The 111,886-nt window shown below is 63.4% G+C and carries 111 protein-coding genes and 1 tRNA gene (1 of these 112 cut by a window edge); 69 read left to right on the forward strand and 43 right to left on the reverse strand.

Features of this window, described 5'->3' with window-relative positions; translation table 11 throughout:
* The first annotated feature begins 353 nt into the window (after positions 1-353).
* The 6 genes from D0Y60_RS07640 (at position 354) to D0Y60_RS07665 (ending at position 7,125) form a co-directional block, all read left to right on the forward strand.
* Positions 354-1,553, forward strand: a complete 1,200-nt coding sequence (locus D0Y60_RS07640) for a hypothetical protein (RefSeq protein WP_117368485.1) — start codon at positions 354-356, stop codon at positions 1,551-1,553.
* A gap of 396 nt (positions 1,554-1,949) precedes the next feature.
* Complete coding sequence (locus tag D0Y60_RS07645) at positions 1,950-3,017, forward strand: hypothetical protein (RefSeq protein ID WP_245409116.1); 1,068 nt, start codon at positions 1,950-1,952, stop codon at positions 3,015-3,017.
* Positions 3,018-3,202: 185 nt separating this feature from the next.
* A complete protein-coding gene (locus D0Y60_RS07650; protein ID WP_117368489.1) occupies positions 3,203-3,709 on the forward strand; it encodes a hypothetical protein in 507 nt (168 codons plus the stop codon).
* Complete coding sequence (locus D0Y60_RS07655; protein ID WP_117368491.1) at positions 3,702-5,663, forward strand: ATP-binding protein; 1,962 nt, start codon at positions 3,702-3,704, stop codon at positions 5,661-5,663. The genes D0Y60_RS07650 and D0Y60_RS07655 overlap by 8 nt, the downstream gene beginning before the upstream one ends.
* Positions 5,660-6,427, forward strand: a complete 768-nt coding sequence (locus tag D0Y60_RS07660; protein WP_117368493.1) for an ATP-dependent Zn protease — start codon at positions 5,660-5,662, stop codon at positions 6,425-6,427. Before D0Y60_RS07655 ends, D0Y60_RS07660 begins: the two co-directional genes overlap by 4 nt.
* 383 nt (positions 6,428-6,810) lie before the next feature.
* Entirely contained in the window at positions 6,811-7,125 is a 315-nt protein-coding gene (locus D0Y60_RS07665; protein ID WP_117368495.1) for a hypothetical protein, read from the forward strand.
* 215 nt (positions 7,126-7,340) lie between these two features.
* Here D0Y60_RS07665 and D0Y60_RS25005 read toward each other — a convergent pair whose 3' ends face one another.
* The 3 genes from D0Y60_RS25005 to D0Y60_RS07675 form a co-directional block, all read right to left on the reverse strand.
* Positions 7,341-7,643, reverse strand: coding sequence for a hypothetical protein (locus tag D0Y60_RS25005; protein WP_245409117.1), 303 nt, complete (start codon positions 7,641-7,643; stop codon positions 7,341-7,343).
* Complete coding sequence (locus D0Y60_RS07670) at positions 7,643-9,430, reverse strand: DUF6538 domain-containing protein (protein WP_245409118.1); 1,788 nt, start codon at positions 9,428-9,430, stop codon at positions 7,643-7,645. The genes D0Y60_RS25005 and D0Y60_RS07670 overlap by 1 nt, the downstream gene beginning before the upstream one ends.
* A gap of 158 nt (positions 9,431-9,588) precedes the next feature.
* Positions 9,589-9,662, reverse strand: a tRNA-Gln gene (locus D0Y60_RS07675).
* A gap of 238 nt (positions 9,663-9,900) precedes the next feature.
* On the opposite strand from D0Y60_RS07675, the gene D0Y60_RS07680 reads away from it, so the two are divergent.
* From D0Y60_RS07680 to D0Y60_RS07690, 3 genes are read left to right on the forward strand one after another with little or no spacing between them, the layout of a single operon-like run.
* Entirely contained in the window at positions 9,901-11,436 is a 1,536-nt protein-coding gene (locus tag D0Y60_RS07680; RefSeq protein WP_117368497.1) for a Ppx/GppA phosphatase family protein, read from the forward strand.
* Positions 11,433-12,149, forward strand: a complete 717-nt coding sequence (locus tag D0Y60_RS07685) for an RlmE family RNA methyltransferase (RefSeq protein ID WP_117368500.1) — start codon at positions 11,433-11,435, stop codon at positions 12,147-12,149. Before D0Y60_RS07680 ends, D0Y60_RS07685 begins: the two co-directional genes overlap by 4 nt.
* A complete protein-coding gene (locus D0Y60_RS07690; RefSeq protein WP_117368502.1) occupies positions 12,149-12,532 on the forward strand; it encodes a VOC family protein in 384 nt (127 codons plus the stop codon). The genes D0Y60_RS07685 and D0Y60_RS07690 overlap by 1 nt, the downstream gene beginning before the upstream one ends.
* Before the next feature lie 5 nt (positions 12,533-12,537).
* Here D0Y60_RS07690 and D0Y60_RS07695 read toward each other — a convergent pair whose 3' ends face one another.
* Complete coding sequence (locus tag D0Y60_RS07695) at positions 12,538-13,947, reverse strand: DHA2 family efflux MFS transporter permease subunit (protein WP_117368504.1); 1,410 nt, start codon at positions 13,945-13,947, stop codon at positions 12,538-12,540.
* Between the two features lie 197 nt (positions 13,948-14,144).
* Here D0Y60_RS07695 and D0Y60_RS07700 point away from each other — a divergent pair, with 197 nt between their 5' ends.
* From D0Y60_RS07700 to D0Y60_RS07720, 5 genes are all read left to right on the forward strand, one after another.
* The gene (locus D0Y60_RS07700) at positions 14,145-15,140 is read left to right on the forward strand and encodes an MBL fold metallo-hydrolase (protein ID WP_117368506.1); all 996 of its coding nucleotides are present in this window, start codon (positions 14,145-14,147) and stop codon (positions 15,138-15,140) included.
* 182 nt (positions 15,141-15,322) lie between these two features.
* A complete protein-coding gene (gene guaB / locus D0Y60_RS07705; RefSeq protein ID WP_117368508.1) occupies positions 15,323-16,819 on the forward strand; it encodes an IMP dehydrogenase in 1,497 nt (498 codons plus the stop codon).
* Between the two features lie 141 nt (positions 16,820-16,960).
* Entirely contained in the window at positions 16,961-17,323 is a 363-nt protein-coding gene (locus D0Y60_RS07710) for a hypothetical protein (RefSeq protein WP_117368510.1), read from the forward strand.
* 97 nt (positions 17,324-17,420) lie between these two features.
* On the forward strand, positions 17,421-17,840 hold the full coding sequence (locus D0Y60_RS07715; protein WP_117368512.1) for an MAPEG family protein: 420 nt from the start codon (positions 17,421-17,423) through the stop codon (positions 17,838-17,840).
* A 174-nt stretch (positions 17,841-18,014) separates the two neighbouring features.
* Positions 18,015-18,371 (forward strand): hypothetical protein, encoded by a 357-nt coding sequence (locus D0Y60_RS07720; protein ID WP_147324508.1) that lies wholly within the window; start codon positions 18,015-18,017, stop codon positions 18,369-18,371.
* A 55-nt stretch (positions 18,372-18,426) separates the two neighbouring features.
* Here the strand turns inward: D0Y60_RS07720 and D0Y60_RS07725 are convergent, their stop codons facing one another.
* Positions 18,427-19,002: a GNAT family N-acetyltransferase gene (locus D0Y60_RS07725; RefSeq protein ID WP_117368516.1), complete on the reverse strand. Its 576-nt coding sequence runs from the start codon at positions 19,000-19,002 to the stop codon at positions 18,427-18,429.
* Complete coding sequence (locus D0Y60_RS07730) at positions 18,996-19,949, reverse strand: LysR substrate-binding domain-containing protein (protein ID WP_117369640.1); 954 nt, start codon at positions 19,947-19,949, stop codon at positions 18,996-18,998. Before D0Y60_RS07730 ends, D0Y60_RS07725 begins: the two co-directional genes overlap by 7 nt.
* Positions 19,950-20,224: 275 nt before the next feature.
* Here D0Y60_RS07730 and D0Y60_RS07735 point away from each other — a divergent pair, with 275 nt between their 5' ends.
* Positions 20,225-20,521, forward strand: coding sequence for a DUF1127 domain-containing protein (locus tag D0Y60_RS07735; RefSeq protein ID WP_158565426.1), 297 nt, complete (start codon positions 20,225-20,227; stop codon positions 20,519-20,521).
* Positions 20,522-20,833: 312 nt separating this feature from the next.
* Positions 20,834-23,083, forward strand: a complete 2,250-nt coding sequence (locus D0Y60_RS07740; RefSeq protein ID WP_158565428.1) for a methyl-accepting chemotaxis protein — start codon at positions 20,834-20,836, stop codon at positions 23,081-23,083.
* 3 nt (positions 23,084-23,086) lie between these two features.
* Here the strand turns inward: D0Y60_RS07740 and D0Y60_RS07745 are convergent, their stop codons facing one another.
* The 6 genes from D0Y60_RS07745 to D0Y60_RS07770 all read right to left on the reverse strand — a co-directional run bounded on the left by D0Y60_RS07745 (position 23,087) and on the right by D0Y60_RS07770 (position 29,361).
* Positions 23,087-23,932, reverse strand: coding sequence for a DUF937 domain-containing protein (locus D0Y60_RS07745; RefSeq protein WP_117368522.1), 846 nt, complete (start codon positions 23,930-23,932; stop codon positions 23,087-23,089).
* Between the two features lie 175 nt (positions 23,933-24,107).
* Positions 24,108-25,481, reverse strand: coding sequence for a glutamate--cysteine ligase (locus tag D0Y60_RS07750; RefSeq protein WP_117368524.1), 1,374 nt, complete (start codon positions 25,479-25,481; stop codon positions 24,108-24,110).
* Positions 25,482-25,650: 169 nt separating this feature from the next.
* Positions 25,651-26,388, reverse strand: a complete 738-nt coding sequence (locus D0Y60_RS07755; RefSeq protein WP_117368525.1) for a 16S rRNA (uracil(1498)-N(3))-methyltransferase — start codon at positions 26,386-26,388, stop codon at positions 25,651-25,653.
* 10 nt (positions 26,389-26,398) lie between these two features.
* Positions 26,399-27,901, reverse strand: a complete 1,503-nt coding sequence (locus D0Y60_RS07760) for an inorganic phosphate transporter (protein WP_117368527.1) — start codon at positions 27,899-27,901, stop codon at positions 26,399-26,401.
* A 72-nt stretch (positions 27,902-27,973) separates the two neighbouring features.
* Positions 27,974-28,486 (reverse strand): NUDIX hydrolase, encoded by a 513-nt coding sequence (locus D0Y60_RS07765; RefSeq protein WP_117368529.1) that lies wholly within the window; start codon positions 28,484-28,486, stop codon positions 27,974-27,976.
* 80 nt (positions 28,487-28,566) lie between these two features.
* Entirely contained in the window at positions 28,567-29,361 is a 795-nt protein-coding gene (locus D0Y60_RS07770) for a FadR/GntR family transcriptional regulator (protein WP_117368531.1), read from the reverse strand.
* A 140-nt stretch (positions 29,362-29,501) separates the two neighbouring features.
* Between D0Y60_RS07770 and D0Y60_RS07775 the strand changes: the two genes are divergently transcribed.
* On the forward strand, positions 29,502-30,779 hold the full coding sequence (locus D0Y60_RS07775) for a DUF3422 family protein (protein ID WP_117368533.1): 1,278 nt from the start codon (positions 29,502-29,504) through the stop codon (positions 30,777-30,779).
* 6 nt (positions 30,780-30,785) lie between these two features.
* Here D0Y60_RS07775 and D0Y60_RS07780 read toward each other — a convergent pair whose 3' ends face one another.
* From D0Y60_RS07780 to aphA, 3 genes are read right to left on the reverse strand one after another with little or no spacing between them, the layout of a single operon-like run.
* Positions 30,786-31,292 carry a hypothetical protein gene (locus tag D0Y60_RS07780; protein WP_117368535.1) on the reverse strand — a complete coding sequence of 169 codons (507 nt, stop codon included), beginning with the start codon at positions 31,290-31,292 and terminating at the stop codon, positions 30,786-30,788.
* Between the two features lie 23 nt (positions 31,293-31,315).
* Entirely contained in the window at positions 31,316-32,212 is an 897-nt protein-coding gene (locus D0Y60_RS07785) for a LysR family transcriptional regulator (RefSeq protein WP_117368537.1), read from the reverse strand.
* A gap of 38 nt (positions 32,213-32,250) precedes the next feature.
* Positions 32,251-32,940, reverse strand: coding sequence for an acid phosphatase AphA (aphA, locus tag D0Y60_RS07790; RefSeq protein ID WP_117368539.1), 690 nt, complete (start codon positions 32,938-32,940; stop codon positions 32,251-32,253).
* A 230-nt stretch (positions 32,941-33,170) separates the two neighbouring features.
* On the opposite strand from aphA, the gene D0Y60_RS07795 reads away from it, so the two are divergent.
* The 4 genes from D0Y60_RS07795 (at position 33,171) to D0Y60_RS07810 (ending at position 37,631) form a co-directional block, all read left to right on the forward strand.
* Complete coding sequence (locus tag D0Y60_RS07795; RefSeq protein ID WP_117368541.1) at positions 33,171-34,604, forward strand: FAD-linked oxidase C-terminal domain-containing protein; 1,434 nt, start codon at positions 33,171-33,173, stop codon at positions 34,602-34,604.
* Positions 34,604-35,812 carry an FAD-binding protein gene (locus D0Y60_RS07800; RefSeq protein WP_117368543.1) on the forward strand — a complete coding sequence of 403 codons (1,209 nt, stop codon included), beginning with the start codon at positions 34,604-34,606 and terminating at the stop codon, positions 35,810-35,812. Before D0Y60_RS07795 ends, D0Y60_RS07800 begins: the two co-directional genes overlap by 1 nt.
* 3 nt (positions 35,813-35,815) lie before the next feature.
* A complete protein-coding gene (glcF, locus tag D0Y60_RS07805; RefSeq protein ID WP_117368545.1) occupies positions 35,816-37,114 on the forward strand; it encodes a glycolate oxidase subunit GlcF in 1,299 nt (432 codons plus the stop codon).
* 76 nt (positions 37,115-37,190) lie between these two features.
* Positions 37,191-37,631 (forward strand): hypothetical protein, encoded by a 441-nt coding sequence (locus tag D0Y60_RS07810; protein WP_117368547.1) that lies wholly within the window; start codon positions 37,191-37,193, stop codon positions 37,629-37,631.
* A 52-nt stretch (positions 37,632-37,683) separates the two neighbouring features.
* On the opposite strand, the gene D0Y60_RS07815 is transcribed toward D0Y60_RS07810, so the two are convergent.
* Together D0Y60_RS07815 and D0Y60_RS07820 are read right to left on the reverse strand one after the other, a co-directional pair.
* Positions 37,684-38,391 (reverse strand): L,D-transpeptidase, encoded by a 708-nt coding sequence (locus tag D0Y60_RS07815; protein WP_117368549.1) that lies wholly within the window; start codon positions 38,389-38,391, stop codon positions 37,684-37,686.
* A 189-nt stretch (positions 38,392-38,580) separates the two neighbouring features.
* Positions 38,581-39,351 (reverse strand): L,D-transpeptidase, encoded by a 771-nt coding sequence (locus tag D0Y60_RS07820; protein WP_117368551.1) that lies wholly within the window; start codon positions 39,349-39,351, stop codon positions 38,581-38,583.
* 216 nt (positions 39,352-39,567) lie between these two features.
* Between D0Y60_RS07820 and D0Y60_RS07825 the strand changes: the two genes are divergently transcribed.
* Positions 39,568-40,197, forward strand: a complete 630-nt coding sequence (locus tag D0Y60_RS07825; RefSeq protein WP_117368553.1) for a DNA-3-methyladenine glycosylase I — start codon at positions 39,568-39,570, stop codon at positions 40,195-40,197.
* 158 nt (positions 40,198-40,355) lie between these two features.
* Positions 40,356-40,577 carry a hypothetical protein gene (locus tag D0Y60_RS07830; protein ID WP_117368555.1) on the forward strand — a complete coding sequence of 74 codons (222 nt, stop codon included), beginning with the start codon at positions 40,356-40,358 and terminating at the stop codon, positions 40,575-40,577.
* Between the two features lie 89 nt (positions 40,578-40,666).
* Here D0Y60_RS07830 and D0Y60_RS07835 read toward each other — a convergent pair whose 3' ends face one another.
* Genes D0Y60_RS07835 through D0Y60_RS07845 form a run of 3 tightly spaced genes read right to left on the reverse strand, consistent with a single transcriptional unit; the run spans position 40,667 to position 41,957 of the window.
* Positions 40,667-41,047: a DUF305 domain-containing protein gene (locus tag D0Y60_RS07835; RefSeq protein ID WP_117368557.1), complete on the reverse strand. Its 381-nt coding sequence runs from the start codon at positions 41,045-41,047 to the stop codon at positions 40,667-40,669.
* A gap of 45 nt (positions 41,048-41,092) precedes the next feature.
* Positions 41,093-41,413 carry a hypothetical protein gene (locus D0Y60_RS07840; protein ID WP_117368559.1) on the reverse strand — a complete coding sequence of 107 codons (321 nt, stop codon included), beginning with the start codon at positions 41,411-41,413 and terminating at the stop codon, positions 41,093-41,095.
* Positions 41,414-41,453: 40 nt separating this feature from the next.
* Positions 41,454-41,957 (reverse strand): hypothetical protein, encoded by a 504-nt coding sequence (locus tag D0Y60_RS07845; protein WP_158565430.1) that lies wholly within the window; start codon positions 41,955-41,957, stop codon positions 41,454-41,456.
* Between the two features lie 180 nt (positions 41,958-42,137).
* Here D0Y60_RS07845 and D0Y60_RS07850 point away from each other — a divergent pair, with 180 nt between their 5' ends.
* From D0Y60_RS07850 to D0Y60_RS07880, 7 genes are all read left to right on the forward strand, one after another.
* Entirely contained in the window at positions 42,138-42,773 is a 636-nt protein-coding gene (locus D0Y60_RS07850) for a helix-turn-helix domain-containing protein (protein WP_158565432.1), read from the forward strand.
* Positions 42,774-42,854: 81 nt separating this feature from the next.
* On the forward strand, positions 42,855-44,369 hold the full coding sequence (gene hisS, locus D0Y60_RS07855; RefSeq protein ID WP_117368565.1) for a histidine--tRNA ligase: 1,515 nt from the start codon (positions 42,855-42,857) through the stop codon (positions 44,367-44,369).
* Position 44,370: 1 nt separating this feature from the next.
* Positions 44,371-45,504: an ATP phosphoribosyltransferase regulatory subunit gene (locus D0Y60_RS07860; protein ID WP_117368567.1), complete on the forward strand. Its 1,134-nt coding sequence runs from the start codon at positions 44,371-44,373 to the stop codon at positions 45,502-45,504.
* Positions 45,501-46,196, forward strand: coding sequence for an ATP phosphoribosyltransferase (gene hisG / locus D0Y60_RS07865; RefSeq protein WP_117368569.1), 696 nt, complete (start codon positions 45,501-45,503; stop codon positions 46,194-46,196). The genes D0Y60_RS07860 and hisG overlap by 4 nt, the downstream gene beginning before the upstream one ends.
* A 93-nt stretch (positions 46,197-46,289) precedes the next feature.
* Positions 46,290-46,997: a glutathione binding-like protein gene (locus tag D0Y60_RS07870; protein ID WP_117368571.1), complete on the forward strand. Its 708-nt coding sequence runs from the start codon at positions 46,290-46,292 to the stop codon at positions 46,995-46,997.
* A 93-nt stretch (positions 46,998-47,090) separates the two neighbouring features.
* Complete coding sequence (locus D0Y60_RS07875; RefSeq protein WP_117368573.1) at positions 47,091-48,308, forward strand: FAD-dependent oxidoreductase; 1,218 nt, start codon at positions 47,091-47,093, stop codon at positions 48,306-48,308.
* Between the two features lie 188 nt (positions 48,309-48,496).
* Complete coding sequence (locus D0Y60_RS07880; protein ID WP_117368575.1) at positions 48,497-51,295, forward strand: EAL domain-containing protein; 2,799 nt, start codon at positions 48,497-48,499, stop codon at positions 51,293-51,295.
* 9 nt (positions 51,296-51,304) lie between these two features.
* Here the strand turns inward: D0Y60_RS07880 and D0Y60_RS07885 are convergent, their stop codons facing one another.
* From D0Y60_RS07885 to groES, 3 genes are all read right to left on the reverse strand, one after another.
* Positions 51,305-51,751: a hypothetical protein gene (locus D0Y60_RS07885; protein WP_117368577.1), complete on the reverse strand. Its 447-nt coding sequence runs from the start codon at positions 51,749-51,751 to the stop codon at positions 51,305-51,307.
* A gap of 594 nt (positions 51,752-52,345) precedes the next feature.
* Positions 52,346-53,986 (reverse strand): chaperonin GroEL, encoded by a 1,641-nt coding sequence (gene groL, locus D0Y60_RS07890; protein ID WP_117368579.1) that lies wholly within the window; start codon positions 53,984-53,986, stop codon positions 52,346-52,348.
* A gap of 53 nt (positions 53,987-54,039) precedes the next feature.
* Positions 54,040-54,336, reverse strand: a complete 297-nt coding sequence (groES, locus tag D0Y60_RS07895; RefSeq protein WP_117368581.1) for a co-chaperone GroES — start codon at positions 54,334-54,336, stop codon at positions 54,040-54,042.
* 318 nt (positions 54,337-54,654) lie between these two features.
* On the opposite strand from groES, the gene D0Y60_RS07900 reads away from it, so the two are divergent.
* The 5 genes from D0Y60_RS07900 (at position 54,655) to D0Y60_RS07920 (ending at position 60,918) form a co-directional block, all read left to right on the forward strand.
* Positions 54,655-55,503, forward strand: a complete 849-nt coding sequence (locus tag D0Y60_RS07900) for a TIGR01459 family HAD-type hydrolase (protein WP_117369642.1) — start codon at positions 54,655-54,657, stop codon at positions 55,501-55,503.
* Between the two features lie 19 nt (positions 55,504-55,522).
* Complete coding sequence (locus D0Y60_RS07905) at positions 55,523-56,503, forward strand: bifunctional riboflavin kinase/FAD synthetase (RefSeq protein ID WP_117368583.1); 981 nt, start codon at positions 55,523-55,525, stop codon at positions 56,501-56,503.
* A gap of 242 nt (positions 56,504-56,745) precedes the next feature.
* On the forward strand, positions 56,746-59,637 hold the full coding sequence (ileS, locus tag D0Y60_RS07910; RefSeq protein WP_117369644.1) for an isoleucine--tRNA ligase: 2,892 nt from the start codon (positions 56,746-56,748) through the stop codon (positions 59,635-59,637).
* A 173-nt stretch (positions 59,638-59,810) separates the two neighbouring features.
* Positions 59,811-60,428, forward strand: a complete 618-nt coding sequence (locus tag D0Y60_RS07915) for a hypothetical protein (protein ID WP_117368585.1) — start codon at positions 59,811-59,813, stop codon at positions 60,426-60,428.
* Positions 60,429-60,432: 4 nt separating this feature from the next.
* A complete protein-coding gene (locus D0Y60_RS07920; RefSeq protein ID WP_117368587.1) occupies positions 60,433-60,918 on the forward strand; it encodes a GNAT family N-acetyltransferase in 486 nt (161 codons plus the stop codon).
* On the opposite strand, the gene D0Y60_RS07925 is transcribed toward D0Y60_RS07920, so the two are convergent.
* Positions 60,919-61,362 (reverse strand): nucleoside deaminase, encoded by a 444-nt coding sequence (locus D0Y60_RS07925; RefSeq protein WP_117368589.1) that lies wholly within the window; start codon positions 61,360-61,362, stop codon positions 60,919-60,921.
* Positions 61,363-61,432: 70 nt separating this feature from the next.
* Here D0Y60_RS07925 and D0Y60_RS07930 point away from each other — a divergent pair, with 70 nt between their 5' ends.
* Genes D0Y60_RS07930 through D0Y60_RS07940 form a run of 3 tightly spaced genes read left to right on the forward strand, consistent with a single transcriptional unit; the run spans position 61,433 to position 64,783 of the window.
* Positions 61,433-63,322 (forward strand): pseudouridine synthase, encoded by a 1,890-nt coding sequence (locus D0Y60_RS07930; RefSeq protein ID WP_117368591.1) that lies wholly within the window; start codon positions 61,433-61,435, stop codon positions 63,320-63,322.
* Positions 63,323-63,328: 6 nt separating this feature from the next.
* On the forward strand, positions 63,329-63,889 hold the full coding sequence (gene rsmD, locus D0Y60_RS07935; protein WP_117368593.1) for a 16S rRNA (guanine(966)-N(2))-methyltransferase RsmD: 561 nt from the start codon (positions 63,329-63,331) through the stop codon (positions 63,887-63,889).
* Between the two features lie 24 nt (positions 63,890-63,913).
* Positions 63,914-64,783 (forward strand): patatin-like phospholipase family protein, encoded by an 870-nt coding sequence (locus tag D0Y60_RS07940; RefSeq protein WP_117368595.1) that lies wholly within the window; start codon positions 63,914-63,916, stop codon positions 64,781-64,783.
* On the opposite strand, the gene D0Y60_RS07945 is transcribed toward D0Y60_RS07940, so the two are convergent.
* Positions 64,780-66,573: a monovalent cation:proton antiporter-2 (CPA2) family protein gene (locus tag D0Y60_RS07945; protein WP_245409119.1), complete on the reverse strand. Its 1,794-nt coding sequence runs from the start codon at positions 66,571-66,573 to the stop codon at positions 64,780-64,782. The genes D0Y60_RS07940 and D0Y60_RS07945 overlap by 4 nt on opposite strands.
* Positions 66,574-66,682: 109 nt before the next feature.
* On the opposite strand from D0Y60_RS07945, the gene D0Y60_RS07950 reads away from it, so the two are divergent.
* The 6 genes from D0Y60_RS07950 to lpxK all read left to right on the forward strand — a co-directional run bounded on the left by D0Y60_RS07950 (position 66,683) and on the right by lpxK (position 72,535).
* Positions 66,683-68,029 carry a TldD/PmbA family protein gene (locus D0Y60_RS07950; RefSeq protein WP_117368599.1) on the forward strand — a complete coding sequence of 449 codons (1,347 nt, stop codon included), beginning with the start codon at positions 66,683-66,685 and terminating at the stop codon, positions 68,027-68,029.
* A gap of 3 nt (positions 68,030-68,032) precedes the next feature.
* Entirely contained in the window at positions 68,033-68,836 is an 804-nt protein-coding gene (locus D0Y60_RS07955) for a 3'(2'),5'-bisphosphate nucleotidase CysQ (RefSeq protein WP_117368601.1), read from the forward strand.
* A gap of 113 nt (positions 68,837-68,949) precedes the next feature.
* Complete coding sequence (locus D0Y60_RS07960) at positions 68,950-69,186, forward strand: DUF4170 domain-containing protein (RefSeq protein ID WP_117368603.1); 237 nt, start codon at positions 68,950-68,952, stop codon at positions 69,184-69,186.
* A gap of 122 nt (positions 69,187-69,308) precedes the next feature.
* Positions 69,309-70,625 carry a lipid IV(A) 3-deoxy-D-manno-octulosonic acid transferase gene (waaA, locus tag D0Y60_RS07965; RefSeq protein ID WP_117368605.1) on the forward strand — a complete coding sequence of 439 codons (1,317 nt, stop codon included), beginning with the start codon at positions 69,309-69,311 and terminating at the stop codon, positions 70,623-70,625.
* 14 nt (positions 70,626-70,639) lie between these two features.
* Positions 70,640-71,374 carry an HAD family hydrolase gene (locus tag D0Y60_RS07970; protein ID WP_117368607.1) on the forward strand — a complete coding sequence of 245 codons (735 nt, stop codon included), beginning with the start codon at positions 70,640-70,642 and terminating at the stop codon, positions 71,372-71,374.
* Between the two features lie 111 nt (positions 71,375-71,485).
* Entirely contained in the window at positions 71,486-72,535 is a 1,050-nt protein-coding gene (gene lpxK / locus D0Y60_RS07975) for a tetraacyldisaccharide 4'-kinase (protein WP_117368609.1), read from the forward strand.
* Here lpxK and D0Y60_RS07980 read toward each other — a convergent pair.
* Both D0Y60_RS07980 and mutL read right to left on the reverse strand, forming a co-directional pair.
* Positions 72,532-72,765 carry a DUF2093 domain-containing protein gene (locus D0Y60_RS07980; RefSeq protein WP_199564147.1) on the reverse strand — a complete coding sequence of 78 codons (234 nt, stop codon included), beginning with the start codon at positions 72,763-72,765 and terminating at the stop codon, positions 72,532-72,534. The genes lpxK and D0Y60_RS07980 overlap by 4 nt on opposite strands.
* Positions 72,766-72,841: 76 nt before the next feature.
* Positions 72,842-74,647: a DNA mismatch repair endonuclease MutL gene (gene mutL / locus D0Y60_RS07985; RefSeq protein WP_117368613.1), complete on the reverse strand. Its 1,806-nt coding sequence runs from the start codon at positions 74,645-74,647 to the stop codon at positions 72,842-72,844.
* 265 nt (positions 74,648-74,912) lie between these two features.
* Between mutL and D0Y60_RS07990 the strand changes: the two genes are divergently transcribed.
* The 3 genes from D0Y60_RS07990 to D0Y60_RS08000 all read left to right on the forward strand — a co-directional run bounded on the left by D0Y60_RS07990 (position 74,913) and on the right by D0Y60_RS08000 (position 78,681).
* Complete coding sequence (locus D0Y60_RS07990) at positions 74,913-76,652, forward strand: response regulator (RefSeq protein WP_117368615.1); 1,740 nt, start codon at positions 74,913-74,915, stop codon at positions 76,650-76,652.
* 225 nt (positions 76,653-76,877) lie between these two features.
* Positions 76,878-78,236, forward strand: coding sequence for an EAL domain-containing protein (locus tag D0Y60_RS07995; protein ID WP_117368617.1), 1,359 nt, complete (start codon positions 76,878-76,880; stop codon positions 78,234-78,236).
* 109 nt (positions 78,237-78,345) lie between these two features.
* Entirely contained in the window at positions 78,346-78,681 is a 336-nt protein-coding gene (locus D0Y60_RS08000; RefSeq protein WP_117368619.1) for a PilZ domain-containing protein, read from the forward strand.
* Between the two features lie 3 nt (positions 78,682-78,684).
* Here D0Y60_RS08000 and D0Y60_RS08005 read toward each other — a convergent pair whose 3' ends face one another.
* Complete coding sequence (locus D0Y60_RS08005) at positions 78,685-79,611, reverse strand: LysR substrate-binding domain-containing protein (protein WP_117368621.1); 927 nt, start codon at positions 79,609-79,611, stop codon at positions 78,685-78,687.
* Positions 79,612-79,687: 76 nt separating this feature from the next.
* Between D0Y60_RS08005 and D0Y60_RS08010 the strand changes: the two genes are divergently transcribed.
* Positions 79,688-81,241, forward strand: a complete 1,554-nt coding sequence (locus D0Y60_RS08010) for a trimethylamine methyltransferase family protein (protein WP_117368623.1) — start codon at positions 79,688-79,690, stop codon at positions 81,239-81,241.
* A gap of 62 nt (positions 81,242-81,303) precedes the next feature.
* Here D0Y60_RS08010 and D0Y60_RS08015 read toward each other — a convergent pair whose 3' ends face one another.
* The 5 genes from D0Y60_RS08015 to D0Y60_RS08035 all read right to left on the reverse strand — a co-directional run bounded on the left by D0Y60_RS08015 (position 81,304) and on the right by D0Y60_RS08035 (position 85,477).
* Positions 81,304-82,023 (reverse strand): PRC-barrel domain-containing protein, encoded by a 720-nt coding sequence (locus D0Y60_RS08015; RefSeq protein WP_117368625.1) that lies wholly within the window; start codon positions 82,021-82,023, stop codon positions 81,304-81,306.
* A gap of 220 nt (positions 82,024-82,243) precedes the next feature.
* The gene (locus tag D0Y60_RS08020; RefSeq protein ID WP_117368627.1) at positions 82,244-83,128 is read right to left on the reverse strand and encodes an SMP-30/gluconolactonase/LRE family protein; all 885 of its coding nucleotides are present in this window, start codon (positions 83,126-83,128) and stop codon (positions 82,244-82,246) included.
* On the reverse strand, positions 83,125-83,763 hold the full coding sequence (locus D0Y60_RS08025; RefSeq protein ID WP_117368629.1) for a 2-dehydro-3-deoxy-6-phosphogalactonate aldolase: 639 nt from the start codon (positions 83,761-83,763) through the stop codon (positions 83,125-83,127). Before D0Y60_RS08025 ends, D0Y60_RS08020 begins: the two co-directional genes overlap by 4 nt.
* Positions 83,764-83,786: 23 nt before the next feature.
* On the reverse strand, positions 83,787-84,704 hold the full coding sequence (locus D0Y60_RS08030; protein ID WP_117368631.1) for a 2-dehydro-3-deoxygalactonokinase: 918 nt from the start codon (positions 84,702-84,704) through the stop codon (positions 83,787-83,789).
* Positions 84,704-85,477, reverse strand: a complete 774-nt coding sequence (locus tag D0Y60_RS08035; protein WP_281048132.1) for an SDR family oxidoreductase — start codon at positions 85,475-85,477, stop codon at positions 84,704-84,706. The genes D0Y60_RS08030 and D0Y60_RS08035 overlap by 1 nt, the downstream gene beginning before the upstream one ends.
* An 86-nt stretch (positions 85,478-85,563) precedes the next feature.
* On the opposite strand from D0Y60_RS08035, the gene D0Y60_RS08040 reads away from it, so the two are divergent.
* From D0Y60_RS08040 to D0Y60_RS08095, 12 genes are all read left to right on the forward strand, one after another.
* Entirely contained in the window at positions 85,564-86,352 is a 789-nt protein-coding gene (locus D0Y60_RS08040; protein WP_199564125.1) for an IclR family transcriptional regulator, read from the forward strand.
* A 263-nt stretch (positions 86,353-86,615) separates the two neighbouring features.
* Positions 86,616-87,353 (forward strand): LuxR family transcriptional regulator, encoded by a 738-nt coding sequence (locus D0Y60_RS08045; protein WP_117368635.1) that lies wholly within the window; start codon positions 86,616-86,618, stop codon positions 87,351-87,353.
* Positions 87,354-87,437: 84 nt separating this feature from the next.
* Complete coding sequence (locus tag D0Y60_RS08050) at positions 87,438-88,181, forward strand: LuxR family transcriptional regulator (RefSeq protein ID WP_245409120.1); 744 nt, start codon at positions 87,438-87,440, stop codon at positions 88,179-88,181.
* Between the two features lie 120 nt (positions 88,182-88,301).
* A complete protein-coding gene (gene apbC / locus D0Y60_RS08055) occupies positions 88,302-89,501 on the forward strand; it encodes an iron-sulfur cluster carrier protein ApbC (RefSeq protein WP_117368637.1) in 1,200 nt (399 codons plus the stop codon).
* A 153-nt stretch (positions 89,502-89,654) separates the two neighbouring features.
* Positions 89,655-90,638, forward strand: a complete 984-nt coding sequence (locus D0Y60_RS08060; RefSeq protein ID WP_245409121.1) for a magnesium transporter CorA family protein — start codon at positions 89,655-89,657, stop codon at positions 90,636-90,638.
* Positions 90,639-90,652: 14 nt separating this feature from the next.
* Positions 90,653-92,554 carry a potassium transporter Kup gene (locus tag D0Y60_RS08065; RefSeq protein ID WP_117368641.1) on the forward strand — a complete coding sequence of 634 codons (1,902 nt, stop codon included), beginning with the start codon at positions 90,653-90,655 and terminating at the stop codon, positions 92,552-92,554.
* A 325-nt stretch (positions 92,555-92,879) separates the two neighbouring features.
* Positions 92,880-94,019 carry a cell wall hydrolase gene (locus D0Y60_RS08070; protein WP_245409146.1) on the forward strand — a complete coding sequence of 380 codons (1,140 nt, stop codon included), beginning with the start codon at positions 92,880-92,882 and terminating at the stop codon, positions 94,017-94,019.
* Between the two features lie 268 nt (positions 94,020-94,287).
* Entirely contained in the window at positions 94,288-94,683 is a 396-nt protein-coding gene (locus tag D0Y60_RS08075; RefSeq protein ID WP_117369653.1) for an AtpZ/AtpI family protein, read from the forward strand.
* 60 nt (positions 94,684-94,743) lie between these two features.
* Entirely contained in the window at positions 94,744-95,496 is a 753-nt protein-coding gene (locus D0Y60_RS08080; RefSeq protein ID WP_117368643.1) for a F0F1 ATP synthase subunit A, read from the forward strand.
* A gap of 66 nt (positions 95,497-95,562) precedes the next feature.
* Positions 95,563-95,790: a F0F1 ATP synthase subunit C gene (locus tag D0Y60_RS08085; protein WP_117368645.1), complete on the forward strand. Its 228-nt coding sequence runs from the start codon at positions 95,563-95,565 to the stop codon at positions 95,788-95,790.
* An 88-nt stretch (positions 95,791-95,878) separates the two neighbouring features.
* Positions 95,879-96,532, forward strand: a complete 654-nt coding sequence (locus D0Y60_RS08090) for a F0F1 ATP synthase subunit B (RefSeq protein WP_117368647.1) — start codon at positions 95,879-95,881, stop codon at positions 96,530-96,532.
* An 11-nt stretch (positions 96,533-96,543) separates the two neighbouring features.
* On the forward strand, positions 96,544-97,029 hold the full coding sequence (locus D0Y60_RS08095) for a F0F1 ATP synthase subunit B (protein ID WP_117368649.1): 486 nt from the start codon (positions 96,544-96,546) through the stop codon (positions 97,027-97,029).
* A gap of 72 nt (positions 97,030-97,101) precedes the next feature.
* On the opposite strand, the gene D0Y60_RS08100 is transcribed toward D0Y60_RS08095, so the two are convergent.
* From D0Y60_RS08100 to D0Y60_RS08120, 5 genes are all read right to left on the reverse strand, one after another.
* Positions 97,102-97,725, reverse strand: a complete 624-nt coding sequence (locus D0Y60_RS08100; RefSeq protein WP_117368651.1) for an ATP-dependent Clp protease proteolytic subunit — start codon at positions 97,723-97,725, stop codon at positions 97,102-97,104.
* A gap of 41 nt (positions 97,726-97,766) precedes the next feature.
* Positions 97,767-98,120, reverse strand: coding sequence for an SRPBCC domain-containing protein (locus D0Y60_RS08105; protein WP_117368653.1), 354 nt, complete (start codon positions 98,118-98,120; stop codon positions 97,767-97,769).
* Positions 98,117-98,431, reverse strand: coding sequence for a metalloregulator ArsR/SmtB family transcription factor (locus D0Y60_RS08110; RefSeq protein WP_117368655.1), 315 nt, complete (start codon positions 98,429-98,431; stop codon positions 98,117-98,119). Before D0Y60_RS08110 ends, D0Y60_RS08105 begins: the two co-directional genes overlap by 4 nt.
* 74 nt (positions 98,432-98,505) lie before the next feature.
* Positions 98,506-99,156, reverse strand: a complete 651-nt coding sequence (locus D0Y60_RS08115; RefSeq protein WP_117368657.1) for a ribonuclease HII — start codon at positions 99,154-99,156, stop codon at positions 98,506-98,508.
* 209 nt (positions 99,157-99,365) lie between these two features.
* Complete coding sequence (locus D0Y60_RS08120) at positions 99,366-100,523, reverse strand: PA0069 family radical SAM protein (RefSeq protein WP_117368659.1); 1,158 nt, start codon at positions 100,521-100,523, stop codon at positions 99,366-99,368.
* Between the two features lie 160 nt (positions 100,524-100,683).
* Between D0Y60_RS08120 and D0Y60_RS08125 the strand changes: the two genes are divergently transcribed.
* Positions 100,684-101,217 carry a glycosyl transferase gene (locus tag D0Y60_RS08125; protein WP_117368661.1) on the forward strand — a complete coding sequence of 178 codons (534 nt, stop codon included), beginning with the start codon at positions 100,684-100,686 and terminating at the stop codon, positions 101,215-101,217.
* A 63-nt stretch (positions 101,218-101,280) separates the two neighbouring features.
* On the opposite strand, the gene D0Y60_RS08130 is transcribed toward D0Y60_RS08125, so the two are convergent.
* From D0Y60_RS08130 to D0Y60_RS08150, 5 genes are all read right to left on the reverse strand, one after another.
* On the reverse strand, positions 101,281-102,270 hold the full coding sequence (locus D0Y60_RS08130) for a calcium-binding protein (protein ID WP_117368663.1): 990 nt from the start codon (positions 102,268-102,270) through the stop codon (positions 101,281-101,283).
* A 62-nt stretch (positions 102,271-102,332) separates the two neighbouring features.
* Positions 102,333-102,893: a molybdenum cofactor biosynthesis protein B gene (gene moaB / locus D0Y60_RS08135; protein ID WP_117368665.1), complete on the reverse strand. Its 561-nt coding sequence runs from the start codon at positions 102,891-102,893 to the stop codon at positions 102,333-102,335.
* 9 nt (positions 102,894-102,902) lie between these two features.
* On the reverse strand, positions 102,903-103,784 hold the full coding sequence (locus D0Y60_RS08140) for a 4-(cytidine 5'-diphospho)-2-C-methyl-D-erythritol kinase (protein ID WP_117368667.1): 882 nt from the start codon (positions 103,782-103,784) through the stop codon (positions 102,903-102,905).
* Between the two features lie 4 nt (positions 103,785-103,788).
* On the reverse strand, positions 103,789-105,630 hold the full coding sequence (locus D0Y60_RS08145) for a tetratricopeptide repeat protein (protein WP_117368668.1): 1,842 nt from the start codon (positions 105,628-105,630) through the stop codon (positions 103,789-103,791).
* A gap of 164 nt (positions 105,631-105,794) precedes the next feature.
* The gene (locus tag D0Y60_RS08150) at positions 105,795-106,811 is read right to left on the reverse strand and encodes a polyprenyl synthetase family protein (protein WP_117369655.1); all 1,017 of its coding nucleotides are present in this window, start codon (positions 106,809-106,811) and stop codon (positions 105,795-105,797) included.
* A 108-nt stretch (positions 106,812-106,919) separates the two neighbouring features.
* Between D0Y60_RS08150 and D0Y60_RS08155 the strand changes: the two genes are divergently transcribed.
* From D0Y60_RS08155 to D0Y60_RS08190, 8 genes are all read left to right on the forward strand, one after another.
* Positions 106,920-107,141: a DUF2007 domain-containing protein gene (locus D0Y60_RS08155; RefSeq protein WP_117368670.1), complete on the forward strand. Its 222-nt coding sequence runs from the start codon at positions 106,920-106,922 to the stop codon at positions 107,139-107,141.
* Positions 107,138-107,932, forward strand: coding sequence for a methyltransferase (locus D0Y60_RS08160; protein WP_245409122.1), 795 nt, complete (start codon positions 107,138-107,140; stop codon positions 107,930-107,932). The genes D0Y60_RS08155 and D0Y60_RS08160 overlap by 4 nt, the downstream gene beginning before the upstream one ends.
* 49 nt (positions 107,933-107,981) lie before the next feature.
* Complete coding sequence (locus D0Y60_RS08165; protein WP_117368672.1) at positions 107,982-108,245, forward strand: ribbon-helix-helix domain-containing protein; 264 nt, start codon at positions 107,982-107,984, stop codon at positions 108,243-108,245.
* Positions 108,245-108,565 carry a type II toxin-antitoxin system RelE/ParE family toxin gene (locus D0Y60_RS08170; protein WP_117368674.1) on the forward strand — a complete coding sequence of 107 codons (321 nt, stop codon included), beginning with the start codon at positions 108,245-108,247 and terminating at the stop codon, positions 108,563-108,565. The genes D0Y60_RS08165 and D0Y60_RS08170 overlap by 1 nt, the downstream gene beginning before the upstream one ends.
* Before the next feature lie 63 nt (positions 108,566-108,628).
* A complete protein-coding gene (locus D0Y60_RS08175) occupies positions 108,629-109,504 on the forward strand; it encodes a S49 family peptidase (protein WP_117368676.1) in 876 nt (291 codons plus the stop codon).
* A gap of 24 nt (positions 109,505-109,528) precedes the next feature.
* Positions 109,529-109,720 (forward strand): hypothetical protein, encoded by a 192-nt coding sequence (locus D0Y60_RS08180; RefSeq protein WP_117368677.1) that lies wholly within the window; start codon positions 109,529-109,531, stop codon positions 109,718-109,720.
* A gap of 205 nt (positions 109,721-109,925) precedes the next feature.
* Entirely contained in the window at positions 109,926-111,005 is a 1,080-nt protein-coding gene (locus tag D0Y60_RS08185) for an NAD-dependent epimerase/dehydratase family protein (protein WP_117368679.1), read from the forward strand.
* Positions 111,006-111,098: 93 nt separating this feature from the next.
* Positions 111,099-111,886: the 5' portion of a glycine--tRNA ligase subunit alpha gene (locus D0Y60_RS08190; protein ID WP_117368681.1), read on the forward strand. It continues 172 nt past the right edge of the window; only the first 788 of its 960 coding nucleotides appear in the window; it begins with the start codon at positions 111,099-111,101; the stop codon falls past the right edge of the window.

A 111,886-nucleotide genomic window follows, 5' to 3' on the forward strand; every position in this document is an offset into this window, starting at 1 on the left:
CTCAGTAACGCCATGTCAATCACTCCACAGCCCTCGCTGAAAACTCGCGAGGGACGGTTGAAACATGGGTCAATTCTCAATGGAAATATCGGGCTATGCCGGGTCAGTTCTCAGTGGCAATCAACACACACGCATTAAGTGTGGATTTTACTTGCCTCAACGAAAAGCAAGATTCCGGCGCAGAGGAGGCAAACCGGTCGATTCGGAAGTATCTATAGTATATTTCGAAGCATATCTCTTGGTTAGCAATTATTGCAAAACTCCCGGTTGGTTGAATTGCTTGATCAGCGTGCGATAATATTCTCTGTAAGGTCGTTGAATCTTACGATCTCAAGAAAACAAGGAGATAGACTATGGGTATCATCAGCAAAGCGGCCGCATCGGCCCACCGCGCCCGCCCCTTTTATGAGGAGCACGAAATCAGCGATGAGCTGAAGAGCGTGCTCGAGGAGGAGGCCAAGCACCTTGTCGGCGCGCGGCGCCGATCGACGGAGGATGCATTCGAAGAGGGGGAGCGTTTCGATAGGATCGCCACGCTTCTGCCCGAAGGGACCTTGGAGAAATGGGCGGTCGAATGTTGCGGCTACACCGCGCGGCACGTGCGCACCAAGCGTGCGGTCCACCGCAACCTTCAGGCCTATAAGGAGATCCTGGTTGCGCTTGCCGTGGGTCCGACCGTGCTTGGAAAGATGAGTGCGGCCACGCCCGAGCAGGTCGAACAGATCATCGGCTTTGCTAGCACGCATGATCGGCTGCGGGTTCAGGATGTCACGGCGATCATGTCCGGGTCAAAGGAGGACGTCGAGGAGAAGCCCGAACTCGATCCGTACGATGTCGGTGGGCCTGATGGGCTTAAGGCGATCATCGGCATCAAGGTGCGGGACGGCATGAAGTCGTTCGTGAGGCATATCGAGGAGATCCGCACCCATGTGCTGGAGGCCTTGCCGAAGAACAACATCGTCAAGAAGGACCTCGCCGCGAAAATCCACCTCACGGCACGCCTCGCAAACCGCGAGTTGGAAAGCCTTGTGCAGTTCGTCCGGCCGCATCCGAACGACAGGCACACCATGACCTCGACCGAATTGCCGGCGAAATCCGGTTGGGAAAAGGTCAGCCGGTTGCTCTACAAGATGGGTAGCGAGACTTCTTGGCCTGACAAGGCCGAGCTTCGGACCTGGCTGGAGACAGAGGTCGTGCCGCTTCTGAACTGGGTGGTTCCCGAAAAGGGCGACCCGGTCAGGCCGGAGGTCAAGGCTGATGTTGCAGCAAGCGTGGTCGCGTCTGCCAACGCTGTCGCGGACACTTCGGCCCCGGCGAAAACCTCGGCCTCGCCTAAGGCAAAGGCATCGAGCAGGCCGTCGTTGGAGGAGAACCTGGCGAGGCTCACGGATGGATTTGCCGCCATCATGACCGGTGACTTCAAGGTGCCCGCATCTGACGATGACGCCATCCCTTCGGTGGCCGAGGCGCTCGCCAAGCCTGAGAAGCGGTTTCAGCGCCCGGCGTTCATCGACAAGATCAAGCCGACTTCGCCACCGACGACCGCGGCGTGAAGCGGCAACGAAAACTGGAGGGCTGGATGTCCGGCCTTTCCATCAACATCGAGAGGGCCGCTTGTCGGCCCTTTCTCATTGGCGGCTTCGGTCGGGCATGATGATCGCTGAAGCGGTTGCCTTGCACTTGTCGCAGGCGCCCAGTGGGTCTCGGTTTAGAAGTCGCCGTGAGCCCGGCGTTAACCTTGTACCGGCTTCGTTCTCTTTTTGCAGTCCGGGACCTTGAGCCCAGCCTTGGGTCCTGTCAAGTTGAGGACGTTCCGGATGGCCGGAACAAGCGGCCCAAGCCGATGCTACCAACATCGACAAGGGCCTGACCGTCAACCTTGTACAAGAAGGAATCGGGCTATGAGCACGAATACCGTTTCTGTTCCCTCTGGGGAAGTTCTCCGTTCCATGATCGATGCGGCCGAGGCTGCCGCAGCTTCCAGATCCCGCCCACGCCCGTTCGGCCTTGGCCGCAATACGGCTCCGACTGCGGTTCACGAACCGGCGGTGCTGCGCCGTCATCCGCATCTGGTTCGCTTCGCCGATGTCGAGGCCGATCTCGACCTGCTGATCGACCGCGCCATTACCGCCATTGCCGATGGCGAACCGATCGAGGACGCGATCCTCGGCCACTACGTTCATATCGCCTCGCTGGTGCGGGCCGTCTCGTTCCGGGAGGGCAAGCTGTTGGAGCAGGCGGTCGAACGGCTGGCGAAAGCCAATCCCAACGTGCTGGTGCTGACCCAGTCGTTGAAGCTGCCGTTGGTCAAGGCGGCCATGGAAGCGGTGGCCGGAAACGACTGGTCGAGCCTCGATGGCGTGAAGCTCGATTGCGAGGCGCCGGCCAAGGGCAGCTACACGCCGGACCTGATCGTCGTGAACCGCGCCCGGCACACGGCCTATATCCTCGACGTCAAACGGTCGCTCGCGTCCTATGGCGACACGAGCCGGCTTGAGGAACTGAAGCTCAAGATGATGGCGTCGGCGATGGTTCTGCCGGACTGGCTCTACAAGAACCAGAAGCGGCTGATGGTGGATGCGGTCGAAGTGGCGATCGTCGACGGCGCCAGCCGCCCGAGCGATCATGCCAACGGGGTCTGGGCGCTCTCAGAACTCGACGACCTCTTGGAGATCGATGGTGTGGCCGACTGCATGGCCGAACTGCGTCTGCGCTTCGGCATCCGGGTGCAGCAGCTTCTCGAAGCCGAGGCGTGCAAGGCACTTGGCCTGGACAGGGCGCCCGTCATGGATCCGCGAGCGATGTCCTCGGCTGTGACCGCGGCGCTCCATCCGCGGATCAACCTCAATGGACCGAGCCGGAGTTACGAAGAAGATCTGGCTGCCCGATCTTGCGACGATGACGATCTGCGCGATCGCCTCGATGATGACGGCTTCAGGGACGCCTATGAAACCGAGGATGATGAACCGGTCCCCATGTTTGTGCGGGTTGGCTTTGCCCGACGCCATCGGCACTGATCGAGCACGTCACCCGACTGCCGTTGATGCCTATTGCCTGATGGCCTGACCGCCGCGCCCTGACGCTTGCCGTCAGGCGCCGGATGTCGACCGCCATGTGTGACCATCAGGCCTCGAGGCCGCGGTTTTCCCTTTCCATCTCCCAATGACGCTGGACCCGAGCGTGGTTCGGCGAAGGAGTTTCCATGTCTTCCGACATCACCCCGGATGCGCCGCCACGCATCCGCTGCGAGGCAATCAAATCGCCCTCGACGTCACTGAACCCCACCTGTCATCATTCGCATGGCACCGTCCTCCGCTATCTCGGACCTGCTCGTCATGATCCGCCTGCTGACCATCCGGCGTTCCTGATCGGACTGGCGCTTGGTCATGTCAGGCAGGGCGATGGTCTGACCGGCACCGTGCCGGACACGGTCATCAGCCGACTGCAGGCGCAGGCCGATCGTGGCAATCCCGCCTGCCGCCTGCTGCTCGACTGGCTCGGTAACCGCAATCGCAATCTCGTGGCTCAGCTTCAGTCGGATGCTGAGGATCCGAGTCTAGCCGCGCCCCGTCCGCTTCGTCGCCGGATCCGGGAGCGTCGCCGGGCTGGGCCGGGGAGTTTGAAGAAACACACGGCGGTGAAGGCGGGATCATCCGGTCCTAAAACGGCAATTATTGCCGCGATGACGGAGGGCCGGATCGATGAATAAACTCGCCCGTCTTCTGCTGTGCCGTCTCGACCGTGTCGCCCGCCAGGACGCCCAGCGCAACGCCCATGCCAATGGGCTTCTGTCTCTGAAGATCGTCGAGGTCGATGGTCATCTCCTGCGTCGCTACAGTCCCGCATTTGATACCGAGCGAATGGGGGGCGATCGGGATCGGGACCTCGCCTGGATCCGCCGCACCTTCGCGGCCTATCTTCTGCCGCCGCCCCAGCAGTCCGACATTGTGGTGACTGAGGGGAAGGCGTCGACAGCGTTGCTACCGTCGCTCTACCGGCCAGGTCAAGCCACAGCCGATGATCATGCCGCAGCAGTCGATCACAGACGCCGTGCCTATGCCGTCGGTCTTGTTGGCCGGGCGGGCCGGGCACCGCTGGTCAGTAACATCGTGGCGGCTCTGGTGCTGGCGCGCGCGATCGAAAACACGCGCATGCCGCTTGCCAGGATCGTCCAGACGATTGCCATGGCGGCGCCAGTTGTCTCATTGCACGCACCCGTGGCCGGCTTCGAACGGGCCATGCGGCGGTTGATCGAATTGCCGGGCTTTCTTCCCGGGGCTGTTCCGAACGGCATCGACGGTGACTATGTCTATGACGATGGCAGCTTCGCGGTCGCCGAAGGCACAGGGCGTGCGTACATCCAGTTCATCGGCGAGTCGGTCCATCGCCTGACAGGCGCCACGCTTCAGCGGCGACTGGTCAATGCGCTGACGCGGGATTATCCGGTCGTTGCGATCTCGGAGACGGCACAGCACATCCCATCCGAGATCAGCATCGCGGCCGATGTCGCTCTGGTGGGCGGCTGGTTGGACTATCCCTTCGTCAGCATGATGCTTGAGGCCATGTATGGTGATGTCGGTCTGGCGGCGCTCACCCGATGGACGACCGCTTATGACGCGCATTATCTGACCATCGATGACGTGGTGCTGGCCTTCCGGCCGGGTCGCGGCGCGCCAGAAGTGATTGACGTGCTGGCCTCGCTGACCGAGCGCAATCGTGTTGCCGCTCGCGATGGCGATGATGAGGACGACGAACCAGCATCCAAGGCCACCGGAAAATCCTCGAAGTCGAAACAGGACGCGTCGCCGGAGAAATCCTCCTCCGGAAAAGACAGTGGCGGCGGGTGGAAGCGTGACAAGCCGTCGGGTGCCGAGGTCATCCAGCCGGAGCCATGGGGGCCGGGGCAAGACGATCGCCCGTCGCTGATGGTCGAGACGCTCTCCGGATACGGCAAGGCCAAGACCTGGGCGCTGGATCTCAAGGCCGATCTCGCCGATCACAGGGCAGGGGCTCTCGCCTGGTCTGACATGAGCACCAAACTATTGCTGCACGGTCCGCCCGGGACCGGCAAGACGACGTTTGCGCGGGCGCTGTGCAACAGCCTGCAGGTGCCGCTGGTCGCCACATCGGTCTCGACCTGGCTGCAGGGCGGCCATCTCAACGATGTCATCGCCAAGATGGCCAAGACCTTTGCCGAGGCCCGCGCGATTGCCCCGTCCATTCTGTTCATCGACGAGATCGATGGCATCGGCAAGCGGCAGCCGGCAGAGCGGGAATATGCGGACTACTGGAACACGGTGGTCAACAAGGCGCTCGAACTGCTGGACGGCGCCGTGAAATCCGAAGGGCTGGTCATCGTGGGGGCCACCAATCGGCCGGACCAGATTGATGATGCAATCAAACGCTCCGGGCGACTGGAAACGCATATCGAAATCCCGATGCCTGATGTCGCAACGCTTGCGGCCATCTTTATGCATCATCTCGGTGACGATCTGGCGGTGCTGATTGGCGATGCTGGAAAACTGAACGGTGAGGCTCACGACGAAGTGGAGGCGGACGCCGCGGGAACGCATGTGGAAGGCCCGCCGCCGCCAGAAAATGATGCCGCCGGAGACAGTGATGAACACGGCTCAGGTGACACCCGGAAAGGAAGGACGACATGACAACGACATCGAAGCATCTCGAACCGGGCACACCTGAGGCAGCCGCGTCGGTGCTAAAGCGGCTGGCAACCAAGGCGATGGGCCTGACCGGAGCCGACATCGAGCGGATCGTTCGCCAGGCACGGCTGAAGGCACGGCGCGAGAAGCGTGCGATCCGGTTCGAGGATCTTGAGGACGGTATCCGAATGGACCGGCCGCAGGTGCCTTATGATCTGCGGTGGCGCTTCGCGATCCACGAAGCCGGACATGCGGTCGTCCATCATGCGCTGCGGCTCGGCCCGATCCATGGCCTGAACATCGATACATCGGGAGGCGGTGGCTATAGCCAGCTCGGCTTCACCGCGTCCGGCAGCGATACGCTCGGCTATCGCGAGGACATGCTTGCGATGCTGATGGCCGGGCGGGCCGCGGAACAGATTGTGGTCGGTGCGATCTCCTCGGGCTCCGGCGGCACCGAGGACAGCGATCTCGCGCGGGCAACGAGACTGGCGCTCGCCATGGAGCGTTCCCTGGGCTTCGGCGCGATCCAGCCACTGCTCTATCGTGATGACAAGGACCCGACCGCCGTGCTTGACAGCAATCCGGATCTCGCGGCGCGCATTCATGCACGATTGGAAAAGGCGCTGGCGCGGGCAGTCGAGGTTCTGGGCGAGAACAGGGACAAGCTCAATGCCCTCATCAAGGCCCTGTTCGATGCCCAGGCTTTGGATGGCGGTGCCGTCAAGCAGCTTCTCAGGCAGGGTGATCGGACGGCTGGAAACTGACAGCATGCCGTCCGACCAAACGGCGCCTGGCGCCCGGTGCTAGGGCAATGATGTGACCTGATCTGGCTTGAGTTGGCTTGGATTGCAGACGACTTGTCTCAAGTTGCCCGCAATCTAAGACAAGTTGCGCTCATTTGATTCCGTGGTCTGGATTTTTGATTCGAAGTTCCAGGAGGCTGATTCAGCAACGGCGTTTGCCTCGGGGTAACCTGTGTCGATGCGACATGACGTGCCCGCACGTTGAGGCAAATTGCGGTCTTTTGATTCAAGGTCCCAGGCCACCGATTCTCAACTCTGGAATTCCGATTCCGCCAAACGGCGCTTGCGCCGGTCAGCCGGTCCCTCGACCATAGGAGAGGCCGAGGAGCAGGAGGGTGGAGATCATGAGTATCACGATGGCAAGGCAGCGGCAGAAGGCGCTTCGCGACGCCAACAGGCAGGCACGGCGTCCCGACCGCGACGATGTTGCAAGGGTGGCGTTGTTCTGGTTGATCCGCCGCGCCGTGGACAAGGGCCAGGAGGCCGAGCTTGAAACGTTCCAGGGCGTGATCGTCTCCATGCTGACCGAGCAGGGCTTCGATGGGCGCGAATGCGATGCCGTCTTCGATGACCTCGTCGCCAAATACCGGTCCGGTGGTCTTCCCTTCCGCAGGAAGCTCCATCTGCTCTTTCCGGACCGAAACGAACGGGAGACGTGAGCCGTCACTCTATCGACCCGGCGACTTCCTCCACCATCCTCTTCCCACGGTCCTCGCGCCAAACGGCGTTTGCTCATTGGATACCTGCTCCCCCCATTACTTCTTAAAACGCCGTTTGATTCTGAATCGATTTTCCAGAGTGCGATAACGCACCCGTCGTGTTGCTGCGCCATGCAGCGAGGCAAGGTGCGGAAATTATTTCCGCACCGGTTTCATCACTTCTTGCCTTCACGTGCCCATGGCGGTGGTTGCCTGTTTTCGACCCAAGGGAGGAGTTGCAATGGTTTTCGCTCGATGCCCGCCGTGATGACAGGATAGTGCTTCAAGGCCTCGCGCATCAGCGGAAGGCCTGCCGGATTGGTGTAGCGCGTGTTCGTTTCGCTACCCTCGCTTAACCGTCCGGAAATGTCATCGATCACCTCCGTCGAGACGCCCGCCTGCTTCAGCGTATCAGCCATGCCATGCCGAAGCGCGTGAATGGCACGCGACCACATGTTCTTGCCAAGCGCAGCCTGCATCACAGGGACGAAGGTATCGTAGAACCTATTGCCGGGATCGTTGTCCGTTTTGTCCGAAAAGAGATCCGGAAAGAGCTGCACGTATCCCAGCTTCTTGATTGCCTGGACATATCGATGAATCCAAGCCGTACCATCTCATCCGGCAAGGGCAGCAACCGCTGAGATTGAGTCGTCTTCAACCGGCGTGTTTCGTTGGTTCGAAGAATGATGACATAGCCTTCTTCGTCCTTTGCTATGTCATCGACATGAAGCCCGGCAAACTCCTTACGTCTGGGACCGAGATAGGTGAGGAGGATCGGCAAAAAATAGAGCGAATCGTGGAAGACCTGCGTGCCAGCCTTTCGCCGTCTTCCCCGCAGATGATCCTGAGAGCCCACATACACCGGACTGGAGAAGATCGGAATGATGTCCTGAGGTTTCGGTTTGTACTGCCGCTGGCGAATGTCTCCAGCCTTGGGCTTTCGTGGACGTAGACCTTCGAAGGTCCAACCCTCAATTTCGAATCCGTGGCCTTTCAGATGCTTGAGGAAATGGCTGAGGTTTCCGAAGTGCTTGCGGATCGTCGCGGCGGCAAGGCCGACCTTCGGCTTTGTTCCGGATGCTTCCGCCGCTCGGCGCATCTCGTTACCTTTGGCGCGTAGTTCCGGCGCCGACATCACGCGCATCCGGCTGCTGCGGCCCCAGTCGGTGGGGATGTCATTGAAGTGCTGGCGCAACAGGCCGATGTGATATTGCTCGATCTGCCCGGAATGCTCGACACCATGTTCAACAAGCACGGACTGATACATGCGCACAAGGGCCTTGGCGTCACGGGCAGTCTCAGCCGTCCACTCGTTGCCCATGTTGGCGATAAGCTTGTCACACTCCTGTTCGAAGTCCGAAACCGCGACCACCCGCTGTCCGGCTTCTGAAGCCTTCGACCCCGCCTGTTTCTTCGTGGCTGAGGGTTGGATCAGGTCGAGGTAGGCGATTTCCGGATCGTCCGGCGCGGCAGTCAGAGCTGATGCGGATGGTCGTTCAACAACCGAAGGCGGCGGTAAAGGATCAGAGTCTGGGGTCGGAGGTTCGGCTTCCGTGACCTCGGCATTTGGCGTCACGGCTCTTCCGCCGCCCGTGAATTCGCTCCGACTTTTGTCCACCAGTTCGTGGCGCTCTTCGATATGGAGAAGAGCCGCGGCGCGACCCTCGAAGATCTTGGACATGGCGCGCTGACGATTAGCGACGGTGTCGTCAATTTCGAATTGGTAGATCAGCCGTCGGATGCCGTCTTCAAAACCGGGGCTGCGCGCCACGGTCAGTTCGCCGCGATAGTTTGCCCGGATGGCATCGACATGCGATGCCGGCACGCCATTGTTCAAAAGATAGGTCAGGCCCGCGCAGTCATTCTCCAGAGACAGATCCACGCGCGTTCCGAACTTTGCCAGGAGCTGGCAGGCCCATCCCGCTTCGAGATCGAGTTCCATCTCCTCGATATTGCCGCCACGCCCATTGCGCCTTGCCAGCGTGTTGATGTCGTCGAGCCGTTCGAGTTCCTTGTCACGCTCATGCTCGAACAGTTTTTGGAGCTGTAGCTTGGACATCGTTTCCTTCGAGTTCAACTTCAATTCGGCCAGTCGCGTGTTGAGCTTCCGGCCGATGATCTGAGCCTTCTTATGGTCTGAACAGTGAAGGCTGAGTGAAAGGCGGCTGCCGGGACGGCAGTGGATAAAGGCGGCCGGGACGCGTGGCCGCCAATAGAAGATGTTTCCGCGGCGGATCAGATTCTCGACCTCGTGGCGCACGGCCATGTCAAATGCCCTGTCTTTGCCCCGAGGTTCGTCCATCGCGTAAATCTCGCGTGGGCATCACCTCTGGGCACCAGTTTTGGGCATCAGGTCGCCAATGATGCCAAAACACTATCCGGCACGACTGGAAAATCAAGGAATTAAGGGCTTTTAGGGAGAATTGGCTGGGGAACCTGGATTCGAACCAAGATTAACGGAGTCAGAGTCCGTCGTTCTACCGTTGAACTATTCCCCAGCATGGCTGGTTCCGGCATGGCCGGGGCCTGTGAGGCGGGCTTATAAACAAACGGCAGCGAGATGCAAATGGTTTTTTTGAGAAAATTGCATCAGGTTTCGCAGGGCCTCCTGCTTCGCAGTTTCGTCATAAAAAGAATTTGGCGAACGGGCCGGGCGCTGGTAATGTCGCGCCAACGAAGATCGAGAGAGCGCCTGCTTGCAGCCCCAGGGTTTTGCGCGGCGCCATAGGCAGTAACGTGAACGACCCCGACAGCGGCGAAAAGCCGTCCGTTTCCGGGGCGCGAGTTGCGGACGATACGGGACGACCAAAGCGGTCGCGCCGTCGCAAGGGAAAGCAGAAGGGCGCAAGCTCCGCTGCCGTTTTCCCGTCCGCAGGCCAGGCGGCCGGTTCAACCGCAGTCGCCGAGCGCCCCCAGTCCGCACCGAGCGGCACCCCTGCGCGCAGAAACAAGCGTCGCAAGCACGGCAAGAGCGCCGACGGCGAAAATGTGCGCCCGCTTGCGCCCGTCGGCCAGCGTGAAGGTTCTCAACAGAATCAGCATTCGGCAGATGGCCACAAGGCACGGCGCAAGCATCGCGGCCGCAAATCCGCCGTGCGTTCCACGCCAGCCGTTGCCAAGACGGCCATCGTGTCGCTTGTGGCGGAAACGATGGCCGAGCAGCGGCCCGTTTCGCATGAGCCGCGCCGCGAGGCCGTGCCGCCACGCGCCGCCGAGCGTGATGGCTACGATGCACCGCTCTACGCCGCGCTCGATCTGGGCACCAACAATTGCCGACTGCTCATCGCCCAGCCGACGCGGCCGGGGCAGTTCCGCGTCGTCGATGCCTTTTCGCGCATCGTGCGGCTCGGTGAGGGGCTTGCGGCGAGCGGCCGTCTTTCCGACGAGGCGATGGACCGCTCTGTCGAGGCCCTGAAAATCTGCGCGGCGAAGCTGAAGAGCCGCAACATCCGCCGCGCCCGCCTGATCGCCACCGAGGCCTGCCGCGCGGCAACGAACGGCGAGAGCTTCCTTGAGCGGGTGAAGCAGGAGACGGGGCTCGATCTCGAAATCATCAACCGCGAGACGGAAGCTCGGCTTGCCGTGTCCGGTTGCTCGTCACTGGTCGGGCGCGAGGCGAAATCCGTCGTGCTGTTCGATATCGGCGGCGGTTCCTCGGAAATCGCGGTCATCCGCATCGGCGACAACCGCTCCAGCCGGCTTGCCAACCACATCACGCACTGGACCTCGCTGCCGGTCGGCGTCGTGACGCTGTCGGAGCGCCACGGCGGGCGGGATGTCACGCCGGAAAGTTTTCAAGGCATGGTCTCGGAGGTCGAGGGCATGCTGGCGAATTTCGATTGCCCCGCTGAAAGCGCGCATGCGCCGGAGGATTTCCATCTTATCGGCACGTCAGGCACGGTCACGACGCTCGCCGGCGTGCATCTTGACCTGCCGCGCTACGATCGTCGCCGCGTCGATGGCGTGTGGCTGTCGGACGATGAAGTCACGGCCATGCAGGCGCGGCTGCTGTCCTGGGACTTTTCCGCCCGCGCCGCCAACCCCTGCATCGGGCCCGACAGGGCCGATCTCGTGCTGGCCGGCTGCGCCATTCTCGAAGCGATCCGCAAGCGCTGGCCTTCGCGCCGCATGCGCGTCGCCGACCGCGGCTTGCGGGAAGGCCTGCTCACCGACATGATGGCTGATGACGGCGTCTGGCGCCGTGGCCGCCACCGCCGCAACCATCGCGGCGGGCACCGCAACCCGGCAAAGCCCGAAGGACAGGCGTCATGACCAAGCCCCCCATCGGCCGCAAGCTCGGCCAGAAGGTCAAGAAGGGCAAGCTGAAGGCCTCCTCCCGTCGCTGGCTGGAGCGCCACATCAACGATCCCTATGTGCAGCGCGCCAAGCTGGAAGGCTATCGCGCCCGCGCGGCCTTCAAGCTCCTGGAGATCGACGAGAAGCACCACATTCTCGATGGCGCCCGGCGCATCATCGACCTGGGGGCCGCGCCTGGAAGCTGGTCACAGATCGCAGCAAAGGTGACAAACTCGACCGATGCCGATCCGCGCGTCGCGGCGATCGACTTCCTGGAAATCGATCCGCTGCCGGGCGTGCGCATCCTGCAGATGGACTTTCTCGAGCCGGATGCGCCGGAAAAACTGATCGAGGCCGTCGGCGGCACGCCGAACCTCGTGATATCGGACATGGCGGCGCCGACGACCGGCCATCGCCAGACGGACCACATCCGCACCATGCATCTATGCGAGGTCGCGGCGCATTTCGCGATCGAGGTTCTGGCGGAGGGCGGCCACTTCCTGGCGAAAACCTTCCAGGGCGGCACGGAGCGGGAGCTACTCAATCTGCTCAAGCAGAATTTCAAGCAAGTCATCCATGTGAAGCCGGGCGCCTCGCGCGCCGAATCGGTGGAAATGTTCCTGCTCGCCAAGGGCTTCAAGGGCCGCAAGGCGCGCGACGAGGCGACCGAAGCCGAGGAGGAGTCGTGATGCTGCTCTACACCACCGTCGGCACCAACGATCTTGAACGCGCCGGCCGCTTCTACGATGCCGTCCTGCCGCTCATCGGCTATATCAGGCAGAAGCAGGGGCCCGATGAAATCGGCTATGGCGCCGATGGGGACGTGCGCTGCCGCTTCTGGGTGGTCGAGCCCTTCAATCGCGAGCCCGCCACCTTCGGCAACGGCGTGACCATCGCCTTCGACGCGCCGACCCGTGCTTCCGTCGATGCGTTTCATGCGGCGGCGCTTGCACAGGGCGGCACGGATGAGGGCGCGCCGGGCATCCGGCCGTTCCACGCCAACTTCTACGCGGCCTTCGTGCGCGATCACGACGGCAACAAGCTCGTCGCCGTCTGCGAAAAGCCGGAATAGGCGTCCTACTTCACCGCAATCGTTTCCTCTTCCTCGGCCCCCATGCGGTGGCCGGAGACGGAGGCGCCTGCGTTTTTCGCCATGGTGAGGAAGGGCAGCGCCGCAAGCAGGGTGATGGCGGAGATTACCATGAAGGCGATCTGGAAATCACGCAGTTCGAGCGGCGAGCCGGTCAGCGAGGTCTCGATTTCGAGGATCGCACCGGCCACCGCCACGCCCATGGCAAGGCTCATCTGCTGAAGCACGGCGCTCATCGATGTCGCCTTGCTGGCATCCGAATCCGGAATATCGGCGAAGGAGAGCGCGTTCACGCTGGTAAAGAAGAACGAGCGCACGAAGCCTGCGATCAGCAGCACGCCGGCAATGAACCAGAAGGGCGTGGTCGGCGCGAAAAGCCCGTTCACGAAGGTCAGCGCCGCGCCGAAGATGCTGGCGACGATCAGCGTCGTGCGGAAGCCGGCGATCGTCAGGACACGCTTGGCGATGACCTTGGTGGTGATCGCGCCGATCGCGCCGGTGAATGTGACGAGGCCGGACTGGAAGGGCGTGAGCCCGAAGCCGACCTGCAGCATCAGCGGCATCAGGAAGGGCACCGCGCCGACCGAGATGCGAAACAGCGTGCCGCCGACGGAGGCGGCGCGGAACGCGCTGTCGCGGAAGAGCTTGAGGTCGAGCAGCGGCGTCGGGTGGCGCTTTGCATGGCGCACGTAGAGCACGCCGCAGGCAAGGCCGACCACGGTGGAGACGATGCCGATGACAGGCGGAAGCGCCGGCAGGCTGATGACGGAAAGGCCGAACATCGTGCCGGAGGCGGCCACCGCGCTGAGGAAGAAGCCCGTCCAGTCGAGCGGCGGCGGGGCGGCGGCGCGGATTTCCGGCAGGTAGATGCCCGAGAGGATATAGCCGATGATGCCGACCGGCACGTTGATCAGAAAGATCCAGTGCCAGGAGAAATAGGTGGTGATGAAGCCGCCGAGTGGCGGGCCGGCCAAAGGCCCGACAAGGGCGGGAATGGTGAGCAGCGCCATGGCCGAGACGAGCTCGGAGCGGGAGGTGGAGCGCACCAGCACGAGGCGGGCGACCGGCGTCATCATCGCCCCGCCCATGCCCTGCAGGAAGCGCGAGACGACGAAGGCGACGAGGCTGTCGGCGACGGCGCAGAGGATGGAGCCGGCGACGAAGACCAGGATGGCGAGGCGGAAGATGCGCTTGGCGCCGAAGCGGTCGGCCATCCAGCCGGAGAGCGGAATGAAGGTGGCGAGCGACACCATATAGGCGGTCAGCGCCAGCTTCAGCGTGATCGGCCCCACGCCGAGATCGGCGGCGATGGCCGGCAGCGAGGTGGCGATGACGGTAGAATCCATCTGCTCCATGAAGAGCGCGACGGCGAGGATGAGGGGAACGATACGGTTCATCGGCAAATCGGGGTAGGAGGCCCTCGTGCAGACCCATCCGTCTTCTGCGCCCCGCATTGCCATCTGTCAAATCCTCGGGATCACAAGGCCGTGATGCGGCGGGACGGGATCGTGACAGCGCCCTAGATCGTCGCGTGTCATCCTCACGCCGAAGCCCGTGCCTATAACGGCGAAACGTTTTTCAGAAGGGAAGATCCATGGCAGACCATTCGACAATCTCGCGCCGGTCCTTGTTTCTCGCCGCGGGCGTGACGACATTGGCCGCACCGCTGCTGATGAACCGCGCGGGCGCCCTTGCCCAAACCGAAAGCGATGCCACCGATATGCGCGTAAGCCCCCTCGAAGCTCGCAGCTTCAAACTCGGCAGTTTCCGCGTGCTGGCCATCCGCGACGGCATGCGCGCCTCCGACAAGCCGAACGAGACATTCGGCATCAACCAGTCCGCCGAGGCCGTCGGCGCGCTTCTGGCGGAAAACTTCCTGCCGGCGGACAAATTCGTCAACAGCTTCACGCCGACGCTTGTCGATACGGGGTCGGAAGTCGTGCTGTTCGATACCGGCATGGGCGAGGGCGGGCGCGACGCCGGCATGGGCCGTCTTCTCGAAGGTCTGAAATATGCCGGCTACACGGCCGACCAGATTTCCGTCGTCGTCATCACCCACATGCATGGCGATCATATCGGCGGGCTGATGGAGGGCGGCAAGCCGGCCTTTCCGAATGCCCGCTACGTCACCGGCCGCACGGAATACGATTTCTGGGTCAATCCGGAGCGCATGGGTACGCCCGCCGAGCAGGGCCATCAGGGCGTGCTGGCCAAGGTGCAGCCGCTCGCCGAAAAGCTGACCTTCATCGAGGACGAAGGCCAGGTCGTGCCCGGCATTACCGGTCTCGACGCCTTCGGCCATTCACCCGGTCACATGATCTTCCGCGTCGAATCGGAAGGTAAGGCGCTCATCCTGACGGCTGACACCGCCAATCACTTTGTGCTTTCCCTCCAGCGTCCGGACTGGGAGGTGCGCTTCGACATGGACAAGGCCCAGGCCGCGGCAACGCGCAAAAAGGTCTTCGACATGATCGCGACCGACAAGCTCGCCTTCCTCGGCTACCACATGCCTTTCCCGGCGGCAGGGTTCGTGGAGAAAGCCGGCGAGGGCTATCGCTTCGTGCCTGTAAGCTATCAGTTCGATCTCTGAGCACACCATCTGTGTGCAGGATGAGGCCCGGAAGGCATTCCGGGCTTTTTTGCTATTTCCAAGCCGTCATGAACGTGTTACCAGCCCTCGCCAACTTCCAAGAATTTCTTGCAAGCGACCGAGGCGGACATCTCCCAATGTTCCCCTTGGTGCGTAAGCTTTACCCTGAAGGAACTTGGCCCATGGCGCGCATCATTGAAACGGCAACCGGTCTCGAAGCCCTGACCTTCGACGACGTTCTCCTGCAACCCGGCCATTCCGAGGTCATGCCGGGCCAGACGAACATAGCGACCCGCATCGCACATGACTTCGAACTCAACCTGCCGATCCTCTCCTCCGCCATGGACACGGTGACGGAAAGCCGTCTCGCCATCGCGATGGCGCAGGCCGGCGGCCTCGGCGTCATCCACCGCAACCTGACGCCCGCCGAACAGGCCGAGGAAGTCCGTCAGGTCAAGAAATTCGAAAGCGGCATGGTCGTCAACCCGGTCACGATCGGTCCGGACGCCACACTCGCCGACGCGCTGGCACTGATGAAATCCCATGGCATTTCCGGCATCCCGGTCGTCGAGAACGGCGGCAACGGCAAGGCGGGCCGCCTCGTCGGCATCCTGACGAACCGCGACGTACGCTTCGCTTCCGACCAGAGCCAGAAGATCTATGAACTGATGACCCGTGAGAACCTGATCACGGTGAAGGAAAGCGTCGACCAGCAGGAAGCCAAGCGCCTGCTGCACACGCACCGCATCGAGAAGCTGCTGGTGGTCGACGGCGACGGCCGCTGCGTCGGCCTTATCACGGTCAAGGACATTGAGAAGTCGCAGCTCAATCCGAACGCCTCCAAGGATGCACAGGGCCGCCTGCGTGCTGCCGCCGCCATCTCGGTCGGCGACGACGGTTTCGAGCGCGCCGAGCGCCTGATCGAGGCCGGCGTCGATCTCATCGTCGTCGATACCGCGCATGGCCATTCGCAGCGCGTGCTCGACGCCGTCGGCCGCGTCAAGAAGCTCTCCAATTCCGTGCGCATCATGGCCGGCAATGTCGCTACGGCCGATGGCACGAAGGCGCTGATCGATGTCGGTGCCGATGCCGTCAAGGTCGGTATCGGCCCGGGCTCTATCTGCACCACGCGCATCGTCGCCGGCGTCGGCGTGCCGCAGCTCGCCGCCATCATGTCCTCTGTCGAGGCCGCGCAGGCCCAGGGCATTCCCGTCATCGCCGATGGCGGCATCAAGTTCTCCGGCGACCTTGCCAAGGCGATCGCCGCCGGTGCCTCGGCCGTCATGGTCGGCTCGCTGCTCGCCGGCACGGATGAAAGCCCGGGTGAAGTGTTCCTCTATCAGGGCCGTTCCTTCAAGGCCTATCGCGGCATGGGGTCCGTCGGCGCCATGGCACGCGGCTCGGCAGACCGCTACTTCCAGGCGGAAGTGCGCGACACGCTGAAGCTGGTGCCCGAGGGCATCGAAGGCCAGGTGCCGTACAAGGGTCCGGTCTCGGGCGTGCTGCACCAGCTCGCCGGCGGCCTCAAGGCCTCGATGGGGTATGTCGGCGGCAAGGACCTTCGGGAATACCAGGAACGCGCCACCTTCGTGCGCATCTCCGGCGCGGGCCTGCGCGAGAGCCATGCGCATGACGTGACGATCACCCGCGAGAGCCCCAACTATCCGGGTGCCGTCTGATCGCTTCGTCAAAAATGGACGTGTTGGAATGCCCGGTTCTGCCGGGCATTTTCATTTTGCGCGCTTGATTCCTGTTCCGTTTTTTCAAGCATGCGCTAAGATTGCCGTACCGGCAATTTCGCCGGTTATCTGGGGGATATCATGAAGACGTTTTTGGCTGGCGCCGTTCTGGCTCTGGGGCTGGTTTCGTCCGCGCATGCGCAGACGGTGAGTGCCGGCACGTATAATGTTGAAGGCACGAACCTCGACGGCTCCGCCTACACGGGCACCGCGACGATCGAGCTGACCAGCGAGACGACCTGCTCGATCGAGTGGCACACCGGATCGACCACTTCGAACGGCATCTGCATGCTCTATGGCGATGCTTTCGCCGCCGGCTATGTGCTGGATGATGCCGTCGGCCTCATCGTCTACCACGTCAAGGGCGATGGCGTGCTGGAAGGCGCCTGGACGATCAGTGGCAAGGACGGCTCGGGCACCGAGAACCTGACATTGCAGCAGTAAGTCTCTTCCTTCGGCTTGCCGCAAAGGCCGTTTCCGGTTGAGCCTTTGGCCGGAAACCCCTATCAAGGGGCCCGAAACGACAAGCCGAAGGATAAACATGTCTCCCACGGAAGCCACGATCTGGCCTGTCATCGCGCATGTCGCGCTGGTCTTCGTCCTCTATTTCCTGTTGTCCTCCCGCCGCATGGGCGCGGTGAAATCGGGGCGGGCAAAGCCTGAACAGTTCCGCGAGAACCGCGACGAGCCGGCCGAAAGCGTGACTGTCAAAAACGCCATCGCCAACCAGTTCGAACTGCCGGTTCTGTTCTATGTGGTCAGCGTTTTCCTGTATCTCGTCGATGCCGACAATCCGGTGACGGTTGCTGGCGGCTGGCTGTTCGTGGCGCTGCGCTACGCCCACGCTTATGTGCATGTCACCAGCAACCGCCTGCGCTATCGCCGGCCGCTGTTCATCGCGGGGCTCGCGGTCGTCGGCCTTCTTTGGATATGGCTCGGCGTCTGGCTCGCCTTCACCTGAAATTTTGTCAGCACTGAATAAAGCAAATCACTGATCCGTTTGAGAAAACGGGGCCGGGTTCCGACGGATCCGGCCCCGTTCTTTTAGGGGCAACAGCACCATCGCAATCCAAAGGCCAGCAAAACATTGCGGCTTCAGGCGTGCGATATCATCACTCATTACGGGATTATTTTCGTGCCATCTCTCGCGACCAAAACGTTCGCCGCCCTTGCCGCGGCGGCCATGCTCACCTCCGTGCCTGCCGCCTACGCCGCCGGCATGAAGTTCGATATCAAGAATGACTCCGAATACATCATCGACGGTTTCTATACCGGCGAGGGTGGGGAATGGAGTGCCAACTGGATGAACTTCAAGCTTAATGGCGGCGAAAGCGCCAATATGGAGTTCAACTACGACGGCCCGTGCGACGTCGAATTCTACGTCACCTGGGAAGGCGAGGACGGCTCGAGCATCAGGGGCGACGAGACGACGATCAATATCTGCGAAGCCAACACGATCTACTTCGACGGTAAGCAGGCGACATACGACTGATCTATCCGACGGGATGGAAATCGAGGCCCCCGGCGTGGCAGCATGCCGGGGTCTTCTATGGTGCGGTGATGTCGAGCCGCATGGCGCAACGCGTGTCGCGTCGCAGCCCGTGAGTGTCCTCGAGGTCGAGCAATGCCTGCAAGCGCGGCGAAAGCGCATCCTCGTCCAGCACACGAAACCCGAGCCGTTCGTAGAACGGACAGTTCCAGGGAATGGTGCGGAAGGTGGTGAGCGTCACGGCGTCGAGACCGCGAGCCGTTGCGCTGTCCACTGCGTGCATGATCAGCTTGCGGCCGATGCCGAAACCTTGATGCAGGTGATCGACGGAGATCTCGCAGATATGCAGCTCCTGGCCTGAAATCTCCGCGCTGAGGAAGCCGAGCGGATGATCGCCGTCATCGACGGCCACCCAGTTCGTCCCGGCCTCGAGGAGCGCGGTATGCACCTCCCCGCTTTGCACTTCCCCGACCGCAAGCCAGGAAAAGGCCTCGATCAGCCGGAAGGCCTGCGCGGCCGAGCGCTCGATCTGTCGCAACGCCTCCACATCGGCGTCGCGAACAGGGCGGATCGACACGCCGGAGGGTCCGGTCTTGACGAGGGGAACGCCGTCAAGCGGCAGCTGCGTCACCATCCCGGGAGGATATTCCCGGTCCGCAGGCGCGCCACGCGCGGGAAGACCTTCACATCCGCTTCCGGCAGGTCCTCAACCGCCGAGAGCGGCGTGATATTGTCGAGGCAGGCGGTGATGTGGCTGGTGATCGCGTTGGAAAGCGAGGGCGAAAGGCCTGGCCGGCGCATGATGCCAATCTGCACAGGGGCGAGCGGCGGGAAACCGTCAGCTTGCGTCAGCACCTTCATGCCGGGGCGCAATGCGGATTCCGGCAACACCGAGACTGCCATGCCGGCCATGACGGCGGCGGCGACGACGGTTGAGGACCAGCTGGTGAACAGGACCTGATAATCGCGCCCGACCGAATCGAGCGCGGCGCAGGCGATCTGCCGCCACTGGCAATCCCGCCGGCCCACGGCAAGCGGCACCGGCGCGCTTTCCGGCAGCGGATGGTTGGCCGACATGACCCAGCACAGCGGTTCCGTGCGCACCACGTCCGACTGACGCTGGCGCGGATTGTGCGTCACGAGCGCGATGTCGAGTTCGCCCTTGGCCATCTTCTCGGCGAGATCCACCGAGGGTTCGCAGACAATATAGAGCTCGACATTCGGATGCGTCTTTGCGAAGCGCATGATGATCTCGGGCATGTAGCGGTCGGCATAATCATCCGGCGTGCCGATGCGCAGCATGCCTTCAAGACGGTTGTCGTCAAAAGCGGCGATGGCCTCATTGTTGAGGCGCAGCATGCGGCGGGCATAGTTGAGCAGGCGCTCGCCCTCGGCGGTCAGCCGGTTGCCGCGGCCGTCCTTCATGAAGAGCTGCTTGCCGATGCGCTCCTCGAGGCGGCGCATCTGCATGGAAACGGCTGACTGGGTCTTGAATACCCGCTCGGCCGCGCGCGTGAAACTTCCGGTATCGGCAATCGCGACGAAGGTTTGCAGCTGGTCGATGTCTAGCGGAGCGGACATAAAGTCACCCATAAGATTGTTTGATTGATACTATTAGAAACATTCGTTGGACTGATCAATGAGATTCTGCGAAAAAGCAATTGTTGAACGATAGATCTCGAGTTGATCCATCGCTCGACGGGATCTGCCGTTTTGCTTCGACCTCCGCGGGCGGCTCTTCTTCAAACCTGACCTTTTAGCCGCCGCTCAATCCCTGTGAGCGGCGAATGATCACGGGCGTCGTGCGAAACCCCATCGAAGGACGATGGATCGCCGAGCCGGAAAGGAGAAATGCCATGCGCATGATCGACCGCAAGATGGAAATCGATATCCTCGCAACGCGCCGTCCGGCCTCGAACCTCTTTGCCCGCGTCAGCAATGCCGCCGCCAAATTTGTCCGCGCATGGCAGAACCGTCGCGTGATCAACCGCCTGAACGAACTCGACGACCACCAGCTCTATGACATGGGGCTGTGCCGCAACGATGTTCAGGACGTCCGCGCCGCATCCTTCTTCACGGATGCTGGCCTGCATCTGACGATCGCCTCGCGTGAGCGTGCCCGTCGTCACCTGCGCAGCGGCCGTCTGGATTGATTTTCGAGGGTGCTGGCCTCCGGCACCGCAGCATCGACGCAATTCCCGACGCAAAGCCGCCTCACGCTTTTGCTGGAATTGTTTGCCTTCCCCGCAGGGTGAGAGCCAATAACCCTGCCGCTTGCCCGGCGTGCGACTCCCAAGGTCCGCGTCGGGCATTTTTCATTCATTTCTCGCCAGATCCGCTTTACCTAAGGTAAACCACCCTCGGCTACCTTTCAGCTGGCAGCCGCCAACACGACGTTTGCGGGCATGATGCTGTCTGCCTATCCGGATGAGCCGGACCAACACCTTGTTGCTGGACGGATCGCCATGCGGATTTCGCGTAAACTGCCCATTGCTGCTGCCGTGCTCACGCTTCTTTCCATCGGTGCCGCCAGTGCCGTGTCGCTGGTCGTGTCGGGTGAAACCGTCACCGAGCAGGTAATGCAGAAGTTGGAGGCGACGGCCGATGGCCGGCGCAACGAGGCGCGCGCCTATCTGGACGGCATGAAGCTCGATCTGATCAGCCTCGCCTCGGCCATGCCGACGACGCAGGCTTTCTACGGCTTTGCCGGCGCCTGGGGCGCTCTCGGCAAGGACCCGGCCGGCGAGCTGCATGACCGCTACATCAAGAACAATCCGAACCCGCCGGGCGGGCGCGCGTTGCTTGATACCGCCAAGAAGGATAATTTCGACCGATCGCACAAGCAGTATCACGTCAGCTTCCGCAAGCACCTGGAATCCCAGGGCTACGCGGATCTCTACATGATCGACCCCAAGGGCAACGTGCTCTATTCCGTGTCGAAGGCTGAGGATTTCGGCACCAACGTGCTGACCGGTCCCTACAAGGACAGCGGCCTGACGGCTGCCTTCAACGATGCCACGGCGCTGAAGGAGCCGGGAAAAATCGTCTTCTCGGATTTTGCGGAGTACGCGGCGCTTGGCGGCGCACCGGCTGCCTTCGCCGCCGCACCGATCACCATGAACGGCCGCACGCTCGGCATCATGGCGATCCGCGTGCCGAACGCCAAGATCGACGCCATCTTCGGCAACAGCAAGGGCCTCGGTGAGACGGGGGAAACTGTGCTGGTGCGCGGCGATGGCACGGTGCTGACCGATTCCGCCCGCACGCCGGAAGCCGATGCGCTGAAGACCCGCCTCGATATTGCCGACCTGCCGGTGGGCAGCGAGACCTCCGGCGTCATCAGGGATGCCTCCGGTGCGGATCTCTATGCCGCAGCCTCGCCGTTGTCCTTCGGCGGCGCCGAATGGTCCGTTATCGCGAAGATATCGAAGACGGAGGCGACGGCCGGCCTGATGCGCGGCACGCTCATCGTGCTCGGTCTCACAGCCGCGATCATCGGCCTTGCCATCCTGGCGGCCATTCTCTTCTCCCGCGCCTTGACACGGCCGATCCACCAGCTGGTGAAGGCGATGACGGAGCTGGCTGCCGGCAACACCGACATTGCCCTGCCGAAGGAAAACCGCGCCGACGAGATCGGCGACATGGTGCGCTCCGTCGCTGTCTTCCGTGCCGCTGTGCTGGAAAAGGAGGCGCTGGAACGCGCAACCGCCGAAAACCGCGACCGGACCGTGCGTGAGCAGCAGGCGCAGGAGGCGGCCAAGGCCGAGCAGCAGAGGCAGGTCCAGGATGCCGTCGAAACGCTCGGGGCCGCGTTGGAGCGTCTCTCCGCCGGCGATCTCTCCACCGTCATACAGCATGAATTCGCGGGAGGGCTGGACGAGCTGCGCGTCGATTTCAACACCTCGGTACGCCGCCTTGCCGAGACCATCGCCGCCGTCTCGTCCAACGCCCGCTCGATCGACGGCAAGGTGGCGCATGTCGATGCCGCCGCGCGTGACATTGCCGACCGCACGGAAAGCCAGGTCGAGGCGCTGGAGCGCACGACGGCAGCGGTCGGTCAGATGATGCAGGCGATCCGCAGTTCCACCGAGCGCGCCGATCAGGCCTCACGCATGGCGACGGAGGCCAAGGGCAGCACGGATCTCTCGAGCCGCGTCGTCTCGGATGCGGTTTCCGCCATGGAGCGCATCGAAGGCGCGTCCCGCGAAATCTCCAGCATCATCAACGTCATCGACGAGATCGCCTTCCAGACCAACCTTCTGGCGCTGAATGCCGGCGTCGAAGCCGCGCGTGCGGGGGAGGCCGGCAAGGGCTTCGCGGTCGTTGCGCAGGAGGTGCGCGAGCTGGCCCAGCGTTCGGCCAATGCCGCCAAGGACATCAAGGCGCTGATCACCAAGTCGGGCGTCGAGGTGGCCAAGGGCGTGGATCTCGTGCAGCAGACCGGTGCGGCGCTTTCGGGCATCGCCGAGCAGGTGACGCGCATCAACGATCACATCCATTCGATTGCCGCCGCCGCCAATCAGCAATCCTCCAGCCTCGGCGATATCAGCCGTTCGATGAGTGCGATGGAGCAGGTGACGGCGCAGAACCGTCAGGCGGTCTCGCAAACCGCAGCCGGAATGTCCGGCCTTGCGGGAGACACAAGGTCGCTCGCCGCCATTGTCGCACGGTTTAACGTGCCCGAGGAGGCTGAAGTCACACGGACTGCGGCGTAAGTCTCAGCTCTTGTTGCCGGCGGTGTCCATGCCGCCGCGCATTGTTTCGAAGATCGACTCGATATTTCGCTGATAGTCTTTCTGCATGTCGAGGCCGGTGTCGAACATCGTGTTGACGAGGGTTTTCAGCGAATCCGCCGGTGTCGTTTCAGATGCAGCAGGTTTTTCGCTCGCTGCCGGCTGGCCGGCCATGCTTCCCATCATGTCCTGAAACGCCTTGGCGAAGGGATTGTCGGTGAAGGGATTGGAGGGCGCTTCGTCCTTTTTCTTGCCGAAGAATTCCTGCGCGGCCTGTGTGAACGGGTTGTCGGCGAAGGGGTTCGCCGGCTCGGGTTTCTTGGCAAAACCCGTCGCTTGCGCCCACTGCTGCATCATGTCGGCGAAAGGATTGGCTTGCGCGGATGCACCCGCACCGCTGGGAAAGAATGGGGCGAGTGACTGCTTGAAGATGCCGCCCATCAGCGTACTGGCCATGACCGGCAGCATCTGCTTGTAGATTTCCTGGCCGATGCCGGTCATCTGCGCCGCCTGTTCGGCTATGGCGCGGGAGACGTCTTTGTTGCCGAAGAGATGGCCGAGAATGCCGTTGCCTTCGGCCAGGCCCTGCGGCGTGAAGGCCTTGGAGACGTCCTCGAAATATTTGGCATGTTCGCCCGATGTCAGCGCCTTCATGAAGGCGGCCATGTCATAGGGATTGGCGGCGTTGCGCTTGAACCCCTCGGAGAAGGCCGGCATCAGCGCGGCGACGGCCTTGGCGGCCTGTTCCTGCGCAAGGCCGAACTGGCGCGCCATGGTCTCGACGGCATTGCCGTTCTGCGCCTGCATCATCATGTCGTAAAGCGAAAGCATTTTGTGTCCTTCCCCCAGAGCATTTCCGCGGCCCGCGGAAATGCTCTAATTTTTGTTATCGCATTATCCGACGCCGAAGCGGTAACGCTTCGGCTGGAAATGCTCTGCAGGCACATGCATGTGCCTGCACTATAACGGGAATTTCACCCACGCAAACCGCTTTTTGATGGCGTTCTCAGTACTGGTAATCCGTGAACACCGGCTCGACGGAACGGTTCCAGCGGCCGTTGTAAAGCGCCAGCATGTCCTCAGCGAGCGTCGCCTTCTTGGCCAGCACCTCGTCAAGCGGAGCAAGGAAGATCGTCTCGTCGACGCCGTCGCCATTGAGGTGGGCGCGGGCGGCAAGGCCCTGACGCGAGATCGACACCACTTCGCGGGCGACGTCGAGCAGCGGCTTGCCGCGGAAGTCGGCCTTGAGGCCCTGGGCGGGCACCGCATCGCGTAGGGAAGAGACTTCCTCGACCGTCCAGTCGCGCGTCAGGCTTTCGGCGGCATCGAGCGCGCCGTCGTCATAGAGCAGACCCACCCAGAATGCCGGCAGCGCACAGATGCGGCGCCACGGGCCGCCGTCCGCGCCGCGCATTTCGAGGAAGCGCTTCAGTCGCACGTCCGGGAAGAGCGTCGAGAGGTGGTTGGTCCAGTCACCGATATTGGGCTCGTAGTCGGCGATCTCGCCCTTCAGCGCGCCGTTCATGAACTGGCGGAAGGTGACATGGGTGCAGTCGTGATACTTTCCGTCGCGCACGACGAAATACATCGGCACATCGAGCGCCCATTCGACATAGTCGGTGAAGCCGAAATCCGGCTTGAAGGCGAAGGGAATGAGGCCGGCGCGGTTGTTGTCGGTATCGCGCCAGATGTCGCCGCGCCAGGAGAGGAGGCCGTTCGGCTTGCCGTCGGTAAAGGGCGAGGAGGCGAAGAGTGCGGTCGCCATGGACTGCAGCTTCAGCGACACCTGCATCTTGCGGCGCATGTCCTTTTCCGAGGAGAAGTCGAGGTTCACCTGGATCGTGCAGGTGCGGTACATCATGTCGAGACCCTGGCTGCCGACCTTCGGCATGTAGCGGGTCATGATGTCGTAGCGGCTTTTCGGCATGCGCGGCGTTTCGGCCAGCGTCCATTTCGGGCTGCCACCCATGCCGAGGAAACGGATGCCGAGCGGTTCGGCGATCTCCCGCAGGGTGGCGAGGTGCTGGTTGGATTCCTTGCAGGTCTGGTGCAGCGTCTCGAGCGGCGCACCCGAAAGCTCGAACTGGCCGCCGGGCTCCAGCGAGATCGCGCCCATGCCGGAGGGTTCAGCCAGGCCAATGATGTTGCCGGCATCCATGATCGGTTCCCAGCCGGTCTTTTTCTGCATGCCGTTCAAAAGCGCGGAAATGCTGGCATCGCCGAAATAGGGAACGGGGCTGTTATCGGCCGTAAAGAAGACGAATTTCTCGTGCTCGGTGCCGATGCGGAACCTTTCCTTCGGCTTGTTGCCGTCGGCGAGGTATTCCGCCATGTCCGCGACGGTGCGGATCGGCGTCTGGTCGGTGGTATCACGGGCCATGGGCGTCTTCTTCTGAACGGATGGCGCCCGGCTGAACGCCGGGCATGGGAGGGTGCTTGGACCGGAAATAGATGCGGTGCAAGCGAATTCCTTTCAAGGCAGATTCAAAAAATCCCATTCGACTTTTCAGGAAAAATCTTCCTTGTGCGTCGGCGCGGACGCAAAATGGCTAATGCCAATCGCCGATCGCTGCCTGGATGACCGCCATAGCCGCGACAGCCGCCGTATCGGCGCGCAGGATGCGCGGACCGAGCGGAATGGGCGTAACGAAATCAAGGCTGCGCAGCAGCGTGCGTTCCTCTTCGGAAAACCCGCCTTCCGGCCCGACGAGCAGCGCCAGCTTGCGCTCATGGATCCCCTGAAGCACCGGCAGCGGGTTCTGGCTACCATGGCCCTCGTCGCAGAAGATGATGCGGCGCTCGCGCGGCCAGTCGGCAAGCAGGTCCTCCAGCTTGCGCGGCGCGGCAACGGTGGGGATGGCGAGGATGCCGCATTGTTCGGCCGCCTCGGTGGCATTGGCCTCCAGCCGCTCGATGCTGGTGATCTTGCCCTGAACATGCTGGGTCATAACGGGTTGCAGAACGCCTGCGCCCATCTCGACGGCCTTCTGGACGAGATAATCAAGCCGGCCGACTTTCAGTGGCGCGAAGAGATAGTGCAGGTCCGACGGCGCCGGCTGCGGCCGGGTCTGCTCGGTCGGCGTCAGAAGCAGGCGCTTGCGGGTCGGCAGCGACAGCGTGGCATGCCACTCGCCGTCGCGGCCGTTGAACAGCAGCACCGCGTCGCCGTCGCTCATGCGCAGCACGTTGGTGAGGTAATGGAAGTGGTCCTTGGAGGCCTCGAAGGCCTGGCCCTCGGCAAGGGCGTCGCCGACGAACAGGCGCTGCATCCGGTAATTGGCACGCATGATCTTGATCTCAGGTGAAGAGCGCGTTGAGCGCGAGGAAGACGAGGGCCGAGAGCATGGCCGAGACGGGCAGCGTAACGATCCACGCCGAGACGATCGTCATGAAGTGCGAGCGGCGCACGAGGTAGCGCCGGCGCGTCTCGTCGGGATTGGCCGACGGCTCCTCCGGCGCGATGCCGTTGCCGCGGCTGCGGATATAGTCGATGCGGCGGATCGAGTTGCGCGTGTACCACTCACGAAACAGCCCGACACCGAACACCGCGCCGACCGCGATATGCGTCGAGGAGACGGGGATGGCAAAAGCCGAGGCGGTCAGCACGGCGACGGCGGAGGACAGCGCCACGCAGAAAGCGCGCATCGGGTTGAGCTTGGTGATCTCGTTGCCGACGATGCGGATGAGGCGCGGGCCGAAGAGCAGCAGGCCGAGCGAAATGCCGAAGGCGCCGATGATCATCACCCAGAGCGGGATAACGACCCCGCCGCCGGTATCGCCGGAGCGCAGCGCCGAGACGATGCCATAGAGCGGGCCGACGGCGTTCGACACGTCGTTGGCGCCGTGGGCGAAGGAGAGAAGGGCGGCCGAACAGATCAGCGGAAGGCGGAAGAGCACGCGCAGCGACTGGTTGCGGTTGTCCAGTCCCCCTGCCGCGCGGCGCACGATGGGCCGGGTGACGATATAGGTTACGATGCCGAAGCCGAGGCCGATGGCGAGCGCTTTGCCGAGCGGCAGATCATAAAAACCGTTCGTGCCGCCATTGGCTAGAAAGGCCGCGAAGGCGCCGGCCATGACGGCGACAAGTACGGGAACCCAGGTCTTGGCGGCTTCGATCTTGTCGTCGCGATAGATGATGAATTCCTTGATGAAATAGAGGAAGGCCGCCGCGATCACGCCGCCGAGAATCGGCGAGACGGTCCAGCTGACGACGATCAGGGCAATCGAATCCCACTGCACGCTCTGGAAGCCGCTGGCGGCCGCACCCGCGCCGATGACGCCGCCGATGATCGAGTGCGTGGTGGAGATCGGCGCATTGGCGATCGTGGCGATGTTGATCCAGAGGGCTGCCGAGATGAGGGCCGCCATCATCGCCCAGGCGAAAACCGCGGGGCTCGGGAAGATGGCGCGGTCGACGATGCCGGACGCGACCGTCTCCGCCACACCCTGGCCGGCAAGCAGTGCGCCGGCAATCTCGAAGATCGCCGCGATGATCAGCGCCACACCCATGCTCATGGCACGTGCACCAACTGCGGCGCCCACATTGTTGGTCACATCGTTGGCGCCGATGTTCATGGCCATATAGGCGGCAAGCGCTGCGGCGACGGCAACGACGAGCACGCCCGGCGTGCCGGTGGCGAAGGTGCTGGCGACGGCCATGGCGATCAAGAGGAAGATCAGGGCGATGCCGACACCCGTCCAGGACCGCAGCACGAAATGCGTGGCCTGTTCGGTGAAGGTCAGTTTTTCCAGATCCTTGTCCAGCGTCGGCTTGCGTAGCTGGACCTGAGAATTCGCCATTCATGCTGCTCCGTTATTGCCAGAAGGCACTATCGCCTCCCAGCATCGGCGGCAATATGACGATGGGCGCTATCAGGCGCCGGTCGTGCCGTTTTTGGCCGGGGGAGTGAGATCGGAGAGGATTTTCTGCTCGAAATTCAAAAGCAGCGCCTTCAGGCCTGGCTCCTGTACGCGGGCGGCGGCCTCGATGCAATCGACCCACTCGGCGCGACGCTCGCCCTTTTCCGGAAAATTCTTGGCAATATCATCCACTTCAAGGGCGAAGACGCGCACGCGGCAATCGAGCTTCAGCCCCTCCGGCATGCCCTTCATGTAGCGGTAGCTGCCGATCGACTCGTCGATGACCTTGCCCTTCACGCCGGCCTCTTCCCAAGCCTCGCGCGCCGCGGCGGCGCTGGCGCTCTTGCCATCCATCGGCCAGCCCTTGGGAATCACCCAGCGGCCGGTATCACGGCTTGTGATCAGGAGAATTTCGACCGCCGAACCCCTCTTCTTCAGCCGATAGCACAGCGCGCCATACTGTTCCTTGCAGGGTCTGCGGAACATGAGCTGGACGTCACTGGCGAGGCGGTTGAGAATGTTCAAGGTCTTCTTGGTCCTCTTGCGGCATTGAGCTGCCGAGTCATTTATCGACCATCATGCTTGCGCGAGATTTGCGGCGCAAGTCAGGCTTGTGGGGGAATGCCGCGTTTTTGCATGCGCAGCTGCGCAATTCTTTGCCACTCCCCACTGCGCTCGGCATCGCGGATTGCGACGGCGATATAATCCATATGCGCCTGGGCGGCCTCTCGTGCACCATTTCCGTCACCGGCCATGATCGCTGCGTAGATCGCCTCATGCTGGGCGAGGAGGTGGCCGCGTGCCGTTTCGGACGCGAAAACGAGGTGGCGGTGGAAGAAGATGCCTTGTGCGAGGAGCCGGTAACACGCGCGCAGCGTGTGCAATAGTACGATGTTATGAGCTGCCTCGCCGATGGCGTTGTGCAACTCCACATCGGCATCGAGTTCGGCGTCGAAGGAGCCGCCCTCATGGGCCGCGCGCATCGCCTGCATGATGCGGGTCAGCATCTGCCGGTCGTAATCCGTCGCGCGGCGCGCCGCGAGTTCGGCGGTGATGCCCTCGAGCTCCCGACGATATTCGATGTAATCCTGCGTCGCGCGCTGGTGGCGGGCGATGAGATCGACGACGGGGCGGGAAAAGACCTGGCCGATGATATCGGCGACGTAGGTGCCATCGCCATGCTGGCTGACGAGCAGGCCCCGGTTTTCCAGTTCCTTCAGCGCATCGCGCAGGATCGGGCGGGACACGTCGAGGCGTTTGGACAGCTCGCGCTCGCCGGGCAGCCGCTCGCCATCGCGCAACACGCCTTCGAGCAGCAAAAGCTCGATCTGCCGCACGACCTCATCGGCGGTGCGGCTGGGGCTGATGCGGGAGAAAAGATCGAACGGCGTGTCTGTCACGCCGCAAGTCTATCAACCCGGGCGGAAACTGGTCAATAATCTTGTCCACTGCCTTGAAAGAGCCTGCGTCAATGCGCCCTATCTCTCGGCGCCTGACATTTGTTAAGACTATGCTGTTGCACGAAGGGGGACGGTGCAGAATGGGTAACGGAAGCTTCGCTTTTCCGCAGGCGGCTGCGCGTGCGCAGGCGCTGGGGGAAATCCACGCAAGGCCATATGCGCTGGTGCCGTCGCCCCGCGTCATCTTCCAGCTCGCCTTCCTCACCGAGGGTGGTTCGGCGGTGGATCATGCCGTGATGGGGGAGCTGTCGCGCTCGCGCGGCATCTCGCCGCCGGGACGCGATTCCAGCCATCATGCGCTGAGTTGGGGGCAGGGCACGCTGCGCTGGGAGCGCCACACCGAGTTCTCGACCTATTTCTGGGATGGACCGGTGCCGGAGAAGTTCGGCGGCGAGGTGGCGGTGCATCCGTTCGGCGACAGCTTCTCTCCGCCCGGCACGCTGATTTCGGGCATCCGCCTGGAAATCCGTCCGGATTCGCCGGAGACCCGTGAGGCGATTGCTACCTTCGACCCGACCAGCCTCTGTTACAGCGAGATCAAGAACGGCCAGGGCGTCGTGCTCACCGACTTCCGGCAGAACGGCGACGGGCTGACGCAGATCCTCGTCATCGACCGTGGCATGACGGAAGCGGGGCGCGGTGCGCTCGTCCAGCGCCTCCTCGACATCGAGACCTACCGCACGCTCGCCATGATGGGCCTGCCGCTCGCCCAGTCACTGTCGCCGGATATCCGCCGCATCGAAGACGGCCTGACCGGCATCACCAATGCCATGAAGCAGCACGCCCGCGACAAGGCCGACGAACTGCTGACCGAAATTACCCGTCTGGCCGCCGAGCTGGAGGCCAATGCCGCGCTCAGCCTTTACCGCTTTGGCGCCAGCCGCGCCTATTACGGCATCGTGCAGGAACGTATCCGCACGCTCGCGGAAAGTGCCGTGCCCGGTTACGAAACGCTCGGCTTCTTCCTGGAGCGCCGCTTGGCGCCGGCCATGCGCACCTGCCAGTCGATCGAGGAGCGGCAGGCCAACCTGTCGCGCAAGCTCGCCCGCGCGACGGCGCTGCTGCGCAGCTGGATCGACGTGGAGCTGGAACAGCTCAACACGACGCTCCTCAACTCGATGGACCGCCGCGCCAAGCTGCAGCTGCGCCTGCAGCAGACCGTGGAAGGCCTCTCGGTCGCCGCGATCTCCTATTACGTCATCGGCCTGTTCGGCTATGTGGCCAAGGCGGCGCACGGCCTCGGGCTCGAGGTGAAGCCGGAAACGCTGACCGGCATCGCGGTGCCTTTCGTCATCGTCGGCATGTGGCTGCTCGTCCGTGCGATCAAGCACAAGCACGCGGAAGAAGACAAGCACTAGGCTCGGCTAAGTCGAGAGATCGCACTCGTAGCGCGGCACGCCGTCGCGCACGGCAAAGCCCGTCTGCCAGCCGAAGCCGCTGTCGTCCTGCTTGGTGAGTTTCTTCTGGGCCGCCGCGCCGCGCGCCTTGAAGGTGGTTTCCGCCTGCTTCAGCGCCGAAGTCTCGAAGACCACGGTGTGCGAGCTGAAGCCGCTTTCCAGCTCGGTGATATAGACTTCGATCTCCTTCACCGGCACGTCGCGCCAGGTGCCGTCGACGACGGGCAGGGTGATGTGGAGATAGTCTTCTTCCTTCACGACAGCCGGCTTGCCGAAGGCGACCTCATATCCCCGAGGGATTTCCAGCGGGCCTTCCCTACGGGCGAAGGCATAGCTCGACTGGAGTAACCCGCCGAGCGCATCGGTATAGTTGCAGGCGTCGTCAAACCCTTCGAGCAGCGGATCGAGCGGTTGGGCTGCCGCCGGAAGCGCAAGGCCGAGAAACGCCGCAACCAGGATGGTTCTGCCGGGCATGAAAATCCTCCCTTGTCGTTGCCTCAGCGTTCCCAATAGGGCAAGGGGCCGTAGAGTTCGGCGAGATAATCGATGAACAGCCGCACCTTGACCGGCAGGAACTGCCGGCTCGGATAGACGGCCGACAGCACCACGTTGCGCGAGCCCTCGTATTCCGGCAGCACCTGCACGAGATCGCCGCTCTTCAGCGCCGGGCCGACATCCCAGGTGGAGCGCAGCGCGATGCCCATGCCGGAGAACACCGCTTCGCGCACCACTTCGCTCGAATTGGTGTAGAGCGATCCATGCGGGCGATAGGTGACGCTGCCTTCCGGGCCTTCCAGGCGCCAGACGTCCTGCGTGTGCGGCGGCAGGCAGACATGGTCGGCAAGGTCCTCCAGCGAGGCCGGCGTGCCGCGGCGGGCGATGTAATCAGGCGAGGCGCACAGCACGCGCCGCACCGAGGCGAGACGGCGGGCGACCAGCGAGGAATCCGACAATTCGCCGATGCGGATGGCGATGTCGAAACCGCCGCCGACGATATCGGAGAAATCATCGGTCAGGACGAGGTTCACGACGAGTTCGGGATAGGCATCCATGAAGCCCTTGAGATTGGGGGCGATATGCATGCGGCCGAAGGATGTGGGCGCGGAAATGCGCAGCGTCCCGCGCACAGCACCCGACCGGCCGGAGGCGAAGGCTTCCGCCTCCTCGATGCCCGAGAGGATGCCGACGATCCGGTCGTAAAAGCCTTGTCCCGCCTCGGTCAGCGAGATCTGCCGCGTCGTGCGCTGGAAGAGCCGCGTGCCGAGCCGCTCCTCCAGCCGCTTGACGCGCTTGGAGATGACGGCTGGGGATAGACCCAGCGCCCGCCCCGCTGCCGACATACTTCCCATGGAAATGACGCGGGAGAAGATTTCGAGGTCACCAAGATTTGTCACGCGTCATGTCCTTGCAGGAATTTGGGCAAGCTTATGGGTCAGTTGGTCGAATCGACGATCACTTCCTCGCCGAATTTGCCGTTTTTCGGCTCCGGCTTGTAGGTCGAGTTCTGTGCGCGCATGACGCGGATCGGGCGGATGCCCGCGGCGATCGCCGCCTTCATGTCGCTGTCGGCATCGCCGTAATAGATCTTCAGCTTGTGCTCCTTCAGGAATTCCACCTTGTTTTCCGAAGAGGCTGTGAAGACCACATCGTTCATCTTCTCGATGCCGAAGGCCTTCTTGATGGCGCCGGTCAGGGTTTCGCCGCCGGTGCCGCGCGTGCGGCCGGTGATGAAGAAGATTTCGTCGCCGCGCGCCTCATGCATGTCGATGAGCTTGCGGGCAACCTCTTTCGGGACCGAATACTGGTCGCAATTGTTGGTGTGGATGTCCGTCCAGAAGGCGTCCATCTTCAGGTAGTCTTCAGAGGTCGGCGAGTATTTCATCTTGCCGTAATAGAAGCAGGGGCTGGAAAACAGCACCGTATCATCCACGTCGAAACCCACCGCCATGGCGGGCTGGCCTTCCAGCGTCGCCGCGATCTGGTCGACGGAGACCCAATGCACCGGCGCGGTCGCCAGAAGCTCGGAGGTCGTCACACCGGGATTGAGATTGGAGACGTCCTCGGCGAAAGCGGGACCGGCGAGAAGCAGAAGAGCCGAAATGGCGGCGAGCGATCTGCGCATGATATGTCCTCCCTTGCATGCGGTCGGAGGGCTTCCCGTGATCGTTCCGCCTTCCGATCGCCGGACTGTCGCATTCACGCTCGGGGCGGTCAATCGCATGATCTTGCCACCGCCGCGTTTGTCCCGGCAAGTCAGAGTGCTTCGGGCGGTACGACGACCATGGTTAGGATTTGCACCGCTCAGACCTGAGTGGTAAAGAAAAAAGACCACTTGAGGACGGAGGCGACGGCATGGATCAGATCGGCTTTCTCGAACCGCGGACATCGGTGCTGTCGCGCCGTCGCGAAATCGTTGCCGATCTCGTCGATCTCTTGCCGGAAGGCTGCCTCGTGCATGAACCGCGCGAACTGGTGCCGTTCGAGACGGATGCCTTCGTGTCCTATCGCCGCCTGCCGCTCGCCGTCGCGCTGCCGGAGACGACGCAGCAGGTGGCGGCGGTGCTCAAATATTGCCACCGCTACGGCGTGCCCGTCGTGCCGCGCGGGGCGGGCACCTCGCTCTCCGGCGGAGCGATCCCGCAGGAGGATGCCGTTGTCGTCGGCCTTTCCAAGATGTCGCGCATCCTCGACGTGGATTTCGCCAATCGCACCGCGACGGTGCAGGCCGGCGTCACCAATCTCGCGATATCGGAGGCCGTCTCTGCCGACGGCTATTTCTATGCGCCGGATCCGAGCTCGCAGCTCGCCTGCACGATCGGTGGCAATATCGGCATGAATTCCGGCGGCGCGCACTGTCTGAAATACGGCGTGACGACCAACAACCTGCTCGGCGTCAAGCTGGTGCTGGTCGACGGCACGATCCTCGATCTCGGCGGCAAGGCGCTGGATGCCGGTGGGCTCGATCTTCTCGGTGTCATCTGCGGCGGCGAGGGCCAACTCGGCATCGTCACGGAGGCGACCGTGCGGCTGATCGCCCGGCCGGAGGGCGCCCGCCCCGTGCTGTTCGGCTTCGACAGCTCGGAAGAGGCGGGCGCCTGCGTGGCCGATGTCATCGCCGCGGGCATCATTCCCGTTGCCATCGAATTCATGGACAAGCCGGCCATCGAGATCTGCGAGGCCTTCGCCCATGCCGGCTATCCCATGGATGTCGAGGCGCTGCTGATCGTAGAGGTCGAGGGCTCCGAGGCGGAGATGGAGGCGATGCTGGCAAGCATCATCGCGATTGCCGGCCGCCATGGCGTCAAGGTCGTCAAGGAAAGCCAGTCGGCGACCGAGGCGGCGCTGATCTGGAAGGGCCGCAAATCTGCCTTCGGCGCCACCGGCCGCATCGCCGACTATATCTGCATGGACGGCACCGTGCCGCTCGGCCAGCTGCCCGCCGTACTGCGCGGCACCGCCGAGATCGTCGAAAAATACGGCCTGCGCGTCGCCAATGTCTTCCATGCCGGCGATGGCAACATGCATCCGCTGATCCTGTTCAATGCGAACGATCCCGAGGATGCCGCCAAGGCCGAGGCCGCCGGCAACGAGATCCTGAAACTCTGCGTCGACGTCGGCGGCTGCCTCACCGGTGAACATGGCGTGGGCATCGAGAAGCGCGACCTGATGCGCCATCAATACAGCGATGCCGATCTTGCCCAACAGATGGCGGTGCGCGCCGCCTTCGATGCGCAATGGCTGCTCAACCCATCCAAAGTCTTCCCGCTCGAAGGGCGCCCCGCCTGATGACACCGATCCACGAACCGCTTTCCGAGGACGCCGCAAGCCGCCTTGTCCAGGTCGCCAGCCTCTCGAAATCCCCCTTCGTCATCAGGGGCGGCGGCACACGCAGCCTGCACGGCACGCCCGATGGTGCCGATGTGCTGTCGGCCCGCGGCCTGAACGGCATCGTCGCCTACAACCCCGCCGAAATGACCATGACGGCCCGCGCCGGCACGCCGCTGGAAGTGGTGGAAGCCGCCTTGGCTGAAAAGCGCCAGATGCTGGCCTTCGAGCCGAACGACCTGCGCGGCGTGCTCGGCTCCTCCGGCATTCCGACGATCGGCGGCGTCTTCGCCACCAATGCCTCCGGCCCGCGCCGTCTGACGGCAGGGGCGGCGCGCGACAGCCTGCTCGGCGTGCGCTTCGTCAACGGCAAGGGCGAGATCGTCAAGGCGGGCGGACGGGTTATGAAGAACGTCACGGGCCTCGATCTCGTCAAACTGCTTGCCGGTTCGCACGGTTCGCTTGCGCTGCTGACCGAAGTCACCTTCCGCTTGCTGCCGGTGCCGGAAACATCCGCCACCATCGTCGTCTCCGATCTTAACGATGCCGAAGCCGCCGCTGCCATGGCAACGGCCATGTCGCTCCCGGTGGAAGTCTCGGGGGCGGCGCATCTGCCGGAAAGCGTGCGGGGCCGTTTCATCGGCGGCGCATTGCCGCCGGGCGCCGCCACCGTGCTGCGCCTCGAAGGCCTCTCGGCCTCCGTCACGGTGCGCAGCGAAAAGCTCGTGTCCGCCATGGGCCGTTTCGGTGCGGTATCCCGCCTGGAGGCCGAGGGCACGAAAAGGCTCTGGCGCGAAATCCGCGATGCCGCACCCTATGCCGACGGCACGCCGCGCCCGCTCTGGCGCGTCTCGGTCGCGCCCATTGCCGGCCAGCAGCTCGTCGCGGCGCTTCGTCTGGAAACCGGCGTCGATGCCTTCTACGACTGGCAGGGCGGCCTCGTCTGGCTGCGCATGGAATCCGATCCCGAGGCAGCGCTGCTGCGCCGCTACGTCAAGGCCGTCGGCGGCGGGCACGCGACGCTTCTCAGGGCACGTCCCGAGGTGCTGGCCGCGACGCAGGCGTTCCAGCCACAGACCGAGGCGATCCTCGCCCTGCAATCCCGCGTGAAGGCGAGCTTCGATCCGTCGGGCCTTTTCAAATCCCCGATGCTCGGCTGGGAAGGATAATCCATGCAAACCAACTTCACCGCCGAGCAGCTTGCCGATCCGCATGTCGCGACGTCCGAAAAGATCCTGCGCAAATGCGTGCATTGCGGCTTCTGCACCGCCACCTGTCCGACCTATGTGACGCTGGGCAACGAGCTCGACAGCCCGCGCGGCCGCATCTACCTCATCAAGGACATGCTGGAGAACGGCCGACCGGCCGATGCCGAGGTGGTGACCCATATCGACCGCTGTCTGTCCTGCCTCTCCTGCACGACGACCTGTCCGTCCGGCGTCGATTACATGCATCTCGTCGATCACGCGCGCATGCATATCGAGGAGACCTACAGGCGCCCGTTCTGGGATCGGCTGACGCGTGCGGTGCTGGCGGCGACGCTGCCCTATCCGAATCGTTTCCGCTTGGCGCTGAAGGCGGCGAACCTCGGTCGACCCTTCGCCGGCCTCCTTAAGCGCTTCAAGCCGCTCGAACCGTTCGGCGTGATGCTCGACCTTGCGCCACGCAAGCTGCCAAGATCCTCCGATAGCGCAAAGCCGGGCACGCATCCGGCCACGGCACCACGCCGCGGACGGGTCGCGATCCTCTCGGGCTGCGCCCAGCCGGTGCTGAAGCCCGAGATCAACGCCGCGACGATCCGACTCCTGACGCGGCTTGGCGTCGAGGTCGTGGCGCCGGCGGGCGAGGTCTGCTGTGGCTCGCTCGTGCACCATATGGGTCGCGAGGCGCAGGCGCTGGAGGCGGCGCGACGCAATGTCGATGTCTGGCTCGGCGAGATGGAGAAGGGTGGGCTCGATGCGATCATCATCACGGCCTCCGGCTGCGGCACGACGATCAAGGACTACGGCTTCATGCTGCGCCTAGACGCCGATTATGCCGAGAAGGCGGCGCGTGTCTCGGCGCTTGCCAAGGACGTGACGGAATATCTTGCGACCCTCGACCTGCCGCAGCAGGACGCGAAGGGCCTGACGGTTGCCTATCACTCGGCCTGCTCCATGCAGCACGGCCAGAAGATCACCATGGCGCCGAAGGTGCTGCTCAAGGCGGCGGGTTTTGTCGTGCGCGATCCGGCCGAGGGGCACCTCTGCTGCGGATCGGCCGGCACCTACAACATCCTGCAGCCGGAGATCTCCGGCAAGCTGAAGGCGCGCAAGGTCAAGAACATCGAGGCGACCAAGCCGGACCTGATCGCGACCGGCAATATCGGCTGCATCACGCAGATCGCGACCGGCACGCAAATCCCCATCCTGCACACCGTCGAACTGCTCGACTGGGCCTATGGCGGGGAAAAGCCGGCTGTGCTTTCCTGATCCTGTCACGTGCGGAACTGCCGGCCCTCTGGCGCTTTGCTAGAGGATCGGCATTCCAATCCATCCGGAGATCCCGATGCGCCGCCTGCTGCTTTCGCTTGCCGCCCTTGCCGCTTTGTCCTCACCGGCCTTCGCCACCGGCGGCTTCAGCTGCGCGATCAAGGATGCCAACATCACCTTCGATGCGGAGGGCGGTTTCAGCTACGGCCTCGGCGGCGGTTTCCTGAATTTCCGCGGCGAGATCGTCCTGCCGAAGGAGATCGCGCCGAAGGGGCTGGAGCGCGTGACGCTGACGCCGGCGCATCTCGGGCATGACTGGCTCTATGACGGCGAGCTGCGCCTGCTGCTGCATGCGGAAACCGAAAGCGACCTGCCGTTCGGCTCGATCGATCTGATCATCAAGACTACGATGGGCGAGGACGAGATCAGCTATGACGGCGATTACCGGATGATCGTGCACAAGGCGGAAGGCGAGGGGATCGAGCGCAGCGGCAAGGTCTCCTGCTCGGTCGGCTGAAACGACGATGCCGGCGCGAGGCCGGCATCCGAAGCGTTTGGGCGACGGCGGATCAGCCGCCGAAGCCGAACAGGTTGCCGAAGAAATCGACGCCCTTGTCGTTGTAGCTCACCGCGCCCTGGCGGTTGCCGGGGCCGATCACGATGACCTTGGTGCCGATGTCGGCGCGGGCATAGAGATGCTCGACGTCCTTGTTCATCATGCGGATACAGCCTGACGACATGTTGAGGCCGATCGTCCAGGGCTGGTTCGTGCCGTGGATGCGGAAGATCGTGTCGCGGCCGCCCTTGTAGAGATACATGGCGCGCGCGCCGAGCGGATTGTCCTCGCCGCCTTCCTGCACGACGGGCAGGATGCGGCCCTTCTTGGCCTCGCGGCGGCGCATTTCTGCCGGCGGCGTCCAGCTCGGCCATTCCGCCTTGCGCCCGACCTTCACGACGCCGGACCAGCCGAAGCCTTCACGGCCGACGCCAATGCCATAACGCGTCGCGCGGTTGTTGCCTTCGACATAGTAGAGGAACTTGTTGTTGGTATCGACGATGACCGTGCCGGGCGCCTGATCGGTGACGAACCGCACCTTGGTACGCTTGAACTTCTGCGCGACCTGCTTCTTGCTCTGTTGCTGCACGACGAGCGTGATATCGGAGGTCGTCTGGCTGCCTTGAGCCGTGGCGCCGGGGAAGGCGTTTGCCGACGTCACCGGAAGGATCGCCGCGGTGGCGATGGTCGCCGCCAGCAAGATCGAAGCGTATTTCCGCATGTGTAGTCCCTCTCAATCCCTGAATTGCGCGAGGCTAACCGAGTCTTGACCGATTTCAAGTCGGCTTGCTGCCAGCAAGACGCTTCTGGTAGCCGTTTTCTTCGATCTGTTGTCGAAGAGACGCTCCAAATACAAGGATCTCCGGCCGCAAGGCGGCCGGAGATCCTTTGATAATCGTCTCGCCGGTCGTCAGATAACGATGACCTTGGTGCCGACATTCACGCGGTCGTAGAGATCGACCACGTCTTCGTTGCGCATGCGGATGCAGCCCGAGGAAACCGCATAGCCGATCGTCCAGGGCGCGTTGGTGCCATGGATGCGGTAGAGCGTCGAGCCGAGATACATGGCGCGAGAGCCGAGCGGGTTTTCCGGGCCGCCTTCCATCGAAGCCGGCAGGTAGTGGCCCTTGGCGGCCTCGCGGGCGATCATTTCCTGCGGCGGCGTCCAGGTTGGCCATTCCGCCTTGCGGGTGATCGTGTGGGCACCCGCCCATTCGAAGCCCGGCTTGCCGACGCCAACACCATAGCGCCGCGCCTTGCCGTCGCCGAGCACGAGGTAGAGGAAGCGGTTGTTGGTATCGATGACGATCGTGCCGGCCTTGTGCTCCGTCTCGTAGGAAACGGTCTGCGGCAGGTACATCGGGTCGAATTTCGACTTGATGACGTTGCGTGCCTGGCCGGTCGCCGAGACCTGCTCGACGCGGGCGACATTTTCGCGGCGGATCACGCGACGCTGCTGGACCTGCTGGCGCTGGATGATGCGGCGCGTGTTGACGGCGGGCTGTACGCCTTCACCGGTCAGCTGCATTACCCAAGGGGCGGTGAGATCAGGGCTGATGATGATGGGCGGCTGGCTGATATACCGGTCGTTGGCCTGGGCAGTCGTCGTGGTGGCCAGAAGGGTGGCGGCCAAAAAGGTCTTGGCCAAAAAGTTCTGGGCAAAAAGGGTGCGTATCAACATCGGACGTACTCGCTACTGATCGTCGCCGGTCTGCGCCGCCAAACAAGATGCGGCGCCGGTTCGGGAAGAATGCTTGCACCCTCGAATGAAGCGAATGGTAAACGGCCATTCATGAAACATCGAACGATCCGATAAAGCTTTGAGTAGGGTTATTGCCGGCTTTCCAAATGTGGTTGACGAATGGTAAAGCGGAACAAAAGGAAAACGGAGACGGCGATGACGACAAGGGGACTGCTGGACGGTGACGACGGGCGCATGCGCTGTGCATGGCATGGCAATCTGGAAGACTATCGCCGCTATCATGACGAGGAATGGGGCCAGCCCGTTACCAGTGATATCAGGCTTTTCGAGAAGATCTGCCTGGAGGGGTTCCAGTCCGGCCTGTCCTGGCTGACCATCCTGCGCAAGCGAGAGGGCTTCCGCGCCGCCTTCGCGGGCTTCGATTTCGACAAGGTTGCAGCATTCGATGACGATGATATCGCCCGCTGCCTTGCCGATACCGGGATCGTGCGCCACCGCGGCAAGATCGTCTCGACGATCAACAACGCCAAGCGGGCGCAGGCGCTGCGCGACGAGTTTGGTACGCTGGCGCGCTACTTCTGGAGCTTCGAACCGACGCCGCAGGAGCGGCCGGAACGGGTAGAGTGGGATATTATCGTCGCCAATCCCACGACGCCTACCTCGGTGCGCCTTTCAAAGGACTTGAAGAAGCGTGGCTGGACCTTTGTCGGGCCGACGACCGTTTATGCCTTTATGCAGGCAATGGGCCTCGTCAACGATCATCTCGAGGGTTGTTTCTGCCGCCCGGAAGTCGAAGTTAAGAGAAATAGCTTGGAGCGTCCCTAATTCTAGGGATGCCTCGCAAATATATGTTTGATTCTACAGCGAATCATGTAGCTTGATCTCAAGCGGCATTATCATACATCGGAAAGTCTGGGGACGACCTGCGCGTGCGTAGTCGTGATGGGCCGCTTTGTGCTGAATGATTTGGCATGAGGGGAAACATGGCGCCAAAAGCATCCGCATTCGACGATTCTCGTCTTGAACACTGGGCCTGCGACAAGGCCCAGGAAATCATGCTCCGGGAAGGCTTCCGCCTCATCCGGACCGCTCGCAGCGGCAGCAACACCGAACTTCGCGAAACGAGTCTCCTGATGGCACGCGTCATTGCGGCCTCGCTCGTCGAGGCTTCAGCGGCCCAAAGGGCACTTACGGCCGGCGAATAGGGAGCCGCTCAGCGTCTGAACGATCCTGCTGAAAGGCCCGCCGGCTTCCCGGCGGGCCTTCTGTGTTTAGACTTGGCTTTTGTCAGGTTTTACTTGGCGTTCTTTGCCAGCCATTCCTTCATCATCGCGATCTCGCCTTCCTGGGCGGTGATGACGTCCTGCGCCAGCTTGCGGATGTCGGCATCCTTGCCGTGCTCCAGCTCAACCTTCGCCATGTCGATCGCCCCCTGGTGATGAGCGATCATGCCGCGCACGAAATCGACATCGGCATTGCCGGTGAAGTCGATCGCCATGGCTGCATGCATTTTTGCGTTGGCATCGATGAAAGCCTGTGTGGAGGGGCTTTTACTTTCGGCCGGCGCGTCCATCGTCATGCCCTGATGGGCGGAATGGTCGGCCTCCTGGGCGAGGACAGGCAAGGTGAAGGCGAGCGAAAGGGCTGCGCCAAGAAACAAAGTCTTTGCATTCATTGTGTTTTCCAGTTCTGAACAGATTGAGGGCAATTGTCTGTCTGTTCAGGACCGGGGAGGGGGATCGAGCGGGCGCAAGACCAGGCCGGCAAGGGCTGGCGGTATGGCGGGCGTGCGCTCCGAGACGACGAGCAGCCGACCTGCGGGCACGATCCGTTCGGCCTCTATCGCAAAACAGGCGGAACAGGCGACGGGATGGGCCATTGGCTTCGTCTTGCCATGATCGCCGCCACTGTCCTTGCCGGTCATGTCATGCATGGCATGTACACCGGCGGGTTGGCCGAGACTGAACGTCGCCCCCATCGCCGGCAGCCAGCCGGAGAAAAGCGCGCCCAGAATGGCGAATAGGAACAGAACCTGCCTCATGAAATAAGAGATAGGTGGCTGCCGTATAAAAGGGAAGGGGTCAGTTCAAGGCTTTCGGTTTCGTGCTCATGGCAAAGCACAGCCGAGCAATGGCGAAGGTCCCGCAAATGGTGCCGGTTGTGCCATCGGTTTCCGACCTGCCGGAACAGAAAACCGGGCGGTACAGGTCTGGCGCCGGGCGGATGCTGGTGGAGAAGACGAAGGTGGATGCGCTCGTCGCGGCATCTTCCAACGCCTGTAAAACCTTCGTCAGGTCGGCCGAATCGTAGAGCCGAATGAGATCCATGATGCCGCAGGACGGGCCGGTCACGCCATGCAGTGCCGCCGTTTCCGGTCCAAGGCTCAGAATCCCGGTCGCCAGTTCTGCGCTCCATTCTTCGCATATGAAGGCGGTTTCGAGTGTGCGCGGATCAATACCGATGATGTCAGCCACTGAGGCAAGATGGAGGGGAGGGGTGATTGCTTTCAATATCATTCGGTCCGGTCCGCACAGAATGCCGAGCCATGCCGATCCAGGCATGTCGTAACGAGGCGCGAGGGCCATTCTGGCCCCACATCCGGAAAACGCCGTTATTCCCCATCGAGCCGCTTGCCAAACGGCAATCTCGGACGTTTACCTATTCTTAACGTTAGCCGACATCGAAACCCGCCGAAAGCGGACCGATTGGTCGTTTGCTATACCTCTGAGTGCGGAATTTTCTTTCATGTTGCGCAAGAGTTGAATTTGCGGGATTTTGTTATCAACACCGGCCACGATCTCGTAGATCAGCTGCGCGCCTATCGCCTCAAGGTCGGGCTCACCCAGGACGATATCGCTTGGAAACTCGGTTTTTCATCGACCACGGTCTCGCGCTGGGAGCGCGGTACGGCGGCACCCGATCTGCGTGCCACGGGCGCCATCGTCGATTTCCTGCGCCGGGCGGATGCCCAGACCGAGCGCCGCCTGCTTGCATATATTCTCGCTTCGCGGGAAAGCCGCAATCTCTGGGAGGGACGCGACATCCGTTATCTCGGCGGCTCGCAGCAGGAATATCGTGAAAGCCCCGAGATGCGCGCCGTCGTCGGCACCAGCATCCGCCGCTATCTTACAGGCCACTACCGCGCCTGCATCGAGGATCAGGCGCTGGTCGCCAGCCTCTATGCCCGCGAGGTCGCGAGCATCGAGGTCTACGGCGGCCCTGCTTTGTCGGTAACCTCGATTCCCAAGGGCTATGTGCAAATGAAGCGGCTGTCCTTCCAGTCGGAAATGCGCGGCATCATCCGCGGCGACACCTATTCGATCCTCATTCCCGAGAAGCAGGCGAAAACCACCTCTGCCGTTATCGTGCACAGTTGGGATACGCTGTCGCGGCGGCCGTAAGGGGGGCTTTTGCGCCTTGCCGCTGCCCGCCCAATCCGCTAGGAAACCGGCAACGGAAATACAGGAATTTCGGGTATCCCGATGAGTGAAAAGCAGAAAAAACCGCAGAAGCTGAAAGCCCGCCTCCCGCGCGGCTTCGTCGATCGTGACGCGCTGGACATCCGCGCCGTCAACGAGATGACCGCAAAGATCCGCGAGGTCTATGAACGCTACGGCTTCGATCCGGTGGAAACCCCGCTCATCGAATATACCGACGCGCTCGGAAAGTTCCTGCCCGACAGCGACCGTCCGAACGAGGGCGTCTTCTCCGTTCAGGACGACGACGATCAGTGGATGAGCCTGCGCTACGACCTGACGGCGCCGCTCGCCCGCCATGTCGCGGAGAATTTCAACGAGATCCAGCTGCCCTATCGCACCTATCGCGCGGGCTATGTCTTCCGCAACGAGAAGCCCGGTCCCGGCCGCTTCCGTCAGTTCATGCAGTTCGATGCCGACACGGTCGGCGCTGCCGGCGTGCAGGCGGATGCCGAGATGTGCATGATGTTTGCCGACACGATGGAAGCGCTCGGCATTGCCCGGGGCGACTATGTCATCCGCGTCAACAACCGCAAGGTTCTCGATGGCGTGCTGGAAGCGATCGGCCTTGGCGGCGACGACAAGGCGGGCGCGCGCCTCACCGTGCTGCGCGCCATCGACAAGCTCGACAAGTTCGGTCCCGAAGGTGTCAAGCTGCTGCTCGGCGCCGGCCGCAAGGATGAATCCGGAGACTTCACCAAGGGCGCCGGCCTTGCCGACGAACAGATCGAAAAGGTGCTCTTCTTCGTCGGCATCAAGGATTATGCCGAAAGCGCTGCCGACCTCGCCAAGCTGCTCGAAGGCAGCACGCGCGGCGGCGAGGGCGTCGAGGAGCTGAACCAGATCGGCCACCTCGTCACGTCCGCTGGCTACGGCTCCGACCGTATCAAGATCGATCCCTCCGTCGTGCGCGGCCTCGAATACTACACCGGCCCGGTCTTCGAAGCCGAGCTGCAATTCGCCGTCACCAACGAGAAGGGTGAAAAGGTCGTCTTCGGTTCGGTCGGCGGCGGCGGCCGTTATGACGGTCTCGTCTCGCGTTTCATGGGCCAGCCGGTGCCGGCCACCGGCTTCTCCATCGGCGTCTCGCGCCTGATGACGGCGCTGAAGAACCTCGGCAAGCTCGGCGCCGAAGAGGTTGTCGCGCCCGTTCTCGTCACCGTCATGGACGGCGACATCGAGAGCATGGGCCGCTACCAGCGCTTCACGCAGGAGCTGCGCGCCGCGGGCATCCGTGCCGAAATGTACCAGGGCAACTGGAAGAAGTTCGGCAACCAGCTGAAATATGCCGACCGCCGCAACGCCCCCGTCGCCATCATCCAGGGTGGCGACGAGCGCGCCGAGAATCTGGTGCAGATCAAGGACCTGATCGAGGGCAAGCGCCTCTCCGGCGAGATCGAGGACAACACCACCTGGCGCGAAGCCCGCGTGGCGCAGGTCTCCGTGCCCGAAACCGAGCTTGTCGCCAAGGTGCGCGAAATCCTTGCCGCGCAGGCCGAAGACCGGGCACGGGCCGGCTGAGATGCCTCTCGTCAACCTTCCCGCCTTCGCGCCCGATCTGATTGCCGATCTTGAAAGGCTCGGCACGGAGCGCGTCGATACGCCGGTCATCCAGCCGGCCGAACCCTTCCTCGACATGGCGGGCGAGGACCTGCGCCGGCGCATCTTCATGACGGAGAGCGAGACGGGCAAGAGCCTGTGCCTGCGCCCCGAATTCACCATTCCCGTCTGCCTGCGCCATATCGAGACCGCCACCGGCACGCCAAAGCGCTACGCCTATCTCGGCGAAGTTTTCCGCCAGCGCCGCGAGGGCTCGAACGAGTTCTATCAGGCCGGCATCGAAGACCTCGGCGAACCCGATGTCGCCCGCGCCGATGCGCGCGCCGTGCGCGATGCGCTGGCCGTGCTGAAGAACCGCCTGCCGGGTCGCAAGCTTTCCGTGGTGCTCGGCGATCAGTCGGTCTTCGAGGCGGTCGTCGCCGCCTGTGGCCTGCCGGCCGGCTGGCAGAAGCGGCTGGTCCATGCCTTCGGCAACCAGGCGCAGCTGCAGAAGCTGATGGCGGATCTCTCCAATCCCGCGCCCTCAGGCACCTTCGGCCCGGAGGTCGAGCGCCTTGCCATTTTCGGCACACTCGACGACGAGGCGCGGCTGATCGCTCATATCGACGAGACGATGGAGGCGACCGGCTATTCCACCAATGCCAGCCGCAGCCCGGCTGATATCGCGCGCCGCCTGCGCGAGAAGATGGAGCTTGCCAGTACCCGCCTCGACAGCCGCACGCTCGCGCTGCTCAAGGAATTCCTGGCGCTGGAGCTGAGCCTTGCCGAAGCCCCAAAGGCGCTCGCCGCCTTCGCCGACAAGGCCGGCCTGTCGCTTGGCGCCGCACTCGCCCGCTTCGAAAGCCGCGTTGCGGCGCTCAGCGAAACCGGCGTCGATCCGGCCGAGATCACCTACCGTGCGGCCTTCGGCCGTCCGCTCGATTATTATACCGGCCTCGTTTTCGAGATCGCGCCCGAGGGTGACGCTCTAGTGCTCGCCGGCGGCGGCCGTTTCGACCGGCTCTTGACGCTGCTCGGCGCCAGGGAGCGCATTCCGGCCGTCGGCTTCTCGCTCTGGCTCGACCGCATCGCAAGCGTCAAGGGGCAAGCCGCATGACCATCACCATCGGCCTGCCCTCCAAGGGGCGCATGAAGGAAGACAGTTCCGCCGTGCTCGCCCGCGCCGGCTTCACCGTCACCGCCGTCGGCAATGACCGCTCTTATCGCGGTCGTGTCGAAGGCCGGGACGATATCGAGATCGCTTTCCTCTCGGCCTCCGAAATTTCCCGCGAGATCGCCAACGGCACCGTCGATTTCGGCGTGACCGGCGAGGACCTCGTGCGCGAAGGGCTGGCGGAAGCCGATGCCCGTGTCGAATTTTGCGCCCGGCTCGGCTTCGGCCATGCCGATGTCGTCGTCGCCGTGCCGGAAATCTGGCTGGACGTCGATACGATGGCCGACCTCGGCGACGTCGCCGCCGATTTCCGCGCCCGTCACGGCCGCCGCCTGACCATCGCCACCAAGTACTGGCGGCTGACCCAGCAGTTCTTCTCCGGCAACCACGGTATCCAACTCTACCGCATCGTCGAAAGCCTCGGCGCCACCGAGGGTGCGCCGGCGTCCGGTTCGGCCGATATCATTGTCGACATCACCTCGACAGGCTCGACGCTGGTGGCCAACCACCTGAAGATCCTGTCCGACGGCGTGATCCTCAAGTCTGAGGCCTGCCTCGTGCGCGCCCGCAAGGCCGAACATGCGGGCGATCCTGTCGTGGCCGAGATTATCGAAGCGGTGCGCGGCGCGCTCTGAGGCGCCCCCTTTTCAGTCAGGAAAGTTTTCGTCGGCCCCTGACATCGCCGGGTCTCGCACCCTATTTGTGGGATCCTGCACTGAGGAGTTTTCATGTCCGATCTGTCCGCCTTCCCCATCACCAAGAAATGGTCCGCCAAGAACCCCGCTATCCTCCAACTCTATTCGCTGCCCACGCCGAACGGCGTGAAGGTGGCGATCGCGCTGGAAGAGCTCGGCCTTGCCTATGAGCCGCATCGCATCGAGTTCGGGCCTGATGGCGTGAAGTCGCCGGAGTTCATTTCGCTCAACCCGAACGGCCGCATTCCGGCGATCATCGATCCCGACGGTCCCGACGGCAAACCGATCGGCCTGTTCGAGTCGGGCGCGATCCTCGTCTATCTCGCAGAAAAGACCGGCAAGCTGATCCCTGCCGACGCCGCCGGCCGTTATGAGACGCTGGCCTGGGTGATGTTCCAGATGAGTGGCATCGGGCCGATGTTCGGCCAGTTCGGCCATTTCCACAAGTTTGCCGCCGATAAGGTCGCCAACAATCCCTATCCCGCCGAGCGTTACCGCGATGAATCGCGGCGCCTGCTCTCCATTCTCGAAGAGCGGCTGAAAGATCGGCCGTGGATCATGGGCGACGAGTATACCATCGCCGACATCACGACCTTCCCATGGATCCGCGGTGCCGATATCTTTTATGGCGGCCGCGAAGCGCTGGGTTATGCTGATTTCCCCCATGTCATGGCCTGGCTGGAGCGCTGCGTCGCCCGTCCGGCGAGCCAGAAGGGCCTCGAAATCCCCGCCAAGGCCTGACGCAAACGAGAAATCCGGCGGCGTGGCGGCCATGTTGACGCCACCCGCCGACGCGGGCTACGTCTGGGAAAACAGGCAAGGGACGGAAATATCGTGACGGGAAGACTGGTTGTTGTGGGCGGCGGTCAGGCCGCATTTGCCCTCGTTGCCAAATTGCGTGCGCTGAAGGACGATCGGCCGATCACCATCATAGCCGCCGAAGCGAGCCATCCCTACCAGCGACCGCCGCTTTCTAAGAAGTACCTGCTCGGCGAGGCCGACCTCTCCCGCCTGATGTTCCGCCCGGAAAACTGGTATCCCGACAACAATGTCGACATCCGCCTCTCCACCGAGGTGACGGCGATCGACCGCGATGCCAAGACCGTGACGCTCAGTGATGGCTCGACGCTGCATTACCAGCTCCTGGCGCTGGCGACCGGCGCGACGCCCCGCCGCCTGCCGTCCGATATCGGCGGCGACCTCGACGGCGTCTTCACCGTGCGCGACTACCGCGATGCCGACCGGCTCGGCCTGGAAATGCAGGAGGGCCGGCGAGCGCTGGTGATCGGCGGCGGCTATATCGGCCTGGAAGCGGCAGCCGTCGCACGGGGTAGGGGGCTTCATGTCACGGTCATCGAGATGGCCGACCGCATCCTTGCCCGCGTCGCGTCGCCGGCGACGGCGACGATTCTCAAGGCGATCCACAATGCCCGTGGCGTCGATGTGCGCGAAAAAACCGGCCTTGTGCGCCTTCTCGGCGAAAATGGCCGCGTCACCGGCGCGGAGTTGACCGACGGTTTCGTGCTGCCCGTCGATGTCGTCATCGCCGGCATCGGTGTGACGGCCAATGACCAGCTTGCCCGCGATGCCGGTCTCGAAGTCACAAACGGCATTGTCGTTAATGTGCATGCCCGCACCTCCGATCCCGCGATCTTCGCCATCGGCGACTGCGCCGTGCTGCCTTTCGAGGGTAATCGCGTCCGGCTCGAATCCGTGCAGAACGCCGTGGACCAGGCCGAGGCCGCCGCCGCCGTCATCGCCGGCGGCGATGCGCCCTATGAGCCAAAGCCGTGGTTCTGGTCGGACCAATATGACGTGAAGCTGCAGATCGCCGGCTTCTGCCTGGGCTTCGACGATACGTTCGTGCGCCCCGGCCAGCGCGAGGGCAGCGTTTCCGTCTGGTATTTCCGGAATGGCAAGCTCATCGCGGTCGACGCGGTCAACGACGCCAAGGCCTATGTGGTCGGCAAGAAGCTGATCGAGATGGGGCGCACGCCGGAACGGGCGGTGCTGGAAGATCCGGCGACGGACCTCAAGACGTTGACGCTGTAGGGCTTTCGCCGCTGGCGTGTGGCGCTCGACTGTTATATGCTAGAACAGTTGTATGGTTTTGATATTCGTTAAGTATGATAAAAGGCGAATTCGCAGGACATCACTCAATACTTTCTGAATTCACTCATTTTTCAGTCTTCTCCGGCTGAGTGGGGCTCTATAGCAGCTCCGACCCGGTGAAATCCCTCATGCTTCGTATCCTGACCTGCCTGACCGTCGAGCACGACCTGCGGCTCGTGCTGCTTGCGGCGCTGATCTGCTTCCTCTCCTGCTATGTCGCGGTGACGCTGACGCGGCGGGCGTTGGTCGCCAAGGGCACGGCGCGTAACCTCTGGCTGGGGGCTGCCGGCACTTCGAGCGGTTTTGGCATCTGGGCCACGCATTTCATCGCCATGCTCGCCTATGATCCCGGTGTGGCCATGGGCTTCGACATGGAGCTCACGCTGGTTTCTCTCGGTGTCGCCATCGTCATCACGACGATCGGCCTTGCCATTGTCACATATGTGAGCGGTCGCAGCGCCATCGTGGCCGGCGGCCTGCTGCTGGCGGCCGGCATCAGTTCCATGCATTACATTGGCATGTCGGCTGTGGAGCTGCCGGGTGTGCTTGCTTGGGATATGCCCTATGTCGTGGCCTCGCTCGTCTGCGCCGGGTTGTTTGGTGTGCTCGCCCTGATGTTCTGTATTCGCCCGCAACACAGTGCGCGCGATCGGGCGGTGGCGACGGGCCTGATGGCGCTCGGCGTCGTCTCTCTGCATTTCACAGCCATGGCCGCCGTTCGCGTCGAGCCGGGTCTGATGCCGGTCAGCGACGATACGATGCTGTCGACGAGCCTCATGGTGCCGCTGATTGCGGTCGTCGCCTTCTCGCTGCTTTTCACCGGCCTGACGGCCGCCGTTTTCGCCCGTCAGGCGGAGCTCGCGGCGAATGAAAGCACGCGCCAGTTCGCCATGCTTGTACAGGGCGTCAAGGACTATGCCATCTATATGCTCGATCCCGACGGCCGCGTTGCCAACTGGAACGAGGGGGCCGAACGCAACAAGGGCTACAAGGCGCACGAGATTGTCGGCCGGCATTTTTCGCAATTCTACAGCGCGGATGATCTTGCCGATGGTTTGCCGGACCGGGCGTTGCGCATCGCGCGCGAAGAGGGAAAATACGAAAGCGAAGGCTGGCGTTACCGCAAGGACGGCTCGCGTTTCTGGGCCCATGTCGTGCTCGATGCCATCTTTGATGCCAGCGGCGTGCTTATGGGCTATGCCAAGATCACCAAGGACGTGACGAAGGAAAAGGTCAATGCCGACCGGCTCGCCGAAGTCACCAAGAACCTCGACCTTGCACTCGAAAACATGTCGCAGGGCCTTTGCCTGTTCGACAAGGACGAACGCCTGCTGATCGCCAACAAGCGCTACAGCGAAATCTTCGGCTTTCCGGAAGGCCGAATCCAGCCGGGCATGACGCTGCGCGAGATCGTCGATCGGGGTGTGGCCGACGTCTTCGTCGATCCTGACATCTGGAAGCCGCGGGCGCGCGACATGTATGCGCGCCGCCGTGCCGCCATCCAGGCCAATGACGGTGGCGCGATCGTCGAGAAGCTCTCCAACGGCGCGTCGGTGCAGCTGCGGTATCGCACGCTGCCGGATGGTGCCTGGGTTGCGACTTACGAGGACATTTCCGAGCGCTTGCGCTCGGAGGAGCAGATCTCCTTCCTCGCCCGCCATGACAGCCTGACCGGCCTGCCGAACCGTGCGAGCTTCAACACCAGCCTTGAGGCCGATCTGGTCTCCGCGCGCCGCTCGGGTGGTCTCGTCGCAGCCGTCGGCATCGACCTCGATAAGTTCAAGGAAATCAATGATACGCGTGGCCATGCCGCAGGCGATGAGGTTTTGACCACGCTCGCCCGGCGCATGCAGGCCTGCCTGGAGGCCGACGAAACCGTTGCCCGCTTCGGTGGCGACGAGTTTGCCGCTTCCAAGCGCTTCGAGGACATGGCCGACCTCACCGACTTCCTCCAGCGCCTCGAAACCTGCCTCAATGACGAAATCCGCATCGACGGCTATGACATCAAGCCCGGCGCTAGCCTTGGCGTTGCCATCTATCCCCACGACGCAGATACGGTCGAAGCGCTGCTCAACAATGCCGACCTTGCAATGTACCGCGCCAAGGATGCGCTGACCGAGACGGTCTGCTTCTACGAGGTCTCGATGGACGAGGCCGCCCGCAGCCGTCGCCTGATCGCCAATGATCTATGGCAGGCCGTCGAACGCAAGGAGCTGCAGCTGCATTATCAGGTGCAGAAGGCCGTTACCTCTGGCGAGACCATCGGCTACGAGGTGCTGTTGCGCTGGCACCATCCGGTGCGCGGCACGATCCCGCCGTCCGAATTCATTCCGATTGCCGAAGAGTGCGGCGCCATCCTGCCGATCGGCGAATGGGTGCTGCGCGAAGCCTGCCGCGAGGCCGCGACCTGGGACAACGAGCACAAGATCGCTGTCAATCTCTCGCCCGTCCAGCTCGGTAATGCCGATGTCGCCGATCTCGTGCATCGGGTGCTGTTGGAAACCGGTCTCAGCCCGCGTCGGCTGGAGCTCGAAATCACGGAATCGACGATCATCGGCGACAAGGAGCGGGCCCTGAATACGCTGCGCCGCATCAAGGCCTTTGGCGTCACGATCGCCATCGACGATTTCGGCACGGGCTATTCGTCGCTCGAAACGCTGCGCGCTTTCCCCTTCGACAAGATCAAGCTCGATCGCAGCTTCATGAGCGAGGTGGAGGCAAGCCCGGAGGCGAAAGCCATTATCCGCGCCATCCTGGCGCTCGGCCAGTCGCTGCGCGTACCGGTTCTGGCCGAGGGTGTGGAGACCCGCAGCCAGCTCGATATCCTTCTCGACGAAGGCTGTGACGAGGCACAAGGCTATTTCCTGGGGCGTCCGGTGCCTGTGGAACGCATCCGCGTCGACACGGAGAAGAACCAGGCGGCGTAAAGCCGCCTTCTACTGCCGCTTGAAGCGCCGTCCGACGAGATCGATCTGGAAGCGCGGGAAGATGAAGACGCCGATGATCGTACCGGCATATTTCTCCTCGAGACCCGTCGATTCCCCGACGCAGAAGACCGGCTGGCGCGGCGCGCCGTCGAGGTGAACCGTCGTGGAAAAACAGAACGAGGACGAAGAGGTTGCCGCCTGCTCGAACAGTTCCAGCACACGGGTACGGTCCAGCGGCTCGTAGCAGCGGATGAGATTGAGCAGCCCGCAAGTGCGCTGCGTCAGGCCATGGGCCTGCGTCGCCTTCTCGCCAAGCGTGAACAGGCCGTTGGAAAGGTCGCCGGTCCAACGCTCCGTCACGCAGTATTGCGTCAACAGCTCATTGTCCGTCTCATCGAGCTCCATCGAACCCGGAAGAAAGGGTGCCGAGAGATCAGTCTTGATTATTTTGAACACCTACGACCTCAGGCAGTTGCTCGAATTTGACCATCACGTCGCGGCTCTGAGGCACGCAACATGCTAAAAAGCAGTGCCGGCTGACCTCCTCGAAGTCTGCCGCCCCCACTTTCTTATGAACTGAACTGCATCCGGCTCCGTCTGTGCATGCGGATCGGACGTACGCGAGAAAACCACCGCTGCCTCTCCATTCAGGTCGCCGGCGGTTTCTATCAAAATCGTTCGGGATGTCTGGCTACACGATCAGCGGCAAGAATGATGCCGTTCCCCAGCGCCTGAACCCCTTGTGAATCTTTAAAGTTCACTTGGAGCGTCTTTATAGTTGGTTTTTTGATACCATCAACGGCTTTTTGATAATTATTGTACAAATGGTCAAAATCTTTTTTCCGGAAACGATACAGTCACCGGGGAACCATACAAATGAAAAGGGCGGCCCGAAGACCGCCCTTTCCGAAACTGAACCGGATGGCTCAGATATAAGACCCGAAGGTCTTACATCATGTCCACGCCGCCAGTTCAGCGCGCTTGGCGCGCTGAACCGACTTTAGTGCATGGGCGAAGCTTGATGGTCACGCTGCGATAGGCTTGCGCCTATCACATCATGTCCATGCCGCCCATGCCGCCCATGCCGCCGGGCATGCCGCCCGGTGCATCCTTCTTCGGCAGTTCGGCGATCATGGCTTCCGTCGTGATCAGCAGCGAGGCAACCGAAGCTGCGTTCTGCAGAGCCGTGCGGACAACCTTGACCGGGTCGACGATGCCGAGGGCGATCAGGTCGCCGTATTCGCCGGTCTGGGCGTTGTAGCCGTAGTTGTCTTCGTTCTTCTCGAGGATCTTGCCGACGACGATGGAGGCTTCGTCACCTGCGTTGTCAGCGATCTGGCGAACGAGGGCCTGGAGTGCACGGCGGATGATGTTGATGCCGGCTTCCTGGTCTGCGTTCTCGCCCTTGGCGGAGATCTTCGTGGACGAACGGAGCAGGGCTACGCCGCCGCCCGGTACGATGCCTTCCTGAACGGCAGCGCGCGTCGCGTTGAGGGCGTCGTCGATGCGGTCCTTCTTTTCCTTCACTTCGACTTCCGTCGAACCGCCGACGCGGATGACAGCAACGCCGCCGGCGAGCTTGGCAAGGCGTTCCTGCAGCTTTTCGCGGTCGTAGTCGGAGGTGGTTTCTTCGATCTGGGCCTTGATCTGCGCGACGCGGCCTTCGATTTCAGCCTTCTGGCCGGCACCGTCGACGATCGTCGTGTTTTCCTTGGAGATCGAAACCTTCTTCGAACGGCCGAGCATGTCGAGCGTTACGTTTTCGAGCTTGATGCCGAGGTCTTCGGAGATGACCGTGCCGCCCGTCAGGATGGCGATGTCTTCCAGCATGGCCTTGCGGCGGTCGCCGAAGCCCGGAGCCTTGACGGCAGCGATCTTGAGGCCGCCACGCAGCTTGTTGACGACGAGCGTAGCCAGGGCTTCGCCTTCGACGTCTTCAGCGATGATGACCAGCGGCTTGCCGGTCTGGACGACGGCTTCGAGAACCGGGAGCATGGCCTGGAGGTTCGAGAGCTTCTTCTCGTGCAGGAGAATGTAAGCGTCTTCGAGATCGGCGACCATCTTTTCCGGATTGGTCACGAAGTAGGGCGACAGGTAGCCGCGGTCGAACTGCATGCCTTCGACGACTTCGAGTTCGGTTTCGGCGGTCTTGGCTTCTTCAACCGTGATGACGCCTTCGTTACCGACCTTCTGCATGGCTTCAGCGATGTCGAGACCGACCTGCTTATCGCCGTTTGCGGAGATCGTGCCGACCTGGGCAACTTCTTCCGAGGTGTTGATCTTCTTGGCCTTGGCCTGGAGATCCTTGACGACTTCGGCAACGGCGAGATCGATGCCGCGCTTCAGGTCCATCGGGTTCATGCCGGCGGCAACGGCCTTGTGGCCTTCGCGAACGATAGCCTGGGCAAGAACGGTTGCGGTCGTGGTGCCGTCGCCGGCGATGTCGTTGGTCTTGGAAGCGACTTCGCGAACGAGCTGGGCGCCCATGTTCTCGAACTTGTCTTCCAGTTCGATTTCCTTGGCGACGGAAACACCGTCCTTGGTGATGCGCGGAGCGCCGAACGACTTGTCGATAACGACGTTACGACCCTTCGGACCGAGCGTTACCTTGACTGCGTCTGCGAGAACGTCGACGCCACGCAGCATCTTTTCGCGCGCGGTGCGGCCGAATTTGACTTCTTTGGCTGCCATTGTGAGAGCTCCTGAATAGGTATCAGCGAATTGCGGAAAGAGTTATCGGCAGGTCAGCCGATGACGCCCATGATGTCGGCTTCCTTCATGATCAGAAGGTCTTCGCCGTCGAGCTTGACTTCGGTGCCCGACCACTTGCCGAACAGGACGCGGTCGCCAACCTTGACGTCGAGAGCAACGATTGCGCCCTTGTCGTCACGGGTGCCGGTGCCGACGGCGACGATTTCGCCTTCCTGGGGCTTTTCCTTGGCGGTGTCCGGAATGATGATCCCGCCCTTGGTCTTTGCTTCGGATTCAACGCGACGAACGACGACGCGGTCGTGAAGCGGGCGGAAGGTGGTGCTTGCCATTGTCTAATCCCTCGATCGAATGACATTGCGGATCCCTGATGGATCCGATGATTAATGTTAGCACTCACCGTTTAGGAGTGCTAGCGGCCTTCAAGTAGGCGCCGCCGTTGTATGAGTCAAGAACGCCGCTCTCAAATTATTTTGCCTGCGATGGTTACCGCGGCCGGGCAGATGGGGGTGGTGTCGCACGCCATCAAGTCAATTGCGTGAATCTCCGTCTCTTTCCCTGTGGGCAGGGCAAAATTGCGGGAAGAGGCTTGTTTTCTTTGCCCCGCTTTGCAATGTCAGCCGGGCTCCGACTTCGACACGGGAATTCTGATGGCTGAACGCATCCAATCCTTCCGCGACATTGCCGCGCAATACGACGTGGTGCTCTGCGACGTGTGGGGCGTGCTGCACAACGGCGTGGAGGCTTTCTCCTACGCCACCGAAGCGCTCGCAGAAGCCCGCAAGGCGGGGCTTACGGTCGTGCTCATCACCAATTCGCCGCGCCCGCATCCGGGCGTGAAGGTGCAGATCCGCGGACTTGGCGTCACGGACGATGCCTATGACCGCATCGTCACCTCGGGCGACGTCACGCGCGCGCTGATCGCCGAGGGACCGAAGAAGATCTATTTCATCGGTGCGGAAAAGGACCTGCCGCTGCTCGATGGTCTCGGCGTCGAACCCGTTGGTCTTGATGAGGCCGGCATCGTCGTCTGTGCGGGCTTGCGCGAGGACGAGACGGAAACAGTCGAGGACTACCGCGACGAGCTAACGGCGCTTGCGGCGCGCAAGCTGCCTTTCATCTGCGCAAACCCTGACCTCGTCGTCGAGCGTGGCCACAAGCTCATTCCCTGCGCCGGCGCGCTGGCGAAATTTTATGAGGAACTGGGCTGCACGACGCAGATCGCCGGCAAGCCGCATCGCCCGATCTATGAGAAGTCGCTTTCCGAGGCGCGCGACGTGCGGGGTGCCTTCGATCTCGGCCGTGTCATCGCCGTTGGCGACGGCATGCCGACCGACGTGCGCGGCGCGGAAGCCTATGGCCTCGACGTGCTCTATATTTCGGGCGGCATTCACGCCCAGCATTATGTGGAAGCCGGCCGCACCGACGAGGCCAAGCTCGCCGCCTTCCTCGCCCAGGAAAACACCCACCCGAAATGGTGGATGCCCCGCCTTCAGTGACGGGACGGAGACGGTCGTCATGACGGTATTTCACAGGAACGAAACCCGACAGCCGCTGCCCGAGCATCTGCGCGGCGGCGTCATCGCCATCGGCAATTTCGACGGCGTGCATCGCGGCCATCAGGCGGTCTTGCAGCGGGCGCTGGAGATCGCCAAAGAGCGCGGCATCCCGGCGCTGGTCCTGACCTTCGAGCCGCATCCGCGCACCGTCTTCCGCCCGGATACACCCGTCTTCCGCCTGACGCCTGCGCCGCTCAAGGCGCGTCTCCTCGAAGGCATGGGCTTTTCGGCCGTCATTGAATATCCCTTCGACCGCTCCTTTTCCGAAATCTCGGCGCATGATTTCATCCGCACCGTCCTGATGGACTGGCTGCATGCGTCCGAAGTCGTGACCGGTTTCGATTTCCATTTCGGCAAGGGCAGGGAAGGTGGCCCGGCCTTCCTGATGGCCGCCGGTCAGGACAACGGTTTCGGCGTGACGCTGGTCGATGCCTTCCGCGACGAGAACGCCTCGGTCATCTCCTCCAGCTTCATCCGCAAGCTGCTCGGCGAGGGCGCGGTGGCCGAAGCGGCCGGCCTGCTCGGCTATCACTACACGGTCGAGGCCGAGGTCGTCGGCGGCCAACAGCTCGGCCGCACGCTGGGTTTCCCCACCGCCAATATGCAGCTTCCGCCGGAGGTGGAGCTGCGCAACGGCATCTACGCCGTCCGCTTCCGCCGTCCCGACGGCAGCCTGCATGACGGCGTCGCCAGCTACGGCCGGCGTCCGACGGTGACCTCGAACGGCGCCCCGCTGCTGGAAACCTTCCTGTTCGACTTCACCGGTGATCTCTACGGCGAAGTCTCCGCCGTCTCCTTCTTCGGCCATCTGCGCGACGAACTGAAATTCGACGGCCTCGATGCGCTGGTGGTGCAGATGAAGCGCGACGAGGAGGAGGCGCGGGCGCTCCTCGCAGGCGTCAAGCCGCTCGGGGTCATCGACCAGCGGCTCTGTTTCTGACGGGAACCACGGCTTTCCGGCTTGCCCCGTCTTTTCAAAGCAATGAAAACGCCGTAAGACCGCGCGCATGATGCTCCACCGGCTGACCATCGATCTGCGAATTAGTGGCCCGGCCTTCCGCGCGCTCTGAGCGAGGCCGGAAGGTCCGGGATTTCGGGCGTTTCGAAAACGCCCCCGCCGTCAGTACCTGACATTCTCCCCGCATGCGCACAATGCGCGCGAAAAAGACGATAGCCATATCCATGACCGATACGCCCGAAAAAATCGATTATTCCGCCACCCTCTACCTGCCGCAGACGGATTTTCCGATGCGCGCCGGCCTGCCGCAGAAGGAGCCGGAAACGGTGGCCCGCTGGCAGCAGATGGGTCTCTACAAGAAGCTGCGCGCTTCCGCCGCCGGCCGTCAAAAATTCGTGCTGCACGACGGCCCACCCTATGCCAACGGCAACATCCATATCGGCCATGCGCTGAACAAGATCCTCAAGGACGTCATCAACCGCTCGTTCCAGATGCGCGGTTACGACGCCAACTACGTGCCCGGCTGGGACTGCCACGGCCTTCCGATCGAATGGAAGATCGAGGAGAAGTATCGCGAGAAGGGCAAGAACAAGGACGAGGTTCCCGTCAACGAATTCCGCAAGGAATGCCGCGACTTCGCCTCCGGCTGGATCAAGATTCAGACCGACGAGTTCAAGCGCCTCGGCATCGAGGGCGATTTCGACAATCCCTACACGACGATGGCCTTCCACGCCGAAGCCCGCATCGCCGGCGAGTTGCTGAAGATCGCCAAGAGCGGCCAGCTCTATCGCGGCTCCAAGCCCGTTATGTGGTCGGTCGTCGAGCGCACGGCGCTGGCCGAAGCCGAAGTCGAATATGCCGACGTCGAGAGCGACATGATTTGGGTGAAGTTCCCGATCGTGGAGGGGGCTGCCGATCTCAAGGACAACTACGTCGTCATCTGGACGACCACGCCCTGGACGATCCCCGGCAACCGCGCCATCGCGTTTTCCACGCGCTATCCCTACGGCCTGTTCGAGGTCGAAAGCGCGCAGAACGATTTCGGCCCGCAGCCAGGCGAAAAGCTGATCTTCGCGACGCGTCTCGCCGATGAGGCCGCTGCCAAGGCGAAGCTCACCTTCAAGTTCCTGCGCGACGTCGATGCGGACGAACTCGCCGCCATCACCTGTGCCCATCCGCTGAAGGACCTCGGTTACACTTTCCCGGTTCCGCTGCTCGACGGCGACCATGTCACCGACGATGCCGGCACCGGCTTCGTGCACACCGCGCCCAGCCACGGCCGCGAGGACTTTGACGCCTGGACGTCGAAGGCCCGCGAACTGGAAGCGCGCGGCATCTCGTCCAAGATCCCGTTCCCGGTCGACGACGCCGGCTTCTACACCGCCGACGCCCCCGGCTTCGACGGCGCACGCGTCATGGACGATAACGGCAAGAAGGGCGATGCCAACGAGCGCGTCATCAAGGCGCTGATAGCGTCCAACACGCTGTTTGCCCGCGGTCGCCTGAAGCATTCCTACCCGCATTCCTGGCGCTCCAAGAAGCCGGTCATCTTCCGCAACACGCCGCAGTGGTTCGTCTATATGGACAAGGAACTCGGCGATGGCACGACGCTGCGTTCGCGTTCGCTGTCGGCCATCGACGATACCCGCTTCGTGCCGGCTTCCGGCCAGAACCGCCTGCGCGCCATGATCGAGGGCCGTCCGGACTGGGTGCTTTCCCGCCAGCGCGCCTGGGGTGTGCCGATCGCCGTCTTCGCCGACGAGAATGGCGAGGTTCTGGTGGATGACGCGGTGAATGCCCGCATCCTCGATGCCTTCGAAAAAGAGGGCGCCGATGCCTGGTTCGCCGAGGGCGCCAAGGAGCGCTTCCTCGGCAACGACCACGACGCGGCCAAGTGGACGCAGGTCATGGACATCCTCGACGTCTGGTTCGATTCGGGCTCGACGCACACCTTCACGCTGGAGGACCGTCCGGACCTGAAATGGCCGGCCGACGTTTATCTGGAAGGCTCAGACCAGCATCGCGGCTGGTTCCATTCGTCGCTGCTCGAAAGCTGCGCGACGCGCGGCCGCGCGCCCTACAACGCCGTCGTCACCCATGGCTTCACCATGGATGAGAAGGGCGAGAAGATGTCGAAGTCCAAGGGCAACGTCGTCTCGCCGCAGGACGTCATGAAGGAATCGGGCGCCGATATCCTGCGCCTCTGGGTCATGACGACCGACTATTGGGAAGACCAGCGCCTCGGCAAGACGATCATCCAGACCAATATCGACGCCTATCGCAAGCTGCGCAACACAGTGCGCTGGATGCTCGGCACGCTGGCGCACGACACTGGCGAGGAGATCGCCCATGCCGACATGCCCGAGCTGGAACAGCTGATGCTGCACCGGCTGGCGGAACTCGACGCACTCGTGCGCGAGGGCTACGACGCCTTCGACTTCAAGAAGATCGCACGCGCGCTCATCGACTTCTCCAATGTCGAGCTCTCGGCCTTCTACTTTGACGTCCGCAAGGATGCGCTCTACTGCGACGCCCCGTCCTCGCTGAAGCGCCGCGCCGCGCTCTGCGTTATCCGCAAGCTGTTCGAGTGCCTCGTCACCTGGCTCGCGCCCATGCTGCCCTTCACGATGGAAGAGGCCTGGCTGTCGCGCAAACCCGATGCCGTGTCGGTCCATCTCGAGCAGTTCCCTGAGGTCCCGGCCGAATGGCGCAACGATGCGCTCGAAGCCAAGTGGGAAAAGATCCGCCGGGTTCGCTCGGTCGTGACGGGCGCGTTGGAAATCGAGCGTCGTGAAAAACGCATCGGCGCCTCGCTGGAAGCCGCCCCGGTCGTGCACATCGCCGATCCGGAGCTTCTCGCAGCACTCGACGGTCAGGATTTCGCTGAAATCTGCATCACCTCGGCCATCACGCTGGTTGCCGGTGAAGGGCCGGCGGAGGCATTCCGCCTTGGCGACGTCGCCAAGGTCTCGGTCGAGCCGAAACTGGCAGAAGGTCAGAAATGCGCCCGGTCCTGGCGCATCACCACGGATGTCGGCTCGGATGCGGACTATCCCGACGTCTCGGCGCGCGACGCCGCGGCACTGCGCGAAATCGGTTTTCGCCGCGCGGCGTAAGAACCGTCACTCTGTTGACGGCCGGCGATTCCGGCCGCCAACACCAGCGTGTGAATTGCGCTTGCGGTTTTCATCCGCTATTGCTGCCTGAAAATGGTCGGATTGTTCCGCCATGGCACGCTAGTCTATTGCCTGCTTGGGTTTCGGCGTACCGGCTCTGCTGGAAGGGTTTGATGGGAATGATGCGACATATTCGGGTGCATGCCGGACTTCTCGGCCTCATTGGCGGAAGCCTTCTCCTCACCGGTTGCATGGGCCCGACCTATGGCACGAGCAAGTCCTCCGGCGAACAGCTGCTGGACGATATCGGCAATGCCGTGATGATCCAGACGCCGGATGCCGATGCCGCCAAGAAAATCCGCTACCAGCCGCGCGGCGCGCTCGTCGTGCCGGGCAACAAGGAAGCGCTGGTCACGCCGCAGCAGTCCGTCGCCAGCAAGGACAATGCCGGCTGGATCGAGAGCCCGGAAGACATGCGCGACCGCCTGCGCGCCGAGGCCGACGAGAACAAGGACAACAGCCACTACCGTTCGCCGCTCGCCTCGCAGTCGACCACGAACCACAACCTGACGACCGCCCAGCAGACCGCCGCCTATCGTGAGGGCCGCCGCATCCAGCAGGGCGCCTATTCCGACAAGCGCCGCTATCTGAGCGATCCGCCGCTGGATTACCGCCGTATGCCCGAAGAGGCTCAGGCCGATCTCGGCGAACCGGAAAAGGTCAAGGAACGCCGCCGCAAGAAGGAGGCGAAAGCCGCCAAGCAGACCGGTTCCAAGTGGTGGCCGTTCTAAGATCATGACCGCCTATCGTATCCGTCCTGCGGTCGCGGCCGATGCCGCGATCATCCTGCGTTTCATTCGCGAACTCGCCGATTACGAAAATGCGCTGCACGAAGTCGCCGCGACGGAAGAGAGCGTTGCGTCCTCTCTGTTCGGCGAAGGCTCGATCAGCCGCGCGGCGATCTGCGAGACCGTCGATGGCGATCCGGCGGGCTCCGCCGTCTGGTTCAAGACCTATTCCACCTGGCAGTCGAAGAACGGTCTTTATCTCGAAGACCTCTATGTCACGCCCGCCCATCGCGGCGGCGGCGTCGGCAAGATGCTGCTGCGCCATCTTGCGCGCACGGCAATCGAGGAAGGCTGCGGCCGTTTCGAGTGGAGTGTGCTCGACTGGAACGAACCGGCGATCCGCGTCTATGACGCGATCGGTGCCGAGCCGCATCCGGAATGGCTGCGCTATCGCCTGTGGGGCGACAAGCTGAAGGCCTTTGCCGAAGGTTGACTACCGCCTCCCAGCAAAGAAATCCCTGAGAATATCGGCGGCCTCCGTGCCGCTCAGGCCGGAGTAGACATCCGGCGCGTGATGGCAGGTCGGCTGTGCGAAGAACCGCACGCCGCTTTCCACCGCGCCGCCCTTGGGATCATCGGCGCCATAATAGAGCCGGCGGATGCGGGCGAAGGAAATCGCGGCGGCGCAGAGCGTGCAGGGCTCCAGCGTCACGTAGAGATCTGCCCCTGTCAGCCGCTCCTGGCCGAGTTTTTTCGCGGCTTCGCGGATGACGGCGACCTCGGCATGAGCTGTCACGTCGTTTTCCGCGCGGGTGCGGTTTCCGGCCTGCGCGATGATCTCGCCATTCAGCACCAGCACCGCGCCGACGGGCACTTCACCGCGCTCGCCTGCGGCGCGTGCCTCGGCCAAAGCGGTCTCCATGAAGCGATTTGTCATTGACGACACGAATTCCTCTTAACCCCGGACGCCTGACCTGATAGGACACGGCAAAACGCAGGCAGCACAAATGACATTCAAAGACAAGCCGAAACGGCCGGGCGGCAAGCCCGCGGGCCGCGATTCCAAGCCGCGTGGCGCCGCATCGGCGGCCGCGGGCAAGAAACCCTTTGCAGCCGGCAAGAAGCCGGGAGCGAAGCCTTTCACCGAAAAATCCGGGCCGCGCGATGCAAGGCCGGCCCGTGCGGCCAAGCCCGCGCCGCAGATATCGGCCAGCGCCGAGCTGGCGCCCGAGCGCATTTCCAAGCTGCTCGCCCGCGCAGGCGTCGCCTCGCGCCGCGATATCGAGCGCATGATCATGGAAGGCCGCGTCAGCGTGAACGGCACCGTGCTGGAGACGCCCGTCGTCAACGTGACGTTTGCCGACCGCATCGAAGTGGACGGCATGCCGATCCGCGGCATCGAGCGCACGCGCCTCTGGCTCTACCACAAGCCGGCCGGCCTGGTGACGACCAATGCCGATCCGGAGGGCCGCCCGACCGTCTTCGAAAACCTGCCCGAAGACCTGCCGCGCGTCATGTCCATCGGCCGCCTTGACATCAACACTGAAGGCCTGCTGCTTTTGACCAATGACGGTGGTCTCGCCCGCATGCTCGAACTGCCGACGACCGGCTGGCTGCGCCGCTACCGCGTGCGCGCCCATGGCAAGATCGAGCAGGCCGATCTCGACAAGCTGAAGGAAGGCGTCGCCGTCGACGGCGTGCTCTATGGCGCGATCGAAGCGACGCTCGACAAGACGCAAGGCTCCAATGTCTGGATCACCATGGGTCTGCGCGAAGGCAAGAACCGCGAGATCAAGAACGTGCTCGGCGCGCTCGGCCTCGACGTGAACCGCCTGATCCGCATTTCCTACGGCCCGTTCCAGCTCGGCGAGCTGCCCGAGGGCCATGCCCAGGAAGTGCGCGGCCGCACGCTGCGCGACCAGCTCGGCCCCCGCCTCATCGAGGAAGCCAAGGCCAATTTCGACGCCCCGCTCTTCGACCACAAGGGTGGCGACGAGGACGAGGCACCGGCGAAGAAGACCCGCGAGACGGCCGCACGTCCGGCCCGCGACGAGAAGCCTGGCGACCGCCGCGAGCAGGCCCGCGCCCGTCTCGACACCAAGCGCGACGACCGTTTCGGCGACAAGCCGCGCAGTGGTGGCCGTGACCGCGGTTTTGGCGACAAGCCCCGCGGTGACCGCGATTTCCGCGATCGCGACGAAGGCAACCGTTTCGACGCCAAGCCGAAGCACGAGCCGGCGGCGCGTGCCCGCAAGTCCAATGTCTGGATGGCGCCCGGCGCGCGTCCGGTCGCTGAAAAGAAGGCGGAGACTGAGGAGACGGTAAAGCGCGAGCCGCGCGAACGTCCCGAAGGCGCGCCGAAGACCAAGCGTTACGGCCGCACCGCCGATGGCGCGCAGACCCGTTCGGCCAAGAAATTCGATCCCGATCGCAAGGGACCTGCCCGCGGCCGTTCCGGCGGCGACAAGGTCGAGAAGCCGCGTATCCTGAAGACGCGCGACGAGGATGGCGAGTGGATTCGCGCCAGCGAGACGGAAGGCCGTGACGAAGGTCGCGGCGGCTTCGGCCGCCAGCGCTCTGGCGCCGGCGACGACCGTGCGCCCCGCAGTTTCGGTGACCGTCCGCCGCGTGGCGACCGTTCCTTTGGGGATCGCAAGCCGCGCGCGGAAGGCGAGCGCGCCTATGGCGACCGTCCGGCGCGCGGTGACCGCAAGCCCCGCGCCGAGGGGGAACGTTCCTTCGGAGATCGTCCGCCCCGTCGTGATGGTGGCAAGTCGTTCGGTGCGAAGCCGGGCGGCGGCAAGCCGGGCGGTGGAAAATCCTTTGGCGGCAAGCCGGGTGGGCGTCCCACCGGTGGCAAGCCGGCCGGCGGCCGTCCGCGCGGCAAGGGAAAGTAAACGAGCGTGCGGATCGTCGGCGGAGAGTTTCGCGGCCGTTCGCTCGCGACGCCGAAGTCGGATGATATCCGGCCGACGACGGACCGCACGCGCGAAAGCCTGTTCAACATCCTGAACCATGCCTATCCCGAGGCGCTCGACGGCACGCGCGTGCTCGATCTCTTCGCGGGCACCGGCGCCGTCGGCCTTGAGGCGCTGTCGCGCGGGGCACGCGCCGTGCTCTTCGTCGAGCAGGGCGTCGAGGGCAGGGGGCTCCTGCATTCCAATATCGAAAGCCTTGGCGTGATTGGCCGCGCCAAGATTTTTCGCCGCGATGCAACCGCGCTCGGCACCGTCGGCACGATGGAGCCGTTCGATTTCCTCTTCGCCGATCCGCCCTATGCCAAGGGTCTCGGCGAAAAGGCGCTGGATGCGGCGGCGCGCGGCGGCTGGCTCGTCGATGGCGCCCTTGCGATCCTCGAAGAGCGCGCCGATATTCAGCCCGTTGCCGTCGATGGTTTCGACCATCTCGAAGTCAGGACCTTCGGCGATACACGCATGCATTTCTACCGCTACCGCTCCAGCTGATCTGCCTTTGAGGAGACTTGAGCGATGACCGATGCCCTCGTTTCCCGCCCCGCCTCTGAAAACAACGGCCCGACGGTTGCCATCGCCCTTGGCGGCGGCGGTGCGCGCGGACTTGCCCATATCCATGTCATCGAGGTGCTGGACGAACTCGGTATCCGCCCGGTGCTGATCGCAGGCGCCTCCATCGGCGCCATCATGGGTGTGGCGATGGCGGCAGGCATGACGGGCCGCGAGATCCGCGAGCACACGCTGGCGACCATCGGCCGTCCCGGCCAGATCATGAACCGGCTCTGGAGCCTGCGCCCGTCAGGCCTTTCGGAAATGGTAGCCGGCGGTTTCCGCATGGGTCAGTTCAATCTGGAGCGCGTGCTGAAGGTCTTCCTGCCCGATCGCCTGCCGCACACATTCGAAGAGCTGCCGATCCCGCTCAAGGTGATCACGGCGGATTATTACGCCCAGTGCGAATGCGTGCTGGAGAGCGGTCCGCTCCTGCCGGCCGTCGCGGCCTCCGCAGCCTTGCCTGCTATCTTCCGTCCCGTCGTGATCGGCGGGCGGGTGATGATCGATGGCGGCCTGTGGAACCCGGTGCCCTTCGATCATCTCGCCGGCAAGGCGGATATCACCATCGGCGTCGACGTGGTCGGCCAGCCGCCGGCCGGCACGGCGGAGGTGCCCGGCAGCATCGACAGCCTTTACGGCGCCACCCAACTCACCATGCGCTCAATCGTGACGTTGAAACTCGAAAAGGGCGCCCCCGACATCTTCCTGCGCCCCGATGTCGGCCGCTTCCGCGTGATGGATTTCGCAAAGGCCGAAGAGGTGCTGGCAGCCTCGGCGGACATTCGCGATGAGTTGAAGCGGGCGCTCAGCGAACGGCTTTTTGCACGCGGTTAGGCGCTTTCTTCCTCGTCCGCCTCCGCTTGCGCCTTCTTTTTGGGTTTCACCAGCGGCTCCGGCTTCACCGGTTTCGAATGCAGCATATGCCGCCCCGCCGAAATCCCCTCGGCGGCCTGCAATTCCAGCCGGGCCACGTCGCGGCGGCGGATGTCGTCGCTGATGGCGAGCGCATCGTCCGGCTCCACGCCCAGCTCCTCCAGCGTTTCCTTGCCGAAGACGAGGGCGGATTCGAAGGTTTCGCGCACGTCGTGCTGCACGCCGCGGGCGCGTAGCGAGAGCGTGTGGATACGGTCGTAGGAGCGGGCAAAAACGGTGGCGTTGGGATATTCCGACTGTACGAGATCGACGATATGGTCGGTCGTCGCCTTGCCCTGCGTGCAGATCGCGACGATCTTGGCGCGCTCGATGCCAGCGGCGCGCAGCACGTCCTTGCGAGTGCCGTCACCGAAATAGATGCGGAAGCCGAAGTTCGCCGCCTGACGCACGCGGTCCGTCGAATGGTCGATGACCGTCACCTCTCGCCCGCCGGCGAGAAGGATCTGTGCGGCAATCTGGCCGAAGCGCGAGAAGCCGATCATCAGCACGTCGGCACCCGCGCCTTCGAAATCCTCTTCGATCTCTTCCTCCAGATCCTCGACCAGCAGGAAGCGCGACAGGGCGGCGGCGATCGGCGTCAGCGCCATGGAGATGGTGACGACGGCAATCAGCAGCGAGGCGAGGCCGCCGGAGAAGATGCCGGCGGCCGAGGCGGCGCTGAACAGCACGAAACCGAATTCACCGCCCTGCGGCAGCACGAGCGCGATACGCACCGCATCATTGTGCGGCGAGCCGGTGAAGCGGCAGAGGCCGTAAACGACGAGGCTCTTCACGAGCATCAGCGCCGGTGTGGCGACGAGGATGAGCAGCCAGCGGTCGAAGATCACGTCGAGATGCAGCGACAGGCCGACGGCCATGAAGAACAGCCCGAGCAGGATACCGCGGAAAGGCTCCACATCGGCCTGAAGCTCGTGGCGATAGGAGGAATCGGCCAGCAGCACGCCGGCGAGAAAGGCGCCCATGGCCATGGAGAGACCGGCCATTTGCAAGAGCATGGCGGCGGCGAGCACGACGAAGAGGGCGGCGGCGATCATCGCCTCGCGCGCGCCAGTGCGCGCGATGATCTGGAACAGCGGGTTGAGCAGATAGCGGCCGGCGGCAAGAAGGGCTGCGATGGCCGCCAGCGCGACCATGAAATCCTCGAAGGCGCTCGTCGTGTCCTCCGGCGCCTGCTCGGCGAGAAGCGGGATCAGCGCCAAGAGCGGCACGATGGCGAGGTCCTGCAGCAGCAGCATGGAAAAGGCGCGCTGGCCATAGCGCGTGTTGGTGTCGCCGCGCTCGTCGAGGATCTGCATGGCAAAGGCGGTCGAGGAGAGCGCGAGGCCGAAGCCGATGATCAGCGCGCCGTCCCATTGTTCGATGCCCGTCGCCAGGGTCAGGCCCGCCAGAATAAGACCTGTCACGATGACCTGCGCCGCGCCGAGCCCGAAGATATCGTGACGCATCGCCCAGAGGCGCGAAGGCTTCAATTCAAGGCCGATGAGGAAGAGCAGGAAGACGACGCCGAGTTCGGCGACGCCCAAAAGCTCCTCGCCGTCGCGAATCTGGTGCAGGATCGGGCCGATCACCACGCCGGCCGCGAGATAGCCGAGAATCGTGCCAAGCCCCAGCCGTTTGAAGATCGGCGCGGCGAGCAGGGCACCCCCGAGCATCAGGAGGACCTCGTTATAGGGGCTGTGGGTATAGGCCATGCGGCAAGCTTTCTCAGGAAGGGCACAGGGTGGAAAGGCAAAAAACAACGCTCGCCCTTGATGCCTGTGTCGGCGCACAATAAATGGGGCATCAAAGAAAGGCCAAGTCATGTCACAGACGATCGATTCCGCAAGCCTTCTCGCGCGCGCCGGTGAACTTATCGACCGCGCCATCAAGGCGGGGGCGGATGCGGCCGATGCCGTTGTGGTCCGTGGGCGCTCCTCCTCGGTCAGCGTGCGGCTCGGCAAGGTTGAAGGCACGGAGGCCTCCGAGAGCGACGACTTTTCGCTGCGCGTCTTCGTCGGCAAGCGTGTCGCCAGCGTCTCGGCCAATCCCGGATTCGACCTCAAGGTGCTCGCAGAGCGCGCCGTCGCCATGGCCAAGGCCTCGCCGGAAGACCCCTATGCGACCCTTGCGGCCGAAAGCGACCTGGCGAAGGACTGGCCGGACCTCGATCTCTACGACCCGACCGAAGTCTCCGCCGATCAGCTGAGCGAAGCGGCGCTTGCTGCGGAGGCTGCGGCGCTTGCAGTCTCCGGCATCACCAATTCCGGCGGCGCCGGGGCATCGGCCGGCATGGGCGGGCTGGTGCTCGCCACCTCGCACGGTTTTTCCGGCGCCTACAGCGCCAGCCGCTTCGGCCGTTCCGTCAGCGTCATCGCCGGCGAAGGCACGAAGATGGAGCGCGACTACGATTTCGATTCTACCCTCTATTTCGCCGAGCTCCGCGATGCCGGAGAAATCGGCCGCGAGGCGGCGGCACGCGCCGTGCGCCGCATCAATCCGCGCCAGGTGCCGACGGCCAAGAATGTCACCGTCGTCTACGATCCGCGCGTCGCACGCGGCATTGCCGGCCATATCGCCGGCGCCATCAACGGCGCCTCCGTCGCCCGCAAGACCAGCTTCCTGCGCGACCGCATGGGCCAGCAGGTGCTGAAATCGGGCCTTTCCGTCACCGACGATCCGCTGATCGTGCGTGGCTCCTCGTCGCGTCCCTTCGACGGCGAAGGCATTACAGGCAAGCGCCTCGCCATGATCGAGGACGGCGTGCTGCAGCACTGGTTCCTCTCCACCTCCACCGCCAACGAGCTTGGTCTCAAGACCAATGGCCGCGGCGTGCGCGGCGGCACCTCGGTCAATCCGGCCTCGACCAATCTTGCGCTGGAGCCGGGCGATATCTCGCCAGAGGACCTGATCCGCTCCGTCGGCAACGGCTTTTACGTCACCGAGCTGATCGGCCAGGGCGTCAATATGGTGACGGGCGAATACAGCCGGGGCGCCTCGGGCTACTGGATCGAGAACGGAGAGCTGACCTTCGCCGTCTCGGAAGTGACGATCGCCTCGAACCTTGCCGACATGTTCCTGCGCATAACGCCGGCCAACGATATCGACCGCTCGTTCGGCGTCGCGGCCCCGACGCTGGCGATCGAGGGCATGACGCTGGCCGGGACGTGAGACATGGCCGACGCCACCCCATGGACAGCCGATCTTGACCTCCTCGTCGGTGCCGCGCGCCTTGCCGGTGCGCGCGCGCTCGATTTCTTCCGCAAGGGGCCGGAGGTGTGGTGGAAAAACGGTGGCCGCTCGCCGGTGAGTGCCGCCGATTTCGCGGCCAACGATATCCTCAAGAAGGAACTGCTCTCCGCCCGGCCGAATTACGGCTGGCTTTCGGAAGAGACGGATGACGATGCCAACAGGCTCGGTTGCGAGACGGTCTTCGTCATCGACCCGATCGACGGCACCCGCGCCTTCATCGCCGGCAAGGACATCTGGTGCGTCAGCGCCGCCGTCGTGCACAAGGGACGCCCCGTTGCGGGTGTGCTCTTTGCCCCGTCGCTCGACGAGGTTTTCACGGCGGCTGAAAACGGCCCGGCGCTGAAGAACGGCAAGCCGATTGCTGCGACCGAGCCCGATGCCGCCCGCCCGACGCGGGTCGCCGCACCCGAGGACATGGCGCACGACCTGCAAGGCCACATGGACGGTGGCGTGCACCGCATCTCGCATGTGCCCTCGCTCGCCTATCGGCTTGCCATGGTGGCGGACGGGCGGATCGATGCGACGCTGGTGAAGCGCAATGCGCATGACTGGGATCTGGCGGCGGCCGATCTCATCCTGGCGCGGGCCGGCGGCGGGCTTGTGACGCTCGATGGCGCCCCGCTTTCCTACAACCGGCCGGTCGTCAGCCACGACACGCTGTGCGCGTCCGGTTTGTCCCGGCTTTCCGGGCTTGTCGCGGCCTCCCGGCACCTTGCCGGCCATTGACCTTTGGTGCGGAATACCGCAAACCGTCTGCCGAAATCGGCACAATGAGCACGTTCAGAAAAGGGGAAACTGGTTTTCCGTCTGGACGTGCGCAAGAACAAAATGAGAGAAACATGACCGACTCGAAAGAACCCAAACAGCTTCTTCATCTCGTTTTTGGCGGCGAGCTGACGACCCTCACCGATCTGCAGTTCCGCGATCTCGACAAGCTCGATATCGTCGGAATCTTCCCCGACTATGCCAGCGCGCTCGCCGCCTGGAAGTCGAAGGCGCAGCAGACCGTCGACAACGCGCATATGCGTTATTTCATCGTGCATATGCACCGCCTGCTGGATCCGCAGCAGGGCTGAGACGCGTTTTCGCCATTGTTCCGCGCGATGTGCGGTCGCGCTGAACCGAGGAGCCTGACCTCCATGACCCCGAACTTCCCGAAAGCCACAGCCAAGGTATCCAGCCCCAAGGTGCGCACCCGATGAGCAGACGGCTCGCCCGTGCAGCATTGTCGCTCTACCGCTGGGGTGGCGTCGCGCTCTATCCGATCGTCGGCCCCTACCTTGCCTACCGCATCGCGAAGGGCAAGGAGGAGCGGTCGCGCCGCCGCGAGCGCTACGGCTTCGGCAGCGTTCCGCGCCCCTCCGGCCCGCTTGTCTGGTTCCATGCGGCAAGTGTGGGCGAAACGCTCGCCATCGTGCCGCTGGTCAAGGAGGTGCGCCGCCGCGGCATCGCGGTGCTGCTCACCACGGGCACGATCACCTCGGCGAAGGTCGTCAAGGAACGGCTTGGCGCCGATGTCATCCATCAATATGTGCCGCTCGACATGAAGCCGGCGATCAGCCGTTTCCTGGAGTATTGGCATCCCGACCTCGCCATCATGGCGGAGTCTGAAATCTGGCCAACCACTATCCTGGAACTCGGCAAGCGCCATATCCCACAGGTGCTGGTCAACGGCCGGATTTCGGATCGCTCCTTCCCGCGCTGGAAGCGGCGTATGTCGTTCGCCGATGCGATCTTCGAGAATTTCGCGCTGGTCATTGCCCAGTCGGAAACCGATGCGGAGCGATTTCGCACGCTCGGCGCCCTGCCGGTCCTGGTCTCGGGCAACCTGAAGGTCGATACGGACGCGCCGCCGGCCGATCCTGCCGTGCTGAAATCCTATCGCGACCAGATCAAGGGGCGTCCCACCTGGGCGGCGATCTCGACTTTCGAGGGCGAGGAGGCAGCGGCCGGCAATGTGCACCGCGCGCTCAAGGAGCGTTCGCCGGGTCTGCTCACCATCATCGTGCCGCGCCATCCCGAGCGTGGCGATGCCATCGCCGACATGCTGACGGCGCGCGGGTTGAAGGTCGCACGGCGGACACGCGGTGACGCGCTGGCATCGGACACGGATGTCTTTCTCGGTGATACGATCGGCGAAATGGGGCTTTACCTGCGCATGACCGAAATCGCCTTTGTCGGCCGCTCGCTGACCGCCGAGGGCGGGCAGAACCCGTTGGAGCCGGCGATGCTTGGCTGCGCGGTGCTGTCGGGCGGCAATGTGCAGAATTTCCGCGAGGCCTACCAGCAGCTTGCCCGCAACGGCAGCGCCAAGATGGTGCGCGACGTGGAAATGTTGGCCAAGGGTGTGCACTATCTCCTGACCAACGAGGCGATGCGCAGGCAGATGATCGATGCAGGGCAGGAGACCGTGCAGGAGATGCGCGGCGCGCTGAAGGCCACGATCAAGGGCCTCGAACCCTATATCAATCCCCTCACCGTGAAGGCGCGGCTGCATCCGCGCCAGACGTCCTGAAAGGACTGGGCAGCATGACGAAGGCAGCGACGATATCAGGCATTCTCTTCGACAAGGATGGTACGCTGCTGGACTATGCCAAGAGCTGGATCCCGGTGAATTACGAACTCGCCCGCATCGCCGCCGCCGGTGACGCGGACCTGTCGCGCAAGCTCCTGATCGCGGGCGGCATGGACCCGGATACCGGCTATGTCACGCCGGACAGTCTGCTTGCCGCAGGCAACACGGTGGAGATCGCCGAAGGCTTCGTCGGTGCCGGCGCACCCTTTACCATCGAGGCCCTGACCGAACTGTTCGACGGCCTCTTCGCCAAATCCTCGGAACTTGCCGTCGCCGTGACGGACCTTGCCGATTTCTTCGCCACCTTGCATGCCCGCGGCTACTGGCTCGGCGTCGCCTCTTCCGACAACGAGGCCTCGATACGTGCGACCGCCAAGCGCTTCGGTTTCGACGGCTACCTGCATTATGTCGCCGGCTATGACAGCGGCTACGGCGTCAAGCCGGAGCCCGGCATGGTGCTCGGCTTCTGCGCCGCGACCGGGCTCGAGCCGCACCAGATCGCCATGGTCGGCGACAACAACCACGACCTCCACATGGGCCGCAGCGCCGGCACCGGCCTTACCATCGCGGTGCTGACCGGCACGGGCTCGCGGGAATCACTCTCCGCCGCCTCCGACTATTGCCTTAACGATATCACCGAACTCGTGCCGCTCTTCCCGGAAGCCGCGGTCGCGCGCCCGGCGGCGTGAGCGGTCTTTCTGCCCGTTTGAAACCGTCCTGCGCTCCCCGGCGGTTGATTTTCGCCGCCGTCTCGCGTTTTCTGCGCGTGGACCGGGCCGGGATGCTCGTGGGGAGTTGCAATGGTAAGTGAAGCGCCGCCGTTCTGGTGGACGAAGGCGGACTGGCGCGCCTATGCGCTGTGGCCGGTGTCGCGCCTCTATGGGCTGATCGCCGGAAGGCGCATGCGCAACGGCCGCCGCGCCGAGGTGCCGGTGCCGGTCATCTGCGTTGGCAACTTTACCGTCGGCGGGGCCGGCAAGACGCCCACGGCCATCGCACTGGCTCGCGCGGCCAAGGCACGCGGCCTGAAACCCGGTTTCCTCTCGCGCGGCTATGGCGGCTCGCTCGACATCACCACCGTCGTCGATCCGCACCACCACCGCGCGCGCGCCGTCGGCGACGAGCCCTTGCTGCTCGCCCGCGAGGCGCTGACCGTCATTTCCCGCAAGCGCGTGAAAGGCGCGATGAAGCTGGTGGAAGAAGGCGCCGACCTGATCATCATGGATGATGGCTTCCAGAGCGCCCGGTTGACCTTCGACTATGCGCTCGTCGTCATCGACACGCGCCGCGGCATCGGCAACGGTTATCTCGTCCCGAGTGGTCCGGTGCGCGCACCGATTGGTGAGCAGATGCGCCAGGCGAATGCGTTGCTGGCCATCGGCAATGGCGATGCCGCCGACCCGCTGATCCGCCAGGCGGCGCGCGCCGGCAAGGCGATCCATTCGGCGACGCTCGTCACCGTCGGCGCCGAGGATCTCCGGGATCGGGTCGTCATGGCCTGGTCGGGTATCGCCGACAACGAAAAGTTCTTCCGCACGGTGGGCGAGACGGGCGCGCATCTCTATGTGTCGCGCAGCTTTCCCGATCATCATTATCTCAGCGATGACGAGGTCGAGGACCTGCTCGATCATGCGCTGGCGCATGACTACCAGCTCGTCACCACGGCCAAGGACAGCGTACGCCTAGCCGGCGGCCATGGCCGCTCGGAGGAGTTGAAGGAGAAGAGCCGGGTGATCGAGGTGGAAATCCGCTTCGACGACCCGAAGGGGCCGGATGCGATCATCGACGCGGCAATCGCCAGCGCCCGGAAGCGCAAGCTGCACCGGTTGGCGGAAAAGGATAAGGCTTAACGCTTCTGGTTCGGCAACGCGCCGGCGCGCTTTTCGGCGTCAAGCGAGGCGGCGCAGCTGGCATAGGCTTCCTGCCGCGCCACGCTCCAGTAGCGCAGTTCGTCGACGGGGATCGTCTCGCCGGTCATGGCGCAGGTGACATGCGAGCCCGGCATCAGGATCTGGAAATCGCCGTCGAGATAGCGGATCTTCGCTTCCCGGCTGCCGCCGCGGCCTTCAAAACGGTTCATCATCGATTTCAGTATCCGTCTCATGTGATGCCTATGCCATATCGCGGCGAAGGCCAAAATTCCAGTGCTTTCCGGTTCAGCTTCGGCCGAACAGCCGCTCGATGTCGGAAAGCTTCAGCTCGATATAGGTCGGCCGGCCGTGGTTGCACTGGCCGGAGCCGGGCGTCGCCTCCATCTGGCGCAGCAGCGCGTTCATCTCCTCCGGCCGCATGCGCCTGCCGGAGCGCACCGAACCGTGGCAGGCCATGGTCGCGGCGAGATAGTCGAGCTTGGCTTTCAGCCCGCTTGCCGTGTCCCATTCGGCAAGCTCGTCGGCCAGCTGGCGGATGAGGCCAGCCGCATCCATCTCACCGAGCATGGCCGGCGTCTCGCGCACCGCAATCGCCCCCGGCCCGAAGCGCTCGATGCCGAGGCCAAGCCTGGCGAATTCGTCGGCATGGGCGACCAGCCGGTCGCAATCGTCCTCCGGCAGGTCGACGATCTCGGGGATCAGCAGAGCCTGCGCCGGCACGGCGCGCGCATGCAGCGCATTGCGCATCGCTTCGAAGACGAGGCGTTCATGCGCCGCGTGCTGGTCGACGATCACGAGGCCGTTTTCCGTTTGCGCGATGATGTAATTCTCATGCAGCTGCGCGCGGGCCGCCCCGAGAGGATGGTTCTGCGGCTGCTCTTCTTCGCGGGTGGGGGAGGCTTGTGTGAAAACCGGTTCGCTGCGGGCGGAGGGGCTGGCGAATTCGGCGAAGCCCGCCTGCTGTTCGCGGAAGGATGTTGCCGGTGCCGCTGCGTGAGCGAAAGGCCGGTAGGGCGAGGCGGACGGGGTCCAGGGCGTGGACGGCCGCTGCGCTTCGGGCCGGAAGGCGCGCATCAGGCCGGCGGCGCCTGTCGTGGAGGCGCGGTCGCCTTCGCGGGCGAGCGCTTCGCGGATCGCACCGATGATCAGGCCGCGCACCAGGCCGGGATCGCGGAAGCGCACGTCGGATTTCGCCGGATGCACGTTGACGTCGACCAGCGCCGGATCGATGTCGATGGCGAGCACCGCGACGGGGTAGCGCCCGTGCGGAATGGTCTCGGCATAGGCGGCGCGCAGCGCCGACCAGATCAGCTTGTCCTGCACCGGCCGCCCGTTGACGAAGGCGAACTGGTTGAGGCTGTTGCCGCGGTTGAAGGTCGGCACGCCGGCAAAGCCGGTCAGCCGCACGCCTTCGCGCTCGGCCTCGATCTCGATGGCATTGTCGCGGAAATCGCGGCCGAGCACCTGCGCGATGCGGGCAAGCCGGTCCGTCCCGGTCGCCGGGAATTCCAGCGTCGTGCGGTCGGAGCCGGAGAGAACGAAACGCACATGCGGGAAGGCGATCGCCATGCGCCGCACCACGTCCGAGATCGCCGAGGCCTCGGCCTTCTCGCTCTTCAGGAATTTCAGGCGGGCGGGCGTCGCGAAGAACAGGTCGCGCACTTCCACCACGGTGCCGCGGTTGGCCGCCGCCGGACGCACCGGCTCCACCTTTCCGCCGGTCACGCTGATCTCCGCCCCTTCGCCGGCCTCGGCCGTGCGGCTCAAGAGCGTAAGCCGCGCCACCGAGCCGATCGAGGGCAGGGCTTCGCCACGGAAACCCAGCGTGCGGATGTCGGTGAGATCCTGGTCGAGCTTGGAAGTGCAGTGCCGGCGGATCGCAAGTTCCAGATCGGCAGGCCCCATGCCGCCACCATTGTCGGTGACGCGCAGCAGCGTCTTGCCGCCGCCGGCCGTGGCGATCTCGATGCGTGTCGCCCCGGCATCCAGCGCATTCTCGATCAGCTCCTTGGCGGCGCTCGCCGGGCGTTCGATCACTTCGCCGGCGGCGATCTGGTTGATGAGGGTTTCGGAAAGCTGCCTGATGGTCATGCCGCCATTTTCGCGGATTCGCCGCCGTCCCGCCAGTGGCCGCCGCCGCTTATCCCGGCTCATCCCGCATAACCGGCTGAAATCGTTTAATCAGGCTTTAATAAAATGCTGCGAACGTGCATCTGCGCTTGTATGACCGCAAGCTTGCCGGGGTCTCCCGGTGGACGATTTCAGCGTCGCTGGCCGCTGTCATTCCCGATGTCCCAAGGCGTTTGCGCGCCGTTCAGCATGTTCACGGGAATGCCAGACAGGCGAGGACTGCCACATGAATGATGTAGCGTCGTCAGACGCGCACATCCGGCTGGGAATGCTCGAGGCCGTGTGCGATACCCTCGCCGCCGCCGTGATCGTCTATGACAAGAACGATTGCCTCGTCTTCGCCAGCCGCCAGGTCCTGCGCTATTTTCCCATTCATGCCGATACGCTGAAACCCGGCACGCGCCTGCGCGACGTGCTCGGCGCGATCTTCGATACCGGCGTTCGCTACGGCATTCCCCCGGAACAGCGCCACAAGGCGGTCAACCGCGAGGAATGGGTTTCCACGCAGATTTCCGTGCACTGGCGCGAACAATATGATGCGGTTGAACGGCTGAGCCGCGACCGCTGGCTGCATTTCCGCAAGCGCCGCCTGCCGAACGGCTACAACGTCACCACATTGGTCGATGTCTCCGAGCAGAAGAAGCAGGAAGAGCAGTGGCGCTCCGATCTCGACCGCATCGCGCTGACGGAAGCGATCCTCGAGACGCTGCCGTCGCCCGTCATCGTCAAGGATCGCAACCTCGCCTATATTGCGGCCAACAAGGCCTTCTGCACCATCTACAACGCCACGCCTGAGGGCATTCTCGGCCGCACGGTGTGGGATCTGGCGGATGCGGAAAACGCCGAGCGTATCGAGCGCAGCGACCGCCACGTGCTGGAGACGGGCGAGCCTTTTCTGCTGCCCGAGCACGTCATCCGCGCGGACGGATCCGATCTCTACATCCTGACCCGCAAGCACCGCATCGGCGCGCCGGGTCATCACGTCGTCGTGACGATCATGGACGATGTGACGGCGCTGGTCGCCGGTGGCGGCGCTGCGACCGACGGCGAGGACGCTTTTTTGCGCGTAGCGGGCGGCTTCGTCGAAGGGCAGAACTGCTTCGATCCGGTGCGCGATGCCGAACGCCGTCTTCTGCTGGAACAGCTCGGCGCGGACGACCTGCGCGGCGTGCCCGCTAAGCGCGTGCTGGTCGCCACGACCAACACGCGCATCGAGGACATTCTCGTCGGCGAGTTCAAAGCACGTGGCGGCGATTGCTGCGCGGTGCGCAGCCGCCATGAATTCGAGAGCTTCCTGGCGCTCGCCGCAAAGCACGACGTTGCAATCGATCTCATCATTCTCGACGACAATATGCCGGATCACGAGGCTATGGCCGGCAACAGCCATGGCATCGCCACGCGGACGATCACGCCCGGCGGCATCGGCCCGGATTTCATGCGCGTGCTGGTCGAGGAACATGAGCTGTTGTCGGAAAACGATTCACCGCTCGGCGACATCGTTACCCCGGTTTCTCTCTCCGACGACTGGTATATTGCGACCGATATCACCGCCATGCTGCCGGCCGCCGTGGGCGATATCGACGTGCTCGTGGCCGAAGACAACCAGATCAACCAGTTCGTCTTCTCGCAGATTCTCGAAGGCCTCGGCATCTCGCACCGCATCGCCGAGAATGGCGAGGAGGCGGTGATGCTCTGGCGCAAACATCAGCCCCGTCTCGTCTTGATGGATATCTCCATGCCCGTGATGAACGGCATCGATGCGGCCAAGGAAATCCGGCAAGCGGAGGAGCTGACCGGAACCCATACGCCCATCGTGGCCGTCACCGCCCAGGCGCTCAATGTCGACATGCAGAACTGTATGGATGCCGGCATGGACGACTACATCACCAAGCCGGTCAGCCCGGATATGATCGAAGGGATTTATCGGCGCTATGCCGCCGGGAAGCTGGAGAAGTCTGTCGCGTAGAGCATTTTGGCCAAAGCAAGGTCGCTGCGGCGTCGGAGGACCCGGAAATGCTCGAGGCAAGTTCCGCGAAAGCGGAAAGCTTTAGGTTGAGGATATCGGGTCAACTCCCCAGATTTGGGGAGGCCGGTGAGCAGGACTGACGATCGTTTGCTATGTTTTTGTTAACGGACATGGCGCATCGTGAAGCGGTCTTCGGAGGTTGAGTGCAAGTACGGGAAATCATTGATGAAGTCTGCTGATCATTCGGCCCTGGATGTTTCCCAGACTGACCTCCATGCCATGGCCTATACCGACCCGCTGACCGGGCTCGGCAATCTCTACCGCTTGCGCGACAAGGTTCGCCAGATCGCCAAGGAGCGTGAGGAGGACCCGGCTCCCTTCGCCATCGGCATTGCCAATCTCGACGGTTTCAAGCCCATCAACGATCTGTTCGGCCCGCGTGCCGGCGACGAGATCCTTTGTCAGGTCGCCCATCGCCTCAAGGCCTGCATTCCAGATGGCGCCACCGTCACGCGCCATGGCGGCGACGAGTTCGCCTTCGTGCTGCCGCTGGTCTTCGAGCGCAAGGGTGCGGAGAAGATCGGCCAGATGCTGCGCGAGGTGCTGTCCGCCCCCTTCGATCTCGGCGATCGCAACGTGCGCCTTTCGGCCTCCTTCGGCTTTGCCATTTATCCCTTTGCGGGCGAGGATTTCACGGAATTGCTGAAGAGCGCCGATACAGCGCTTTACCGTTCCAAGCGGCGCGGCCGCGGCCAGATCACCGTCTATTCGCAGGAAATCGCCCAGGAGATGAAGCGCGCGACGCAGCTCGAACAGGCGCTGCGCAATGCCATCATCGCCAATGAGGTGGACGTGCATTTCCAGCCGATCGTCAGCCTGCGCGACGATACGGTGGTCGGTTTCGAAGCGCTCGCCCGCTGGTGCGATGCCGATCTCGGTTATGTCTCGCCGGCGCTTTTCGTGCCGCTGGCCGAAGAGCGCGGCTTCATCGATGCGCTGTCCGATACGCTGCTGCGCAAGGCGGCCGAGGCGGCGCTGTCCTGGCCGAAGGAGCTGTTCCTTTCCTTCAACCTCTCATCTGCGCAGCTGATGGATCCGAAGACGGCTTTCAACACGCTCGCCATCCTCAACCGCGTCGGGCTCGACCCGCGCCGGCTGGAGCTGGAGATCACCGAAACCGCCGTCATGACGGATGCGGATACGGCCCAGAAGATCGTCGGTGAACTGCGTGCCGCCGGCGTGCGCATCTCGCTCGACGATTTCGGCACGGGCCAGTCGAGCCTCGGACGGCTGCGCGATTTCACCTTCGACAAGGTGAAGATCGACCGCGCCTTCGTCTCGCGCATCTCCAACGACAAGGCGTCAGAACACATCATCAAGGCGATCGTCGCCATGTGTGAGGGTCTCGACCTTGCGGTCGTCGCCGAGGGCATCGAGGACTTCTCCGAGGCGCTGAAGCTCAAGGCGCTCGGCTGCGGCATGGGGCAGGGCTATTTCTACGGCAAGCCGGCCGATGCCGTCGCCACCATGCGCTACCTCGCCGACCGCTACGTCACGGTCGAGGGCCGTGCCGCTTCCGCCTGAGGCGTCCCCAAATATGTCACTTCCTTAAAATTGTCGGCTTCCGCTTAGCGGGAACGAAAATACTCCCGGTTATGCTCCCAGCAGAAAGAACAATTGGGGGTTAACAGGGATGGCGACCATCAAGGACATGCCCGTCAGGGGAAACGATCGTTCCAGGGTTCGCATTTTTGCCAATGTCCAGGTCATGCACCAATCCTCGCGGGCGCGCGTCGTCGATCTCTCGCCGACCGGCATGGCCTTCGACCTGGAAAAGCCGCTCCAGGCCATGCCCGGCCAGATGGTGACGATCGAGAGCGAGGAACTCGGCCGTCTCAGCGGCACCGTGCGCTGGTACTCCAACGGCCGTCTCGGCATCCAGTACAAGCTGTCGACCAATGCGCTTGCGCAAATCACCTCCTATTTCCGCTTCTTCCACGAAGAGGTGAAACCGGTCCTGCGCCGCTAGGTCTTACAAGGTGGCCTCGCGGCTCAGCCGTCCTTCCTCCACCAGCCAGTCGCGCACGCGGCGCGCCGGGCCATTGAGTTCGCGTGAGCGCGGCCAGACGACGTAAAAGCCCTCGGTGAGTTCCAGCGAATGGCCGCCGACGGGAACGAGGGCGCCGGAGCGCACCTGACCCTCGATGAGGTGACGCCAGCCGAGCGCCACGCCTTCGCCCGCCAGCACCGCCTGGATGACCAGCACATAATCGTTGATGGCGAGCCGCCGCGCCTGCGCGGGATAACGCACGCCCGCACTTGCGAACCATTCCGGCCACTTGCAGGCCGCACGCACCGGCTCTTCCAAATGGATCAGCGGCAGTTTCAACAGCTCCTCCGGCGTCTTCGGATGCCCGCGGCTTTCCACGAAGGCGGGGCTTGCGACGGCCGTTATCACTTCCGGCGCTAGCAACGCGGCGTGGTAGCGCGGCCATTTCGCCGGGTCGCCGCCGCGGATGCCGAGCGGGATCGTCTCTTCGTCGAGATCGAGGTCGCGCACGCTGGTCTGGATTCTGAGGTCGATATCCGGCAGGTCGGCGCGCAGCTTGGCAAGCCGCGGCAGCATCCACATCGAGGCGAAGGCGGTGGAGGCCGAGAGCGTCACATTGGCCTCGCGGCCCTTGGCCCTGATATCCTCCGCCGATTTCTGGATGCGCGACAGGCCGAGCGTCACATCGGCATGGAAGCGCTCGCCGGCATCGGTCAGTTCCACGGCGCGGTGGACGCGATGGAAGAGCGCCACGCCCAGCTGTTCCTCCAGATTGCGCACCGCATAGGAGACGGCCGCCTGCGTCATGCCGAGCTCATGGGCGGCGCGCGTGAAATTCTGGTGCCGCCCGGCGGCCTCGAAGATAATGAGGCTGGAGGCGGAGGGGAGCAGGCGGCGCAAAGTTTCCATAAATCAAGCTTATCGTGTCGAACAATTTTTTCCAGCGTTACAGCGCTCTTTTTCACGCTTAGCCTCACTTCCAATTATGGAGGTCATCATGGGTGTAGCAGCAACGATCGAAGCGCCGGCACGACGGGGCAGGGGCACGCGGCGCGACAATGCCGCAAAGCCGCTGGGCGTGCCCTATATCGTGCGCGGCATCCCGACCTACGACGTGCTGTCGGAGGAAAATCTCCAGAAGGTCGAGCGTGCAGCGGACCGCATCCTTTCCGAAGTCGGCATCGAATTCCGTGATGACCCGGCCGTCATCGAGCATTGGAAACGTGCTGGCGCCAAGGTGGACGGATTGCTGGTGCGCTTCGAGCCCGGCATGCTGCGGGAGATCGTGTCCTCCGCACCGGCCGAATTCACCCAATACGCCCGCAACCCCGCCAACAATGTGCAGATCGGCGGCAAAAACGTCGTCTTCTCGCCGGCCTATGGCTCACCCTTCGTGATGGACCTCGACAAGGGCCGGCGCTACGGCACGCTGGAGGATTTCAGGAATTTCATCAAGCTCGCCCAGTCGAGCCCCTGGCTGCACCATTCCGGCGGCACGATCTGCGAGCCGGTGGATATCCCGGTCAACAAGCGCCACCTCGATATGGTTTACAGCCATATGAAATATTCTGACCGCGCCTTCATGGGCTCGATCACGGCGGAAGACCGCGCCGAGGATTCCATCGACATGGCGCGCATCCTGTTCGGCGCGGATTTCGTCGACAAGAACTGCGTCATCCTTGGCAATGTCAACGTCAACTCGCCGCTTGTCTGGGACGGCACGATGACGAAGTCGCTGCGCGCCTATGCCCGCGCCAACCAAGCCGCCGTCATCGTGCCCTTCATCCTCGGCGGTGCGATGGGACCGGTGACGAATGCCGGTGCGATTGCCCAATCCTTCGCCGAGACGCTGGCCGGCTGCGCGCTGACCCAGCTGGAGCGCAAGGGCGCGCCGGTCATTTTCGGCAACTTCCTTTCCTCCATGTCGCTGCGCTCGGGCTCGCCGACCTTCGGCACGCCGGAGCCGGCCATCGGGTCCATGGTCGTCGGCCAGTTGGCCCGCCGCCTGAACCTGCCGCTGCGCTGCGCCGGCAATTTTTCCAATTCTAAGCTGCCTGATGGGCAGGCCATGCAGGAAGGGCTGATGTCCATGCTGTCGGCCGTGCATTGCGGCGCGAACTTCATCCTGCATTCCGCCGGCTTTCTCGATGGCCTGCTGGCCATGTCCTACGAGAAGTTCGTGATGGATGCCGATCTCTGCGGCGCGCTGCATTCCTATCTCGCCGGCGTCACGGTCGATGACAACACGCTGGCGATGGATGCCTTCCTTGAAGTCGGTCCCGGCAGCCATTTCCTTGGCTGCGACCACACGATGCGCAACTACCAGACGGCCTTCTGGGATTCGACCCTTTCCGACAACGAGCCCTTCGAGAAGTGGAGCGAAGAGGGCGGCTCGACGGACATCTCGACGCGCGCCAACCGGCAATGGAAGAAAATGCTCGCCGAATATGAGGCCCCGCCGCTCGACGTGGCAATCGACGAGGCGCTGCGCGACTACATGGAGCGCAAGAAGGCCGCGATGGCCGACGCCTGGTATTGACGGCATGAAAAAACCCGGCGGCGCAGGGGGCGCCACCGGGCTGGAGGTCAGAAGACTGACGCTTATTCAGCCGGCTGGGTCGTGGCGGGAGCCGTGCCCTTGTCGGTCGTCGACGCGGTCGTCGAGTTGTCGACCGGGGTATTGGCCTGGCGTTCGGCGACCTGCTGCGACTTGGTCTTGAATTCCGGCGCAGCCTGCAGGCTTTCGGCGGTTTCCGTGGTCGTCAGCTTGACGTCATCGGAATCCGGAACCTGCGTGATCGAGATCTTCTCGAACGGAACGGCAACCCACTTTTCACCGATACCCAGGAAGCCGCCGACACCAATGATGGCAGCGTCGATACCGCCGCTCTTTTCCATGATCAGGTCGGAGATCTTGCCGATGCTCTCATCGGCGCTGTTATAGACCGCCTGACCGATATAGGTGTTGGCGCTGATCTGCTCGTCCGACTGTGCCGTCAGATAGTCGCCACCGGCGGCCGGAGCCTGGGCGGTGTCTTCCGTAGCTGTACCCGTTGCCGGGGTCTGAGCCGTATCCTCGGTCGCCGTGCCGGTGGCCGGCGTCTGGGCCGTGTCTTCAGTCGGCGTGGTGGACGGGTTGGCGGCGGTATCGCCCGGGGTCGTGCCCGTCGTAGCATCACCGGTCATGCCCGGCTGCTGCTCCATGGTCTGGGTCTGGTCTGTCGCAGGCTTGGTCGTGTCCTGCGCATAGGCCGCGGGAGCAATGGCCGCACCGAGGAAAATGGCACTGGCGGCAACGGAAGTAAGAAGCTTGTTGGTCATTTGGAACCTGCCTTTTCGTCTCTCGTTGGCATCAAGGCGCGGCAGTGTTTGAAAGGCCGTCCGCACCCGTCGATGTCTAGAAAACGACGACCTCCGGGTTTGGTTCCGATGAAAATTGCCTTCTTTTTGATCGGGTGGTACTTAAGCTATGCATAAAAAACGGCTCCGGATCGGCATATCCGGAGCCGCGGGGCTGGCCGTCGCGTGATCGAGTGCTGCCTCAAATCAAGAATTTCGGCTCGAAGCGGCCCTTGACGGCGATGCCGAGTTCGAAGGTCTTGCCGGCATGGGGATCGGCAAGCCGGGCGGCCTCATCCATGTCCGCCCAGGCCGATGTCACCAGCAGGCGGTCTGCTTTCGCGCCGATGAAGGCCGGGCAGCTGGACTGCGTGGCCGGCACGCTGTAGCGCGCGACCTTCGTGCCGTCGGGCTTGTAGACATCGACCGCACCCTGGCCCCAGCGGGCGTTCCAGATGAGGCCATCGGCATCGCAGACCGAACCGTCCACATCGCCCGGCTCGCCGGTTTGATCGGAGAGGACCTCTGGTTCCCCGGCGGGAAGGCCGGTTTTCGGATCGAGCGGCACGCGCATGATTTTGTTGACGGCGGAATCGACGAAATAGCCCGTCGCGCCATCCGGCGAGAAGCAGATGCTGTTGGGAATGGTCACATCGGCAAACAGCTTCGTCACCGTCGCGCCGGCCACGTGATAGATCGCGCCGGAATGCTTTTGCGCCGTGCGGCCCATCGTGCTGGCCCAGAGTGCGCCGGAGGGATGCACGCGGCCGTCGTTCGATCGGTTCTCGGCCTTGTCTTCCAGCTTTGCAAAAGGTGCCAGCGTACCGTCGGCAACACTTCGGATGAACAGGCCCTGATCGGAAACGATGAGCTGGCGCTCTGCATCGATGATGGCGAGCACGCTGCCCAGGAAGGGCAGGTCGTGCACGGTCTTCTTCAGGGTCGCGAGATGCAGTTCGTGCAGCTTCTGGCCCTTGATGTCGAACCAGAACGCGGTGTCGGTGGCCGGGTCATAGGTCGGACCTTCGCCGAGCTGGCAATCGACTGCGTCGAGGATGCGGCCGGTAAAGGAATGGCTGTCGGTCATCGGCTGGCTCCATAGACGGCGTCATAGGCTTCGATCGTGATCTTGGCGCGCGCCCGCACCTCGTCGGCGCCCATGCCGACCTTGTAAAGACTGGAGCCGAGGCCGAAGCTGCGGATGCCGATGGCGGCATAATCGGCAAAATTCTTTTCCGACACGCCACCGACGGCCGCGATTTCCAGCTCGGCCGGCAGCACGGCGCGAATGGCCTGGATGCCGGACGGGCCGAGCACGCTGGCGGGGAAGAATTTCAGGCCGGTCGCGCCGGCGCGCGCGGCGGCCAGCGCCTCGGTCGGCGTGAAGACGCCCGGCATCGTCACCATGCCCTTGGCGGCGGCCGTCGAGATGACGTCGGGCTCGACATTCGGGCTCACCATCAGCTTGCCGCCGACGGCGTCGAGCCTGAGCACGTCCTCCACCGTCAGCACGGTGCCGGCGCCGATCAGGCAGCCCTCCGGTGCCATCTTCGCGGCGATCTCAATCGATTGGAACGGCTCGGGCGAGTTGAGCGGGATTTCGATCGCGGTAAAGCCGGTCTCGATCAGCGCGCCGACGACGGCTTGCGTCTCGCTCGGCTTCAGGCCACGCAGGATGGCGATCAGCGGATATTTCATCGGGGGAAAGGGTATGCGGCTCATCTGTCTGCTTTCGTGGGGAGAAATTAGAGGGACCAGAGCGCCTTGGCGCCCGCGGCAAGGCCGTTGCGCACGGTGGTATCGGCATCGATGACGACAGGCTTAAGGCCCGCGGCGGCAAGGGCTTCACCATAGAGCGTGCCGAGCCCGCCGGAAACGACGAGTGCGACGGGCGTGCCCTCGGCGACCAGCGACAGCGCGCCGGCAATCTCCAGCCCGATCAGCGTACCGGAGAGGCGGGCCTTGGCATCGTCAGGTTTGAGGCCTGCGATCAGGGCGCCAGCCCGCACGGAAAACAGCTGGCTCGTCGCGAGCGCAGGGCTCTTCACCATGCGGCTGACGGCGGCGCGGAAGGCATCGCTTCCGCCGGAGACCGGGCCGGCCTCGGCAATCGAATGGCTGAGGATTGTGTTTTTCGCTATGGCGTCAAACAGCTCACCCGTCATGAAGGTCGAGAAGCCCTCAACCCGGCCGCCGGAGAGGCGCACCCATTTGCTGTGCGTGCCGGGCATGCAGACGAGGTGATCGCCATTGCCGAGTTCGGCGGCGGCGCCGAGCAGCTGAGTTTCCTCGCCGCGGATCACATCCGGTGCAGCCGGATCGCGCTGGGCAAGGCCGGGCAGGATGCGGATATCAGCCTCTACGCCGGGAATGCGCACGGCGGCGGTCGGAATATCGAGAAGAGCGGCGGGCGTGTCGAGATAACCGGCCTCGACCCAGCCCTGCTTGGCGCCGGCCATGCCGCAGATCAGGACGGGCAGACCCGCCGGCGCGGCGATGGCGGAAAGGTGGCTGTTCAGAACCTCCGCAAAGCCGATGCGGGCGGCCGTCGTCATCCCTTCGCCGCTGCGGCGTTCGGCGAGCACGCCGCCATCCCTGCCGATCAGCCAGAGGCGGAAGCTGGAGGTTCCCCAATCGACCGCGACGTAAGCGGGTTCAGTCATCAGAGCATGCCTCCATCGACAATCAATGTTTGTGCGGTGATGGCGGCGGATGCATCCGACGCCAGGAAAAGACAGGGGCCGACCAGATCGTCGGCGATCAGCGAGCGCTTCAGGCATTGCCGCGCGATGCCGCCGGCAATGTCGGCCTCATCGATCCACAGGCGCTTCTGGCGTTCCGTCAGCACCATGCCGGGCAGGATGGCGTTGACGCGGATATTGTCCGGGCCGAGCCTGCCGGCAAGTGATTTCGTCAGGCCGACAATGCCGGCCTTGGCCGCTGCATAGCCGGGAAGCTCGCCCATATTGAGCAGATAGGCGATGGAGGAGAAATTGACGATCGCCCCACCACCTGCCTTTTGCATATGGGGCGCGACGGCCTGGGCGGCGAAGAAGTGGTGGCGAAGGTTCACCGACTGGTTTTCGTCCCAGTCTTTCGGTTCGACAGTCTCAAGGTCATGCCGGTCGTCGCGCGCCGCGTTGTTGACGAGGACGCGCAGGCCGCCAAGCGTATCGGCCGCCTCGGCAATGGCTGCGCGAAGCGCCGCGATATCGCGCAGATCCACCCTTATATAATGGGGACGGTGCACGACTTTGCCGTCGAGGTTTGAGACGAGCGCCCGGCTGTCCGTCTCGGCAATGTCGAGGAAGGCGACGCGGGCGCCCTGCGCAGCAAAGCCGGCTACCAGGGCGGCCCCGATGCCCGAGCCGCCGCCGGTGATAAGCACGCCCTGTCCGACAAGATCAGGATAACGGCCGGCCATGGGTTTCTCCAAAATATTCCAATATGTGGAACTCAGTTTGATTATTCGGAATTATTTCGCTAGCTTGGGCGCAAGTCAAGGCATGCGAGGTACTCACGATGGAAATGGAGCGGGGTGGCGAGGGCGGTACGGGCACGCTCGGCAAAGCGATGGCTGTTCTCGAAACAGTGGCGCTTTCGGACCGCCCGCTGCGTTTTACCGATGTGCTCGCCGTCAGTGACCAGCCGCGCGGCACGCTGCACCGCCAGCTTTCCCATCTCGTGCAGGAAGGGCTTCTGGAGCTTCGGCCCGACCACGCCTATGTGCCGGGCCTGCGGCTGCTCAAACTCGCCTCGGCAAGCTGGGCGCGCAACGAAATCCGCGCCGTCGCCGCGCCCTTTCTGGAAGCACTGCACCGCCAGACCGGCGAGACCGTACATTTCGGCGTGTTGCGCGGCCGGGAGATCATCTATCTGGACAAGGTGGAGAGCCGGCAGGCGGTGCGCATGAATTCGCAGATCGGCAATGCCTCGCCCGCCTTTTGCACCGGCGTCGGCAAGGCGGCGCTGTCCACGCTCGACGCCGAGGCGCTGGAGGCAGCTCTGGCGGGCATGGAATTCCGCCGGTTTACCCCGCACACGATCACCGACCGGTCGTCGTTTATCGCCGAACTTGATCTTATCAGGCAGAGCGGCATCGCCTTCGACCGGGAAGAACACGAGCCGGGCATTCGCTGCGTCGCTGCGCCGATTTACGATGAAAGCCGCTCGCTCGTGGCGGGCGTTTCGGTAACCGGGCCAGCTTACCGCGTCAGCGATGCGCAGCTTTCGCAATGGGCGCCGCTGGTCGGCGAGGCGGCCCGCGCAATCATGGGAGAACTGTCGGCACGCCTTGGTCCGCAACGGTAAGTCGTGATGAATTGTCCGTAAATGGCCACCTGGTTGTCTTGCACCCCCATTTTACGGTAAATTAGAAAATCGCGCTGGACGTGGATGGGGGCCGCCATTAGCTTCCGTGACGACCAGCTTCGAAGTTGCGTCGCTTGCCGCGAACTTGAGCGCGGGTCATCGAACATACTTGCATTGGGATACGGGGGTTCCTGAAGCAAGCAGTGCATTGTGTCGGCAGGGTCTGCCGCGCTGTTGCGTGCGTTGCTGAAGGAAGATTGGACATGGCGGATCGATTCCATACGATATCTGCGCAATCCCAGACGCGCTGGGGCCGTGCCCCGTTGGCCATGGGTTCGCAGGACGATGTCGCTGAAAAGCTTGAGGGGCTCGCCAAACGTTTTGGCTTGCGCGGCTATCTGCTGATCAACGTTCCCTCGGAAACCTCGACGGATTTCTCATCGAACGTACTGATGACGTCCTGGCCGGACGAGATGCTGAAGACCTACGACCATGCCGGCCTGATCTTCGGAAGCCCCGTTATCGAGCGCCTGCGCCAGAGCACCAATCCCTTCACCTATGATGCCGACGGCACCAACCGCCGCCGTACCGATGGCAAGGCGGCGATTGCGGCCTCGCTCTTCGAGAGACACGGCATGACGCGCGGCGCCTATTTCCCGGCGCACAATTCCGCCGGTCTGCGCGGCGCGCTTGCCTTCGGCGGCACGCGTGAGGCACTCAATCCGCGGGAAATGGCCGAACTGAACGCCATGGCCAATCTCATCTTCACCGAAGTCGTCGATTTGAAAGCCGCAGCGGGGCAGAACGTGACCCTGTCGCGACGCGAGGTCGAATGCCTGTCATGGGCATCGGCCGGCAAGACAAGCGTCGAAATGTCGGAAATCCTCGGCCTCTCGGAATATACGGTCAATCATTATCTGAACCGGGCGACCCGCAAGCTAGACGCGGTCAATCGGGTACAGGCGGTCGCCAAGGCGATCCGCGCCGGTCTTTTGAACTAATGCATAAAAAACACCTTGAGATAATCTGGAATGCGCACGGTCCCGCTCCAAATGCCCAAGGCGACAAAAGAAATGCGGGGAACAATGACAACGGATGAAACGAGCGGCGGTGAAAACCAGCTCCAGGACGACGGCAGCGAGATCGCGGCTCTTGAGACCCAGTTCGACATCGTGCGCTACATGCGGCGCAAATGCGAACAATACGGTCTGAAATATTTTATTGTCTTCACGCTGCCCGGCTTCGAGGCGGAAAAGCTCTCGGCCTATTCCATCGTCAGCAACTGGCCGCAGGAAATCATCGGCAAATACGATGCGTTGCGCATGGTGCGTCACAGCGCCGGCATCCGCAAACTGCGGCTGACGACAGTGCCCTTCACTTACGACATGCGCGAATGGATCGGCGAATCCTCCGAACAGACGGATTTCACCGAACTGCTCGACGTCATGACCAGTCACGGCATGCTCGTGGGCCACTTCTTTCCGGTGCACGATGCGCTCGGCAATCGCGGCGCGATCGTCTGGGGCGGCGACAATGCGTCGCTCAGCCGCGATGACCGGCTGATGCTGCAGATGATCTCCGTTCACCTCTTCAACCGGCTGGCCGAGATCGGCGCGGCCTGGAAGTCGGGGCAGGTGGTGCTCACCGAACGGGAGATCCAGTGCCTGAGCTGGACGGCGGCGGGCAAGACCAGTCTGGAAATCGCCGAAATCCTCGGGCTGTCCGAGCACACGGTCAATCACTACCTCAACCAGGTCACCCGCAAGCTGGAGGCGGTCAACCGAACCCAGGCCGTCGTGAAGGCGATCCGCCGCGGGCTGATCGCCTAGGTTCTTGCCTTCAGGCACGGATGCCGCTGTTATCGCCGGTAAATTCGTTTGGCGGCTGCCTTTTCGTGCACTATCTACGAAGGCGGCGGGCCGATCCCGCGGCAGTTTGATGAGGGTTTCATGACGGACGTAAGCAAGGAACAGGTGCTGGAACGGCTGCGCACGGTGCGCGGTCCTGACATGGACGGCAACATCGTCGATCTCGGCATGGTTTCCGACGTCTTCATTTCCGACGGCAAGGCCTATTTCTCGATCACCGTGCCGGCCGAACGCGCCCGCGAGCTCGACCCCATGCGCGCCGCCGCAGAGCGTGTCGTCAAGGAAATCCCCGGCATCAAGGCGGCCATGGTGGCGCTGACGGCCGACAAGCGCGCCGCAACCGGCCCCGCCGCCGCGCGCGCGCCGGCTCCTCCCCCGCCGGGCCGCGGTGCTAGCGATCACAGCCATGCCGGCCACAGTCACGCAGGCCACGCCCATGCGGCGCCCGGCCAGCCGCAGCAGCGGGCCAAATCGGGCATTCCCGGCGTTGGCGCCATCATCGCGGTCGCCTCGGGCAAGGGCGGTGTCGGCAAATCGACGACCTCGGTCAATCTCGCGCTGGCGCTGAAGGCGAACGGCCTGCGTGTCGGCATTCTCGACGCCGATATCTACGGCCCCTCCATGCCGCGCCTCCTGAAGATTTCCGGCCGGCCGCAGCAGATCGAAGGCCGCATGATCAAGCCGATGGAGAACTATGGCATCAAGGTCATGTCGATGGGCTTCCTCGTCGACGAGGAGGTGGCGATGATCTGGCGCGGGCCGATGATCCAGTCGGCGCTGATGCAGATGCTGCGCGAGGTCGCCTGGGGTGATCTCGACGTGCTCGTCGTCGACATGCCGCCCGGCACGGGCGATGCCCAGCTGACCATGGCCCAGCAGGTGCCGCTTGCCGGCGCCGTCATCGTCTCCACCCCGCAGGACCTCGCCCTCATCGATGCCCGCAAGGGTCTCAACATGTTCAACAAGGTCGAGGTGCCCGTGCTCGGCATCGTCGAGAACATGAGCTATTTCATCGCGCCCGATACCGGCAATCGCTATGACATTTTCGGCCATGGCGGCGCGCGCAAGGAGGCCGAACGCATCGGTGTGCCCTTCCTCGGCGAGGTGCCGCTGACCATGGACATCCGCGAGACCTCGGACGCCGGCACCCCCGTCGTCGTCTCCAATCCGGAAGGGGCGGCGGCCAAGACCTATCGCGCGATCGCCACCCGCGTCTGGCAGGAGCTGGAAACCGTTCGGGGCAAGGGCGCGCGCGGCGCACCCGCCATCGTCTTCGAATAGCCGAGCCTTTCGGTGCCGGGACGTTCCGGCTGGTAACTTGATTTTTATGTTGCGCCGCGCAATATGCGCGGCCGACCGCTGATGGTGGCGTCCAATCACGCGCGGAATGCGCGAGGGAGTGTGAGCGATGGTCCGTTCCGGAGCCATTCGCCGGTGATCACGGTTTTCCGTCCCAACGGCGAGGCGCGCGCCTTGCCCACAGAGACCGATTCTGCCGCCGCCGACGCTCTCGCCGGCGCCGTATGGGTCGATCTCAACGCGCCGACGCGCGAGGAGGAACTGCTGATCGAGCGCGTGCTCGGCCTCGAAGTGCCGACCCGCGACGAACTCAAGGACATCGAGCCGTCGAGCCGCCTCTACACCGACGGCGCCAACACCTATATGACCGCCTCGCTGATCGTGAAGGCCGAGGGCGATCTGCCCCATCTGACCGACGTCGGCTTCATCCTGACGGGCGGCAAGCTCTTGACGGTGCGTTACGCCGAGCCGCGCTCCTTCGTGCTGTTCAAGAGCGCGATGCCCCGCATTGCGGGCGGCTGTTCCACGTCGACCGTCATGATCACGCGGTTGCTCGAAACCATCGCCGACCGCACCGCCGAAATCCTGGAGATCGCCGTGTCGCGCGCCGACAAGCTGTCGCTGGAGGTGTTCGGCGAGAACCGGCATCTGTCGCGCCGCCCGCCGCGCTATCTCGAAGACCGCGTCGTGCAGGTCTCCGCCCTTCACCGGCTGCTGGCCAAGGCGCGCGACAGCCTCGTGTCGCTCTCGCGCATGCTGACCTTCCTGCATGCGCTGCCGGCGCTGCAATCCGACCGGGCGAGCCTTGAACTCTGCCGCACCGTGCAGCGCGACGTGCAGTCGCTGCTGGAGCACGCCAATTTCGTCGCCGGCAACATCACTTTCCTGCTGGATGCTTCGCTCGGCCTCATCAGCCTCGAACAGAACGCCATTATCAAGATCTTCTCGATCGCTTCGGTGGTGCTTCTGCCGCCGACGCTGATCGCTTCCATCTACGGCATGAATTTTGAGTTCATGCCAGAATTGCACATTGCCTATGCCTACCCGCTGACGCTTGCGGGAATGGTGCTGTCGGCAATCCTTCCGTTTTACTTCTTTCGCTGGAAAGGCTGGCTCTAGAGCCTGATCGCCCCATGCAACCACATGCCGGTAGCGCACCGCACACCCAAAGCCGGGCGCGCACGCTTTTTCTGCTCTCCCTCGGCTCGATCGGCGTCGTCTATGGCGATATCGGCACCAGCCCGCTCTACGCCTTCCGCGAGGCGCTGCGCCCGGTCGCCCATGACGGCATCCAGCGCGTGGAGGTCGTCGGCCTCATCTCGCTGATGATCTGGACGCTGACCATCATCGTCACGCTCAAATACGTGCTCTTCCTGCTGCGCGCCGACAATCACGGCGAGGGCGGCACGCTTTCGCTCCTGGCGCTGCTCTCGAAAACGGCGGGCAACCATGCCCATATCCTGTTCTTCCTGGGTGCCATCGGTGCGGCACTGTTCATTGGCGATGCCATGATTACGCCTGCACTTTCGGTTCTCTCGGCCGTGGAGGGCCTGGAACTGGTGACGCCGACGCTCGGCGATTATGTCGTGCCTATCTCGGTGGTCATTCTCGTCGCTCTGTTTGCCGTGCAGTCCTGGGGAACCGCTGCGGTTTCGAAATTTTTCGGGCCGATCACCGCCGTCTGGTTCATCGTCATGGGCGTCGCCGGCCTCAATCACATCAGCGACGATCTGGGCATTCTTGCGGCCTTCAATCCGTATTACGCCGTGGTGTTCATGCTCAACGAGGGCTTTGTCGGCCTCGTCGTGCTCGGTGCCGTCTTCCTGACGGTTACCGGGGCGGAAGCCCTCTATGCGGACCTCGGCCATTTCGGCCGCCGGCCGATCCAGTGGGCGTGGTTCTGTCTGGTGTTTCCGGCGCTGACGCTCAACTATCTCGGCCAGGGCGCGCTAGTGCTTGCCCATCCCGAGACGATCGCCAACCCGTTCTTCCTGATGTTCCCGAAATGGGCGCTGCTGCCGGTCGTCATTCTTGCGACCTTCGCGACCGTCATCGCCAGTCAGGCGGTCATCACCGGCGCCTTCTCGCTGACGCGCCAGGCCATCCATCTCGGCTTCCTGCCGCGCATGGAAATCTATCACACCTCGGAAACCCAGACCGGCCAGATCTATCTGCCGGGTGTCAACACCGTGCTGCTGTTCGGCGTGATGCTGCTCGTCTTCATCTTCGGCTCGTCCGAATCGCTGGCGACGGCCTATGGCATCTCGGTGACCGGCGCGATGGTGGTGACGACGGTGCTGGCCTTCGAATTCCTGCGCAAGCGCTGGCGCTGGAAACCGCTCGCCGCCGTCGCGGTCCTGACGCCGCTTTTCCTACTCGAACTCACCTTCCTCGGCGCAAACCTGCTCAAGGTGCATGACGGCGGCTATGTGCCGGTCATGATCGCCGGCGCTGTCGTCATTCTGATGTGGACCTGGACGCGCGGCACGCGCATCCTGCGTGACAAGACGCGGCGCATCGAAGTGCCGCTGCCGGCCTTCATCAAGTCGGTGGAAAAGCAGAGCGCCCATGCGCCCGTGCAAGTCACCGGCACGGCGATCTTCCTGACGAGCGATCCGGATTTCGCGCCCGCCGCCCTTCTGCACAACATCAAGCACAATCACGTGCTGCACGAGCAGAACTTCATTCTGACGGTCAAGACGGCCAATACGCCGCGCGTCGCGCGTGCCGAACGCTTCAAGGTCGAGAAAATCTCCGAACGGTTCTCGCGCATCGAAATGCATTTCGGCTTCATGGAGACGCAGAACGTCTCCAACGCGCTCGGCCTGATGCGCAAGGCGGGACACAAGTTCGACATCATGTCGACCTCGTTCTATCTCGGCCGACGCAAGCTCGTGCCGGATGCCCAGTCCGGCATGCCGATGTGGCAGGACAGGCTGTTCATCGGCCTCGCCAACCTCGCCACCGACCCCTCCGACTATTTCCGCCTGCCGACCAACCGCGTGGTCGAGCTCGGTTCGCATGTTGTCATCTGAGCTATTCCAGCAAAAGTGCGTGAGCGGTTTTGCGTCCGGAATTGCGCCCGTGCATTGACGTAAATGTGAAGGGGAGGTGACCGCCTCCCCCAAAGCGGTTTATCAGCATTAACCAACCATCAAGGTTAATGCTTCATTTTACCCTGAGAACGAGCCGTTAAGAGGCCCGTGCTTCGGCGCGGATAGGCTCCCTACGAACATTCCGGGCAGGAACAGGACGCCGATTGCAGTCGGCGGCAGCGCCTGCACGCGCATCAGGGTGCGGAGTAGTCAGTTGCGTAAGCGTAGCATTCGACATGCAGGTGCAGGCCGCTTCTTCGCGTATCTGAAGCGGGAATGGAAAATCCCCCTGGCGCTCGGCCTCGGCATCGCCGCCGTCCTGCCCACGCAGGCCGCCCATACGGACCTTGCCACCTATCTCGCCGGCCTCAACCGCAAGGGCGGCAACCAGACCATGGTGCTCACCCGCTCGCCCGCCGGCTCCGTCCACGAAATCGAAATCGAATTCGCCGATGCGATGATCACGGGCGGCGTCGAGAACGGGGCAGGGGTGCAGCTTCCCGACGGCATGCAGGCGGCGCTGCGGAGCGAACACAAGGGCCAGGGCGAAATTCCCGACGAGGACCGCGTCAACCGCCGCGACAAGAAGGGCCGAATCGTCGCCGTCATGCCCGTCCTGCCGCCGAAGGATTTTACGGCGGGATCGATCCTTGAGCGCACGAGCTCGCTGCTTTCGCCGGTCTTCGACACCGGGCAGCGCATGGCCTTCGCCAAGGCGGAGATCGAGGGCAAGGAAATTCAGATCGCTACGGCCTTCTACAAGAAGACGCCCGTCCGCAAGGATATCGGCGTCTCCTCGGCCATTGCCGAGCTCGTGACCAGCGACAAGGCCGATGTCCTGGCGACGGCCTATGCCCGCGTCGAGCCCGATTATGCCCGGGAATCACCCTTCGATTCGATCCTGAAGCCGAAGAAGGAACTCGGCCGCTTCATTCCCGATATCGCGCCGGATGACCACGGCTGGGCGGCGAGCGTTCTACCGGCGGAAGTGTTCTCTGCCAAGGAGCAGAAGTGCCTCGCGGAAGGCATCTATTTCGAAGCGCGCGGTGAGGAGCTGAAGGGCCAGGCCGCCGTCGCGCAGGTCATTCTCAACCGCGTGCGCAACCCGTCCTACCCGAAAACCATCTGCGGCGTGGTCTACCAGAACGAAAATTGGCGTAACCGCTGCCAGTTCTCCTTCGCCTGCGACCGCATTCCCGACCTGATCCTCTCGCCATGGCACTGGAAGACCGCCAAGGAGATTGCCATGGCCGTGACGGCCGGCAAGATCTGGATCGACGAAGTCGGCTCGTCTACCCATTACCACGCGACTTATGTGAACCCGCACTGGGGCCGCACGATGAAGCGCGTTGCCAAGATCGGCAAACACATCTTCTACCGCACCTATGGCGGTGGCTGGAGCTGAGGCTTCCGCTTTCACGGCGTGGTGAGTCCGTGCCATCGCGCGGACGATTCCCGGGACGAGAAGTCGCGGGTCACGCGCGATTCCTCGCAAATTATTGATTTACAAAGATATATTTGGCATTGCACAAAGCTTCGCCATGCCTTGACTATACGGGCACCTAAAACTATGTTGCGGCCGACTTCGAAAGGGGTCGGTATGGCTTGAATCCTAGCCTTCAATATGTCCGCAATGGGGCGAAAGCACCGCGGAGAGAGAAATGGGAAGCGCCATGGCCGACGATCAAAAGGGAAGTCTGGAAGACCGGCTGAAGCGCCTGGACGCGGAACTCGCGGACAAGCGCAAGACGGACGGGGCGGAGGAAGCCGCCGAGGCAAGGGCAGCCGCGAGCCGATCGGGTTACGCAGTCGCCATGAAGCTCTCGAGCGAGTTTGTCGCAGCCGTCATCGTCGGGGCGCTTCTAGGCTATCTTTTGGACCATTTTGCGGGTACAGGGCCGTGGGGGATGATCGTTCTTCTTCTCCTCGGCTTCAGTGCCGGCGTTCTGAACGTCATGCGCGCGGCAGGCATGGTGGCATCGCCCCATCCCGTCGACAGGTTGGCGGGGCGGGAGCTCCACAAGCCGGCGAGCGGACGCGACGAGACCGAAACGAGGGATGACGCCTGACGGCGGAATTCCACATAGGGTGACTTCCGTCGCAAGGCGGGCAAGCGAGAGAGATAAACGGTGTCCAACGATCCGACCCACCAGTTCCTGGTCAACAAGATTGTTCCGATCGAAATCGGCGGTATCGATTTCTCGTTCACCAATGCATCGCTCTTCATGGTCGCCACCGTCGCGGTCGCTACGGGCTTCCTCTATTTCACGACCGGCCAGCGCGGCCTGGTTCCGAGCCGCATGCAGTCGGTCTCGGAAATGTCCTATGAATTCATCGCCTCCATGCTCCGGGAAGGGGCGGGAAGCCACGGGATGAAGTTCTTCCCGTTCGTCTTCTCGCTCTTCATGTTCGTGCTCACCGCGAACCTGCTCGGCATGATGCCGTACTTCTTCACCGTCACCAGCCAGATCATCGTGACCTTCGCGCTTGCGCTGCTCGTCATCGGCACGGTCGTGGTCTACGGTTTCTACAAGCACGGTTTCGGCTTCCTCAAGCTCTTCGTGCCGTCGGGCGTTCCCGGCGCGCTGCTGCCGCTGGTCGTCTCGATTGAGGTCATCTCGTTCCTCTCGCGTCCGATCAGCCTCTCGATCCGTCTCTTCGCCAACATGCTGGCGGGTCATATCACGCTCAAGGTCTTCGCCGGCTTCGTCACCTCGCTCAGCGCTCTCGGCGCCGTCGGTGTGGCCGGTGCGATCCTGCCCCTTTTCATGACCGTCGCTCTGACCGGTCTCGAATTCCTCGTGTCGTTCCTGCAGGCTTACGTCTTCGCAGTTCTGACATGCATGTACCTGAACGATGCCGTGCATCCGGGTGGTCACTAAGGAAAAAGTCGCCGGCGCTCTCGGGCGTCGCTCATAAGCCGCAACAACCCATTCAAGGAGTTCAACATGGAAGCGGAAGCAGCAAAGTACATCGGCGCAGGTCTTGCCACGTTCGGTCTCGCCGGTACGGCTCTCGGCCTCGGCAACATCTTCGGCAACTACCTGGCCGGCGCTCTTCGCAATCCGTCTGCTGCTGACAGCCAGTTCGGCCGTCTCGTATTCGGCTTCGCCGTTACGGAAGCTCTGGGCATCTTCTCGCTGCTCATCGCTCTCCTTCTCCTCTTCGCCGTCTAAGATCGGCTGAGGACTGGACCATGGCCCTTGCGGGCCGTGGTCCATCGTACGTTTCGTACATATCTGAGAGTGCCCCCTGGAGGTCAGCATGTCTGTGACCTTGGCATCGGCCGAGTCCACCCCCTTCGAAATCGCCCAGGCGGAAACTCCTGCGGATACGCATGAGACCCCTGCGGATACGCATGCGGCTCAGCCGGCAGGCGAAGTGCACACCGAAACGGGTGTTGCCCATGGTGAGGAAGCCGGTTCCGGCGTGTTCCCGCCTTTCGACCAGACCACGTTCGCATCGCAGCTTCTGTGGCTTGCGATCACCTTCGGTCTTTTCTACCTTCTCATGTCGAAGGTCGTCATTCCGCGCATCGGCGGCATCCTCGAGACGCGCCATGACCGCATCGCGCAGGACCTCGACGAAGCATCCCGCCTGAAGGCGGAAGCCGACGCCGCGATCGCCGCCTACGAGCAGGACCTTGCGTCCGCCCGTGCCAAGGGCAACGGGATCGCTTCGGCCGCCCGCGAAGAAGCCAAGGCCAAGGCCGACGCTGAACGCGCCAAGATCGAAGCCTCGCTGCAGGACAAGATCGCCGGTGCCGAAACCCGCATCGCCGAAATCAAGGCCAAGGCGCTTGCCGATGTCGGCACGATCGCCGAGGAAACGACGACCGCTCTCGTCGAGCAGCTCATCGGCTCCAAGGCCACCAAAGCCGAGATCGCTTCCGCCGTGAAGTCGGTCGCAGGCAAGTAAGGGAGGTTTCGATGCATTTCGACGCAACATTCTACGCCTTTGTCGGCCTGCTGCTGTTCCTCGCCCTCATTGCCTACCTCAAGGTTCCCGGCATGATGGCCAAGGGTCTCGACGCCCGCGCCGAGAAGATCCAGAACGAGCTGGCGGAAGCCAAGCGTCTTCGCGAAGAAGCTCAGCACCTGCTCGCCGAATACCAGCGCAAGCGCAAGGATGCCGAAGCGGAAGCCGCCAGCATCGTTGCTGCTGCTGAACGCGAAGCAAGCGCGCTTACCGCCGACGCCAAGCAGAAGACCGAAGAATACGTCACCCGCCGCACGGCGCTCTCCGAGCAAAAGATCAAGCAGGCGGAAGCCGACGCGATCAACGCGGTGCGCGCCGCCGCCGTCGACCTCGCTGTCGCCGCCGCTGAAAAGGTGATCGCCTCGAAGTCCGACGCCGCCACCGGCAAGGCACTCTTCGACAACGCCATCAGCGAAGTGAAGACCCGCCTCAACTAAGCGGTTTTCCTGGAAAGATTGAAAAGGCCGGGTGCCATGTGGCCCCGGCCTTTTCGTTGTGCGCAAGGCGGATTAGGCCTCCGGCCGGGGCGTTTCGGCGATCTCGCGCTCGGTGAGGATACGGTCGATCAGGCCCCATTCCAGCGCTTCCTCGGCCGTCATGAAACGATCGCGATCCATCGCACGCTCGAATTCCTCGAAGCTGCGCCCGCAATGATCGGCGTAGAGCCGGGTCATGCGGTGTTTCGTCTTGCGGATCTCCTCGGCATGAATGAGCATGTCGGAGGCCTGCCCCTGGAAGCCGCCGAGCGGCTGGTGAATGAGGATGCTGGCATTGGGCAAGGCGGCCCGCCTGCCCGGTTCGCCGGCCATCAGCAGGAAGGAGCCCATCGAACGCGCCGTGCCCATGCAGAGCGTGTGGACGGGCGCGCGGATGTAGCGCATGGTATCGTACATCGCAAAGCCGCTGGTGACGACGCCGCCCGGCGAGTTGACGTAAAGCTGGATGGGTTTCGTCGGGCTTTCGGCTTCGAGGAACAGCAGTTGTGCGCAGACGAGCGCTGACATGGCGTCGTTCACCTCGCCATTGAGGAAGATGATCCTTTCCCGCAGAAGCCGGGAATAGATATCGAAGGAGCGTTCGCCCCTCGCTGATTGCTCGACCACCATAGGGACGAGTTGCATCGCTTCGCGCATCGGCGAACTCCTGTCATGTTGGTTGGTGTGGGAAGGTTATGTCAGGCGGCGCGCATCAGCGTGAGCCCGTTGTCGTTCGTGGCTTGCGGCTGCGTGAGCCTTGCATCAGTGAGGTCGTGAACGATGCGGAGCGTGGTTCCACCCCGTTCGTTGGGGCTGAGGTGAAACGTCACGAGGCTTTCGAGATGGGGTGGTTCGTCATCCTGCAGCCTGTAGCGGACCTCTTCTCCCGGTACGGTGGAGACCGGCGCGGTGTCGACGAGCTCGCTGTCCGGCAGCCAGCGTTTGCGGAACTCTGCAATGCCGATGGCCCGCCAGACCTTTTCGGGCGGCGCATCGAGATCGTATTCTAGGACGAGGTCCTTCGCCGGCCGGTCCGATGTTGTGTCACTCATTGGTCCATCTCCTTCAGCAAAGCCTTCAGGGCATCGATGCGCGCCGGCCAATAGGCGCGATAGCGCGCGAGCCACCGGGCAATGCGCGCAAGGCCTTCCGGGTCGACCTGGTAGTTCACGAAACGCCCTTGCCGTTCCTCGCACACCAGGCCAGCGCCGCGCAGCACCGCCAGATGCTGGGACATCGCCGGCTGGCTGATCTGCATGCCCTCGCGCAGTGCACTGGCATTCATGGCGCCGTCCGCCAGCTTCTCGAAAATCGCACGGCGGGTCGGGTCGGCCAGAGCCTTGAAAATCTCATTTTCGATCATGCAGTCAGATAAGCATGGACTTATCTTATTTGCAATGGCGATAGAGAGGCGGCGAACGATATCGCTGTGTTCGGTCAGTCTTGCCGCAGGGGGCGAAAACTCATGCGGTGAAGGCGGCAAGGGCCGAGGGTCTGGATGGCGGTACGATGCACCTGGGTTGCATAGCCGGCATGGACGGCGAAGCTATAGCCGGGGAATGTGGTTTCCGCCCGCGCCATCATGCGGTCGCGCGTGACCTTGGCGACGATCGAGGCGGCGGCGATGGAGACGGACAACGCATCACCCTTGACGACGGCGCGGCCCTCGCAGGCGAGGCCCGGCGGCACGTCGCGGCCGTCTGTCAGCACAAGCTTCGGCGCGATCTCCAGCCCGGCCACGGCGCGGCGCATGGCATCGAGGCTGGCCTTGCGGATATCCGTGTCGTCGATGCGGCGCGACCCGCTGGAGGCGACGGATACGAAGGCCGATTGCAGGATTTGCGTGAAGAGCGCCTCGCGCCTTGCCGCCGTCAGCTGCTTGGAATCGTTCAGCCCCTCCGGAATGTTATCCGGATCGAGGATCACGGCGGCGGCCACGACGGGGCCGGCGAGCGGCCCGCGCCCGGCCTCATCCGTGCCGGCGACGGGCCAGAGGCCGCGCTTGCGGGCCGCAATCTCCATCGTAAAATCCGGCCCTTCGGGCAGCGCGAAAAGAAGGCGGGAATCGGAGGATGTGCTCTTGGCCATGCGGGGACCTTGCACATCCGTCCGATTCCCTGCAAGTCCTCCGACAGGGGCGGCGGTCGGAGGAACACCCGGCGCGTCCAGGGGATGACGCCGCCGGAAGAGATTTTGCGAGATTCGCACCAGCGCGGCGCGGATTCCACATATTCAGTTCAAGATCACAATGCTCGTCCTGTGACTTGGAGACAGCGCCCTGCGTCGCGCGAACATCGTCACAGCAGGGACAATTGCACGCCACTGCCCGATGGCGGGATGAACTGGTCGCTGGCGAGGCTGCGCCGGGTGCGGGTCAGCCCCAGCCGCTTGGATGCCATCTCGAAGCGCCGGGCGATCTGCCAGGCATAGGGACCGGCGCCCTTCATGCGTTTGCCGAATTCGGCATCGTAATCCTTGCCGTCGCGCATCGAGCGCACCAGCGACATGACGTGACGGTAGCGGTCGGGATAGTTGCGCAGAAGCCATTCGCGGAAGAGCGGGCTCACCTCCAGCGGCAGGCGCAACAGAACATAGCTTGCCTCCAGCGCTCCGGCCGCCTTGCCCGAATCGAGCACCCGCTCGATCTCGTGGTCGTTGAGGCCGGGAATAATGGGCGCCATCATGACGGCGGTCGGAATACCGGCCTCCGAAAGCGCACGAATCGCCTCCAGCCGGCGCGACGGGGTCGCCGCGCGCGGCTCCATGGTGCGGGCCAGTTTGCGATCGAGCGTCGTGACGGACAGGCCGACCCAGGCAAGGCCCCGGGCGGCCATGCGCGAGAGGATGTCGATGTCGCGCATAACCAGCGCCGACTTGGTGACGATGGAGACCGGGTGGTTCGCCTTGTCGAGCACTTCGAGGATCTGGCGCATGATCCGCCATTCCTTCTCGATCGGCTGGTAGGGATCCGTATTGGTGCCGATGGCGATAACGCGCGGCTTGTAGCCGGGTTTCGAAAGCTCCCGCTCCAAAAGCTTCGGCGCATCGGGCTTGGCAAACAGCTTCGCCTCGAAATCGAGGCCGGCCGAAAGGCCCATGAAGGCATGCGTCGGCCGAGCGAAGCAATAGATGCAGCCATGCTCGCAGCCGCGATAGGGGTTGATCGACCGGTCAAAGGGAATGTCGGGCGATTCGTTGCGTGTGATGATCGTGCGCGGCTTCTCCACCTGCACATCCGTGCGGAAGGGCGGCAGCTCCTCGAGCGTCTGCCAGCCGTCGTCAAAACTTTCCCGCGTCACCGGCTCGAAGCGCCCGGTGAAATTCAACCCGGCGCCGCGGCCGCGGCGGCGCTCCCCGTCGATGCGCATGCCCGTTTCAGCCAGCAGCGCTTCGGCAACGTCTTTCGTGTGGCCGGGCGCCAGCGCGCCCTGCCTGAGGCTCACAAGATCGTTCATGGCTGTCTCCGGGGAGCGTTCGGCTCCGGTTCAATGACTATATTCCTATCGCTGGAATGAGAACAATGCAAGAACAAAATTCCGTTTCGCTGCTAACCATGGCTGAAGGTCAGCTCGGCCGGGCGATGGAAATTCATGCTGCAATGCGATATTGAAGGATATGCTGACGATCATCATGGAATGCCGGGACAACGAGGCGGAGCTGGCGCAGACCCTTTCGGCGCTCGTCTCGGGCGCCGTGGAGGGCGTGGTGCGCGATGTGATCGTGCTCGATCAGGGCTCGCGTGACGGCTCCTCCAAGGTGGCGGACGCGGCCGGATGCCGCTTCCTCACCGACTGGGACATGAAGGATCTGGTGCGCTCGGCGAGGGGCGACTGGCTGCTGCTTCTGGAGCCCGGCGCGCGGCCTCTTTCAGGCTGGGTGGATGCCGTGGTCGACCATGTCGCGATCAACGGCAATCCAGCGCGTTTCCTGGGATCACGCAGCCATCGCCGACCGTTCTTCCAGCGGCTCGGCCGCCGCATGGCGCCCCTGGAGCACGGTTATCTGGTCAGCAAGCGCCAAGCCTCTGCGGTCGCGCGCTCGGGCATGACGCTTGCGGATCTGGCAAAGGGTTCTGGCGCACGCACCCTGGTTGCCGAGATCGTGCCCGCCTGGGCGATGAAGGCCTTTCGTGCCGGGACGGCGACCTGAAGCATTACCCGACGCCTAGGAGAAATCCCTTCGACATCGGGTAAATGCGGTTAGAAATAGCCCCTAGAGAAGGAAGTCGCCGACCACCAGGCTGCTGGCGCCACGCACCTCGATCTGGAAATCGGCCCGCCCATCGCCATTGACGTCGCCAGAGACGACGCCGCCTGCGAAGCGCACTTCGCCGGCCGTGCTCGAGAAGGCGTGGTTGCCGATGAAGCTGAAGGTCTGGTTGCCGCCCGTGCCGGTGTTGGCGTCGATGTCGCGCAGGTCGATCTTGTCGCCCTGGCCATGGTTGAAGTCTAGGATGACATCGCGGCGGGCGCCGACGACCGATTCCGCAATGGCGTTGAAGTCGAAGCGATCCGCACCGGCATCGCCCTGCAGGAGGTCCATGCCGCGACCGCCGACAAGTACGTCGTTGTTGCCACGGCCGGCCAGCGCGTCGTCGCCATTGAGGCCCTTCAGCGTGTTGGCGGCACCCGAGCCGAAGATCGCGTCGCCGACATTTGTGCCCTCGGCATTCTCGATGCTGATGAGGGTTTCGAAACGGTTGGCCCCGGTCTGCGCAAAACCCTGCTGCAGGTCGATGCCGACGCCGGAGCCGCCGAGCACGCTGTCGTCGTCGCGGGGCAGGTAGCTGATCGAATCGACGCCCGCGCCGCCGTTGAAGGTGTTCTGCTGGCCGACGGAGAAGAACTTGTCATTGCCGTTCTCTCCGAAATAGCTGCTCTTGAAGGTGCTGACGGCGATCGTGTCGTTGCCGTCGCCTGCCCTGACGGTGTCGCCCAGTTCGTTGGAAAAGGAGCCGAAACCCGTGCCGACATAGGTGTCGTTGCCTGCGCCGAGCAGGATGACGTTGCCGTCTTCCTTGGCGTTGACGACGCTGTCATTGCCGGCGCCGGCATCGACGAAGTTCCGGCCGCCGAAATCGTCTGAACGATCAAGGATGATCGTGTCGTCGCCGCCGAGCGTGCGAAGGGTGACTTCGGTGTTGTTGATGTTACCGCCCTGCACGAAGCGGTCTGCGCCGTTGGTTCCGGTGATCGTTGCCATGTCTCTCTCCTTTGCTCTCTGTGATGAGAACCTTAGGGGAGGGTGGAATGGCGCGCAGTGTCCTATGGAACAGGTCGGCCGGCCGAGCGCTTAAGGTGCTCGTCGAGGCGCGGCATGATCTCCACGAAATTGCAGGGCATGTGGCGGTAGTCGAGCTGCGCTTTCAGAATGCCGTCCCAGGCATCCTTGCAGGCGCCGGGCGAGCCCGGCAGAACGAAGATGAAGGTGGCGTTGGTAACGCCGCCCGTCGCGCGCGACTGGATCGTCGAGGTGCCGATCTTGTCGTAGGAAATGCGGTGGAACACCTCGGAAAAGCCGTCCATGCGCTTTTCGAAAATCGGCTCGAGCGCTTCGGGCGTCACATCGCGGCCGGTAAAGCCCGTGCCACCGGTGGTGATCACCACATCGATGGTCTCGTCGCAGGTCCAGGTCTCCACCTGCGCGCGGATCGCGGCCACATCGTCCTTGACGATGGCGCGGGCTGCAAGCCGATGGCCGGCGTCTTCGATGCGGGCGACGAGCGTGTCGCCGGAGCGATCGTCGGCAAGGACACGCGTGTCGGATACGGTGAGCACAGCAATGCCGACGGGAATGAAGGGCCGCGTCTCGTCAATCTTCGCCATGGGGCGCTCCTATGCCTGCGTCGTGGTGGCGGTGAAGAACCAGTGCGGGTGTTTTTGCGACAGCGCCGCCGCCGCCGCTTCCGCCGCCGCTGTCGAAGGGTATAGCGCGAAGCACGTCGCGCCGGAACCGGACATGCGCACCACGCGCGCACCGGTCGCGGCAAGATCCTCGGCGATGACAGCAATTTCGGGGCACAGGTCTCGGGCAGGGGGTTCGAGATCGTTGCGCAATTGTGCGATGGCGGCCGGCCAGTCCTGCAGTTGCGGCTCCAGCCGGAGCGGTGGATTGTGCCGGGAGGCGAGCGCCTTGAAGACGGCGGGCGTCGAGACGCCGACCAGCGGATTGCCGAGCACTACCGGCATGGCGGGCAGGCTGACAGGCGTGATGTCCTCGCCGATGCCACGGGCGATCAGCGGATGGCCGGCAAGGCACATCGGCACGTCAGCACCGAGGCTGACGGCGATGGCATGGAGGACATCCTGCGGAACGCGCGCCTGCCACAGCAGGACAAGGCCGCGCAGCGTCGCTGCCGCATCCGCCGAGCCGCCGCCGATGCCGGAGGCGATCGGCAGGTTCTTTTCGAGATGGATATGGACGGGCGGGGCCGCGTCCCTCCGCTCCGCAAGGGCGGCGCGCAGCCGGTCTCGGGCGCGGGTCACAAGGTTGTCGCCATCGGCATCGAGTTCAACGCCGAAGCGGCCGGAAATCGTGAAACGATCTTCCTGAGCCGCAGAAAAGCCGAGGCGGTCGCCGAATCGGGTGAAGGTGACGAGGCTGTCGAGCAGGTGATAGCCGTCCTCGCGCTGGCCGACGACATGCAGCGCAAGATTGATCTTTGCCGCCGCCTGTTCGACGACGGCAAAGCCTGAAAGGCTGTCCAGAACCGGCATGCGGTCAGGACTTGCGGTCGACCGCCGTGCCCTCGGGCGTCGGGTTCTGTACCGGCTTCTCGTCCTTGGCTTCGGCCGAAGCTGGCTCGGTCTTCTTGAGCTCCGGCAGGCCGTTTTCGACCTTCAGCTTGATCTTCGGGATTTCGGCTTCCTCGGGTTTGAGGCCGAGCGCGCGGTTCCACTGGAAGGTCGCTTCCAGCTTGCGGCCGACGCGCCAATAGGCATCGCCGAGATGATCGTTGATCGTTGGATCGCCCGCCTTCAGCTCTGCCGCGCGCTCCAGTTCGGCCACCGCGTCGTCGAAACGGCCGAGGCGGAAATAGGCCCAGCCGAGCGAATCGACGATATAGCCATCATCGGGCTTCAGGCTCACGGCCTTGCGGATCATGTCCAGACCCTCGTCGAGGTTCTGGTTCATGTCGACCCAGGAATAGCCGAGATAGTTCAGCACCTGCGGTTGGTCGGGGTTAAGCTCCAGCGCCTTGCGGAAGTTCGGCTCGGCCTTGTCCCATTCCTTCAGGCGCTCATGCGCGATGGCGCGCTGGAAGAAGATGCTCCAGTGGTTGCGCTGGGGCACGGCGCCGATGACATCGGCCGCCTTGTCGTAGAGCGCGGCCATCGCCTTGTAGTCCTTGGCGTCGGACAGAACGCTGCCGAGCGCCAGATAGCTGCGCAGGTCCGACGGATCGGTGTCGATCAATTCCTGCAGATGCTTCTTGGCCTCCGGCACCTTGCCGGTATCGGCGAGGTTCAGGCCGAGCTGCAGCTCGGAAATCCGGCGCATCGGCGATTTTTCCGGCACGGCGCGGTAATATTCGATGGCGCGCTCCGGCTTCTTCTGGTTTTCGGCGAGCCCGCCGAGCAGAACCAGCATGTCGTCGCTATCGGGGTCGAGCGCACGCGCCGTCTGGAGATAGAGCGAGACGATGTCTTCCGCGCCGTCGCGGTTGAGCGCGCCGCCGATCGAGAAGAGCACGGCGGCGGCACCCTGGGCAGCGGTGCGGACCTGCTGTTCCTGCTTTTCGCCCGCTTCGATGCTCTGGCGCAGCGCCTTCAGAGGCGCATAGCTGGTGATGAAGTTGTCGCCGACGGAAACCGCGTCGAGCGCCTTCTGCTTGTTGCCGTCGCGTGCTTCCAGGCGGGCGAGTGCCATCACGGCGCGCAGGAACGTGTCGGGAGCGGCGCTGGCGCCGTTACGGTCGAGGATCGCTTCGTTCAGCCGAGCGCGCGCCGTCGCCTTGTCGCCGGCAGCAGCGGCGAGCGCGCCCGCATGATAGTTCTTGAAGATGGCGAGCCATTCCGGCCCCTGCATGCCCGAGATCAGCTTGAGCGCTTCTTTCGGCTTGCCGTCGCCGAACTTGGCCCAAGCGAGCAGCAGGTCGTTCATCATCTTGTCGAGATCGTTCGGGCCCTTGTAGGCGAGGATTTTCTCCGCCGACTTGTACTCCCGCTTGCGGATCGCCTCCATGCCGCGCACCACGGCGGTGATGCGCTCGACGGCCGGGTCGTTCTTCAGGGCATCGGCGAGTTTGACGCCTTCCTCGAAATCGCCGTTCATCAGCTGCGTCACCATCAGGCGCTGCTTGACGTCGGCATTGGTGGCGTCGAACTGCAACGCGATCTTGTAGAGCGCGACGGCGGTCTCATAGTCCTTGTCGAAATCCGCCGTGCGGGCGGCGAGGAAGGCGCCGGAGAAGGTGTTGACGCTCAACGGGTCGAATGGCTTTTCCTCAGCGGCGGCCACGGCGGGCTTTTCTTCCGCGAAGGCCGCGAGGGGACCGGTCAGCATGACGCTGGCCGCGAGCGCGACGCCGGAAAGGAGCCGGAGGAGGAGGGAATGCCGCATCAAAATGCCTTTCGCCAGCAGGTATGAAAGAAGCCCCGGAAACCACGCATGACAATTCCTGCCACGATGGTGCCCAAATCAGGCAAGGACTCATAACGGCAGAGAATGGCTTTTTTGGCGCGGTGCGGCAAGAAAATCCTGCCGCCCGCTTTTGGTCTATGGGATCAGCTGACGCGCGAGATGCAGAAGTCGATGACTTCGAGCAGCGCGTCCTTCCACGGCGAGGCCGGAAGCGGCGCCAAAGCGTCGCGGGCGATCATACCGTAATGCTGGGCGCGGGCGATGGTGTCGGTGAGGCCGTTGTAGCGCGAGATGAGCGCGAAGGCGCGCTCGAGATTGGCGTCGTCGCTCTTGCCGCCTTCGATGGCCTCGCGCCAGAAGGCGCGGTCCTCGGCGGTGCCGCGTCGCCAGGCAAGGATCACCGGCAGCGTGATCTTGCCTTCGCGGAAATCGTCGCCGGTGTTCTTGCCGAGATCGGCCGCCTTGCCGCCATAGTCCAGCGCATCGTCGACGAGCTGGAAGGCGAGGCCGAGATTCATGCCATAGGATTTCAGCGCGTTGCGCTCGGCCTTGCTGGTGTTGGAGACGATCGGGCCGACTTCGGCGGCGGCGGCGAACAGCGCTGCCGTCTTGGCGCGGATGACCTGGAGATAGTCGTCCTCGGTCGTTTCCATGTTCTTGGCGACGGAGAGCTGGAGCACCTCGCCTTCGGCGATCACGGTCGCGGCGGTCGAGAGCACGTCGAGCGCTTCGAGCGATCCGACCTCGACCATCATCTTGAAGGCCTGGCCGAGCAGGAAATCGCCGACCAGCACGCTCGCCTGGTTGCCCCAGATCATACGCGCGGTGGATTTTCCGCGACGCAGGTCGCTTTCATCGACCACGTCGTCATGCAGCAAAGTTGCCGTGTGCATGAACTCAACGCTGGTCGCGAGCTTGATGTGATGGTCGCCGTCATAGCCGAACATCGAGGCGGAGGCGAGCGTCAGCATCGGGCGCAGGCGCTTGCCGCCAGAGGAGATCAGGTGGTTGGCGACCTCCGGGATCATCTGTACGTCGGAGCCGGCTTTGGACAGGATCAGCTGGTTCACCCGCTCCATGTCGGCCTTGGTCAGGTCCACCAGCGGCTTCACCGATGCCTGTTTGTTTTTGCCTTCTTCAAGCGGTATCACGACGCCCAAATGCCCGGACTCCTGTTCATTTTTGTTGAAAGACAATAGAAAGCGGGGCTTGCTGCGGCAAGAGGCGAATTGTCCCGCCTCCCTAATTATGGCTGGAAAACGACCGGAATGATCGAACTGATCCGCACCAACGACGCCGTCCTGCTCTCCTTCGCGGAAAGCCTGATGAAGGAAGCAGGCATCCATTGCCTGATCGCCGACGAGGGCATGAGCATATTGGAAGGCTCGCTCGGCATGCTGCCGCGCCGCTTCCTCGTCGAGATCGACCGCGAGACCGAGGCGCGGCGCATCCTCAAGGATGCCGGGTTGGAAGCGGAGCTGCGCGCGTGAGCGAAACGGCGCAAAAGCCCGTCACCGAAACCGTCGACGCTTTCCATTACGGCCGCTTCCATCTGGTGCAGCCGAAGGGCATCGGCCACCGCTCGGGCATGGATGCGATGTTGCTGGCAGCACTCGTGGCCGGCGACGGCCCGATGCGCGTCGCCGATCTCGGCGCGGGCGCGGGGGCTGCCGGTCTGGCGGTGGCCTCCCGCATCGAAAAGGCCGAGGTGCTGCTCGTCGAGCGCTCGCCGCTGATGGCCGGTTTCGCGCTGAAGACGCTGGCGCTCCCCCAGAACGCCGCCTTCGCGCCGCGTGTTTCCGTGCTGGAAGCCGATGTCGGCCTTTCCGGCAAGGCGCGTCTTGAGGCTGGCCTTGTGGATGACGCCTACGACCACGTCATCATGAACCCGCCCTTCAACGACCGTATCGACAGCCGCACGCCCGATGCCCTGAAGGCCGAGGCCCATGCCATGGAACACGACCTTTTCGAGCGCTGGATCAAGACGGCCGGCGCCATCATGAAGCCGGGCGGCCAGCTCTCGCTGATCGCCCGCCCGCAATCCATCGCCGAGATCATCGCCGCATGCGGCCGCCGCTTCGGCGGCATCGAGATCACCGCGCTACACGCCCGCGACGGCGAGCCGGCGCTGCGCATCCTCGTCACCGCCGTCAAGGGCTCGCGCACCAAACTCGCCCTGCGCATGCCGCTCGTCATGCACGAACCCGGCCGCCACGACTTCACCCCCTTCGTCAACGACCTCAACAACGGCCTTGCCGCCTACAAGCGCCTGCCGCGTTGACAATCGCTCCGCAATGGAGGAGCCTGTATTACAAATGACGAGGTTTTCCATGGAAAATCAAAGAAACCTTTCCGATCCCATCACCCTGCGCCTGCCGAATGACGTGCTTGACGCCATTGAAACCGTTGCGCGTATTTCCGGCCGGTCGCGCAGTTGGGTCATGGTGCGGGCGATGAAGGCCTATCTCGCCGCCGAGGGGCAGGACATCCTCGACCTCGACGCGGCCCGGCGGGCCGCAGCCGAGGAGGGGGCGACGGGGCTCGACGACCTTCTTGCCGATCTTGACCGGACGCTTCCTGGCGACGCCGCCTGATGCGAAAGGTGCTCCTCGCGCCACCGGCCAGAACCTTCGTGGCGCAGGAAATGCGCTATCTGCGCGACCGCAATCCCGCAGCCGCCACAGCGTTTCGTGCGAGTCTCTCCCGGCTCGGCAGGCAGCTGGCGCGTTTCCCGCAATCGGGCTTTTTGCGCGAAGATATCCCTTTGGGTGGCATCTATCGTATCGTCTTTGGCGACTATCGCGCCGATTACGAGCTTGTGGCGGATGCGGTGCTGATCCTTCTCGTGCGTCACGGACGTCAGGCGGAATCCGGCCTGCCTGTGGATGACGATGCGGATTACGAAGCGCCCTGATCTTGTGTTTTTCCCGCTCGTGCATACATCAGCCGGGCAATTCAACTGGAGACAACACGCGCTATGGCCGGATTTTTGAAGACGCTGGTGCCGAAGAGATTCCGCAAGGAGGGCGTGGCGATCCCGGTCGTCAGGCTGCATGGCGCGATCATGGCGGGCGGCAGCCAGTTCCGGCCGGCGCTCAATCTCGCGACCGCTTCGGCCGCGCTGGAAAAGGCCTTTTCCTACAAGGATGCGCCGGCCGTCGCCATCTCCATCAATTCGCCGGGCGGTTCGCCGGTGCAGTCGCGACTGATCTTTCAGCGCATCCGCGACCTCGCCGAGGAAAAGCGCAAGCGCGTCTTCGTTTTCGTCGAGGATGTCGCGGCTTCCGGCGGCTACATGATCGCGCTGGCGGGCGACGAGATCTTTGCGGATCCGACCTCCATCGTCGGCTCGATCGGCGTCGTCTCCGGCGGCTTCGGCTTCCCGGAAATGTTGAAAAAGATCGGCGTCGAGCGCCGCGTCTATACGGCCGGCAGCAACAAGGCGATCCTCGATCCGTTCCAGCCGGAAAAGGAGGATGAGATCGACTATCTCAAGACGCTCCAGCTCGAAATCCACCAGGTCTTCATCGACATGGTCAAAACGCGCCGTGCCGGCAAGCTGGCCGACGATCCGGATCTGTTCTCTGGCCTGTTCTGGACCGGCGTTCACGGCCTGTCGCTCGGCTTGATAGACGGCCTTGCCGACATGCGCTCGGAACTGAAGAAGCGTTATGGCGAAAAGACCCGCCTGGAACTGGTCTCCGCGCCAAAAGGGCTGTTTGGCCGCAAGGCGCCGGGTGTCGGGGGGCTTTCCGACGACATGGCCGGGCGTATCGGCTCGGCGGGCGTTGCGGCGGTTGCCGATCTCGCGGAAGAAAAAGCGCTGTGGGGCCGTTTCGGGCTTTCCGGCTAAAACAGGACTCTTGGAGGAGGGGCGATGGCCCAGATCATCTTTCTGCTTCTGGTCGTCGGCCTTGCCTGGTTCGGCTATCGCAAATTCGTCGCCGATGCCGAGCGATTGAGCCGGTTGCGCAAGCGTGCCGAAGAGGAACGCCAGACCGGCGCGACGGGCACGCTCGTCAAGGATCCGAAAACCGGCGAGTATCGCCTGCGCCGTGACGACGAGTAGTTTCGGCACGATCCGTGCCGTTGCGGGAACCGGAAAAGACCGGCTCCGTGCCGGCCCGGTACATTAACCAAACCCCGCAAGGTTAATGTCGGATTTACACTGCCGCATCCCAGTGTTTTGCTTGCTCCCGCGCGCAGGAAGGCCGATCTAACGGCAAAGGTCGCATGATGCGGCTCATATTGTGCATGCGTGAACGGAGTAAACCATGGCCTCGCTCGACCTCGACCGGATCCGCACCATCGTTGTGACCGGTGGCGCTGGCTTCCTCGGCTCGCATATCGTCGACGACCTGCTGCACCACTGCCCGAATGCCCGCATCCGCGTGCTCGACAGCTTCACCTATGCCGCCGACATGGCTCATCTCGATGGCGCCTTCCGCTCCGGCCGCGTGACGCTGCAGGAAGGCGATGTCGGCAATCTCGATCTCGTCACCGAGGTGCTGAAGGATGCCGACCTCGTCGTGCATGCCGCGGGCGAAAGCCATGTCGAGCGTGCCTTTTCCGTGCCGGAACGGTTTACGCTCGCCAACGCGCTCGGCACGCAGGTGCTGGTGGAAGCGATGGGCCGCCGCCGCGTGCCGCTGATGATCCATATCAGCTCCGCCGAAGTCTATGGCTCCGGCACGGGCGGCAATGGCGCGCCAGTCGGCGAGCTGGTGCCGCTCCTGCCCGACAATCCGCACGGCGCCTCCAAGGCCGCCGCCGAAATGCTGATCGCCGGTCTCACCCGCTCCTTCGGCGTCGATATCCGCGTGCTGCGCCCGGTCAATGTCGTCGGCACGCGCCAGAACACCGAAAAGCTCCTGCCGCGCTTCCTGGAGCTTGCCGCCGTCGGCCGGCCGCTGCCGGTGCATGGCGATGGCGCCCAGATGCGCGCCTTCGTCACCATGGCGGATTTCTGCGCCGCGCTGCGTACGGTCGTGACCAGGGGGCAGGAAAACGCCACCTACAATGTCGCCGGCGATGACCTCTTCGATATCCTGACGGTCGCCCGCATGGTGCTCGATGCCGTGCAGGAGCCGGTCTCCGGCGTCAACTTCGTGACCGGTCGCCCGGACAATGTCAGCCGCCCGCCGCTCGATACGCGCGCCCTGAAGGCGCTCGGCTGGGAGGCGAAGGGGTCGTTGCGCCGCGAGCTGCCGGCCCTTGCGGCCTGGTATGGCGCGCGCATTCCGCCCGGCCTGCGCCGGCAGATCCGCAATGTGCCGGATCTTGCGCCGCAGCGCGTGCAGGCGGTGACGCAGGCGGCGGGTTCCGGCCTGTTTCGCTCGCTCGAACGGCACTGAGGCGGCGCGGGCACCCGCCTGAAACTCTTGACCCCCCGGCCGCATCGTGGCACCAGTCCGCCAGCTTTTCAAAGAATGCCCGGATCGACGCCGATGACCTCTGCCCTGCCTGATCACATGAACCCGACCCGCTCCTTTCAGGGGCTGATCCTGACGCTCCATAATTATTGGGCGGACAAGGGCTGCGCGGTTCTCCAGCCCTACGACATGGAAGTCGGCGCAGGCACGTTCCACCCGGCGACCACGCTGCGCGCGCTTGGCCCGAAGCCATGGCGTGCGGCCTATGTGCAGCCTTCGCGCCGCCCGTCGGACGGCCGCTACGGCGAGAACCCGAACCGTCTGCAGCACTATTACCAGTATCAGGTCATCCTGAAGCCCAACCCGTCGAACCTGCAGGAGCTCTATCTCAGTTCGCTCGCCGCCATCGGGCTTGATCCGCTGCTGCATGACGTGCGCTTCGTGGAAGACGACTGGGAAAGCCCGACGCTCGGCGCCTGGGGCCTTGGCTGGGAATGCTGGTGCGACGGCATGGAAGTCTCGCAGTTCACCTATTTCCAGCAGGTCTGCGGCATCGAATGCGCGCCGGTCGCCGGCGAGTTGACCTATGGTCTGGAGCGCCTCGCCATGTATGTGCAGGGCGTCGACAATGTCTACGACCTGAACTTCAACGGCCGTGAGGGCGACGAGAAGATCACCTATGGCGACGTCTTCCTGCAGGCCGAGCAGGAATATTCCCGCCACAATTTCGAATTCGCCGACACCGCCATGCTGCACCGTCACTTCATCGATGCGGAGAAGGAGTGCATTGCGCTGCTCGCCGCCGGTGCGCCGGGTGACGCCGATAACCAGCGCCTGCACAAATGCGTGCTGCCGGCCTATGA

It is taken from the genome of Shinella sp. WSJ-2 (genome assembly GCF_003432075.1).
Taxonomy (GTDB): Bacteria; Pseudomonadota; Alphaproteobacteria; order Rhizobiales; family Rhizobiaceae; genus Shinella.

Bases quoted from the DNA above. Each gene is read 5' to 3' on its own strand.
- D0Y60_RS07815 (WP_117368549.1), bottom strand. From the start codon at position 38,391: ATGCGGAAATACGCTTCGATCTTGCTGGCGGCGACCATCGCCACCGCG.
- D0Y60_RS07955 (WP_117368601.1), top strand. From the start codon at position 68,033: ATGGCCGACGCCACCCCATGGACAGCCGATCTTGACCTCCTCGTCGGT.
- D0Y60_RS08140 (WP_117368667.1), bottom strand. From the start codon at position 103,784: ATGCCGGTTCTGGACAGCCTTTCAGGCTTTGCCGTCGTCGAACAGGCG.
- D0Y60_RS07870 (WP_117368571.1), top strand. From the start codon at position 46,290: ATGTCCGATCTGTCCGCCTTCCCCATCACCAAGAAATGGTCCGCCAAG.
- D0Y60_RS07740 (WP_158565428.1), top strand. From the start codon at position 20,834: ATGCGGATTTCGCGTAAACTGCCCATTGCTGCTGCCGTGCTCACGCTT.
- D0Y60_RS08105 (WP_117368653.1), bottom strand. From the start codon at position 98,120: ATGAGTGACACAACATCGGACCGGCCGGCGAAGGACCTCGTCCTAGAA.
- D0Y60_RS07835 (WP_117368557.1), bottom strand. From the start codon at position 41,047: ATGAATGCAAAGACTTTGTTTCTTGGCGCAGCCCTTTCGCTCGCCTTC.
- D0Y60_RS07800 (WP_117368543.1), top strand. From the start codon at position 34,604: ATGACACCGATCCACGAACCGCTTTCCGAGGACGCCGCAAGCCGCCTT.
- glcF (WP_117368545.1), top strand. From the start codon at position 35,816: ATGCAAACCAACTTCACCGCCGAGCAGCTTGCCGATCCGCATGTCGCG.
- D0Y60_RS08095 (WP_117368649.1), top strand. From the start codon at position 96,544: ATGCATTTCGACGCAACATTCTACGCCTTTGTCGGCCTGCTGCTGTTC.
- D0Y60_RS25005 (WP_245409117.1), bottom strand. From the start codon at position 7,643: ATGCAGGCTGCGCTTGGCAAGAACATGTGGTCGCGTGCCATTCACGCG.
- D0Y60_RS07655 (WP_117368491.1), top strand. From the start codon at position 3,702: ATGAATAAACTCGCCCGTCTTCTGCTGTGCCGTCTCGACCGTGTCGCC.
- D0Y60_RS08015 (WP_117368625.1), bottom strand. From the start codon at position 82,023: ATGACCAACAAGCTTCTTACTTCCGTTGCCGCCAGTGCCATTTTCCTC.
- apbC (WP_117368637.1), top strand. From the start codon at position 88,302: ATGACGGACGTAAGCAAGGAACAGGTGCTGGAACGGCTGCGCACGGTG.
- D0Y60_RS07960 (WP_117368603.1), top strand. From the start codon at position 68,950: ATGACCGACTCGAAAGAACCCAAACAGCTTCTTCATCTCGTTTTTGGC.
- D0Y60_RS07925 (WP_117368589.1), bottom strand. From the start codon at position 61,362: ATGACAAATCGCTTCATGGAGACCGCTTTGGCCGAGGCACGCGCCGCA.
- D0Y60_RS07775 (WP_117368533.1), top strand. From the start codon at position 29,502: ATGGGTAACGGAAGCTTCGCTTTTCCGCAGGCGGCTGCGCGTGCGCAG.
- D0Y60_RS08090 (WP_117368647.1), top strand. From the start codon at position 95,879: ATGTCTGTGACCTTGGCATCGGCCGAGTCCACCCCCTTCGAAATCGCC.
- D0Y60_RS08155 (WP_117368670.1), top strand. From the start codon at position 106,920: ATGATCGAACTGATCCGCACCAACGACGCCGTCCTGCTCTCCTTCGCG.
- D0Y60_RS07780 (WP_117368535.1), bottom strand. From the start codon at position 31,292: ATGCCCGGCAGAACCATCCTGGTTGCGGCGTTTCTCGGCCTTGCGCTT.
- D0Y60_RS08180 (WP_117368677.1), top strand. From the start codon at position 109,529: ATGGCCCAGATCATCTTTCTGCTTCTGGTCGTCGGCCTTGCCTGGTTC.
- groES (WP_117368581.1), bottom strand. From the start codon at position 54,336: ATGGCAAGCACCACCTTCCGCCCGCTTCACGACCGCGTCGTCGTTCGT.
- groL (WP_117368579.1), bottom strand. From the start codon at position 53,986: ATGGCAGCCAAAGAAGTCAAATTCGGCCGCACCGCGCGCGAAAAGATG.
- D0Y60_RS07845 (WP_158565430.1), bottom strand. From the start codon at position 41,957: ATGGCCCTCGCGCCTCGTTACGACATGCCTGGATCGGCATGGCTCGGC.
- moaB (WP_117368665.1), bottom strand. From the start codon at position 102,893: ATGGCGAAGATTGACGAGACGCGGCCCTTCATTCCCGTCGGCATTGCT.
- D0Y60_RS07980 (WP_199564147.1), bottom strand. From the start codon at position 72,765: ATGAACCGTTTTGAAGGCCGCGGCGGCAGCCGGGAAGCGAAGATCCGC.
- guaB (WP_117368508.1), top strand. From the start codon at position 15,323: ATGGCGCGCATCATTGAAACGGCAACCGGTCTCGAAGCCCTGACCTTC.
- D0Y60_RS07810 (WP_117368547.1), top strand. From the start codon at position 37,191: ATGCGCCGCCTGCTGCTTTCGCTTGCCGCCCTTGCCGCTTTGTCCTCA.
- D0Y60_RS07725 (WP_117368516.1), bottom strand. From the start codon at position 19,002: ATGGTGACGCAGCTGCCGCTTGACGGCGTTCCCCTCGTCAAGACCGGA.
- D0Y60_RS08100 (WP_117368651.1), bottom strand. From the start codon at position 97,725: ATGCGCGAAGCGATGCAACTCGTCCCTATGGTGGTCGAGCAATCAGCG.
- D0Y60_RS08050 (WP_245409120.1), top strand. From the start codon at position 87,438: ATGACAACGGATGAAACGAGCGGCGGTGAAAACCAGCTCCAGGACGAC.
- D0Y60_RS07745 (WP_117368522.1), bottom strand. From the start codon at position 23,932: ATGCTTTCGCTTTACGACATGATGATGCAGGCGCAGAACGGCAATGCC.
- D0Y60_RS07900 (WP_117369642.1), top strand. From the start codon at position 54,655: ATGGCTGAACGCATCCAATCCTTCCGCGACATTGCCGCGCAATACGAC.
- D0Y60_RS08115 (WP_117368657.1), bottom strand. From the start codon at position 99,156: ATGGCCAAGAGCACATCCTCCGATTCCCGCCTTCTTTTCGCGCTGCCC.
- D0Y60_RS08125 (WP_117368661.1), top strand. From the start codon at position 100,684: ATGCTGACGATCATCATGGAATGCCGGGACAACGAGGCGGAGCTGGCG.
- D0Y60_RS07715 (WP_117368512.1), top strand. From the start codon at position 17,421: ATGTCTCCCACGGAAGCCACGATCTGGCCTGTCATCGCGCATGTCGCG.
- D0Y60_RS07860 (WP_117368567.1), top strand. From the start codon at position 44,371: ATGCCTCTCGTCAACCTTCCCGCCTTCGCGCCCGATCTGATTGCCGAT.
- D0Y60_RS07905 (WP_117368583.1), top strand. From the start codon at position 55,523: ATGACGGTATTTCACAGGAACGAAACCCGACAGCCGCTGCCCGAGCAT.
- hisG (WP_117368569.1), top strand. From the start codon at position 45,501: ATGACCATCACCATCGGCCTGCCCTCCAAGGGGCGCATGAAGGAAGAC.
- D0Y60_RS07700 (WP_117368506.1), top strand. From the start codon at position 14,145: ATGGCAGACCATTCGACAATCTCGCGCCGGTCCTTGTTTCTCGCCGCG.
- D0Y60_RS07795 (WP_117368541.1), top strand. From the start codon at position 33,171: ATGGATCAGATCGGCTTTCTCGAACCGCGGACATCGGTGCTGTCGCGC.
- D0Y60_RS08145 (WP_117368668.1), bottom strand. From the start codon at position 105,630: ATGCGGCATTCCCTCCTCCTCCGGCTCCTTTCCGGCGTCGCGCTCGCG.
- D0Y60_RS07920 (WP_117368587.1), top strand. From the start codon at position 60,433: ATGACCGCCTATCGTATCCGTCCTGCGGTCGCGGCCGATGCCGCGATC.
- D0Y60_RS08085 (WP_117368645.1), top strand. From the start codon at position 95,563: ATGGAAGCGGAAGCAGCAAAGTACATCGGCGCAGGTCTTGCCACGTTC.
- D0Y60_RS08045 (WP_117368635.1), top strand. From the start codon at position 86,616: ATGGCGGATCGATTCCATACGATATCTGCGCAATCCCAGACGCGCTGG.
- D0Y60_RS07755 (WP_117368525.1), bottom strand. From the start codon at position 26,388: ATGCGTGCCAATTACCGGATGCAGCGCCTGTTCGTCGGCGACGCCCTT.
- D0Y60_RS08130 (WP_117368663.1), bottom strand. From the start codon at position 102,270: ATGGCAACGATCACCGGAACCAACGGCGCAGACCGCTTCGTGCAGGGC.
- D0Y60_RS07760 (WP_117368527.1), bottom strand. From the start codon at position 27,901: ATGGCGAATTCTCAGGTCCAGCTACGCAAGCCGACGCTGGACAAGGAT.
- D0Y60_RS07940 (WP_117368595.1), top strand. From the start codon at position 63,914: ATGACCGATGCCCTCGTTTCCCGCCCCGCCTCTGAAAACAACGGCCCG.
- D0Y60_RS07650 (WP_117368489.1), top strand. From the start codon at position 3,203: ATGTCTTCCGACATCACCCCGGATGCGCCGCCACGCATCCGCTGCGAG.
- D0Y60_RS07820 (WP_117368551.1), bottom strand. From the start codon at position 39,351: ATGTTGATACGCACCCTTTTTGCCCAGAACTTTTTGGCCAAGACCTTT.
- D0Y60_RS08005 (WP_117368621.1), bottom strand. From the start codon at position 79,611: ATGGAAACTTTGCGCCGCCTGCTCCCCTCCGCCTCCAGCCTCATTATC.
- D0Y60_RS07945 (WP_245409119.1), bottom strand. From the start codon at position 66,573: ATGGCCTATACCCACAGCCCCTATAACGAGGTCCTCCTGATGCTCGGG.
- D0Y60_RS07690 (WP_117368502.1), top strand. From the start codon at position 12,149: ATGCTGCTCTACACCACCGTCGGCACCAACGATCTTGAACGCGCCGGC.
- waaA (WP_117368605.1), top strand. From the start codon at position 69,309: ATGAGCAGACGGCTCGCCCGTGCAGCATTGTCGCTCTACCGCTGGGGT.
- D0Y60_RS07970 (WP_117368607.1), top strand. From the start codon at position 70,640: ATGACGAAGGCAGCGACGATATCAGGCATTCTCTTCGACAAGGATGGT.
- D0Y60_RS08030 (WP_117368631.1), bottom strand. From the start codon at position 84,704: ATGACTGAACCCGCTTACGTCGCGGTCGATTGGGGAACCTCCAGCTTC.
- D0Y60_RS07665 (WP_117368495.1), top strand. From the start codon at position 6,811: ATGAGTATCACGATGGCAAGGCAGCGGCAGAAGGCGCTTCGCGACGCC.
- D0Y60_RS07640 (WP_117368485.1), top strand. From the start codon at position 354: ATGGGTATCATCAGCAAAGCGGCCGCATCGGCCCACCGCGCCCGCCCC.
- D0Y60_RS08020 (WP_117368627.1), bottom strand. From the start codon at position 83,128: ATGACCGACAGCCATTCCTTTACCGGCCGCATCCTCGACGCAGTCGAT.
- D0Y60_RS07930 (WP_117368591.1), top strand. From the start codon at position 61,433: ATGACATTCAAAGACAAGCCGAAACGGCCGGGCGGCAAGCCCGCGGGC.
- D0Y60_RS08165 (WP_117368672.1), top strand. From the start codon at position 107,982: ATGGAAAATCAAAGAAACCTTTCCGATCCCATCACCCTGCGCCTGCCG.
- D0Y60_RS08120 (WP_117368659.1), bottom strand. From the start codon at position 100,523: ATGAACGATCTTGTGAGCCTCAGGCAGGGCGCGCTGGCGCCCGGCCAC.
- D0Y60_RS07750 (WP_117368524.1), bottom strand. From the start codon at position 25,481: ATGGCCCGTGATACCACCGACCAGACGCCGATCCGCACCGTCGCGGAC.
- D0Y60_RS08040 (WP_199564125.1), top strand. From the start codon at position 85,564: ATGGAAATGGAGCGGGGTGGCGAGGGCGGTACGGGCACGCTCGGCAAA.
- D0Y60_RS08110 (WP_117368655.1), bottom strand. From the start codon at position 98,431: ATGATCGAAAATGAGATTTTCAAGGCTCTGGCCGACCCGACCCGCCGT.
- D0Y60_RS08010 (WP_117368623.1), top strand. From the start codon at position 79,688: ATGGAGGTCATCATGGGTGTAGCAGCAACGATCGAAGCGCCGGCACGA.
- D0Y60_RS07830 (WP_117368555.1), top strand. From the start codon at position 40,356: ATGGCGCCAAAAGCATCCGCATTCGACGATTCTCGTCTTGAACACTGG.
- D0Y60_RS08170 (WP_117368674.1), top strand. From the start codon at position 108,245: ATGCGAAAGGTGCTCCTCGCGCCACCGGCCAGAACCTTCGTGGCGCAG.
- D0Y60_RS07825 (WP_117368553.1), top strand. From the start codon at position 39,568: ATGACGACAAGGGGACTGCTGGACGGTGACGACGGGCGCATGCGCTGT.
- mutL (WP_117368613.1), bottom strand. From the start codon at position 74,647: ATGACCATCAGGCAGCTTTCCGAAACCCTCATCAACCAGATCGCCGCC.
- D0Y60_RS07990 (WP_117368615.1), top strand. From the start codon at position 74,913: ATGAATGATGTAGCGTCGTCAGACGCGCACATCCGGCTGGGAATGCTC.
- D0Y60_RS08025 (WP_117368629.1), bottom strand. From the start codon at position 83,763: ATGAGCCGCATACCCTTTCCCCCGATGAAATATCCGCTGATCGCCATC.
- D0Y60_RS07685 (WP_117368500.1), top strand. From the start codon at position 11,433: ATGACCAAGCCCCCCATCGGCCGCAAGCTCGGCCAGAAGGTCAAGAAG.
- D0Y60_RS07950 (WP_117368599.1), top strand. From the start codon at position 66,683: ATGTCACAGACGATCGATTCCGCAAGCCTTCTCGCGCGCGCCGGTGAA.
- D0Y60_RS07660 (WP_117368493.1), top strand. From the start codon at position 5,660: ATGACAACGACATCGAAGCATCTCGAACCGGGCACACCTGAGGCAGCC.
- lpxK (WP_117368609.1), top strand. From the start codon at position 71,486: ATGGTAAGTGAAGCGCCGCCGTTCTGGTGGACGAAGGCGGACTGGCGC.
- D0Y60_RS07735 (WP_158565426.1), top strand. From the start codon at position 20,225: ATGCGCATGATCGACCGCAAGATGGAAATCGATATCCTCGCAACGCGC.
- D0Y60_RS07730 (WP_117369640.1), bottom strand. From the start codon at position 19,949: ATGTCCGCTCCGCTAGACATCGACCAGCTGCAAACCTTCGTCGCGATT.
- D0Y60_RS07670 (WP_245409118.1), bottom strand. From the start codon at position 9,430: ATGGCCGTGCGCCACGAGGTCGAGAATCTGATCCGCCGCGGAAACATC.
- D0Y60_RS08075 (WP_117369653.1), top strand. From the start codon at position 94,288: ATGGCCGACGATCAAAAGGGAAGTCTGGAAGACCGGCTGAAGCGCCTG.
- D0Y60_RS07915 (WP_117368585.1), top strand. From the start codon at position 59,811: ATGGGAATGATGCGACATATTCGGGTGCATGCCGGACTTCTCGGCCTC.
- aphA (WP_117368539.1), bottom strand. From the start codon at position 32,940: ATGCGCAGATCGCTCGCCGCCATTTCGGCTCTTCTGCTTCTCGCCGGT.
- hisS (WP_117368565.1), top strand. From the start codon at position 42,855: ATGAGTGAAAAGCAGAAAAAACCGCAGAAGCTGAAAGCCCGCCTCCCG.
- D0Y60_RS08175 (WP_117368676.1), top strand. From the start codon at position 108,629: ATGGCCGGATTTTTGAAGACGCTGGTGCCGAAGAGATTCCGCAAGGAG.
- D0Y60_RS07995 (WP_117368617.1), top strand. From the start codon at position 76,878: ATGAAGTCTGCTGATCATTCGGCCCTGGATGTTTCCCAGACTGACCTC.
- D0Y60_RS07645 (WP_245409116.1), top strand. From the start codon at position 1,950: ATGATCGATGCGGCCGAGGCTGCCGCAGCTTCCAGATCCCGCCCACGC.
- D0Y60_RS08185 (WP_117368679.1), top strand. From the start codon at position 109,926: ATGGCCTCGCTCGACCTCGACCGGATCCGCACCATCGTTGTGACCGGT.
- D0Y60_RS08065 (WP_117368641.1), top strand. From the start codon at position 90,653: ATGCAACCACATGCCGGTAGCGCACCGCACACCCAAAGCCGGGCGCGC.
- D0Y60_RS07710 (WP_117368510.1), top strand. From the start codon at position 16,961: ATGAAGACGTTTTTGGCTGGCGCCGTTCTGGCTCTGGGGCTGGTTTCG.
- D0Y60_RS08000 (WP_117368619.1), top strand. From the start codon at position 78,346: ATGGCGACCATCAAGGACATGCCCGTCAGGGGAAACGATCGTTCCAGG.
- ileS (WP_117369644.1), top strand. From the start codon at position 56,746: ATGACCGATACGCCCGAAAAAATCGATTATTCCGCCACCCTCTACCTG.
- D0Y60_RS07840 (WP_117368559.1), bottom strand. From the start codon at position 41,413: ATGAGGCAGGTTCTGTTCCTATTCGCCATTCTGGGCGCGCTTTTCTCC.
- D0Y60_RS07880 (WP_117368575.1), top strand. From the start codon at position 48,497: ATGCTTCGTATCCTGACCTGCCTGACCGTCGAGCACGACCTGCGGCTC.
- D0Y60_RS07695 (WP_117368504.1), bottom strand. From the start codon at position 13,947: ATGAACCGTATCGTTCCCCTCATCCTCGCCGTCGCGCTCTTCATGGAG.